Origin of the sequence: Paraflavisolibacter caeni (genome assembly GCF_025628885.1) — a bacterium.
GTDB classification, from domain to species: domain Bacteria; phylum Bacteroidota; class Bacteroidia; order Chitinophagales; family Chitinophagaceae; genus Flavisolibacter; species Flavisolibacter caeni.
Genome location: NZ_JAOTIF010000005.1, coordinates 57,672 through 173,014 on the forward strand (window position 1 = coordinate 57,672; position 115,343 = coordinate 173,014).

The following is a 115,343-nucleotide window of genomic DNA, read 5'->3' on the forward strand; positions in this document are numbered from 1 at the left end:
AATGCGCTGCTATCTGCTATCATCAGCGCAGCTCATGAGCTTAGGAAGCAGTAAGGCACAGGAGATTTGTCGTATTTGTGCAGATATATGCCAGGCATGTGGTGATGAATGTGGCAAACATCAAACAGAACATTGCCAGGAATGTGCAAGAGCCTGCAGTAGCTGTATGGAAGAGTGCAGCAGGATGGCAGCCTAATAAATAGATGTCCAATATCCTTTTGTTTTATGGTGAGCACTTGATGTTTACTTAAAAAGTGAACATCTAAGTGAAGTTTGACGGTTTCATATCTTCGTTCCGTCTGTGACAGTTTCTTCTACGAATGCAGATTCAACAGGCGGAATGGGGATATGAATTCTAATCTACTTCTAATTTGTAAAACCGCACAATGGCATAATCACTGTGCTGATAAATAATTCCACATTTGATACACCCAACTAGCATATGCAAGAAATGTTTAGGAGGTTTGACATACGTACTGAGATCATACTTGCGATTATGCCTGTATCAATGATTATAGCAGTGTTGATCTTACTGGAAACCTTTAGTAAGCAGCTGTTGCTATTTTCTTCTCTTGTTTCCAGCGCGGTTCTCATCTGCCTGGATCCCAGACACCCTACGAACTCTTTCTATTGCCCAAATGTCGGCTGCTGTTATTGGCTATCTGATGTATCTTTTACTGGGACCAGGTTATTTAACAGCTGACACTTCCATGATCATTGCTATTGCTGTAATGATTGGTGCTAAAGCTATGCATCCTCCTGCCGTTTCCTCTGCCATGATCTTTGCTTTTCAATACACAAAACCTAATACTCTAATGCTGTTTATTTCAGCGGTTGTACTGATAGTGATTCTGATAGGACTACAAAGGGCGTCACACTGGCTGATCAGGTAAAGTGAACGAGATTTTCAAAGAAGAAAGAAAAAATTGGCTGAAATAACCACAAAATGCGTGAAGTGATCTGTAATATAGTGGTAGGCATTATAGTACTAGCTACGATTTTAATAAAGATATTTTTAACTGAAGATCCTTATAGTTGGGGAAAGATTATTATTTGTTAAGCAGCTTCGCAAGTATGAATAAGGTGATTTTAAAAATTTTAATTTGACAACGAATTCAAGTTCAGTTATTTATTGGTATTTTTCACTGTTGCAAAACAAACATAAACAAATTATACCTCTAAACATTATCGAATACTGTGAAAGAAATTATCACTGCTATAAAGAATTTTTTCAAACATCGTTTTAATCTTGATGAAGATAAAGCGGATGAACGGCAAATTGTGGAAATTATCAAGCGTGACGTGCAATTCAAGGGCACAAATCTTTGGACATTGATTTTTGCCATATTCATTGCATCCATTGGATTGAATGTAAATTCCACTGCTGTTATTATTGGCGCGATGCTCATATCACCTTTGATGGGGCCTATAATGGGCATTGGACTTGGCATTGGTATTAATGATTTTGATTTGTTAAAGCAGGGGATTAAGAATTTATTGGTTGCGGCAAGTATTAGTGTGATTGCATCAAGCCTGTATTTCATCATAACGCCATTACATGTTGCGAAATCAGAATTATTAGCCAGGACCACACCTACTATCTGGGACGTTTTCATTGCCTTTTTTGGCGGTTTAGCAGGTATTGTAGCAGGAACAAGACGGGAGAAAAGTAATGTGATCCCAGGTGTAGCTATAGCCACAGCTTTAATGCCGCCTTTATGTACGGCTGGTTTTGGATTGGCTACAGGACAATGGTTTTATTTTTTAGGCGCTTTTTACCTGTTTTTTATCAATTGTCTTTTTATATGCCTGGCCACATTTTTAATTGTCCGCTACTTAAAATTTCATAAAAAGGAATTTGCCACTTTATCACAACAAAAAAGAGTAATCCGCTCTATTTGGTTTATCGTTATCCTGACTATTTTGCCAAGTATTTACCTGGCCTGGCGAATAGTGCAAAGAACCATATTTGAAGAAAACGCCAAGAGCTTTGTTCAAAATGAATTTAGTTTTCCGCAAACACAGGTAGTGGATAGGAATTTTAAATTTCAACCCAAGGCATCTTCTATTGAACTATTGCTGATCGGGCAAAGATTACCGGAAAATAAAATTGATTCGCTCCGAAAACGGATGCACATTTATAATTTGGATAGAACAAATCTTGTGATACGTCAGGGACTGGATGCAAAACAGGAAATAGATCTGGCACAAATAAAAGCAAGTGTATTGGAAGATGTTTTTAGTAATAGGAAATTGGGAGACACCACGTCCAGTTTTAGTAATAAGCTGGAAATGCCTTTGCCAGACCTGAAAACTGAAATTAAGTCACTCTATCCGGACATGAAGGATTTTAGCTTATCGCAATCTGTTGTACAGAGATTGGATACAGTTCACTTTGACACAGTCACCTTATTCGTAGGTAATTTTGACAGGTATTTTTCAGCCAGGGAAAGAACAAGGCTCAGGACATGGTTGAAAGAACGCGTTAAAACAGATTCAATAAAACTGATCATTGAATAAATAACGGGATTATGATAAATCCCTTTTCGACTTGAAAACGAGTTTGGTTGGTGAATTATTTATGATCAACGAGCCTAACCTGCTGTTAAATCCTATGATAGGAGAAGACATCACAAAAGACTATCATTTACCTGTTCAACGACCGTATTATTTGTATTTAAGTATGACTTATTTCCAACGGTTGCGAAATATTGTCCTTCCAGCTTTTTATCAGTTGAAGAAACAATAATTCCTTTATTGTTGACGATCAATATAGTCTTAAAGTTTTTTTCCTTCACCATGTCATTAGCATATAAATGTACCTGGTTCATGTTTCCATTCATCATCTCGGTGCGTACAGCCCAAACGTAGGGTTTTGCTATCAATTGCAAATAGTGTTTAACTGAGTTGGCAAGCAAGGTTTTCGTTTGTTCTATTAATTGCTGTTGCTGGACTGCATGCTGCTTCTTTAGTGAATTGATCTGATACCAAACCGCCATTAAGCTGGGAAGATAATGCATTGTTATGGAGGTGTCCTTTAGATAGCTTTCTAATGTCACCCCTTCGGGGCTTTTGAGTAGTGGAGGGGGATTGGTGGTACTATATTAATGCCGTCCCTTCGGGACTTTCAGTCTTTATGGCTGTAAAGGCCCTTGAATATTGACCTTGTGTTCAGTGGAAATAAATTGTGCCTGCGATCACCCAGGCCCGTGTGCTTTTCCCGCTCTCCGCTGCTGTGGCTATCCGGGCAAAGCCCCACAAAGTGGTTCAGGGCATCAAAGCTCTTGAAGCGATGCAGGTCGCCCACTTCCACTAAAAGAGGTCATGGGCTGAAAAGTCAGTTTTATTTTGTACCTTCCCCGAAGGGTTTCCTTTAGGAGCAGAAGTAAGTTGATTGGTTTTCATTTTTATGCATTTTATGTACAACAAGTTACTTCTTTGCAGCGCCATTTTAATCGGTGACTACTGCCTTGAGGGAACCCCCTTTTACATATAGACTTGGTATAATAATGTTCCATATCATTATTCAAGTTTTCAAATCTTAAGTTACAAACAACGTGCTATTCTGTTAATAATGACTGGTTGTCAACACTACCTGTCCTCCAGGGTATTGAATTTTGGCTTCATCTTCTGCGGTAATAAAGAAGCGGTTAGGTTTAAATGATGTAACAGTATTTAAGGTTGCCTTCAGGGTTTTAGTAAGAAAGCCACTGGAGCTTTTTAGCTGTCCTATATTCTTAATTCCATTCCGCTCTGTTTCTATCCAAACAACATATGTGCTTTTGGGCGGGAGGAGTTTTTCGGGTTCAGCTAAGTTGATGGCACTTACTTTAATGGAATAATTCTTATTCCGGTCCTTTTTAACCTTTACTGAACCTTCAGCTGCAGGCACTACGACAGATGACGAAAAGTTTAATTTTCTGGAACAGGAGTTTAATAGTAACATAAGACTTCCTGCTAATAATATATTTATAAAAATGCTTTGCGAGAAGCTGATTGATTTACTTTGCATAAAAGAAAACTTTTATTTTAAAAACTTAGATTATTGAAATAGATGTTGCGCCATTTTACTGTCATGCCCGTAAATATCCTCTCTAAAGTTTATAACACCTGTCGGGGTTACCCAGCAAGTAAAGTAGGTTATGAAAACTGGTACTGGCTGATCAAGAGTGAGCCATCTTTCTGTTTTATTGTTCATTATAGCTTTCAATTGTTCGGGCGTCCATTGAGAATAGCTTTGTAACAAATAATTTGCAAGAAGCATTGGTTTTTGCAATCGAATGCAGCCATGGCTAAAAGCTCTTTTCTGCCTACTAAATAAAGTTTTGGCAGGCGTATCATGAAAGTAGATGTTGTATTGGTTAGGAAATATAAATTTCACATTACCGAGTGCATTGCCTGGACCGGGTTTTTGCCGTACTACAGGCAGCCCATCTTTATAGCCGGTAATTTCCATGTTATTCCGACTTAGATAGTTGGCATTTCGCTGGATTGCAGGCATCATTTCTTTCCGTACGATACTGCGAGGCACATTCCAGTATGGATTAAAAACTACATACTTCAACTGGTCGGAAAAAATAACAGTTTTGTTTGCTGCCTTTCCTACCACAATGTTCATACTGATTACTTTTCTTCCACCTTCATATACATGTAATTTGTATTCGGGAATATTGGCGACTATGTAATTCTGAGGTTGTTCAGGCATCCAGCGCATCCTTTCCAGATTTACCAGCATTTGCTTTAACCGCTCCCCTACTGATACATTTAGCTCTTTGATAAAAGCGGCATCAATGATCCCATTATCTTTCATTCCATAACTTACCTTTATTCTTTTCACTGCATCCTCTAATGAGTCTGTATATAAGAAAGAAGAATCTGCAGAAGGGAAATCACCGGAAGTTCTCAGGCGCCGCTTTATTTGTCCTATAACCTTATGTTTATCTCCTTTTTTCCATTTATAACTGGAAGTTTGTATGGTAGGCCAACCACCGTTTTTTTCTATGGAATAATATTGAAATAAGGCATCATATAACCGGTGAAAAGATGGATTTAAAGGCTTCCACTCCTTTATATTGTTTTTCTTTACGAACAAGGAATCGAGTAATACTACGGCATCCAGTTTTCTTCTGGGTATATACCATTTCATTTGCTCGGGATGCAGTTTTCCTTTATAGGCAACCTGAACATATCGGAAAAAAACTTGTGTTAGTCTTAATTCTAATAATGCTTGTTGCTCCGGATCTAATGGGTATAAAGTATCTTCATTAAGCAATTGATCCATCTTGTAGTAAAGGGACCGGTTGTAAATTGAACTGTCCACATTACTAATCATATCAACGTATAAATTCCAGAAGACATCCGCCTGCTCTGTTAACCCATCTTCATGAAACCAGGCATATTGAAAATTTCGTATGTTGTAAAAATTAGTGATATCATTAGCAACTGAATCAGAACTTACTTCGGATTTGATGAAGGATGCTACAAAATTACTATCCAAAAAAAGTTGAGAATAAGCATCCTGTGGCTTTATTGTTGTATCTCTTGGCACGACTGGCAATGATGCTTTCAGTTGCTTTCCCTGACAATTCATTTGTGTAAGGAAACCAACAACGATCATAACCCAAACGCACACCTTCAGGCACCAATCGCTTTTTATTAACATCTGGCCATATATGCAATTTTTAGCCATTCAGAATCTCCTTTATTCTTTTTTTGAACCCAACACTTACTGACTCATGTGTGTGTAATGAATAAAGCTGTTTTTGCTTTAGCCAGAACTACATTTGCCAGGCTTTCTTTAAAAAAGCGAGATAAAGAACTGCGCCCAAATGCCCCCATGACCACTATTGCATCCTGGTTCAAACTGATAAAAAGCGGCAATTCTTCTTTGACATCGCCTTTTAAAACATTAATATGGGCATCAGGGAATTGCAGGCTGAGCCATTCCTGAACCTGTTCTTTATATTCTATTTCCCTAATATTTTGAGGCAGGACGGAGACCAAGTAAACAGGCAGATGGTGCCAGGAAGTAAATAGATAGGCAAACTGCCTCATAGCATGGATACTGGAAGAATGCCCATCATAAGCAATAATTATTTTATCAAAAATTCCGACTTCCTTTGATAAAAGCAAAACCGGGCAATACAGATTTGTAAGCAGGCTATTTAAGGAATAATAAGTGGTATCTACTTCAGCATTAATGATCACCAGATCAGCAAATGCACTATTATAGATAAGTGCATCCAGAAAATTTTCATGGATTAATTGAGACTTAAAACTAACTCCGCCGGATGAACAAATGTCTTCAAATAATTTAACCTGAGCACTTTGAAGTTTTACCAATTCTTCCCTTTCTGACTCAATACTAAAATTTGTATCGGTGAGATTTATGTCGCTTGGGAAAGCATACCCCTCCACTTCCTGGAGTTTCAGATTATGAACAAATAATCCATGCAAAACAGCCTTTTCTGTTTTGGCTAAGTGAATAGCATAATTCAAATCATTATGAAAGAGCTGAAACCCGTTAATGATAATCAAAATTTTTTTCATAACACCTGCTTTTTTACATGAGGAATAAAATGACAGGCAGAATTGTTTAGGTTGACTATAGAATGTGTTTAATTTATGACACATTAGTTAGCATGAGCTTAAAATTATATTAAAAAAGCATTAGATCTTAGGATAAGTACTTTGAATAGTATTTTAATCAAAGTCTAACCCTGATTTAAGGCTATCCTAATAATATAGTTGTATTTTGAATGTTAGATCGAAATAATAGATCTCGATAACCCCTTTAAAGTGCTCCATATGAATACCAGCAGATTGTTTATCGTTTCTAACCGCCTACCCATTACCATAATAACTGATGATCAAAAGTTCAAGGTGCAACCTTCTTCAGGAGGCCTGGTGAGCGCAATGAAAAGTTATCTTGCAGGTACTTCAGAAAACAAACACAATAATTTTTCAGAAACTTTCTGGGTAGGCATGCCTTGTTGCAGACCCGCTGTTTGGTCGGAAGCAGCACAAGGGATTCATGAATCAAAATTCACTTACCTGCCAGTGTTCTACAATGCAAAGGCATATGAGTGCTATTACAATGGCTTTTCCAACTCAACCCTCTGGCCTCTTTTTCACTACTTTCCTTCTTTTGCAGAATATAACACCGAGCATTACAATTATTATATCCAGGCTAATGAAGCCTTTGCGGATACGATGATCAGGCACCTGCGTCCTAATGACGTTGTGTGGATTCACGACTACCACCTACTTCCATTGGCCCGGTTGCTGCGGCAGGCAATGCCGGAACTGACTATTGGTTTTTTCCTCCATATCCCGTTCCCATCTTACGAAATTGTACGGTTGCTCCCCAGGAGTTGGCGTGAAGAATTGCTGTATGGTATGCTGGGGGCCGACCTCATAGGATTTCATACCATGGATTATGCCACTCATTTTCTTCAATGCATCCAAATGGTATTAGGCCTGGAGCACAACATGCATATCATCCAGCATGAAAACCGATTGATCAAAGCGGATGTTTTCCCTATCAGCATTGATTTCACGCTCTTTGATAACGCTTTCGACGATGCAAAAGTTTCTGTTCAAAGAGCCGGATTGCAGGATAAATTCAAGCAGCAGAGAATCATCTTTTCTGTTGACAGGCTTGATTATACAAAGGGTGTATCCAACCGTTTGAAAGCCTATGAATTGTTTTTGCAAAACAACCCTGAATACCGGGAAAAAGTAGTTTTCATATTGGTTGTAGTTCCCTCCAGGGAATATATAACAAAGTATGCCGAGAGAAAGAAAATGATCGACGAGATGATCAGTAATATCAACAGTAAAATTGGAACGATTCATTGGCAGCCGGTCATTTACCAGTATAATTCTTTGAATTTTGAAGAAATGGTAGCCTTGTATACTTCATGCGACATTGCCCTGATCACTCCTCTACGCGATGGTATGAACCTGGTGGCCAAAGAGTTTGTCGCCAGCAGAAAAGACCAACAAGGGGTGCTGGTACTGAGTGAAATGGCGGGGGCTGCAAGGGAACTTACCACTGCATTGATCATTAACCCAAATGACGAAAAGGAAGTATCTGATAAAATTCTGCAAGCTATGGAAATGCCGTCTGGTGAGCAAAGTAAACGTTTGGAGCCAATGCGTAAAAGGATAGCAGACTATGATGTGCTTACCTGGGCTGCAGATTTTTTGAATCAGCTCAATGCTATTAAAGTAAAGCAACAGGAATTCCAGATCAAGTTCATAGATGAACTCACCAAAAAGAATTTATTAAATGATTTCAGGAAAGCAGCCAAGCGACTGATCCTGGTTGATTATGATGGTACCCTTGTATCTTTTGCGCCTTCCATCATGGAAGCAAGGCCTGGCAGGCGATTACTAGAGCTGCTGGAAAGACTTTCTGCTAATGAGCAGAATAATATTTTCATTTTAAGTGGTAGAGACAGTACAACTTTGGAAAATTGGCTGGGCGCACTGCCCCTTAACATCATTGCTGAACATGGAGCAAAAATAAAGCTAAAGAATGGCAAGTGGAAAAATCAGTTATCTGTTGAGGACCAAACGTGGAAGCAACAAGTGAGGAGCATCATGGAAGTGTATGTAAGGCGATGTGCCAATACTTTTATAGAGATAAAAGAATTTTCTATTGTCTGGCATTATCGCAAGGCAAATCCTGAGCAAGCTAAGCTTAGAGCACTGGAGCTGTTTGCTGAACTCAATGAATATGCCAGTGATCTGGGCGCTGTTGTAGTGATGGGTAATAAGAATATAGAGATGAGAATGAGTGGTTTTGATAAAGGAATTATCCTGAAAAAGAAGATTTTGAATGAAAAATATGACTTTATCCTAGCAATGGGCGATGATAAAACGGATGAAGATATGTTCAAAGTGTTGAGCAATCTAAAACAAGCTTACACTATTAAAATTGGATCAGAAGCTTCCTATGCTCAATATAATTTACAAAACCCTCAAATGGTACAATCCTTACTTGAAGCCTTAAGTTATATACCTGTGGAGCAATTAGCTGATAAACTTTAGCATAAAATCAAATAGTTTCGCTAAGCACTAGTTATATGAAATGCCTTTTATTGGTATAGGAAAAATAAAGTCCACCAATACATTGTGATGTGCTTTTGATACATGGTCCTTGAATGATTGCATACTGCGACGCATGGCTGATGCATACTCCTTTCCAAGCTTCATTAAAATTTCTTCAAGGTTTTCGAGTTCACTTTTGATAGCTGCTTCCCTCTGATGTCTCTCTTTTGGCAACTCATGATCTAGTTGCTCTATGTTCTTTGCAAAAGTCCTATCCGCATCCTTATAAAAATCGAAAAGTAGTGGATTGCATGAATTGAACTTGATATGAGAAAACCTGATGGCCGACTTTTTTCTTCTTCATCCAACTTGCCATCTCTGTTGGCAGCAAGCAACGATATGTACGCAGGATATTTAAGGAGCGTTTCTTTTTCTTTTAAGCGAAGAACTTCAAATGATTTCATAATGCATTATTTTAAAGGGAAGTAATTGATTACTTACTTTACTCAAGTAACATCTTCCTTTCTATTAATTCAATATTAATGCCTGCATCTTTCATTCCATTCTTGAAATATATCCCTACTCATCTTTTATACCGGACTGTGGCGCTGTGCCGTAAGGTCAGTCCCGGTCACTTGACATCCAAACTCACTAGCCAGCATTCTGCAGGGCCCTCCTATCCCACAGCCCACATCTAGAATTTGATCATTCTATTGTAAGCTAATCTGACTAGCAAGTTCAAAGGAGACCGCTGCACCTCTGATATGAAATTCATCTGCGCCAGCAATATCCTTTCTAGTTACCATTTTGATTCTCTGCTCAAGAAGTCGTTCCACATTGGTCTTAAAAAGATGTTCAAGTGTATAATGCAGTTCTACAAGCGTCTTTTGTTGATACATGGTGGGTGATTTACAATCAAGAGTTTTTTAATATTCTTCCAGTTTCAACCTCTCTGATAAAAACTGTTTGATAAACCACTTGGAAACAAGTGGTAGGAACATTAGGTTTGTAAAGGTGTTGCGCTTCCAGATGCCGAAGGCCGTATCTGGAACAAAGGAAGGAGCATAGTCCCTCCCTAACTTTTGCATTCTTTCCGCTTCCGGCTTTATTTTCTTTTGATAACAATGAAAGGCAGAAACATAATCTCCAGCGGATTTCTTCAATTCTCCTGCAAGAATATAAGCACCAGCCATAGCCAAAGCTGCGCCTTTTCCTGCGATGAGCGATACGCATTGACTAGCATCGCCAACAAGTGCTACCCGGCCCTTTGCCCATTCAGGCATAACAATCTGACTTACTTCATCAAAATAAAAGTCACCAGCAGCAGGCATTTTTTGTAACAGCACAGGACATTGCCAGCCTACATTTTTGAATGTTTCCCTCAACCTATCTTGTTGTACCTCGATATTGCGATGCTGATCACCTGTATTGTTGCTTTTGTAAATAAAAAATGTAGCCAGTCTATTTTTAGCCATGCTGTAAATGCCGGCCCATTTACCTCTTACCGTTATACTCTGAAATATGTGGGGATTACCTGTATAGTTATCTATTGTGAAGGAGGAAACATAATAGCCTAAATGCTTTATGTACTGCATTTCAGCTCCAAAAACTAACCGGCGTACCGCGGAATGCAATCCATCGGCGCCTATTACTAAATCAAAATTCCGTTGTTGGCCGTCTTTAAATGTTACAGCAACCTCATTGGTAGATTGCTCAATGGCTGTAATGGAATTACCGAAAATAAATCCAATTTCATTTTGAACATAGTGGTAAAGCACTTTTGCCAATTCACCCCTTAACATATTCAAGTGCCTGTATTGAATCAATGCTCTTAACTTTTGAATATTGAAGCCTCCCACCCGTTTGCCCTTATTATTGACAAAAGTGATTTCCGGAATGTCATAATGTTTTTCCTTTAAGGCTGCAATGATGTTCATTTTTTCTGCGACCTCAAATCCTTCCCCCCAAAAGTCTATCATATACCCCCCTTCTCGCAGCTTTGGTGCCTTTTCCACGACAATCGGTTGAAAGCCATATTGCTTCATCCAATAGGCAGCGGTAAGGCCTGCAATACCAGCCCCAGAGATAAGAATATTTTTATTCTTTGGTTCCATAAACCTTCACCCGATACCATGGGTATAGCCAATTCATGTTCATAAGATAAAGCGTTCTGACCTCCTGAATTAACAAGATCGTGAATTGTCATATTTTCATTAACTACGAATCCATAGTTTGGAATTATTGATCAATCTTTATTATTCTTGCTTGTATCAGAACTTCTCGAGATATTTTTTTCAAGTATAGCAATATACTTTTCGGCATCTCTATTTTCCGGATCAAGCGCCAAAAGGTTTTTGAAGTATTCAATGGCCGCTTGGTAATCCTTTTCTATATTGGCTTCATAAGTAGCCAGATAACCATACGCTTCAATCAACCATTTTTTATTATTTCCGCGATCCGGATCTTTTTCAGCCACCTTTACTAATTTAAGATAGTGAGGGATAGCAGTCCCTTTCTCCAAGGCGCTATCCAATGCTGCATTGCTGCGTGCACGCCAGTAATAGCCGAATGTTTGTTCTGGGAATTTTTCAATGTACACCCCAAACACAGAATCAGCTTTGGACCATTCATGTGCCATATAATGTGCAATACCCCAATTAAACAAATCAATGTTGGTTGCTTTTTCATTGTTTGCATAGTATTTACCCAGCCATAATGCCTGATTAGAATAGTCTTCTCTTTTTTTGTAGATTTGAGCCAATTTTTTATAATAGTTGAACAGAACAGTTGAATCTGTCTGTAAGTTTACCGCCTTTTGGTAATTTAGAGCTGCAGAGTCTTCCTTTCCAGGTATAGAAGCATAAAGCAGGCCCATTGTTTCAAAATCTTTGATGACCCTACTACTATCCGATGATTCAGAGAAATATCGCCTCATATGGATCATTGCTGCGGCCGTGTCTTTCAATCCTAATTGACTATAGGCAATTAACTTATGCAATCTTACTTCTGCGGTATCCTTTTTTAGCAATTCTTGAGCTTTAGCAATCGCTTTACCATATCGTTTAGTCAAATACAACAGGTCTGTATACTGATATTCGTTCCTTTCATGAACATCGCTCTTGGCTACATACTGGTTAAAATAACCCATAGCCTTTTCCGGGCTCAGCGTATAATAATGAGTATATAGACTATAATAGGCGGGCGCAAAGTTGGGATCGACAGCTAAAGCTTTACGAAAGAACTTTAGATACATTTCTGAATTTTTCTGTGTCAGAAAGATATTCCCCAATTGATATAAGGCCGCTGCATTATTTTGATCATAAGCCAATGCTTGTTGATATGCCTTATATGCATCCGTTCCATTATTGAGTTTACGGTATGCATTACCTATAAGGGTATAGATTGCCGCGCTCCTCTTTTCTCTTTTAGCTGCTTTGTTTAACAACTCGATAGCGTAATGAGCATCACCAATTGGAGCATCAATATGGGCTTGAGCCACTGCACTTAAAATAGCAGCGTCCTTTTCTTTAGTTTGATTTAAAGCCTCACCAAAATAAAAATGCGCACTGTCCTTTTTATTTTGTTGCAACTGCAAATACCCATAAGCTACCTGGTAGTAAGGATCATTCCTTTTAGCTAAAGGAGCCAATAATAAGCTATCTTTAATTTTATCGGTTTTATTTTGCAACAAGTAAGTTTTTGTTAGTAAATACCAGGCTTCGGCATTAGAGGCATCATTTTTCAATATATGGTGTAAAACATGAGCAGCACTGGCATAACGCTCATAATAAATGAATTGCTTAGCTTCATCGATATCTGGAGTATAGGTAAAACTGAGCGATATAAAACAGGCAAAAACAAAAAGCAGCTTTTGAAGTAGGTAAAAATTTTTCATATCATCAGAATTTAATTGGCATTTAATCCCTGAATTGATTTTAAAGCCGACTTGACAGATACCAATATATGATATTGCAATTAAGAAAGGATTAATTGAAGATTAAATCCAGATTAGAAAAACAAACCATTAGAAATAAGAATTTTATTTGCGAAGAAGATCTTTGAAGCCTCTGCCGTAGCTGTTGATAAAAAATCGGATAATTTCAAAAACGTAGAGGTAAAAGAGAATTATTGTCTTCAGTCGGGTAACAAATCTAATATGTGCAACTCTTCGTAATTAAGCTACTAAAATGGCATTATACTTGAACCAGGTGTGTATAGCTTTTATGATTAATTGAATCTTATAAATCCAAGAAGTATTATAAAGTACAGGAAAGCAAATATCAAAAAAGAAACAAGTTGTATTTTCACCTTCATTCCGTTTTATCAACAGGTGCTATTTCTTTTTCATCCTTGGATTCCATCAAATACCCTTTCTTTAAATGATCATAAAAGGAATGTTTGTCAATTAAAAGTGAAGCTATGTTTGAAAGCAAAGCAGCCAACATCAGGTGAAAGATAACACTATGCCGGTCGGTCATTTCCAAAACCAATATAGCAGATGTAAATGGTGTACGGGTAACGCCTGTAAGAAAGCCAACCATGCCACTTAAAATCAATACATTGGCGTTTGAGCCTAAAAACTCAAACAAACTGGCTATGAAAGCACCAATACTGGCACCTGCTGCAAGAGCGGGCGCAAAAATACCGCCTGCTGCTCCTGTGCCAAATGAAATAGAAGGGCCTACAATACGCAATAGTACGGTATGCCATTCTTCATGTTTATTTTCTGTGAATAAGACTGTAGTCATTATATCCTTTCCTGAACCCAGCACTTTATCATTTAAAAAATAAGCGATAAGCGCAATTGTCAACCCAGAAAAAATAATAAACCCTATCGTCTTAGCTGTCGTTTTAAATGTATTTCTCCAACTCAATATCTTCAAAATCAATTTTGACATCAAACTGCCACCAATACCCGCAAGAATTGCTGTGAGGGCAACACTCAAGAATATTGTAAAACGAAGGTTGCCTACAAAAGGAAAGCCCAGGTATAAATAGGGCCCAAGCAGACCTTGAGCTGTTAAACCGGCAATGATAACTGCAGAAAAAAGGGCAGTGCGAAAAAAGCGGATGTGAATGCGGGCCAGTTCTTCAACTGCAAACACAAGCCCACCAAGAGGCGTATTGAAAGCTGCGGCTAATCCTGCAGCAGCGCCTGTCAAAATATAACTCTGCCTGGAAAGTTTAGGCCAACTTTCGGGTATCCATTTATTGATGATGCGAAAAACAGATCCTGCTATCTGTATGGTCGGACCTTCTCTTCCAATGGCTGCGCCACCGATAACCATGACCAAACTGGAAACAATCTTTGTGATGATGATCCGGAGGCTAAGTAAATGATCGATTTTATGATTATACTTAGGATTCGCTAATTCTATAGCTGCCATCACTTGGGGGATACCACTACCTCTGGCATTGGGACCAAATTTTTGAACTACATACCATGCAACAAAAAAGCATAACGGCGTAAGAATAAATATTACCCATTTATGTGAGTGAAAGATCATTTGTGCAAAGTGTTCTGCTGAACTAAAGAGCGCTGCATACCCAACGGCTATCAATCCTGTTAAAATAGACGCTACCCAAAAGGGTAGCGCTTGCAAAAAATTTACTTTCCAGCTGATAGAGGAAAAAACTTCTATAATATGTTGAATTCTATGTTTTATTTTTTTCATTTATCCTACTTCTAAGCTGCAAAGTAAACGATGAATCAAGCATCAGTGTTGCTTCAATTTATAAATCAGTTATCAAACAACCATCCTTTGTTTGTTTCAATACTAATTATAATGAAATTCTAATCTTAGTTTAATGTAGCTCTACTTTTTGAGAGCCATATTACATTCATGCCAGTTGGCCGAAGCTGCCATATGGATTAGCCAAACCACTTAATGCTATATTATGAAATCAAGAAGACTCTTTATTATATCCAACCGTTTGCCGATGACCATTCAAAAAGAGGGAAATGAACTTACGGTGATCCCTTCGGCAGGTGGATTGATCACTGCTATTAACAATTACCTTAAGAATTCAAAAGCGAATGCCAATGAGTTTTCTGAAACCTTTTGGGTGGGTATGCCTTGTTGCAATCCTGCCGCATGGACAGAAGCAGCCAAAAAACTGCCACGTTCTAAATACACCTACCTGCCAGTATTTACCAGTTCCAAAACTTATGATCAATACTACAATGGCTTTTCAAATTCTACTATATGGCCTTTATTTCACTATTTTCCATCCTTTACAGAATACAATACGGAAAACTACCATTGTTACGTTCAAGCGAACGCAGCCTTTGCTAAAGCATTGATTAAATATGCCAGACCGGGCGATGTTATATGGATCCATGATTACCACCTACTTCCATTGGCACAGATGCTTCGTACCGCATTACCAGAATTGACAATAGGTTTTTTCCTTCATATACCCTTTCCCTCTTATGAAATTTTTCGATTATTGCCCAGAAAATGGCAGGAGGAATTGTTGTACGGAATGTTGGGTGCAGACCTGGTTGGATTTCATACGATTGACTATACGGCTCATTTTCTTCAATGTGTTCGAATGATTTTGGGTCTTGAACACGACATGCATGTTATAGAGCATGAAAACCGCCTCATTAAAGTAGATGTTTTTCCGATTAGCATTGATTTTGATCATTTTAATAATGGCTATGATCATGAACAGGTTGTACAAACCAGAACTTTAATCCAAGAGAAATTTAGCCATAAGAAAATAATTTTTTCTGTTGACAGATTAGACTATACGAAGGGTGTTTCCAATCGGTTAAGAGCGTATGAATTGTTCTTGCAACGGAATCCTCAATTCAAGGAAAAAGTAGTGTTTATTTTAGTGATTGTTCCTTCCAGAGAGGGTATATCCAAATATACAGAACGTAAAAAAATCTTTGATGAGATGATCGGTAAGATGAACAGCACTATGGGAAATATTCACTGGCAACCCATCATTTACCAGTACAATTCAGTAAGCTTTGAAGAAATGGTTGGCTTATATACTGCTTGTGATCTGGCTTTGATCACTCCTTTACGCGATGGGATGAACCTGGTAGCAAAGGAATTTGTTGCCAGCAGAAAAGATAAAAAAGGCGTATTGGTACTGAGTGAAATGGCTGGGGCAGCACGAGAATTAACCTCTGCCTTGACTATAAACCCTAATGATGTGGATGAGGTAGCTGATAAAATTCTGGAGGGGCTGGAAATGCCTGAGGATGAAAAAATGCAGCGTTTAGAAGCCATGCGCAACAGGCTAAAGCAATATGACGTGCAGGCATGGGCTGTGGATTTCTTTAACCAGCTTCATCAAATTAAAGAAAAGCAAAGGGCTTTCCAGGTAAAGTTCCTGGACGATCTGACAAAAAGAAATTTGCTAGATGAATTCGGAAATTCCAACAGGCGTTTGATTTTACTGGATTATGATGGTACGCTGGTTGCATTTGCCCCTAAACCACAGGAAGCCAAGCCAAGTTTTCGGTTAATGGAACTGCTGCAAAGATTATGTGAAAATGAACAGAATAATGTTTATATCATTAGTGGCAGAGATAGTGACACCTTGGATAACTGGCTGGGCAAACTTCCCATCTACATCATTGCTGAACATGGCGCCAAAATGAAATTGAAGAATGGTGCATGGAAAAACCGGATCGCACAACATCATGAGTGGAAACAGCAGGTGCAGGAGATCATGGAAGTATATGAGAGACGTTGCGCCAACACTTTTATTGAAATGAAAGAATTTTCTATAGTTTGGCATTATCGTAACGCTGATGCAGAACAAGGCCGACTGCGCGCATTAGAATTGATTGGAGCTTTGAATGAGTATGCATACAATTTGGGCGTCCAGGTATTAATGGGTCATAAAATAGTAGAAGTCAGGCTTAGCGGGTTTGATAAAGGATCGGCACTGAAAAAGGAAGTTTTGCATGAAGAATATGATTTTATTTTAGCTATGGGAGATGACAGAACAGATGAAGATATGTTCAAGATGCTGAGTAAAAGGAAAAATGCATATACCATTAAAATTGGTGCTGAAGCATCTTATGCCAGCTATAATTTATATACGCATCAAATGGCACTAGCACTTTTGGATTCGATGAGCTATTTGCCTGTTGAACATTAATTGGAATAATTATAGAAGTCTTCTGATCGCTATAAAAAGATATTGCGCTTTATGAGAGGCTGATTTGTTTAGATAATTAAGACGATCGTTTCATGATTAAAACTGGAACTTTTGCCTGATGAATGATCCTTTGTGTGTGCGGCCCAATAAATTGTTGCTTATACGTGATATCAATAGATGACGTCAGTAAAATCAAATCTACTCCTAATTGATCGGCACATGTCAAGATATGATCTGCAAAATTATTTCCAGAACTGAACTGTGTTGAAATGTTTATCCGTTCGCCTACCAGTTTACTTTTTAATTCTTCAATTAAAATTGAAAATAATTGTTCATCTTCATTTTTATATGAAGACAAGCAAAGCATTTGCAGGTTTGTATTCATTTCTGACGTTAATGCCAAAACCTGGTCAATGTTTTTAAATGTGCCATATAAAGGTTTTATTGGAAACAAAACATTTTTAAATTCTTTACACTTCTTTTTAGTTGGGATGGTTAGCACCGGGCATTCTGCATATTTGACCACATTATAAGCATTGGTACCAATAAATTGTTCTCTGAAGCCTGAAGCCCCATGAACGCCCATAACAATCAAGTCACAATTGTTTTTTATTGCGGTATGAACAATTGCTGCGCTTGCCAGCCCCTCCTCTATGATAATTTTCGGTTTGTTGCCCAGCTTTTTATTTGCGGTATCAGCCAGGGCATTAAAAATATCTTCATAATTATTAAATAATCGATCATTAAAAAGAGAGTTTGGATTATTCGAGCTAAAAGTATTGTCTTGAACGTAAATAATCTCAACACTCGCTTTTTGACACTCAGCTAAATAAAGTGCAGTTTCAAAAGCATTTAAAGAACTTTCACTAAGATCGATAGGAATTAATATTTTATTGAATTGATGTGTATTCATTTTGATTCGCATAACCACCCTGTAATGGATTCTTACTTTTAACTTCAATGTATTATCTAAACGTCAATATTCTTCTTTGGGCAGCCGGGCTATTACTTTTGGAGATAGAATCTACCCGTTTTACTAGGTTAATATTTAATGCTTGAAGGGAATCGTTCTGAAGGAGAAGCCTACGGTTTTGGTGCTTGATAGAAATATTTTGGCTGAGCAAAAAACAAATCACGAGCACCAAGGCACTGACAATAGCAAACAACACTAAATATAACCTGTTGCTCCTTTTCATCATATACTTAATGTTTCATGAAGCTTTGATAGTATAAATATTTTGAAACCACGGAGTATGAATAAATTTCAGAATTGGACAAAACGTTTGCATAAATCGAAGTATAGCTTTCAATGTTACAATCAAAAAAATCCAAAGCCTTCAATGCATTCTTTAGCTCCGTGGAATTCAAACAACATAAAAACATTTACCAATGCAAGTAGCACTTTATTTATTAGTAGCTTATGAATTCAGGATTAGAAAGAGATTAGATTTTATAAAAAATGCCCAAAAAGCATTGCCCGGCTGGATAATGGAATGTTGAAACCCTCTTTTTCTAAATAGGACTTTGCTTTTGCCATCTCTTCATCTTCATTTATAAACAAAAAAACAAACCTGTCATCTCCTTTGAACTTGTTGTACAGCCCATTCAGCGAAGGCATTTCTGCCCTGCGTGGAGGGCACCAGGTTGCCCAGCACCTGAAAGATTGAACAGCTAATTAAAGCTGTTTTGCATCAAGATCAGGGAAACAGAATCACTACCCCCAACATCTAAGGAAACACTTCGATGGGACCAACAATTAAAGGCCAAGCACATGAATATCAAAGAATGTAACCGGACAAACTAAGGCAGTTTCCTATGCGTTTTCATTATATACAAAAAACATCTCATCCGTCCAATACTATCAAATATTATTTTAAGAAACCCAAGGATAACCATCATTAAATTAACTAACTCAAATCATTGTTATGGTCAAAGGGCCAAAATTATATTTACTGTTTATCAAATATTATTATGAATATGAAAAGTATATTAAAAGTATTTATATTCCTGCTGATTGTCTCTCCAATAATTTCATTGGCTCAGAATCGCCAGGGTGGGTGGGGAAGGAATTCCAATTATAACAGGATTTATGATACAAAAACTGTTACAGAAGTAAAAGGCCAAGTTGTAGGAGTTGAGCAGGTTGTTCCTTTACAAGGCATGTCTTCAGGTATACATTTGCTGGTGAATACTGGAAGTGATACAATTTCCGTTCATTTAGGACCTAAATGGTATTTAGATAATCAATCTATCCAATTTACTGTCAATGATAAAGTGGAAGTTAAAGGTTCTAAAGTTCCTTTAAATGGAGAACAAATTATTATTGCAAGGGAAATTAGTAAAGAGGGTAAAGTGTTTACATTTAGGGATGAGAGTGGAATTCCATTATGGGCAGGCAAAGGAAAAGGCAAATCTACCCGCTGAAACTTTTCAAATGTTTTTGAAAAGTTTCAAAAGGTTTAGGCGGTAGCTATATTTAGAAAACTATAATCGCTTTGACATTGAAATTTTAAAGTATTTTTCTTAATACTCTTAAGACACCTTAAAAAGCTCTACATTAAAGCAATGTTTATAAGTCCCCTCGGTATACTGTTGCGATGGACAAAATTGCCATAAGTCACAACAGTGTTTTTAGTGCGGCAGTCTTTCTCTGAAGTAGCCATATACCCAAGTACCTGTAACAGCACTTAATAAAACCACTAATGCAACCAGAGCACCAGTGCCGATTTGAGCAAACAAAGGACCAGGACAGGCGCCAGTCATAGCCCAACCAAGGCCGAAGATCAAACCACCTATAATTTGCCCTTTGTTAAACTTCTTAGGATGGAACTCGATTTTTTCGCCATAGATGGTTTTGATGTTAAATCGTTTGATCAGCCAAACTGATATCATACCCACCACAACAGCTGTGCCGATCACACCATACATGTGGAAGCTTTGCAACCGGAACATTTCCTGAATGCGGAACCAAGAGATCACTTCAGCTTTAGTAAACACGATACCGAAGATGATTCCGACGATTGCGTATTTGATGTTGTGATACCATTTGTGCTGTAAATGAGACTCGTTGACACACATGGTATCCTGTGCACGTACTTCGTAGTCAGTATCATTTAGTTGTTCGACTACTAAGGGTTGATGAGTTTTATGTTGATAAGAAGTGTCAATCATTATAATAGTATTTTGATGATTTTGAAAGTTATAGTTCCTGAGTTATAGTTTCATGATGAAAGGCAGAAGCAGGTTAGCCATGATAAAACCGCCCACCATAAAACTGAGGGATGGTTTTTGCAGATCGCTTAAACCCATGATCGAATGGCCACTGGTGCATCCACCAGCATACCGGGAGCCAAAACCTACCAAGAAACCGCCGCCAACTAAAAGCACAAGCCCCCTAATTGAAAACAGGTTTTCAAAGCTGAAAATCTGGGCTGGGATCATTTTACTATAATCATTGATGCCATAGCCTTTCAGTTCTTCTACAAGTGTCTGGTTTACTTGTATTGGATCAGGACTTGAAAAGAATTGAGTGGCCAGGAATGCACCCAGCAGGATACCACCTACGAAAAAGAAGTTCCACATTTCCTTTTTCCAGTTGTATTTAAAGAATTTGATGTTTGTAGGCAGGCAGGCTGCGCAGGCATGGCGAAGATTCGCGGAAATGCCAAAGTGTTTGTTGCCTAATATCAATAAGGCCGGTACGGTGAGGCCAACAAAAGCTCCAGCGACATACCATGGCCATGGTTGTTTTAACAGCTCAATCATTGTTTTTCAATTTTGAATGCAAAGGTGACCACTGAAGAGAATAGTGTTCGTGATTCATGTCACGGTACTATTCATTTTTAGAAATTATTCAGATATTAATTCTCTGCTTTGTCAAATGTTACATTGCAGGCGTGTGCCGGATCATATTTGACGAAAAATGAAAGCCAGATGGTTCTTGAAAGATGCATTAGGTAAGGCTGCAGTACTATTAATAAAACTGCATTAAATCCTATCCACCAGAAGAACCTATTATCACTGAGCGACATTCCAATGAAAACCCACCAGGCAATAAGCCCGCCCCTTAAGGGCCGACTTCTTCATAGATAATTTCCTTAGGATTTTCTTTCTTTCTATTTATTCGTGGGGCACATCCACTTGCGCCACAACAGCCGGTGTTTGCAAGTGCAGTAATCATCAGAAATGTACCTGCTATCGTTGCCAGATATTCTTTCTGCCACAAACCTGTAATAACAGCCCCTAGTCCAAAAAGCAGACGCACCCAGCGTACAACATTCCAATTATTGAATATTCTACTTTTCATCATCCTATTAAGATTTGTAAATTAGTCCAGGCTCCTCCATTATAGGCTTCGATACCAGCTGAAGTGAGCGTATTTTTTGCCATCAAGCTGCGGCTGCCGCTCCGGCAAACCGTAATCACTGGTTTGCCCCATCTTTTAATGATATCTGATTTCAGCTTTATTTCGTTCAGGGGAATGTTTTGAGCACCTTTAATATGCCCCTGACTGTATTCACGGGGTGTGCGTACATCAATGATGACAGCACCTTTAGCCAAGGCCTGCTGTAAAATGGTTGTGTTTTTGCCTGTGAAAAGATTTCTAAAGAAATGAAGCATATAAATTTATTTTACCTGTAAAAGATCTTCTAATGCGCCACCATTGAATGCTTCCATAATGCCATTTTGTATCATTATTGAAACAGCCATTCCGCTGCGGTTGCCACTTCGGCAATAAGCAATGATTGGCTTTTCTATATCCTTCAGTTCGCCTATACGTTCAGATACCTGATTTAAGGGTATGTTGACTGCTCCCGGATAGTGACCTTGAGCAAACTCTTCCGGCGTACGTACATCGACTATAGCTGCGTTATCTAATTGGTTTTTCATATTTTATTTTTTATTGAGTTGAGTGGGACATATATAATCTGTAACTGGCAGTTTACCAGATTCTTTGATGGCCTTAAAACCTCCCTGCACATCAATCAGGTTTTCAAAACCTCTAGCTTTTAAGATTGAAGTGAAGATCATGGAGCGGTAACCACCAGCACAATGCACGAAATATATTTGATCCTTATCCAGTTGTGCCATGTTCTCATTGATGTAATCCAAAGGCGTATTTTCAGCTCCGTCGACATGTTCACTGATGTATTCACCCTCTTTTCTCACATCCAGAATATGAACAGGCGCTCCCTGCATACGATGAGCCAATTCCTCTGCTGAAACCGACTGAATGGTGTCTATTTCTTTTCCGGCGGCTTTCCATTCTTTGATTCCACCATTCAAATACCCTATGGTATAATCGTACCCTACTCTAGCCAGACGTGTGATTACTTCCCCTTCCCTGCCTTCATCTGCCACAATCAGGATCTGTTGCTTGATATCGGGTATCAGAGCACCTACCCAAGGGGCGAAGTTCCCATCAATACCAATATTGATAGAGTTAGGAATATATCCCTTGGCAAAGCTTTGAGGACCTCTGGTATCTAATAGAATAGCATCAGTTTCATTGGCTGCAGCTTCAAATTCATCCGGATCAAGCGCATGCTGCCCCCTCTTCATCACTTCGTCAATGCTTTCATAGCCTTGCTTGTTCAACATTACATTTAGTGGAAAATAGGAAGGAGGAGCATCAAGACCTGCAGTTACTTCTTGAATGAATTCTTCCCTGGTCATATCTGAACGCAGAGCATAGTTGGTTTGCTTTTGGTGACCCAGCGTATCTGTAGTTTCCTTGCTCATGTTTTTACCACAGGCACTGCCTGCACCATGCGCCGGGTAAACAATTATATCATCCGGCAAGGTCATGACTTTAGACCTTAATGAATCGAATAAAGTACCTGCTAATTCTTCCTTTGTCATGTGGGCTGCTTTCTGAGCCAGGTCAGGACGGCCAACATCACCGATGAATAAAGTATCACCTGAGAAAAGTGCCACTTCTTTTCCACTTTCGTCTTTGAGTAAATAACAGGTGCTTTCCATGGTGTGACCAGGGGTATGCAATACCTTGAATGTTATTTTACCTACCCTGAACTCTTCGCCATCCGCAGCTATATGTGCTTCAAAGCTTGGATTGGCATTGGGTCCGTATACAATGGGAGCGCCGGTTTTCTTTGAAAGGTCAACGTGACCAGAGACAAAGTCAGCATGAAAGTGCGTTTCTAAAACATACTTGATTTTTGCATTGTTGCTTTCTGCTTTCTGAAGGTAAGGCTCCACTTCCCGAAGTGGATCAATGACTACCGCTTCACCGTCACTCTCAATATAGTAAGCACCTTGTGCTAAACATCCTGTATAAATCTGTTCTATTTTCATATATATCGTTTGTTTTTCGTGATGTAAAATTGATGATTGTGTCTGTCTTATTTCGTGATTTGAGTCACGGTCTTGTTCCTGAACATTGACCGTATTTATCGTTGTTAACTTTATAGAAACACTTCCTTAACGATGATGTATATACCCATGATGAGCACAAACCATCCAAAGCCCTTTTTCAACTTTTCACCAGGTATTTTTTTACTCAGCAGCCCTCCGACAAAGATGCCGGCTATGGCAATCAAACTAATAGAGGTCAAAAAGGACCAGTTGATTTGAAAGTGACCAATGTCACCAGCAAAACCTATTAAAGAATTCAATGCAATAATGAGCAGAGATGTACCTACAGCCCTTTTCATAGGCATTTTAATCAGAAAGACCAGTGCGGGAATTAATAAAAAGCCGCCACCGGCTCCCAAAAGCCCGGTAATCAGACCAATCAATACACCATAACCAACCAGCTTAAAGAATTTGACACAATGCCTGCACTCTTTTTCCGGGGCTTTTTCCTCGCGGGCCTTGATCATGTTTACTGATGCCAATAGCATCAGCACCGCGAAGAGAACCATTGTGAGTAGCGGCTCTGTAATGGTGAACCCGCCAATGGTAGCAATATTTTTGGGAATGAGGGGAATGAGGAACTTACGGGTAATGAAAACTGTAATGATGGAAGCTGCACCAAAATAAAGTGCTGCCTTCACATTGACTAAACCCTTATGATAATTGTTAATGGCACCTACAAGAGAGGTAGAACCTACGATGAACAGCGAATAAGAAGTAGCCAGCAGGGGGTTCAGACCAAAAAGATAGACCATTACCGGAACGGTTAGTATCGAACCTCCTCCGCCAATAAGACCTAAAGAAATACCCACCAGGGCTGAAGCCACATAGCCAAAACTTTCCATTGATTTTCGTTTGTGCAAATGTCAATGGAAGAGAAAAGAATAATCGTGACCTGTGTCACGCCAGCATTTTGGATATGTTAAGGAACCGACAAATGCACATACTACTTTTTAATCCCATATAAGTCTTCAATCTTTTATTAACCTAAATGTTCCTCTAGCATAATAAATGCATTGACCGGGAACACAGACCCTATCATCCCACTTTCGCCAACCAGGACGATTTGTTTTCAGAAATACTGACGACGATCAGAGTTATTGATGATGACTATTCTTGCCTTAACCTATTGATTAAACTACTCTTGTACCAGCCAGATCCTGTATAATTTATAGCCTTTTGCTGTTTAACAACAATAGTTCCTTTACGTACAATACAATAGAAAACAATGTTGATGAAACATTTCATAATACTTCTTACTTCGCTTTGCTTCTTAAACTTTTCACAATTGCTGGCCTGTGATATTGAAGTAAGTACACCGGCTAAAAAAGCAGTTTACCAGGCCGGAGAGGAATTAGTGATCGTGGTGCATGTAACAAAAAGCCACAGGAATTGCCGCGTGGATATCAATGAAACAACCTATGAAACTGATGGATTGAAGATCCTATCTGCAACAGATTGGAAAGAATTATCTGCAGGTGTCTGGGAACGCAAAATGAAAGTAAAAGTCACAGGTAACATGAAAGGAAAGCCTTCACTTTATGTACGCAGAAAATGCAGCAAAGAAAACAGTGAGGGATTTATCGTGTTGAATAGTACTTCCCAAAATGTATCATGAAGAAGATAATTTGCACAGGCTTGGTCATTTTCCTATTGTATCCCATTTGTCTTTTTTCGCAAGATGAATTTAAAGAATGGAACGAACCGGGTAATACACAAGTAACGACAAGGAACAGAGATTCTGTACAACCTAATATACAAAGGCTCCAGCCAGTTTCTGGTGAGCAAATCTCGAGTAACAAACACCAGCATGAAAAAGGTAACGGTGATGTTTACTGGGCTGGAGGCATGTTGATGGTGACTATCCTTGCAGGAATATTGATAAGGTATAAGGCTACAAGGGTTGCCCGTCCTTTCTTTCTGGTTGCATCAGTTGCTCTGCTGGGCTTTTATCGTGGATCTTGCCCCTGTCCTATATCCTGGCTGCAGGTAAGCTTTTTATACTTTACGGGACAAGAATCCCATCCTGTTAAAGCAATGTGGTTTTTAGCCCTTATACCCATTACCTATTTTGGAGGAAGAGTATGGTGTGGCTGGGTTTGCCATCTTGGTGCCTTGCAGGAATTGCTTCACTTTCCCGGAAAGTTTAACTTTCTTTCTTCATCCAAGGCACAAAAGATCATGAGGTATACCAGGCTGGTTGTGTTTTTTGCTTTGATCGCTCAACTACTGGTTACCCAAACTATACTATGGAATAAAGTAGATCCTTTCAAAACCGCTTACAACCTTATGGCATCTAACGTGGTAAGCTGGGTGCTACTTGCCATGATATTGGTGATTTCTGTTTTTATGTACCGGCCCTTTTGTAAAACTGCCTGCCCTGTGGGCCTGGTACTAGGCTGGATGAGTAAGATACCAGGTACAGCCGCCATTAGTCCAAAAGAAGGTTGTATTGGCTGCAAGATGTGCAGCACGGCCTGTAAAAGCCGTGCCCTAACCTATAATAATAAAGTGGTTATATTGAACAAACAAGAGTGTATCACTTGTGGAGAATGCATAGAAGCCTGTAAGCTGAAATCACTAACTATATCCCCGGCTGACAATGCACTAACAGAAGTAAAGGTTTACCCTCGTATAAAAGCATAAGGTCATATATTGGAAAATCTAATCAAAAAGTGCCCACTTAGCTAATAGACCAGGAATAGATTTGGCGATTCAAATTGCCCCAATCTGCCAATCTATGTAACCTTAAGAAAATTAACCTGAGATTCCTTATTGATTCCATCGTTTGAGATCAGATGAAAACTTACTATGGAGCATTCACAAATTTATATATGAGGAATAACTTGCTGTATTATCAATAAGTACCGATTAAAAGTTTTTTACAAACATATAAACTTATACTTTCTTTAAAAGAGATGTATTTTTATCCCTGTAAAATAAGAGTATAGAAAGACCACTGAGCACCAAGAATGTTGAAATAATTTCAGCCTGAGTGGGATGTAACAAACCCCAGTCATATTTATAATTTACCCTAATCTTTTCAATCAAAAACCGTTCGAGACCATTCAAAATCAGGTATAATCCAAAAAGATGCAGTGGGCACCTGAATTTCTCTTTAACCGACCAAAGCAGTAAAAACAATAAAAAACAAATAGCGGCCTCATACAGTGAAGTCGGGAAAACACCTACTGGAAGGACATTGCAATATTTACCCAGGCAGCCAGAAATATGTATTCCTTCCTTATTAACATTATGTGGATAGTTTATCGCAAAAAGCCAGTCTGGCAACCAACTCGGGGCGTGAACAGATGCATGGGGCACATTGGACAAAGCACCATAAGTATCCATAAAGCCGGATGAAGCATGCTGCAGCATTTGTAGGTACTGTGCTTCAGAAGCTTCTATCAAACGGCCGTTGGAGGAGGTGATATAAGCACTGTTGAAAATGCCCCAGTCTCCATCACCTGAAAAATGACAGCCAAGCCTGCCAATACCATAAGCCAGCATCAAAGCTGGTGCAATGGCATCACAGAAATGAATAATGGGAATTTTATGCTTTTTACAGTAGTAGAAAATAAGGGCTGCCGCTACAATCAATCCGCCATAAAAGGTGAGTCCGCTGCCAGAAAACAAATTCCCTACAGGATCCCGTTTAAAATCTTCCCATGTTTCAAAAGCATTAAAAATTTTTGCACCCACAATGCCACCTAATAATGCATAGATAATGATATCTCCGACCCTCTGGTGTGGATAAACAATTGCTGAATTATTCTCTATCCTAAGTTCTTCCCGAGCGTTCATAAATCTTTTTGCTTTAGGAAGTGGTACAAGTTCTGGCTGGAGCAGACCAAGCCGCTCTTTTCGTTTTAATTCCACTGTCAACAGCCAGGAAGCTGCTAAAAAAGCCAGTGCTACAAAAAAACCGAAGGTTTTGATCAAGCCCAACCACTCAGGCATATGTGTCTTCAAAACTCCTTCCATCAGGTATTGAAAATCTGGGAACATCTATTTAAATAATTTTAGTTATTGAAATATTCTAGGCCTTTTTGCTCTTCTAGAATGGTTCTAAATCGCTGATAAACAAGTCTACCTTCTCTAAATTGTATGCATTTGATCTCATCTGCATAATGAGATGGTTCCTCATTCATAACAGCTACCTTTTCCCACAAAAAGCTTATTTCTTTAATGTTTTGTTTCTGCAAGTAGGCAATTTTTTATTGATCGCAACGGCATCAAAAATTAGAAAACGATTAGAAGTTTTAGAAATGAGTGGCTCTTGATGATATCATTATAAGCTGAGTATAATGACGGAAAACACAATTAAGGTGATTACTACATATAAAAAATCCTTTTCTAATATATATCCGATGATAGAAAAGGCAATCCTTGCAAGAGGAGTGGCCATTAGGACCAAAAGTCCCAGTTGGATCACGGAACGCCCTCTTCCTTGCAGGGCAGTCTGCATTATTTTTTGTATTTCTCTAAATCGTCGTGGCTCACCAACAAACTGCTGATAATAAGGCTTTTGAGAACCATGCTGAACAAGATATACAATTCCTCCGATGGTCACAATAGTCACAGAAGCCAGGACCCCAAAACGCAGCACCTTGCCCATGATAGTCTCCATATCCCGATCGCGTATACTTTGTTTGATTACTTTCATACATTATACCTTATGAGTGAGGCCGTTGTACATCATTTCCATCGACAAAATCAGAATGACAATGGCAAAGATGATCTTTAAAGCCTTGGTCCTTGCGGCAAACAAAATCTTAGAGCCGACAATAGCACCCACCAACACGCCTATGACCACCGGCATGCTTAAGCCCGGATCGATGTACCCTCTTTTCAAATAGATGCCTGCACTGGCCACCGCAGTCACACCAATCATGAAATTGCTGGTGGTTGTTGAGACCTTGAAAGGCACCTGCATGATGTGATCCATGGCAATCACCTTCAAGGCTCCAGAACCAATGCCCAGCAGACCTGATATAATGCCAGCAACATTCATCATTAAAAAGCCACCTACAATATTTTTTACCGTATACTGCTGTTCTCCATCTTGGGTGGGATATCGATTGTTTAATTTAAGCTTCCTGGCTAAATAGCCGCCCCTTCCGGTAACAAGGTGATCCGAGTGCTTGATCAATGACATGACAGCCGACAAGATCAAGATCACACCAAAGATGATTGCAATAGTGGAAGTTGGGATATAGGTTGCTAAAAAAGCACCTGAAATAGCGCCTATGGTTGTGGCCAACTCCAGGAACATCCCTAAACGTATATTTGAAATGCCTTCTTTCACATAAGCAGCTGCTGCTCCAGATGAAGTTGCGATGACACTAATCAGCGAAGTTCCTATTGCATAATGAATATCCACCTTAAAAATCAAGGTAAGCACCGGTATGAGAACAACACCGCCACCTAAACCGGTGAGTGAACCCAATAATCCAGCGATAGTGGATACTCCTAAAAGAATCAGTGTGAACAACAAAGCCGTCATAAAGCTCATTTATAATGTTTCATCCATGAACACATCTGCTGTAGAATTAGACAGCAACTCATAGCTTTTATTGCAATTGACAAATTAGAATTTGATTAGAATATCCAATTTATTTTTCTAATCATTACCCTTGATGTAGCTTGTTTGTAACGTACAGTCCCTTATGGAAAGGAAAAATCCTCCTGTACGTTACAAAGATGACGCTTTTAAATGGACCGTATGAAAGTAAATGTAGCCTTGATTGTTTCCATTATTGTTGCGGTAGGACTGGTTGCTTTTGGTTTTACTGCTTTTCAGATCTCCACGGAAAGAGGTGAATTAATGGATGAACTCAAAACCAAGACCATCCGCCTGGCAGATGAATTTTACGAAAATCATTTAACCAATATAGAAAAAGGTGACAGTCTGCACATTACGGATAGTATCATCAGCCAATACAATTTTACAGGTGTTCTGATATACTACAATGCAGACAGCATTGTACCTCTTAATAGTGAAGCAAAAGCCTATATTGAACCATCTGCAGATTTTATTGCCCAAACGCTATCTGCTGACTCATCAATGGGTAACCTGATCACTGTAGCAGGAAAAAACATCTACCAGTTCACCCGGGTGATCAAAAGAGAAGAAATGCCCGAAAGTGCAGTCGTCTTTTATGCAGACGCTTCTTATATCCGGAATATCATCAACCGCATTTGGCTCAGGAGCTTTGTAAGATGGTTCTTACAGGCTCTTTTGATTTCTGTAATTACACTTTTAATTGTTCGCCGTGGCATTTTGATGCCCTTGAATAAATTAATAGATTGGGTGAAGGCAGCACGCTCCGGAGATATGGAAAAGCTTAGAAAACGCCCTCCCAATGATTTTTTACAACCCTTATACCAGGAGATCACGGGTATTGCCAAAGCCATGCAGGAAGCCAAAGCCATTGCACAGGAAGAAGCCCGATTGAGAACTTCTGCCGAATCTGTATGGACACCAGAGCGGTTGAATGAAGAAATGAAGCATATCTTAAATGGCAAAAAGTTAGTGGTGGTCTCCAATCGTGAACCGTACATGCACATCCGTGCCGGCAAAGATATACAATGCATTATGCCAGCTAGTGGTATGGTCACAGCTTTAGAACCCATACTAAAGGCCTGTGGTGGCTTGTGGGTAGCCTCTGGTAGTGGTGATGCCGATAGGGAAATGGTGGATGAAAATGATAAGGTTCTGGTACCTCCATATGAAAACAAATACACCCTTAGAAGGATTTGGCTAACCAAAGAACAGGAAGATCATTTTTATTACGGCTTCTCCAACGAAGGGTTATGGCCTCTCTGTCATATTGCACATACAAGACCTGTGTTCAGGAAAATAGATTTCGATTATTATGCGGAGGTAAACCAGTTGTATGCCGATTCGGTTGTAGAAGAAATCAAAAACGAGCAAGAAGCTTTTATCCTGGTGCAGGACTATCATTTTGCACTTTTGCCCAGGTTGATCAAGGAAAAGAGACCCGATGCCAAAGTGGCGATCTTCTGGCATATCCCCTGGCCCAATTCGGAATCCTTTGGAATTTGCCCTTGGCAAAAAGAATTACTGCTGGGCATGCTTGGTGCTGACCTCATTGGTTTCCATACTCAATATCATTGCAATAATTTCCTGGAGACGGTCAACAACACGCTGGAATCAAGAGTGATCTGGGAAAACTTCTCGGTAAAGATCGGTAATCATTTTACCCTGGTAAAGCCCTTTCCGATCAGTATTGCCTTTACCCTGAAGGATTATGAAACCAGCAATGAACCCAAAAGAGAACCTGTGGAAATCCTCAGGCAATATGGACTTAGGACAGAGGCCTTTGGAATCGGCGTGGACCGGATCGATTATACCAAAGGTCTGCTGGAAAAATTCCAGGCCATTGAAAGATTCTTTGATAAATATCCCTCTTACATCGGACGCTTTACATTCGTTCAGATTGGCGCCCCCAGTCGCACCCTGATCAAAAGTTATGCGGACATAGTGAGTGCAGTTGAAAATGAAGCCAACAGGATCAACTGGAAATTGAAAACCAAAAACTGGCAACCCATCCTCTTTTTAAAAAAACACCACAGCCATGAGGAGATTATTCCTTTTTACCAGTCTGCCAATTTTTGCATGGTCACCTCCTTGCATGATGGGATGAACCTGGTAGCGAAAGAATACATTGCAGCTCGTGACCACAATGATGGTGTACTCATTCTAAGCCAATTTGCCGGCGCTTCCAATGGGTTGTATGGTGCACTCATCATCAATCCTTATGATATTGAACAATCGGCAGATGCCATCAAAGCAGCGCTTGAAATGCCTGGTGATGAGCAGCAACATAAAATGAAACACATGAGAAGGATGGTCATGAGCCACAATGTCTATGCCTGGGCTGCAAGTATTCTAAAATCAATGGCATCCATTGAAAATTAAGCCATTTACAATGTTCCTTCGAAATGGCTTTCCTCCCTGGTAACACTGAGCATTGTAATTACAAGCATCCTGCTCGTGCTGTACTTACTACCCAACGTATAGTGCCAGAACTCAGGCATCCTGAACAATTGAAGCAGGTGAGGTATTTGGTTCTATAGGGTACAGACTTTAAGCCTATTATTCCTGTAACAAGCATCTGTTTGATCCTTTCAATAATGGCAATTACTTTTTCATTTTTAAGTGCTGAACCACATAGTCGCCCACTTTTCTGCCATATTCGGTACTGACAATACAGGATTGATGGAAATGAATCCCTCCATAGAACCGGGCCCAATTATTTTCTTCTGCGGCCTGACGGAAGGAGGTAAAACTGCGGCTCTTAATACCAAATTCCAGTTCAGTAGAATCTATATAAGCAAATTGGTCACCAAATACACTGGTCAATGCTTCGGCAGCAGCAGAGGAGCAGGTAGAATGGCCACAGGTATATTCAGGAAAAGGAGGTGTTTGCAAATAAGGACGCCAGTCTTTGTCCATATACCTGTTGATCACTGTTTCAGGTCTTACGGTATTGTACCGGTATTTCTCATCCCAGCAATGAATGAAAGCATCAAATAAGGCAATAGAGGTCTTGGCGTAAGCATAAACAGTGGTTGGATAATCTGCTTTTGCCTGCTGTGCAGCAATCCCGACAACACTCATCCAATGACCAGGAGGCGAAAACTTTTTGGTGCCAAACATCAAATGGCCATTGACATTTAATTTAAAAGGATTATCGTCCCAAAAATCAGCGATATGCTTTTGCTCCTCCGTTAAGCTGTCTACTGCATTTTTGATGCGCATCACCTCACGGCAATAGGCGCTGTTTGAATCTTTCATATTAAATGTATAAGGAGGCGGAGCTGCAAATTGGTGGGCGCTGTCCAGCACCAGCGTTCTGATTTCATTCCAGTGGGGCTCCATAGCAATGGCATAAGCGGGTGGTGTCGGCACCCAGCGCCCTTCAATATTGTTGTCCACGAAATATTCAGCCATGCCTCTTGTTTCATGATAGTGGTCTTTACTGCTCCAAGCCATGATTGCATCGGCGACCTGCGCTGCATACTTCACAGAAGACTCAAACACATCGGAGGACATACCATGTTGGTGTGCAAGCCCTTTTAGGCTGTCTACATATTCACTCATGCTGCCTTTGGGAAAAGTAACGGATTCTCCCAAGGAACAAAAGGCGAGCAGGGAGGCAAACTCAAAATTGATCTTCTCTCCGGTCTTTGGCTTGGGAACATTGTTCAATCCATTTAGCTGACCGCTTAGTGAATTGTACTGTGCGGGATAGCCGGCTGCGATGCATTCATAGGCAGCAATATTGGCATAGAGGTAATTTCGGGAAGCCACGATCGGACTAAAATTGTTACCCATTACTACCCTGTTTAATTCATGCACAGTATTGGCATATAAATTTGGGTTCTTGAATATTGCTTCATAATCGGTTTTCTGATTGCAGGAAATAAAAGCGAGCACAATCCCTGCAACCCATAAAAAATACCTCATAGTAAATGATCATTTAGAAGTAACATTGAGTCAATGTCCATCGCAGAATCTCACTGGACACTGAAGTTGGCTAAAACAAAATTGAACTTATATGACCGGCATGTTATCAGGAGGTTGGTCGGGAAATGAAACTACCGTTTGGGGCAATTGAAAAAGATAGGGTAAGCAACCGGGCAAAGGTTCTGTTTTCTTTGTATCAGCCTGCCAATCATAATTAGAAGTTTCAAAAAAAACGTGGATCAATTTGTAAAAGGAAACTGCTCTTCCATGAGATGAACTATTGGGTGCATCTGTTTGCAAGTTATTGGCAAGTTTGAAGAAGTCTTCCTGTGTATTTTCTATTAGAGAACGATGGTTATCGGGTATACACAATAAGACCAACTCCCCTTTTTCCATTTTACGCTCGACGTATTTATATATCTTACCGTTTATTTTGATTTCACCATCCACCCGTTCAAAATCCTTCCAGTCGGTTTGATAAGGAAGTGCGAGAGGAACCCGAAGTACAAAAAGGTCTTCCCGGTTATAGTGCTGTTGGTCCAAAGTTGCCTGCATAGCAAGATCAGCTTGCTTTTGTAGGTAAGAAAAGCACAATTGGTAACCAATGAGATGAAACAACAGCAACAATAAGAATAATATAGCAGCAATCGCTTTCACACCAATATGTAATTTACAAAATTACTTTCAAAGGGAATGTTACCTGATTTTTCCTGGTCAGGCTTATTTTTCCAGAGTGGATCATTTACCTAAAGTACGACTCAGGAGATGCATCTCTTAAAGAATCAGATCTGCTCCCATTTGTTTGGCAAATGCTTCTGCAAATTGGATTCCCATTCTGATAATGGCGAAAAGTCAGTGAGCATCACTATACTTTAATTCATGCCAACCACATATTTAGGCAACTATTTATCGTTATTTTCAATACCTGAAGGCGTAAAGTAGAGAAAGATCAATCCCAGCACACAGGAAAAGAGTGAGCCGACGAGTACCGCTATTTTGGAGAACTGGATCAGCTCCGCATCCCTGAAAGCCAGGTTGGAAATAAAGATGGACATGGTAAAACCAATACCGGCCAGCATGCCTGCACCTATCAGGTGTTTCCAGGTAACCTTTAAAGGAAGGCTGCTCCACTTGGCACGCACCAACATCCAGCTAAACAACAGGATGCCTAAGGGTTTGCCTATCATCAGGCCCAGAATGATGCCCAAATTATTTTTTTCAAACATCTGGCCGCCCCAACCTTCATGCAGCACCAGACCTGTATTGGCCAGGGCAAAGATGGGTAGAATAACAAAGGAAACCGGTTTGTGCAGGAAATGCTGTAAATGATAAGAGGGATTGGTATCATCATCCTTGGTAAAGGGAATTGCAAAGGCCAGCAGGACCCCACTGATGGTGGCATGTACCCCGGATTTCATCATGCAGTACCACATGATGGCTCCCGGGATCAGATAAAAAATCAGCTTATGTACCCGTAGGCGGTTGAGCAGCAGTAACATACCAAAGATACCGAGAGCAGACCCCAGATAGAGCCATGAGATGCCTGTATTGTAGAAGATGGCAATGACCATTATGGCACCCAGATCATCAATGATGGCAAGGGCAGTTAAGAACACCTTTAGTCCATGTGGAATGCGGCTGCCCAGGATCGCCAGCATACCAATGGCAAAGGCGATGTCTGTAGCCATAGGGATTCCAAAGCCCGCTTGGGTTGCCGTACCGTGGTTGATCAAATAGTGAATAGAAGCTGGAAGCAGCATACCTCCTATAGCAGCAGCAATGGGTAATAGTGCATGCCTGACCTTGTGCAACTCTCCAACATATAGTTCGCGTTCGATCTCAAGCCCTACTAATAGAAAGAAGATGGTCATTAGACCATCATTGATCCAGTGTTCTATGGAATAGTTCAGATCAATACCGTTAAAGGAGAGATTCGCATAGGTGTGCCAGAAATGCGTAAATGTTGGGCCATAGATGGAATTGGCAATGAATAAGGATAGAATAGTACAGCCTAATAAAATAAAACCGCCAATCTTCTCACTCTCAAAAAAAGCTTTGAACCATTTTGTTAATACCATGTGTCCAATTTTAAAGCAGCAAGTTAAATTGTAAAAGGGAATTGAGAGAATTCCCGCTTTGATTTGGCATTAAATATTTGGCTGAAGAGTAGGCAAGCAGCTGCTGCTTTGTGAATGAGAGAAAGTGGTAACGGAGCGGCGCGGGAGGTGACGCAGGAGCCGGTGTGAAAGTTGTGAAAGGATGGGCGACGGAGGAGCCGTTGCAGAGAGTAGTGGAGCGAATGAAGAAACATGGGTGCAGGACTAAGTGAAGGGGTATTATTTACTAACATAATAGTCTATTGTCTTCGATTTCTGAAGAACAAATATGCCATACGTATTATTAGAATAGCAACCAAAAAATAGAATATAGGGCTAAATTCAATAAAAACCATACATCAATATACTTTTAATAAAATATTTTTCTTTTATAGCTTATTGACTGAAATGAAAGGGTCTTTCAAGGCTTTGAGAGGTCCTATTGTTCTAAACATGTACGGATTATCAAAAGAAGCATTTATTCTTCCGGATCGTACACAAACATGACACGAGCAGATTTTTCCTGAACAGAAGATAATTGCAACTTATAGCGTTTTTCTTTAACAGTAATGATCATTAATGCAGTGTTAGGAGGAATGGCCCCCAGGTTTTCTGCCACCATTTCTACTTCCTGAAATCGACGGCTTGGATCTATCTTAATATAAGTAGTAATGGGGTTTGCTGATAGACGCTGATGAGCAAGAATGACCTGTTTATTGATCATAATAGAAATGGTATCCCCATCAATAGCACCATTGTCGTAAAAGTCGAGGCGTATTTCGCCCGTATCTACTTTTATTTCAGGAATGTCTTTAAATGCTGATTCCTTTACCCTGCTCAAAGTGATCTGTCCCATCACGCAATCAACGCCGGTCCTTACTTCTTTTCCATCCCATCCACCACTTAAGTATTCCTGATTGCCTTCATTATGGTATGTTAATATGTAATTTTTTACACAGATCGTACAAGTGGAAGGAATATTAAATCCGGTGATAAGCCCCTCATGAAGTGTGATGGTTTTCATGGCGGCATCATAAAGGCCTTTAAACTTTTTTTTGACATAATTATCAACATCAAGATAGTGATAAGAATTGCCTGTGGCGATATCGCCGCTTAAACTAATATCCAATTCTATATGGTTAATTGCAAAACAGCCATTTTGCATGGTTAATGTGCCCTTCCAGACGCCACTAATGTCCTGTGCTTTACCTATTTGACTAATCAGTAAAAGGAGCCATATTATGACAATGCTTTTCATGTTTTATTTCTTACTGGACATTAATAATAGATTTACCTAATCCCACTAAGATTTTTTTGCAAAGCCAGAAACTAGTTAGACATATTATGTTAATTAAAAAGTGATAAATTTTACTCAACCTTCTATGTTTTCCCCATCATTTTGTTATAGGTCAGGAAAAAAACCAGAGATATCGATGTTATCTCAATATGGATAGAGCTCATAAGAATTTTTAAAGCACCGGAGCAAATTAGCCTTACCAGAACTCTTTTCTATGTAGGCTTCTACATAGAAGTCGTTGAGTTGAAAAAGCATTACACATTGCTCCTCTTTATCCCTGCTCATGAGGTACGTGCCATGCAAACGTATACTCTTGTAACGCTGATGGTGGCTCATCGTTTTAAAATCTTGAAATGTTATTGAGGTGTTCATAGCTTTTAAATTGTTTCTTCAAAAATATTTTCTGAAATACGGTTCTGTTTTAATAGCCTATAGTGGTTTTTTAATGACACCATTAAGGAATATTACCCGATGCGCCTCCCTTCGAAGACTATTAAAAACTAATTTATCCCTGGAAGGTGAATAAGCTGGTTTCATCGCTAAACATTTGAATAAAAAAAGTATCATTCTTATAAAAGCATTATTCTTATAAAAGAAGGTGTACAAGGAAGAATAGCAAAATGATGATAATTACTACTTTAATAACAGTTCTCACAGTGCTTGCATGATAAGGATCGGCCATAAAAAGAATATTATACACGAACTCTTTTTCTATTTGATATGTGGTTCATTTTTACAGAAAGTAAACTTGTTATATTTTGTTTTTACATTGAATGACGCTCACTTCTTTGTTATGAGCACTTTATCTATTTTATGTCCATCCATATCGATTACTTCGACCTTGTAGTTTCGCCAATCGAATGAAAAACCTGCTTTAGGAATATGTTCTGCATGATGCAATACCAAACCTGCTACAGTGTTATAATCTGCATCTCTTTCCGTTCTTATGTCCTCACCTAATGCTTCCAGCATCGTTTCTATTGCTGTTGTGCCATTTACCAACCAGGAGCCATCTTCTCTCTTTACTATTTCTACCTCATTTTCTTCCTCCAGGATAATATCACCAACCAGAGCATCCAGCAAATCATTTAGCGTGACCACTCCTTGAATAGAGCCATATTCATCGACGATAACACCAAAGTGGACTCTTGATTCCTGGAACTGCTCCAATACTTTATAAGCCTTGATACCTTCAGGAAAAAAGAGAGGCTTTCTTAATAAAGTTTCTAATGATGTATCTGTTTTCGTTAAAGCAGCTTTTGCATATTCCCTTAAATAATATATACCTTCAAATTCATCTAAGCTTCCATTGCAAACAGGAAATACAGACTTTTCTGCATCTACAATTTCTTCAATCTGGTCTTCAAAAGGCTTTTGCGAATTGATCCAGACGATTTCATGACGAGGTGTCATTAAAGAGGTAATTGCCCTGTCTCCCAGATGAAATACATTCTCTACCAGATCCTGTTCAATTTCTTCTATGGAGCCCGCTTCTGTTCCTTCCTGCACAATAGCCCGGATTTCTTCTTCGGTAACATGACTTTCGTCTGTTTTGCGGATTCCAAAAAGCTTAATCAATCCTTCTGTCGATTTAGAAAGCAGCCAGATAAATGGAGCTGCAATCTTGGAAAGCAGGTTCATTGGACGGGAAACAAAACTGGCGATTCTTTCAGGCATGGTCAGACCAATTCTTTTGGGTAACAGCTCTCCCAGCACAATAGAAAAATAAGTAATCACAATGACCACCAATGTAACTGCAACCCCTTCGCTATAGGGAGCGATGAAATCTATTTTATCCAAAACTCCTTTAAGCTGTATGGACAAAGCTTCTCCGCCATACAAACCGGTTAAAATTCCAATTAGGGTAATACCCACCTGAACAGTGGATAAAAAACGGCTTGGATTCTCTGCCATTTCCACTGCTTTTCTAGCACCTGCATTGCCTTTTTTAGCAGCAGCTTCCAGGCGAGACCGACGAGCAGAGACAACAGAGATTTCTGACATGGCAAAAAATCCATTCAATAAAATAAGAAATAGAATGATGATAATTTCCATTATGTGTTTTTAGAATCTAGAATAGCTATCTGCAGTGCTCTCTCCTATTTAAGAATGCTGGTTTGGTTGTGACTCGTGTATTAACACCCCTGATTGTTTTTATTGGTTAGAACGAAACATCCATGTGTGAGACGCAACTTTGAATAAAGCAGTTTTTTACAATCTTGTAAAGGCAGATAGTCGGACATACTGCTTTGCACATAAAATTTATGCAATACAGTAAACAACAATATCAGATATTGATGATCAATATCTGAATATGGTAAATGGATTTAAGGAATGAAAAAATCAAACTCTTGGAGGAGGCGCTTGTATATCGTAATATATAGAGGTAAATCTCTGTTCTATGAAAGGAGGAAAATTGTTTTTTTTAAGATTGTTGTAAGGATTATTGAACTCGACAAACTGTTGTATGAAGGAAAAGAGATCAGTTTGAATCAATTGGAAATTGCGAGCACTATCATCATCCTCATCTTCCGGAGTGCAGTCTTTGTTTCCTAATACTATCTGATCAATATATTCTGCAAAAGAATTAATATCATCTACTTCAACTCCATTGGAACTATATTGATCTACTTCATTAGCCTGCGGCATGAACATAAAAAAGTTCATGTGCACCAGTAAGACCAAAAATGCCAATAGTTGCTTCATATCGGCGTAAAGTTAATCAAAACATTAATTTATTGATTTGCGCCTTATTTAAGTAATTAAAAGCCCATGAAGCAAGCATTGAAGGTAAGATACGTATTATATATGTATATATACAATGTTTGTTACAGATGAATAACCGGTTTTTTTATGAGACAAAGTTTTACTGTTTTTCAGAGATTGCCATAGCTTTGCTAATATATTTAGCACTTGCCTTATTATAGAATTGTGATATGGACCAGTCGGCGACGGGAACCTTATACGGGGATCCGGCAGATCGAGAACTATAATGTGGATGCAGTGCAACATATCATGCGGGTGAAGGCGGAGGAAACCTATAGAAGGGATTTGATTGATGTGGAGGTGCAGATGATATCAAAGACGAGTACTGCTGTAAGGAAGTATTTTGAAGCATCCAAAAAGAAAAGGGAAGCAAAGAAATGGCCGGAGGATAAGCCTTTTGTACCGGCATTGAGGCGGAGAGATTATTTCAACAGATAGAACCATCTGATTAAATTGGCTCTCAACTATAAAAATAGCCCGTTGATGAACAACGGGCCTATTTATAAATGTCCTAATCAAGCCAACAAGATAAATTCGGGTATTGATAATTGCAAGTACTATTCTTCTGATTTCACCAGTTATTTTTCATCGATCCTAATAGCTGCTACGTAAAACTTCACCCAGTAGAGTTTAGCCTTTAGCTCTTTTGATTTTTCGATGTCCAGGTGTTGAATAGTGCCTCTCTCCTTTTGTGCAATAATCCTTTTAAATAAGTGGTGGTTGGATTTGGTGGAAGGATCCTCTAGTATGGAAGGATCAATGGTTACTAAGTCATGCTCATTCATGGCGCGAATGTAGGCATAAAAAAAGCTCCGCTGGAAAGTGGAGCCGGTTACCAAAACTAACTGCTAAATTCAATAGCATGAGATAAAAGTAAAATTGAAAATTGAGTCTGACAATGATTAGCGTCAATTAAAATCTACTAAATTAAATGAGGGCTGTTGACGGATATTGGGGATGAGAGTGTATTAATTTCTGATTTAAGAATTTGCTGGGACTTGCCTTGAAGCAAGCTGCCTAAAAAGGCAACTCGCTGATAAAAGCATAGAGCTTGCAAACATGGACATAATAGCGGCACTGGCGATACTTGAAGACCAGGAACTGAAGGCCTGCTTCTGAATAGTTGTTTACTAAAACTGCACTGGAGAAACGACGCTGACGGGCGGGAAGAAGCTTTTTCATTATTAAAAATTTTAGGGCAGGTTTACAGCAAGCCGTGTCGGGTTGCAGTATAAATGATGGCCTTTGTGCCTTGAGATTTGTGTTTATGCTGCGCAGCCGGGGTGTGGTGAGGCTTGCTAACTTGCCCGTAAAGAAATTTTTAATTGAAAAAGCGCTGGCCGGTTAGTTGTTTGTTGCAGGTTTTAGTTTGCTGCTAAGAGTTGTTGTACCTGGTATTTATAGTGGCCAAGGAAATGCAGTTTGCAGGTGTTGCTTGGAGGCAAAGGTGTGCTCTTTCATTTCAGTAGGTCTCCGGAATATGATTTTAATCAAGATATGCTCATACGATCGATTCGGTTAAAGTCCGAAAGTAAGGACGTACTATATTGCATTTAATTCATTATACCATTATACTAACTAAATCAAAGCTTATGGTTTATCCTACACTAAACGGTGAGCCAATCTACCCTAATGGTTTTCCTATGCATACCAGGAGATTCTTTATAAAGGGTGAATCTATTGAAAGTATCTTTCTTCGGAATTGTAAAAATGAGACAACGGCGGAGGAAATACAATGGCTGAAAGACTATGTGATTTATTACATCCACTCACCTTGTTTTCAATTGGAAGAATTAAAGGCAAAGGATTTGAAGAGTATGTCGCTGGATGATTTGATTTGGGAGTGTATAGGGTTTGGCGTTGATCCTTTTTAAAACAATGGATTATGAAAGGATGGTTGATTATACCAGTAGAATATAAGGGAGAGCAATTGGAATTTAGAGGCAAGCTGCTGAAGGGAAAGGGAAGGTATGGGTATAAGATTAAAGTGAAGGTGGATGGTGGGGAAATTGTGTTTGAGGAGGAAGTGGATGGGAGGTATCAAATGGTAGTTATACCCGGAGGAATGGAAGGAGAGATTGATGGAGGATTAATACAAGCAATTGCCAGTATTATTGATGAAGCTTTGAAGTAGTTGCCCGAAACATAAATTGATTCACAATTAGATCCATGGAATAAATATTTAAAGACAAAACACAAGCTATAGGAGCATACAACCAAAATGTAATTTCAACATTTGGTTATATAAATTTTGTTATACTGATGCAGTATGTAATGTACAATATTGGAGAAGTGATAACAATTTAATTATTTTGCCTTTATGAAAATGAAAAATGAGCATGTTTTTAAACTTTCCGAAATAAATGCATATTTTTTTGATCTTCCATTTGTCAATGATATTGCTAGACAAGGACTAATTAGGTTAGATGAGTGCATTTCGATCCTGAACTATTATCCTCAAACGCAAAACAGTGCTCTAGTATATCAGTTTCAAAACATTAAATCTGTAGTTCTAGAGAATGAAAAAAATAGCGATATTGTCAGAAATACTTTATCCAAAGTTCCAAGTATTATAAATGATATAAGAAGCTATTTCTAATTATAATTCATTTTTGTTGAGTAGTCTTTTAACTCTAGTTTAAAACTCTACCTGAAAATGATCCATAGCTTTTATTAAAAACCAGACCAAGCTTGTAATAATCCATTAGAAGTTTTATCATTAGATCTATATCAGAATCGTTTTCTAAGTGAAACTTGCCGTCTTTTATTTTCAGTTCTTTTTTTTCCAATTTAACTGCTTCCTGCATGTTTAGAATGGTTTCTGGCTTAAGATCCTTATGATTTTTTAGTTTAGCAAGACGGGAAAGCTTTCTATGGATTGTTGGATTCTCGTCAACTTGCTTTCTTAGTACATCTAAACCCTCAAATTGGCTGGTAGCCTCTAATTCGTCAATGAACTCAGTTGAAGCTTGCTTGAACTCCTCGGACATGCCAATAATATGTTCAAAATTGGTTTTCTGCGTTACATAAAAAGTAGAATCATAAAAAATGCAGTCGAGTTTTTTATCCATGTTTATCACCTGACCATGAAGAGGTTCAAGCTTAGATGTATTTGTATTAAATACTGCATTAAAGCTCCTCCTAAGTATATTCTTTTCCGGATTTTCTGAAGCCTCAACAGCTATTTTGCTTTGGGAAGTTTTTCTAAATGTATAGAGCGCAGATTCGTGATTAATGGCAAAGCCGACGCAATAAGCCCATAGTTCACCATATTTAAAGATTTCATCCAAGCTTTTTAAGCGTGGAGGAGTACCCGTTAATTGATTTACTACTACGTCCGAAAACGACAATGCTTTATTCTCCATTTGATATGTACACACTTTTTGTGTATCATCAGTAATGGGGTCATAAGGCTGGAGCGATGTATCCTCTTTATCAAGTAATTCTAATTGTTGTAAAGTAAGCTCATGAAAGAATTCTCGTAATTCGTCCTCAATTTCAACCTGGTAGGCAGTGAAAGCATACTTATCTAAAACCCTGTCCTTTGCTTTTACGCCTTCTTTTAAGTTTCTTACAATAAGGTTCAATTTGATGTTTGTAGCTTTTACATCGGATACGATTGTGTGCAAGTCTGAGAAAGTCATAAACTTATTCGTTAACTGTTAAAAAGTATAGTTTATGCCCTATTTCATAGAGTTTTACTTCAGTGTCATCGGGCAGGAATTTTTCTTTTGTTACCACAAGACCGTTACACTTCTTTTTTCTTGATTCGTATTCAATTTCATAAATGGCATACCGCATCGTAAGTAATGGATTTATTAGCAGCATGTTTGAATTGATGTAAATACGATAAATAATAAACAACAAAAATGAGAACGCGAAGATTTCGTAAGGGGTTTCAAAGTTTTGAAACAGGAATGGGATAATGTATGTGGCAATATATCCAATCGCTTCACTGTTTTTATTTTTCACATCTTTCAACAGCACTAAAGCGCCATTGGCTGCATTTGCTCTTATATTACTAAAGGTGATGAAATAGCCTAACAAGCCAATGACCGAGAGCATCAACAGTACAGTAGATACTCCAAACTTCTTTACAAAAACATGTAAGGAATCAATGCTAAGACCACCCCAATGCAAGAACTCCCAATTGTTATAAAATTGCCTGAAAATAACCAGAGCGAACAATGGTATATACGATGTGATAAACAACGTAAAAAGTGATAATCTCTTTAAATTAACTATATCGTATTGTCTTTGCGCCAATAGATTATTCGCTAAAGTATTTATTTAATAAAGCCGGGAAAAGATCCTCAAGCTCCTTTTGGGTTTGTTGGTGAAGGGTTTTGAGTTGATCCAGTTTTTCTTTTAACGCAACAAAAGTTTGCTGGGCAACCCCTGTCGGACAGCATGTTATTTTATTCAAAGACAACAGGCTCAAAGAATTCTCTGCCTAATGAATAGGGTATCAATTTTTTAAATTGCAGACGCCCGATGATAATAGCTGGGTGCGTATTAAACTTTGTTGCAAAGGAAGTTATATCCTGTTCACTTAAGGGTGCGGCTGCTACTATTTCCTCTTCTTCTTCTTCCTTTAGCGTCCATCTGACAGCAAAGTCATCTGCCTGCTGCTCCTTTACCTTGTCTTTTTCAGAATATTCAACCTTTTCCAAGAATATATCCTTTTTACCATGTAAAAGAATATGACCTGCCTCATGAAAAAAGGTAAACCAAAAGCCATCATTACGGTTATACCTGCAAGACAATTGAATGAGGGGGGTATCGTTTAACCAACGGGTAGAACCGTTAATTGGCGCTTTGGGCAAACAAGGCGTATGCACCACTTTCACTCCAGCACTCAAGCATATGGTTTGTAATTGATCAAAAAAGTTGGCAGGATGTGTTGCCATGATCGTTTTCAACACTGGCAAGGCTTCCTTGAAGGCCTTTTCATCGTAGGGATTTGCTTCCAGTTCAGCAGCCTGCAACTCGCCCTTGCGCAGCCAGGCTGAAATGGAATAAGGTTCATTTGTATTGGCCAAAGAAATACGGAAAGCGACTTTCAACTGTTGTTTAAAATAATAATCTTCCCAGGCAGCATGAGATGAAAAGCCAAAAAAGGAAAGCATTGCTGCTGCTTTTTCCTGAATGGTAGTACCTGAGGTGAGCCAGCTTTTTTTTACCATATCTGCAACAGGAAATAACCTAGCCCAGGAAACAGCTTCTTCAATGACAGCCTTTCTTTTTTCCCGGGCTAAGTACTCGTCATAATTGCGTTGGTTGTTGAGCCAAAAATGGGCAGGTATTTTAAGTACGTCTTCAAACAATACTGCCATATCGGCTGTTACAGAACTCTCTCCCTTTAGTATTGCTGTAATGGTTTTCTCAGGCTTGCCTGTACGCACAGCAAACTCTTTAGGCCCCATGCCTAATTCGTCTAACTTTTCACTTAAAGTCTCCCCGGGATGAGGTACTGATTGCGGAAAGTATTCGTTTCTCTTTGCCATAGGGATCTACAATTTAAATGGTATTATTAGCGGACAATTGCTTGGATTATTTTTCTTTATGATAGTTAGTGATCTCTATTACTTCTACCCCGGTAATTTCAATCCAAATGTATTTGCCATCAGGATCTGTAGGGATTGGATTCTCGTGAGGTTTAAATATCAGACGATAAGGTTGATCCAAGTCACAAGCCCATTGACCTTTTCTGTCATCTTTTAATTCGTGATATTTTCCTGGCAAATGCCTTACATCTTCTAGAGTTGTAGCAGAAGCCAGTTGGTTTAAGCGAAGCTTTAATAAATCCGCTCTCAACTTTCCAAGCTTTTGCACCCTTTTCCTATCGTCATTAGCAAGTTTTCCTAGGTTTTTATCGGCAAAAGTAATATTCACTGCAAAAGTATAAATATTTTAGTTAACAGAAAGTGTAAATTATTTTTTTAGAAGATTAGCGCATCCAAGAATAATTACTGAAAGGTAGATTCGTCTTAAAAAAAAGCAAGTATATAGCAAAATGAGTAACAAACTCATGAGTAAAATACAATACTCTAATATTTTTTTATGATCGTTTGTCCAAAGAACTCATATCAAAGGAGATCAGATTGAACATTTCCCGACAGCGGCTGCGGACCCGGTTGCCATAGAAACTTTCAATATCCTGACTGTTTAGGTTGGTGGTGATATGTGTGAACATTTTGAAGCGGATAAATAGGTCGTAGCGAGAAAGCAGGATTTCGGCCATGACATTACAGGAGGTACCGAAGTATTGAACCACTGGCTCGAGGCCGAGGTCGTCGAAGCAATAGGTGACATTGGTTTCGCTGTATTGGTTGAAGGATTTGCGGGTGTAGCGCAGAATGGCTTCGAAGCCTTCGACTCCAAATTCAAAGGCGATTTCACGGCAGGCTTTAACTAAATGCCGATGGTGCGTAAGGAGCAATTGGTTCATGAGCGTCATTAGCGTTGTTTTTCCGCAGCCTACAGGCCCGGTAAGGATTATCCCTTTCCGCAGGTCGATCTTGTATTTTTGAGCCAGCGGAGCGTCTTGCAGGAAGTAAATGAGCAGCTGCAGGATAGTGGCAGTGTCTTCTTCATAGAGTTTGAACTTTGGATGATAGATTTCTTTGCCTTTCTTTTCGATCAGTAGCCAGTAGATTGTGTAATCATAGTGGCTCTGAATAGTTTTTATCTCGTGGGGTATGGAGGTATTGGGTTCGATCATTGTTGTTTTGTTTTTGCGGTTTGATATTGAGCATCCATTTGTGTGCAATAGATTGCCAGTCTGTGACCGGAAGTGTTTCACTGAGCATCCAGGCCTTGCCCTGGTTGTAGTAGAAGAACTTCTTAGCTTCCGGAAGTGGGTAGTTGTGCTGGCGGAAAAAAGCTTCCACTTCCGAAAGTGAGGGACCGGCTCTCTCCTGCCCTTTCTTCTGCGTGGGTGGTTTTATTACATGTTCCGGATTTTCGGCGCGGGGCGTCCTGGGTTGTTTTTGATTTTTTGCTAAATGAGTAAGTGAAGAAGTTCCGGATTTGTTTTTTTCCACATTATTTTTTTTATTTTTTTTTGTGGGTGTGTTACACACACTGTTTAACTGTTTAAAGTTTATATGTTTATAAAGGAGTACCACTTTTGATACTTGTCTAGTATCATTTTTGATACTAGCAACGGTCAAATTCGGTACATGACTAGTATCAAATTCGGTACTTGTTGATGAAGCTTTACATGTACCACTTTTGGGACTAAACATGTCGAGTTGTTGATAACTATTTTTGTCTACTTCCTTATCAAACCTTATCATAGTGACAGCTACCGGCAGGTACTTAAATGGCGCCGGGTAATACAGGATGTAACCTTCCTGGTGTAATTCCTTGATGCATTTGTGATAGGTGTTTTTGGATCCGATCTTACTAAGCTGCATCAGATCATCTCTGTAAACCGGGAAGAGGTTGTCAAACCGGTGTACGTTCCAGTAGTGAAACAATGCCAGGTAAAGACTTACATGAAGCGGAGAAAGCTTTTGGTCTTCTTTTACGCGCTCAAAGAAGTTATTGAGGTGAGAGATATAGTTCAAATTGGTAGTTTGTGGTTTTAAATTTTATCTTTTTGGCTTATTCAGTAAAGATTGGATGTGATCGTAGTCGTAATAGATGATCCCTCCTATTTTGGTATATTGAAGGGTACCATTAATGCGCAGGGTTTGCAATGTCCCTGGAGAAACTTTAAGTAGTCTGCGTACTTCATCAGACTTGAGCCACTTTTTCTGTGCCGCCTGCTCTTTGCTGAAAATCTGCTTGAGCTCGCTTATTAAATCCTCTTTAAATAACATCAAATCGTGCCGGGTTAAAATTTCTACTGCCATAATATTTATTTTGTTTTAGTGATGAGCAAAGAGAAGTTTTTTAAGAATATCAAAGGGGTAGCAGGGGTAACAGTACCCCCGTAAAATGCAGTATGGGTCTGAGAAATATTTTTAAAATTCATATGAGATTACTATGGAAAAGGAACAAATTCAGAATTGGGAATTCAGCTATGCTATATTTGTGAAATGACATAGACAAGAAACCATATTAAAATATTTGATAGCGAACGCTATTTGAAGAGTTACTGAAATCCGCCAAACTTTTTAGACACTACTCAGAAGATAGACCGGTCGCCTACGCTACGGCGTGGGCACGGCTATTGGTAGTGTCGGGGCTTGGCGGCCCTCAGTGACCGTAGTCAGTGTACCACGCTTACTTTTTTTCTTATGAGCTACCAACAGGAAATATTAAACACTCCTATTCAAGATCTCTCTTTCAATTCTGAATTGAAAAATCTCTTAATTAGACAGGGCCATCAGAAATTACAGGATCTTTTGAATGTTCCTGTTTATAAATGGCACGACTATCCCGCCTTTAATTTCCATCATCAGTATGAAATTGTAGATTTCCTGCAGGACCATGATATGATGGATTTCCTGAAGGAAGAATAACCCCAGTCCGACTGTGGCGGAGAGCAACTGTGCACAGAACCTTTCCAAGAAGGTCGAGAGAGACAATTGAAACAGGTGAATGGAATGCTCTAGTATGATTGAACTTTTTTGAACATCTCGAGTAAAAGATCTTTTAAGGAATCTTTAGCGGCAGTCTCAGGTGTATAATATTTTACTCTCAGGCTATCTGCAGAGATAGAGCCTGCTTGTGGTGTTCGGAAAATCTTTGCAATAGTTTTCAAAAGAGCTGTCTGGTTTTTATTGTTAAGAATGCCAACATCTTTAGCAGCTCTTATGAAAACAGCTAATTGTTGGACAGAAAGGGAGGTGTGTAACTTGTCATCTTCATCTTTATCATGAGCAGGCGGTGAATGTTCATGAGCGGTATTGAAGCAAGCCTGTTGTTTATCTAAATAGTGTATTTCCTCTGAGATCCAGGTGCCGATTTGTTCTTTTAAACATTTCATCTGAGGTATGAAGGCTGCTGCAGGTTTTTCCTGTAATTGGTTTAAAGTTTTAAGAGCTGAGAGCAATGCATCTCTCTGCTCAACGGGTGTAGTGCATGCTGCAGTACAGGCCTGAAGGTTAGCCACATAATAGTTTAGCAGATCAACAATATTGAAGTTCATATAAATCAACAGATCCATCAGGAGCTGGGAGGTGTATTGGGAGTCTAAGGGTATTTCTTTTATCTCTGTTAACAGGTCTTTCATGTATGCTATTCTTTTATAGCAGACAATGTCTTCGCCGTTACTTTGGATAAACTTTTGCAAATGGAAGCACAATATTTTCTTTAGCTTGGTATCAATGTTTGAAAAAACCGTTTTTTCCAGATACTCGAGCTCCTTTGTGATTTGGGCTCGCGTTGCTGCCAGGATATGATCCGGAACCTTTTCTTCCTTGTTGAAGTATCTTGGATAATGGGACTCTATAAAATGCAGCAAATGCTCCAAGCGTTTTAATATAGCATCGTACATACTATTTAACTCAGAAGCGGCATCTTGCAGAATATAAGCAAAGACTTTGTCCAGCATGCGTATCATTGCCGACTGGCATTGACATACAAGGAGTACAAAGGATTTTTCATTTTCGATGTCTACAGACTTTTTAAGCAAGTAAGTTCTAATGCTTTCAGTTTCTGAAGTTGCTTCATTTATCCAAATCTCTAAAAAACGACAAGAGGCATCAATTCCTTCTGTGTTTACAGGGTTAATCCGTACATTAATCAAATAATATAGCTTTTCTAATGAATTTTTCAATTTGTCTCAGTTTAGTGATGGTTGCTTTATCGTTTCGTTTTTTGTTTCAATAGAATTGAGCCTTGTTCACTGTTTAGTGAAGAAGCAAAAATTACCTTATCAAACCTGTAAGGGATTGATGAAATAATCTGGCGAGCTAGTTGTGAATTCAGGCAGGGACAACCTAGTTGCATGTTGGATTGGTCCCTAAAGGGTTGTTTCAGGGTAGGTCAGCTACATTGGCATTCAAACAATTTGGTTACGGATGAAGGGAAATGATGGTTTGTTTCAGAAGGCTAATGTCTATATGGCAACCAAACGGGCGTTAAATATATTATACTTTATAAAAAACCTGCTCATTTACCTTATAATTTTTTTTAAAGATAAAAGAGACAGGTTTGTATAGAATTGGAAATTGGTATTGAGCTATCTTTATTTATTAATAAAGTTTGGTTTAATAGCTAGCTACCGGTTTTCCCTATTTGCAGTTTGCCCGTAATTTTTGCTCTTACCTCTTTCATGTTCCTGCTCACTTTTACATCGGTTGTTTTGGCGTAGATCTGGGTGGTACGAATGGAATTATGGCCGAGCATTTCGCTGGCTGATTCAATAGGACAATCGTTCTCGAGTAAAACAGTGGTGGCGAAAGTATGCCTGGCTGTGTGGGTGGTGAGATTTTTGTTGATGCCGGCAATAGCTGCAATTTCTTTGAGGTATGCGTTGTAACGCTGGTTGCTGTTTACCGGCAATAGTTTATTATAAGCCTGGCAATAAGGATGACTCCTGTACTTTTCGATGATGGCCAAGGGAATTTCCATTAGGGGCACATTGGATTTATTATCGTTTTTGTAACGGTCCCTGATCATCCATTTGGAGCCATCGATCCATGGGACTACGTTCTCGGGTGTTAGTTTATAAACATCTATATAGGCATACCCGGTGAAGCAACTGAATACATAAACATCTCTGACTTCTTCCAAACGGGCAACAGTCATGGGGGTTTCGTACAGTCCAACCAACTCTTGCCAGGTGAGGCGTTCTCTCTTCGGATTTTTATAGGAGCACTTGAAAGCAGCCATGGGAGAAGTGGGGATATATTCCTGTAGGACAGCATAGTGAAACACCTGCTTTGTATTTTTCAGATACTTCATGGCTGTGTTCATGCCAATGTTATCGACAGTAGTGAGATAATGCTTGAAATCATCGCCAAAGGTGTTTTTGATTTCGCTGATCAATTTCTGGCTATTGGAATATTTGTGTTTCAGAAAGTCAATTACTTTTTGTTTGGTGATTTCGAAGCGCTGCCAAGTCTTCACCTTCAGCGTGGGCTCTTTGGCTTCTGCCCTTTCCTTTAATATCTTATTATACTCTGCGAACACTTCATTGATGGTTTTGTTGCGGGGCCCTATGCCGAGATAGGTGTTTTTGAGCATTTCAGCTGTTACCCTTTCATGGGTGGCATCAAGCTGGTCGTAAGTTTTTTGGAGGCCTGCTTTGATCTTTCGTAATTCGCGGTTGATAGTGACAGCTTCTTCACTAAAGCCTTTGGCTTCTCCGGACTTTGAGCTCCAATTATCTGCTTTGATCTTTTTGCCTGTGGAGAACTCGGCTCTCTTTCCTTCGACAGTGATGCGGCAATAAATGGGGATTTTTCCATCTTCAGACTGTTTGGCTTTACATAGCCAAAACAGGATTGCAGTGTTTTGATTGATTTTCATGATGTGGTGATTTGAAGTAACCGAATTTTGATTTGTTTTGAAGTTTTATGCACTAATCAAAACTCTATAAACCCACGCCCATCAAGCAATTCATCAAATTCGGTTACCTATTTCTAACCAATTCGGTTACCTTATTCTTCAATTTCGGTTACCTAAAAGTAGGGGTAAGAAATGGTACCCGAAATGGTCACCATTTTATTTAAAATCGATTGAATTAAATTGATGAAAGATTTTTTGAAATACTTGAAAATCAATAATATTTGAAATGAAAAAGCCTCCGTTGTGGAGGCTTTTGTGATCCCGCTGGGACTCGAACCCAGGGCCCATACATTAAAAGTGTATTGCTCTACCAACTGAGCTACGGAATCAATATCTTTTAAGTTTTAGAAAAAATAAAAGATAAAAAACAATTCTATTAAAATCGGTATTTAAGAAACAGCCCCTTGTGATTCAAGAGGCTGCTTCGTTTGTGATCCCGCTGGGACTCGAACCCAGGGCCCATACATTAAAAGTGTATTGCTCTACCAACTGAGCTACGGAATCATCTATTTTGAGTTCTGGCTATCTTTATTTAAGCCATTTTTCGTTTGGGAGTGCAAATATAGAACCCTTTTTCATTCCTGCAAAAAAAAATGCAGTTATCATCTCATTATCCCCAAAGCATGCTTTTACAGTGCTTACAGGACAACAGTTCCAAAATTCTTTACACTTTGACTCAAACCCACAGCTAGCGCTAGTTTCAGAAATAGAAAATATAGTTTTCAAGATATAGTATCGCGCTGATTTTTTAGAAACAATGTTGAATTTGAATTAGGTTTGCGCAACTAATTTTCACCCATGTCTGATTTCTTTAAAAATAAAGTTGTAGCCGTAACCGGTGGAAGCGAAGGCATTGGAAAGGCCCTTGTTGAATTATTGTTAAGCAAGGGCGCCAAAGTGTCAACCTGCGGCCGCAATTATGACAAACTTTACCACCTGCAATCGCGGTTCCCCTCCTATCCGCTGCATACTGTAGCTGCAGATGTGAGCATAGAAAACGACTGCCGCCACTTTATTCATTCCACTATTAAAATGATGGGTGGCATAGATATCCTCATCAATAATGCGGGCATTTCTATGAAGGCATTGGTTCAGGATGCATCGACAGAAGTGATGCGCAATGTAATGAACGTTAATTTCTTTGGCGCTGCTTACTGCACCAAACATGCACTCGATACAATTATACAACGCAAAGGGGTAATCGTAGGCATTTCTTCTATTGCAGGTTACCGGGGTTTACCTGGACGCAGCGCCTACTCAGCTTCCAAATTTGCTTTGCAGGGATGGCTCGAAGCCCTTCGTACAGAATTGTTAGGTACAGGTGTTCATGTAATGTGGGTATGCCCTGGCTATACAACATCCAACATCAGGTATGCAGCTTTGAATGAAGAAGGCAATGCACAAGGAGAAAGTCCGTTAGATGAATCAGGCCTGATGAGCCCGGAAGAGTGTGCCGTTCATATTTTGAAAGCAATTGAAAAGAAGAAGCGCACAATGGTTATGACCTTTATGGGAAAAGAAACAGTCTTCCTGAATAAGTTTTTTCCCGGCCTTACAGACAGACTGGTAAAAAGATTTTTCTTCAAAGACGGAAAGCTGATTAAATAAAGAACTTTTTCAATTACCCATTCATTTTACTTTCCATTTTTTAAATTCTAAATTTCACATTTCTCATATCAAATGCCCTTAGTTACACTTACATCAGATATCGGTAATCAGGACTACCTTGTAGGTGCCGCTAAGGGCAGGCTTTTATGCATCAATCCCGAATTCAACATTATCGATATTTCACACAGCCTGTCCCCATTCAATTACCCCCAGGCTGCCTATGTTTGCCGCAGTGCCATTAAAAACTTTCCAGAGTACTCTTATCACATTATTCTGGTCAACCTTTTTGAATCAAAGCCAGAACAATTACTGCTGGCCTTTCATCATGATCAATACATCATCTGTGCCGATAATGGCCTACTGAGTATGATTTTGGAGGGAAAACCCGAAATGGTGATCGGTCTTCCGCTGGAAAAAACTGCGATTAAAAACACACTTTATTGCATTGACATCGCTGCAAAAGCGATCACACAAATGCTCAATGGAGAGCCAGCTGAAAAGATTGGCATCCCTGATGTTGAGTACATTGAAAAGAACCCGCTGCGTCCCTTACTTAGTGACAATTGGATGGAAGGTCAGATCATCTTCATCGACAACTTTGAAAATGTCATCGTTAACATTACACAGGAGCAGTTTGAACAACAACGTAAGGGCAGGAAATTTAAGATCATATTCAAGCGCGATGAAATGATTGAACGAATTAGCGGTTCTTATGCCGATGTACCTCAGGGTGAAAAACTGGTATTGTTCAACAGCGCGGGATATATGGAGATCGCCATCAACAAAGGCAATGCAGCCGGCCTGTTTGGACTCAAGGGCTTCAAAGAGTCGCACAGCCAGTTCTCTGCCGTGCTGCAAAACAGGCTATTCTATCAGACTGTAAAAGTTTACTTTGAATAACCGCCTTCACCTCTAACTTCGCACCTCCTAGTTAGATCAATAATATATGCAAGTTGACATACTCATCATTGGCCAGGGCATTTGTGGCACTATGCTTTCTTGGAACTTATTCAAAGAAGGCAAAAGCTTTTTAATTGTTGACAACAACCTGCCTGCGGCTCCTTCAAAGGTTGCTGCAGGAGTCATTAACCCGGTTACAGGCAGGCGCTACTCCTATAGCTGGATGATCGACACTTTAATGCCTTTTGCGCATGAAAGCTATGCCGAAATTGGCAACTTCCTGGATCAAAAAATCAGTTTTGAGAAGTCCATCATTGACTTTTTTCCCTCTGCCCAAATGCGGGATGCGTTTGTTACACGCATGACAGAAAATGATACCTACCTGCATACCTACCCCGATCAAAACCAGTTCAACCAGTATTTTAACTATGAATTTGGTTGTGGAAAGATCCAGCCCGCCTACACCACCGACCTTCAAACATTGCTGTCCTCCTGGAGATCTTACCTAACAAACCGCAACTTGTTATTGGAAGAAGACTTCAAGGCAGAAAACCTGTCCTTCCAGACAGACTCTGTTTCTTACAACCATATCACTGCTGAAAAGATTATCTTTTGCGATGGTATTCACTCTATGAACTACTCATGGTTCAAAGGGCTACCGTTTGCTCCTAGCAAAGGCGAAGCTATTTTAATTGAAAGCAAGGAACTCACCAACCAGCATATCTTCAAAAAGAGCATGGCCATTGTACCACTATTCTCCGAAGATTTGTTCTGGGTAGGATCTTCTTACGAGTGGGATTATAGCCATCCCAACCCAACCAACGAGTTCTTAGAAAAAACAAAATTTCATCTCGACACATGGCTGAAAGTTCCCTACAAAATTGTTGATCACAAAGCTGCGCTGAGGCCTTCCACCCTGGAAAGGAGACCCTTCGTGGGATTTCACCCGCAAAACCCAATGATTGGTATACTAAATGGCATGGGCACTAAAGGCGCGTCATTAACACCCTACTTTGCCCAACAACTTGCCCAGCATATTGTCAATGGAGTTCCAATTACACCAGAAGCAGATATAAACCGCTTCCAGCGAATTCTTTCTAAATAAGAAAAAAACATGAGGCAATAAACGCATTTTCCTGTAACGTAAATCCACCCTAACGGATTTACGTTTCTCTTGTATTTTTGCGCCTTTAATCAATCATGAGCCATTTTAACGAACCCCAATACGTGATTCCGGCCCGCTACCGGAAAATGGAAAATATGCACATCATCTTCTGGCTGCTGAAAGATGTCAGCTGGTGCATGATATGGAAAGAACTGGGTTTGATCATGATTTTGCCCACCCTGATCATTTCTATTATTATAGCCTGGCGCACAAGAGACTTAAAGTCCGAACTGGCCCACAACCTGGCCATTACTTTCTGGATCTCCGCCAACTCCTATTGGATGATCTCCGAATTTTTTGGCTTTGACGAAGTGCTCATCTGGCATCAATTCACAGGCAAGCACCTGGCCATCCTCCCATTTGCGATTGGCGTACTCACTTTAGCATACTATTACCTCTTCCAAAGACAAAAAGAAGAAAAGCAAGCACAAGTGGTTACGCTATAAAAAATATTCTTTATCAATCAACTAATTATAATTAAGTTTTCTCTACTCCCCACATACAAATCCAGCGCCTTATTCCGCCCTTTCTAATATATCTAACTACCCACATGAGTGCAAGGCGGAATACAGCGCCTCCAGTCTCTCCTCCTATCACGCAAAACTCTTTCTTCCAACCCACGCCAGTCTAACCACAAAAGCACCGATCAAATTATCTATCTAACATAAATGCATCCTAATGACCTGTAGTTCAAATTCTTGTGCACTGGCAAGGCTGCGCACGCGGAGCGATTGCGGCAGCCTTGATTTTTTGGTTCCTTTTGCATCAAGACAAAAGGAACAAAGGAAACCGTTTAAACTCCTATTTTCGCGCTTAACCTCTTATTTTACCGCCCATCACACATACTTTACCGATCATATGGCAAAAAGTACCGTTCATATCGGATGGGCTTGAAATACCCCTTAACATCGATATATCTTTACGTCTTCAAATCAAATAGGAGTATTTCTCCACCCAACATGAACAAATTTCTGGAATCCTTATTTACCCACTATCGTCTTTGGGTAAACCCACCGGAAATCTCCAACCTGTAATTTTTCCACAGTAAAGATTCAACCGAGTTAAGGACATGTGCCTTTGCACAAGGCATGTATTCTAGCCGTTGCACACGGCAGTATTCAACATTCATCAAAATGAAATCAAAAAAATGGATGGTGATAGCCATTGCTATGCTCATTCTGGTCTTACACCATCATACACATATCAACTACAACCAAACACAAATCCGAAAGCGCCGTATTCAGCCGGTACAGGAAACAAAATCAGATTTCTTTCTGTTGCCAGGCTTTTTACCCGTCGCATTGGGATGGTAAACCATTGCGTGTATTGAAATAAACGCTCATTATAAACCATTTTTTCAAACCTAAAAATCAACAACTATGGCCAGCATAGGCAAAAAAATCCTGTCTGCATTTGTTGAAGTAACCGAAGAAGCAAAACCGGTTACCAGTGAAGAAAAGACCTTCACCCCAGTTAACAATGCAGCTACGAAACCGATGAACACTGCAAATAGCAGCAAGTTCAAAGAACACTTTGATCAACTGTTCAAAGAAGCAGAGATCCAGGGTCCCGACTACTTCGAGTTTGCTAAAATGATCGAAGCCATGCACTGTATTCCTGATGAAGCAACCAGGTACAATGCAGCCTTCGCAGGCTTGACGGTACAAGGACTGAACAAACAGCACCTTTTATCAACAACAAAACAATATCTGGTATTGCTTGATGAAGATGCAGAAAACTTCAATGCGACGATTGATACCACTTTGCAGGAGAAGGTACAAACAAGAAAACAGGAGATCGAAACAAAAAGCAGGCGCATACAACAACTGTCACAGGAATTAGCAAGCCTTCAACAGGAAATCGCGCTCATGGGTCAGGAAGTCAAAGAGCAGGAAGAAAAAATTCAAAACAACACAAACAATTACAAAACAGAATTGGAAAAAATCAAATCCAATATTCTGCAGGACATAGAAAAAATTAAACAGTACATCAACTAAAAACAAAAAACATGAACGACACAATCCATAAAACAAAAACACCTGGATGGTTCTCTGAACCTAAAAATGTAGCCACTACCGTGATAGGTCTATCATTGGCTATGGGTCTCGCCTATGGCTTTTCCACGTTTGTATTGCCATGGTTGTTGACCGTAACATGGAATCTCGTAAACCTGGTCATAGGAGGTCTGATCCTTGGCTTTTTGCTAACGATCATTACCAGTAAGAAGTTCTGGAGAGCAGTGAAATACCTCTCTGAATTCATCGCCAACTATACCATTGGTGTTGTCATTGAACTGAACCCATTCAACATCTTGCAAGCCAAGATTGAGCAAGGTTATGATGACAGGAACACATTGTACAAGCAAGCGGCCCGGTTAAAAGGCAAGCAAAGTGAGTTGATGAATAAACTGCAGGAAAAAGAGAAGGAATTACAATTGAATGCACAGAAAGTAATCATCCTGCAGACTGAAAATAAGAATGGCAGGCAACTCGATCTGTATGCCAACAATGTATTGCGTTGCCGTGAGTACATTGATAATGTAACGCCTATAGTAGGCGACCTGAACAAGCTGGTAAAGTTTGCTGACATGGCGTATGAAGAAAGCGGGATCATGCTTGAAGATGCCAGGTTGGATCTGGAAGCAAAGAAAGACCTGTATTATTCAGTAACTACAGGCTTATCTGCCGTTACTAGCGCCATGAAAGCCTTCAAGGGTGACGATGAATTAAACACTGATGCTGAAAAAGCATTGGCAGTATTGAAAGAACAGATTGGCGAAAAGATTGGACACATCAAGTCAGCTATTGACGTCACCTCCAGGTTCATGGACGACAAAGTGCTGGAAGACAGGGCTAAGTCAGCCCAGGCTGTTGAACTGATCAAAAAATTCAACATGCAATCAGACTTCAACTATACCAAAACCGCTCTGGAAAACAACAAAGACACGGGCAATTTAAAAGGTGTACAGATCACCGACCGTTACAGAGGCCTGCTCGATTAAGACCAATTTCCCATCACTTCCCCAATTAACGGAGCACTGAAAAAAAATACACAGTGCCACCGAACACCCAATCCATGTCCTTGCAAAACCATAAACAAACTTTTAAATAATCTAAAATCAAATCAACATGACAATCAAATTAAAACCTGCCGGTAAAATATTAATCATTGCTGCAGTCATTGCTGCAGGTATTGTAGGCGTAAGATGGTATCAAAGCCGTCCAAAGGACGTAGGAAACTCCATTGAAGTAGGAAAGGTATCCCTGCCAGATGCACCGGAAGCTTCCTTGAGCGATCAGGCAGTTCAATTGCCTTTACCATCAGAAGAACCTGCATATAATGGCGGCACAGGAATCGTTTGGGAGCGCATGGCCTGGAACAGCCAATTCTCAGGTATGTACGCCAATGGTGGTGTACGTACAACCAAAGGTTCGCTTTTCGATAAAGCCAACCTTGATGTGAATTATGTACGCCAGGATGATTGTAACAAGCAAATGGCCGACCTGGTAAAGTTCGCAAATGACTATAAGAACAATCCAAACGCAACTGGTGTGCTGATCACGTTTATGGGTGATGGTATGCCCGCATTCATGACCTCTTTATCAAAAGAACTGGAAGCTTTAGGCCCGGAATACCAGCCGATTATTCTGCCAATAGCACACGGTAAATCTTTTGGTGAAGACCAGGTTATGGGCCCTCTTTCATGGAAGAAAGACCCACAACAAGCATTAGGGAAATGTGTAGCCGGTGTATTGCGCGACGGTGATGTGAACATTTTGCTGAAGTGGGCTGGTGACAATGGCTTGAAAGTGAATCCTGATGAAACCACTTACGATGCCAATGCGATCAACCTGGTTGCAGCCAATGACTTCCTGGATGCACCTAACAAGTACATCACGGGTTATTCTGAAAAAAGAAAGATCGTGATCAATGGTAGAACTACTGGTAAAGATACCGTCGTAGGTGTTGATGGAGTTGCTACATGGACGCCCGGTGACGTAAACGTGGCTACTAAAAAGGGTGGACTGGTAACGATTGCCAACACAAAGCAATATGCATCTCAAATGCCTAATCAAACCATCGCTATTAAAAAGTGGGCCTATGATCACAGAACCGCTGTGGAAAACATGATCATTGCGCTTGCACAAGCTGGCGACCAGGTTCGATCATTTAATGGTGCAAAAGCTTTTGCTGCACAGGTAAGTGCCGAAGTCTACGGAGAAAAAGATGCTGAATATTGGTTGAAATACTACAATGGTGTTGAAGAAAATGACGTACAGGGTTTAAAGGTGAATCTTGGTGGTTCTACAGTATTCAACCTTGCCGATATGGCCAACACCTATGGCCTGGGAGAAGACAAAGTAGACCGTTACAAGGCAGTGTACAACACCTTCGGTAACCTGATGGTAAAAATGTATCCCAACATTATGCCTTCCTTTATGCCATATGAAAAAGCTGTTGACAAATCGTTTTTGTTATCTGTGCTTTCCAATCATACAGATTTGTTAGAAGGTAAAGCGATGGAAACAAAATATGCATCATCAATTACCAGTAAGGTTTCTTCTAAATCTTACTCCATCGAATTTGAATCCGGCTCTTCAAACATTAATCCTTCATCCTATCAGCTGCTGGATGACATATTTGAATCAGCAGTCGTAGCAGAAGGTCTGAAATTGGGTGTGTATGGTCACACGGACAACAAAGGTTCTGATGCAATCAACAGGCCTCTTTCTGAAAAGAGAGCTGGAGCTGTAAAAGCTTACCTGTTGAAGAAAGGCTTGAAACAGGATCAGATTGAATCAAAAGGCTTTGGCTCAAGTCAGCCCATTGCAGATAACAACACCGAAGCCGGCCGCAGCAAGAACCGCCGTGTAGAGATCGTATTAGGTGAATAATAGTACCCAACCAATGGTGAATGGGTTCACCCCCATTCACCATTCCTAATTCACCATTCACCATTGACCATTCACAATCAAAATCAAATCAATGAAAACAATATTCCAACCATTTGGCAAGATCAGTAAACAGGCATTCATCATCATGATAGTCATGCAGGTGATGTTTGCTTTGGTGTTCTGGCACACAACTTCAAATGGCCTGATACCACAACCGGCGAAAGTAGCGAAAGCCTTCTTCCATCTTCTTTCCACAAGATTGCTGTTGGATAATATCCTGGTAAGCCTTGCACTCACCGTTCAGGCCATGTTGTATTCGATCGTGATTACACTGGCTTTTGCTTATTTATCGGTGATCCCATTCTTTAAAAGCATTGCTCAATTCCTGGTAAAATGCCGGTACCTGACATTAACGGGTCTCATCTTCATCTTTACATTGCTCACCAAAGATGGCAGCCAGTTGAAGTTATCATTATTGGTATTTGGCATTGTCCCCTTTTTTGTCACCTCCTTTCTTTCTGTGATCTTGAATATCGACAAACAGGAATATGAACTATGTAAAACACTTGGCTACAACAACTGGCAAACCTTATATGAAGTGATCATTGTGGGCAAAGCTGATGCCGTATTCGAAATATTACGTCAAAACTTCGCTATCTCATGGTTGATGATCACACTGGTTGAAGGACTCAACATGAGTGAAGGTGGTATCGGTACTTTGCTGATCAAGTACAATAAATACAACGACCTCACCAACGTACTGGCCTTGCAGCTCGTGATATTTTTGATAGGACTGCTATTTGACTTTTTACTGGGCACAACAAGACAATGGTTATTCCCTCACACCAAAATAGCAATAGGAGGTACCAAATGACAACACACACAAAAGAAGAAATCATTCTCAAAGCTGAAAATGTTCATCTTGAATACGACAACAAAACGATCCTGAGAAACATCAACTTCAGCATCAAGAATATTGTACGCCCCGGCATGGAACAGGGACAGGTAGTTTCCCTGATCGGCAGAAGCGGTATTGGTAAAACCCAATTGTTCAAACTGCTATCTGGATTGCAACAACCTACATCCGGACATATCCATATTCAAAATGACCAGCCGGTAAGAGCAGGTGATATGGGCGTGATCTTCCAGAACTACTATTTGTTTGAATGGCGAACCATCCATCAATCACTGATGTTGGCGGCAAAACAAAACCCAGCTCTTAAAGGCCACGAAACAGATGCTATAAAAAAGAGTGCAGCAGATTTTGAATTAACCGATCACCTGCAAAAATATCCTCAGCAATTATCAGGTGGACAAAGACAGAGGGCAAGTATTATTCAACAACTGCTCAAAGGTTCTGACTTTTTGCTTCTGGATGAGCCTTTTTCCGGTCTGGATGCCTGTGTCCTCGATAAAGTGGTAGAGCTTCTTTTACAAGTATCCATATCAGATGAACTAAAAACATTGGTCATTGTATCCCACGACATCGCTACTGCCATTGCCATTTCTGATACCGTGTTCATCTTAGGCAAGGAAAAAGACTTACCCGGTGCCACCATCAAAAAAGAGATTGACCTCATTGCCCGCGATCTGGCCTGGCAGAAGAATATCAAAAGAGAAAAAGCATTTCTTGAAACCGTTGAAGAAATAAAGAACTGCTTATAATAGTTGGTTGGTTTTTGATTTGATAAAGGCTCCCGGCTCTCCGGGGGCTTTTACTTTCACCTCAGAAGTTTATCTTTGCCCGCACTTTTACGCCCAACAAACATTGGGATAATATTTTATATTTTAAATTTTAGATTTTCATGTATCGTTCTCATACCTGTGGCGAATTAAGACTGCATCACGTAGGTACAGCTGTAACACTGGCTGGCTGGGTGCAAACCGTAAGAAAGTTCGGCTCTATCACTTTTGTTGACCTTCGCGACCGTTACGGCATCACGCAGTTATTGTTTGGTGAGCAACTGAATGCTCAGTTAGACGAATCGCCCCTGGGCCGTGAGTTTGTGATCCAGATTTCCGGTACTGTGACTGAACGCAGCAATAAAAACCTCAACATTCCTACAGGCGATATTGAGATCACCGTTGATTCTTTCAAGATCCTCAACAAATCAGCCGTACCGCCCTTCACTATCCAGGACGATACCGATGGTGGCGACGACCTGCGCATGAAATATCGCTACCTCGACCTGCGTCGTAACGCAGTAAAGAAAAACATTGAGCTTCGCTATGCTGTTAACCGCGCTACACGCGATTACCTGCACAAGCAAGGCTTTATGGATATTGAAACACCATTCCTGATCAAGTCCACGCCCGAAGGCGCCCGCGACTTCGTGGTTCCTTCCCGCATGAACGAAGGTCAGTTCTACGCTCTTCCGCAATCACCCCAGACCTTCAAACAACTCTTGATGGTGAGCGGTTATGACCGTTACTACCAGGTTGTAAAATGTTTCCGCGATGAAGACCTTCGCGCCGACCGCCAGCCAGAGTTCACCCAAATAGACTGCGAAATGGCTTTCGTAGAGCAGGAAGATATTTTGAACATGTTCGAAGGACTGATCAAATTCATTTTCAAAGCCGTTAAAGACATCGACTATACCGAGCCTGTTGAACGCATGACCTGGGAAGACGCCATGTGGAACTACGGCATCGACAAACCAGACATTCGCTTCGGCATGAAAGTAGCCAACCTGAAATTCCCTTCCACTATTTTCCTGGCCAAGCAAGACGCAGCTCAGGCCTCCCCTTTAGGGGCCGGGGGTGAGTCCGGCGCGTCCGGCTTCGCTGTCTTCGACAATGCTGAAACTGTAGTAGCCATTGCCGTTCCCGGTGCAGCAGAATATACCCGTAAGCAAATCGACGAACTGACCGACTGGGTAAAACGTCCGCAAATCGGTATGCAGGGGCTGGTGAACATCCGTTACAATGCTGATGGCTCTCTAAAGAGCAGCGTAGATAAATTCTTCTCACCTGAGCAGTTAAAAGCGATTGCAGAATATACCGACGCAAAACCTGGAGATCTCGTACTGATCCTGGCGGGTGCAGAAGAAAGAACCCGTAAAGCCATTTCCGATTTGCGCCTCGAACTGGGTGAGCGCCTTGGCTTCCGCAAAAAAGACGAATTCAAGCTCTTATGGGTGCTCGACTTCCCATTGTTTGAATACGATGCTGAAGAAAACCGCTGGGTAGCCCGTCACCATCCGTTTACCTCGCCCAAGCCTTCCCAGATAGAAGAAATGATCAATAACAATCCTGTAATTGAGAATGCGGCAGACTACCTGAAACATCCTTATGCCAACATCAAAGCCAACGCATATGATATGGTATTGAACGGCAACGAAATAGGCGGAGGTTCTATCCGTATCTTCCAGCGCGAGCTGCAGGAAAAAATGTTTGCAGCCCTCGGCATGAGCGAAGAAGAAGCCCAACACAAATTCGGCTTCTTATTGGGCGCCTTTGAATACGGCGCACCTCCGCATGGTGGTATCGCCTATGGTTTCGACCGTCTGTGTGCCATCCTCGGTGGCAGCGAAAGCATCCGCGACTTCATTGCCTTCCCCAAAAACAACAGCGGCCGCGACGTCATGCTTGATGCCCCATCTTCAATCGATGAAAAACAACTGGAAGAACTCAATATCCGGTTGGCAGTTAAAGTAAAATAATCCATGCATAGACCAAATCAGTATATAACAGCTTGCTGGGTGTATTCCAGCAAGCTTTTTTTAGTACTCATCCTTCCAACCTTGAATCTCTAAACCCATTCACCACCGTATCCCTGGAGTATAATTGAAGCGTACCTGAAGGGTACTTGAAGCACGAAACAGATTTTGCCCCCTCCCCCCTCCTTCCTAATTAACATTTTAACCCCTTCTTTAAGGTTCTTTTGTTCCATTACGGCACAGCTCTTGCGCCCTTATTCTGAGTTATGAAAAATCTCATCTACGTCTTTATTTCTATGATTCTATATACATCATGTCAGGAAAGCGGTAATGCGCAAGAGCCGCTTTTAGACACCACTATTGCAGAAACAAAGCTCAACGTTCCCTATGGACAGGACACCGCCCAGCGCATGGACATTTATTTACCCGCAGGCCGGTCTTCCGGCTCTACCAGGTCAATAGTCCTCATCCACGGTGGTGGTTGGGCCTACGGTAGAAAGTCCGACTTTGCCACCTATATCGACACGCTCAAAAAGCGCTTACCACACTATGCCATTTTCAATCTTGAATACCGCCTGGCATCAGAAAAAGCCAAATTCCCCTCCCAGGAGCAGGACGTTAAAGCTGCTTTGGACTTTATCACCCAGCACTCAGACAAATACGGGATTGACAGCAACGAATTGGTGCTTTTGGGTGCCTCTGCCGGGGCACACCTGGCCATGCTGCAAGCCTATAAATACCAGTCGCCCAGGATCAAAGCCGTCATCGACTTCTTTGGTCCCACCGACCTGACAGCGATGTACAATAAGCCATGGCACAACATGATCCCCTTTGCCCTGCAAACCCTGACAGGCACGACGCCAAAAGCGGGAAAGGAAATCTACGAGCAGTCTAGCCCTGCACATTTTGTAACTGCTCAAACCCCTCCCACCCTGATCCTTCATGGAGGCAACGACCCGGTGGTCAATATCTCCCAATCGAAGCTATTGAAAGCAAAACTGGAAAAAGCAGGAGTACGGCACGAATTAGTAGTTTACCCAAGGGAACGGCACGGCTGGTTTGGATCAACACTCAGCAATTCCTTCGACAGAATCATCAAATTCCTGGAAGAACAACCAAATTAAAGCATGAGCAAATCCTGGCTTCCTACCATCATGTAGCTGGAGTGACCATTCTTATTAATAATATTATGAATAAAAGTTAGTTTCTCTTGCACACGCTGATTAATAATGAACGGATACAAATCCTGTAGCCCCATACTCCGGCTTATACTATTCATGGTGAAAGTTAGCGGTAGCCATAATTGCATGATATGATCAAAATCTTTCACCCTGTAGGGGTCTGCTTTGATCTCTGTCCTTAAGGGCGCTGCTGTTTGTATTCCGCGAGGATCAACACTGAAACCAAATGAGTAAGCTGTTTCAAGTGTATCTACAATATGCATATAATGAGCCCAACTTTCGGCCCAGTCCTCCCAGGGGTGCACACTGGCATACGAACTGATATAATGCGCCCTCCATTCCTCAGAAGGCCCCTTACTATAGTGTATTCTTAATGCTGCGCCATAATCAGCACGCTCATCTCCAAACAACTGCCGGAAAGCATCCAAATCTGCAGAATTGTTGATCAATCTTTCCCAATAGTAATGCCCTATTTCATGCCGGAAATGTCCAAGTACGGTTCTATACATTTCATCCATCAGTTTCCGCGTTTGTTCCCGGATAATATCATCAGCCTCCGCAATGTTTAAGGTAATTAACCCATTACTATGACCAGTTAAAATTCTTTCATTGGATACCGAATGTCCATCAGCAACAAAATCAAAGCACAAACCTTTTTCCGCATCCTCAGCTTTGCTGATCAGGGGAAGTTTCATGCGGAGTAATGAGTAAATAAGACGGTGCTTGGCAAACTCTATCACCCGCCAATGTTGAATATATTCCGGCTTACTAAGGTTAGGTATGGTCCTGTTTAATGCACATGCTTTGCAAAAGGGAGACTCACTTTCAGCAGGCACCAACCAATTACATACCCCGTATTCATGATTCGCACAATACCTGTATCGAATTCCGGAGTTCCCCTTAGACATCCAAAATGTATCTTCCGCTCTAAGTATTGAAGTCATCTGAAGATCATCGGCATTAAACCCAAGTAAAGACTGACAATGTTCGCAATGAGTATTCTCAAAATAAACCAGTTGCCCGCAGTTGGAGCATTTGAAAAGTTTCATGCACCATTAATTTACAAATAATCTGCCACACCCCATATATAAACATATTTTATATCAGAAAATATTCTAAACAAAACACAATACACACATCAATATCGCACATTTTTTATTATATTTCATTTTTATACACTTTCAATACAACAGAGAGTTGGCTATTATAAATATATTTATTAAATAAATTATACATAATCATGTAGTGCCGCATCATTTTAAATCAACAGCTTATGACGACAGAAACCTTGCTTCAGAAGTATATGTGCCCGGAGGGTATTTGGGATGAAATGTATGATGGATACAGTATCAGGGAGTACTATCACAACATCTTTAATAACCTCCAATCATTGGATATTAATGCGCTCCAGCAGAAAGAGAAGTTAGCGGGCGAGTTATTCATGAACCAGGGTATAACCTTTACTGTATATAGCGAAAGCACCGGCATTGAACGGATTTTCCCATTCGACATCATCCCCCGTATTATCACGGGTACAGAATGGGACAGAATAGAAAAAGGCATCCAACAGCGCCTGAAGGCATTGAATCTTTTCTTGAAGGACATTTATTCAGGACAGCAAATTCTGAAAGACAACGTCATCCCAGCCCAGTTGATTGCTTCCTGCCCCTATTATACGCGCAAAGTTTTTGGCATAAGGGTACCTCATGATATTTATGTCCACATCTCCGGCATTGACCTGATCAGGGGTGATAATGGTGAGTTTTATGTACTGGAAGATAACCTGCGTACCCCTTCCGGTGTTTCTTACATGCTGGAGAACAGGCAGGTAACAAAGCGCATTTTTCCTGACCTATTGGCTGCCAACCACGTACGCAGAGTAACCGAATATCCCTTACTACTCCACCAGATCTTATTATCACTCGCACCATCACAGATCTCAAATCCTAAAATTGCACTGCTCACCCCAGGCATTTACAATTCGGCATATTATGAACATACTTTCATGGCAAGGCAAATGGGAATAAACCTGGTGGAAGGCCGGGACCTGGTGGTAGATCAGCACAAGGTTTACATGAAAACCACCAAAGGTCTGAGCCAGGTGCATGTCATTTACAGGAGAATTGACGATGAGTTTCTGGACCCCCTAATTTTTAAATCAGACAGCATCCTTGGGGTGCCAGGCTTATTAAGTGCCTACCGCAATGGCAATGTTGCTATTGTAAATGCAGTAGGTAATGGTGTTGCCGACGACAAGGCAGTTTATGCTTACGTGCCGGATATGATCCGGTATTACCTCAACGAAGAGCCTATCCTCCCCAATGTTCCCACCTACCAATTAAGTGATGCTGATGCGAGGGAGTATGTCTTTGACAATATCCAACAAATGGTGATCAAACGCACTGATCAATCGGGAGGTTATGGAATGATCATGGGCAATAAAATAAGTGAAGAAGACTGGCTGAAGGCTAGAAAAGAAATTGAAAAAAGCCCTCGTAGCTTTATTGCACAACCAATTATTAAGCTATCAACTGTCCCCTGCTTTATAGATGGGAAATTTCAACCCCGCCATGTTGATCTAAGGCCCTACGCCTTATGTGGACCCAATGGCGTCCAGATTGTGCCCGGCGGTCTCACCCGAGTGGCATTGAAAGAAGGCTCCCTGGTGGTCAATTCTTCGCAGGGCGGTGGCAGTAAGGACACCTGGATCATTGATTAATCACCAAATCTATTTCACCTTAAAAATCGATCCCTCAATATGCTAAGTAGGATTGCTGATTCTTTATTTTGGCTGAGCAGGTATATGGAACGTGCTGATAGTTTGTTGCGCTTAACATCCACTCACTATATTTCATCGCTCGACAAGGATTTAACCACCTATAGAAACTGGAAACCGGTACTGGAAACCTTTTCAGCCGCCAGCCCTAAAGAAATTGAAACTTTGGAAAATGATACGGAAGGAGCCCTTGTCAAACTGCTTATGGATGTATCTAACCATAATTCATTGAAATTAATAGTGAACCGTGCCCGCGAAAATGCCCGTGGCGTACAGGACAATATCACAAAGGAGGTATGGGGCGAGGTAAACAAAATGTATCATCTCATCAACCAACCCATTCTGCTATCCCGCCTGAATGCAAATGATGCCATGGAAGTAATGGATTGGTTCACCCAACATTGCGTAACATATACCGGCCTCACCCAAATAACCATGCCCAGGGGTACAGGCTGGGATTTCATGAACCTTGGGATATACCTCGAGCGCACTTTGCAAACCATTACCTTTCTGCAAAAGCAGTTACAGTTGTTGAACCAAATGGAGACCGAGCCAAACGATATTTTGTATTGGCGCTACCTCCTGCTCTCCCTTTCAGGCTACGAGCTTCATTTAAAGACTTATCAAAACACACATCACACCTACAATGTTTTGCACCAGGTGGTATTGAACGAAAGTTTCTCACATTCAATACTATATTCGCTTACCCATGTATCAAGCTTTTTAAACCGCGTAACAGATAAAGATGATGCGGAAGGAGCCAACCTACTGCGCCTGTTTGGAAGAACACATAGCAAAGTATGTTACATGGACCTGGAATTATTAAATGGCGAATGCCTGGAGCAGTTCTTAGAAGAATTAACCGGCGAACTGCAACATTTTAATATTTTAATGGGTCAACATTTTTTCTCCTACTCTTAAGAAACAGGCATGGCAATATTTAAACTACATCACATCACTAAATACGAATACGACAGGCTGGTAAAAGAAAGCATTAATGAAATAAAAATATTTCCATACCAATGCGCGCAGCAGGAAATCGTACAGCAGGAAGTCATGATTACAGGAAATCCCGCCATTCAAACGTTTATCGATTATTGGGGCAATAAAAGCGGTTCTTTCAACCTACTGCAACCCCATAGTGAATTGGTTATTGAAAGCAGGTTGGTAATACGCACAACATCTTCAACACAATTATCTATCGATTTTCACTCAGGTTTTGATGATCTGCTTAGAGATGTTGACGGCCAGATCAACTTACTGGAACTATCCTCACCTGAAAGGATTGTTGCACAGGATGAAATTGAAAAGATCATTCAGAGCATCTATGCGCCTAACAAAAGCGTAGCAGCCGTTGTAGAAGGATGTTGCGAGTATATCTATAAATATTTCAAATACAAGAAAGGCATTACAACCACAGAAACAACTATTGACGAGATCCTGGACCATCAGTCAGGCGTATGCCAGGATTTCGCCCACTTGATGCTACAGATCCTGCGTACAATGAAAATTCCCAGCCGCTACGTAAGCGGATATATCTGCCCGATCAAAAATGGCATGCGGGGGGAAGGCGCAACCCACGCCTGGGTAGATGTCTGGATACCCAATTATGGCTGGGCCGGTATTGACCCGACGAATAACATCTGGGTCACCAATCGTCATATAAAGCTGGCAGTGGGCCGCAATTTTGTTGACTGCACTCCTATAAAAGGCACATTTAAAGGACCGGCACTGCAAAAGCTTTCTGTTTATGTATCGATTGGTTACGAAGACGGGCAAATTTTTGAAGACATGAACGACGTAGATATGGAAACGCAGCAACCTACAACAGATCAGATACCAGACTATTTAGCCGGACAGCAGCAGCAACAGTAGTATGACAACTACGAACCACAAACTTTTCTTACTTTGCCAAAGTGAATGCAACAACACCTTTAGCAGAACGCATGCGCCCGGCAGCCCTGGACGAACTGGTCGGACAGGAACACCTCACTGGTGATAATAGTATTTTACGCACAGCGATCAATAGTGGCAAAATACCTTCTATGATCCTATGGGGACCGCCGGGAACGGGAAAGACTACCATTGCTAATGTGATAGCCAATACGTTGCACGCCCCCTTTTTCACATTGAGTGCTATAAGCGCAGGTGTGAAGGAAGTACGTGAGGTGATCCAGCATGCACAAAAGCTTACAGGCGCTATTCTGTTCATAGACGAAATCCATCGCTTTAACAAAGGCCAGCAGGACGCCTTGTTGAGCGCTGTAGAAAAGGGCATTATCAGGCTCATTGGTGCCACCACAGAAAACCCCTCATTCGAAGTAAACAGCGCCTTACTCAGCCGCTGCCAGGTGTATGTGCTCAAGCCGTTGACCACTGACGACATGAATCATTTGTTGCAACAGGCCATTCAAAAAGATGACTGGCTAAAGCAGAAAAACATTCAATTACAGGAAACTGAAGCCCTGATTAATCTTTCAGGTGGAGATGCCAGGAAGTTGCTCAACTTGCTGGAACTGGTAGTTCAAAATGCTACCCCAACCACCGGCACTCCTACTGCCATTATCATTACCAATGATCTTGTATTCGATATTGCCCAGCAGCGCATTGCCCTTTACGATAAAAGCGGTGAACAGCATTACGACATCATATCCGCTTTTATCAAATCAATGCGGGGCAGCGATCCCAATGGAGCCATTTACTGGTTGGCGCGCATGATCGAGGGGGGTGAAGATGTTAAATTCATTGCCAGGCGTATGGTAATTTTTGCATCCGAAGATATTGGCAATGCCAATCCTACAGCTTTAGTCCTTGCGAATGCCACCTTTGATGCGGTAAATAAAATAGGTTACCCCGAGTCGAGGATCATACTGGCGCAATGTGCCACCTATCTTGCTTCTTCCCACAAAAGCAATGCTTCTTACATGGCTATTGAAGAAGCGCTGGATAAGGTACGCAGAGAAGGCGATTTACCTGTGCCCTTGCACATCCGGAATGCACCAACAGGACTGATGAAAAACTTGGGATATGGCAAAAACTATAAGTATGCGCATGACTATGTCGGCAACTTTGCAGAGCAGGAATTCCTGCCCTCAGAAATTGCAGGCACAGTCTTTTACGATCCAGGCAAAAACCCAAGGGAAGAAGAATTGAGAAAGTTCCTGAGAAGCTTATGGAAGGATAAATACGGGTATTGAAGAAATAATTTTCTTTCGTATCCTCCCTTCCCCCCGGCTTTATATTCTTCATTTTACATTTCCACCCCACCTTATAGAGATGTTATAGAGACCTTATAGAGACCTTATAGAGACCCTACTGCAGTGTAACTACATAGGAACTCCCTGCCTACTCAGTATCAACTCCGTACTTAAGCCGTACCATAGGCGTACTTTAGGTATACTTTAAGCATACCTAAGCCGATGCTACTTCGACCATCCTTCGATCATCCTTCGACTATCCTTCGACTATGCTTCGATCTGAATTGAGCAAATGCTCATAAATAAGAGGAAAACAACCTGCAGGCAGAACGCCTTCAAGGCCCTGAATGGAGGCAACAGGGCTGAGCCTAAAGGTACTAAACCTACCCCCACTTTCCAAGTTCTGCCCACCCAACTCCCAACTCCAAACCTCAAACTGCAAACCTCAATACCCCATTCGTCATTCAAACTTGTCCACCCCTGGCGGATTCGAATCATTCGTCATCCCCTAGATACTCCCAGGATAAAGCGTGAAAATGGTAAATTTCAATTTCCTTCCAATCTGATAAACCTATTTACGCATGCAGGTATTTCTTCCTCCAGGTGGGTCACATAAATCAGCGTCTTATTGGTAAGCGTACAGATCTGGTCCACGATTGCTTTGAACATTCTTGCCTGCTCTACATCCAGACCCTGAGCAGGCTCGTCCAGGATCAAAAGGGAGGGATTTTTAACCAATGCCCTGGCCAATAAGGTTAATCGCTGTTCACTGGCAGAAAGATGACTCAATAAGCGGTTACTGATATGTTGCAGTCCAAACAACCGGATCCACTCTGATACCCTGCTTATTTGCGCCTCATTCAATTGTCTGAATAAACCAATCGTATCAAAAAGGCCTGATGCAATAGCTTTAAACACAGAAATTGAAGGAGGAAAATATAAATGCAGTTCCGTAGAAACATACCCTATCCTTTTCTTAATGTCCCATATACTTTCACCACTACCCCTTTTTCTATCAAACAAATAAATTTCGTTGGCATAGGCCTGTGGGTTATCCCCTGTAATTAAACTTAGCAAAGTTGACTTTCCTGCACCATTAGGACCAGACAAGGCCCAGCGCTCCCCCTCTTTTACCTGCCATGAAACGTTCTTCAATATCTCTTTTGCCCCATACTGCACCCGGACGTTTTTCATATAAACTGCATTTTCAAACTCATGCACCTTATCCATCCCAGCCAGCTTTTGCAACAACACTATATCGATCTGAACCGGCTGCTTTTCCTGTTGTGGTAAGGAATTATACTCTTGTGCAGTATACAACTTTGCATTTCCCTGTTCGTTTAGCACTAATATATTGGTAATAAAAGAAGGCACAGCGTTTTGAGCAGTAACGATTATAATATGAATGCCATGTTGTGCCACCTTATGTAATATGTGCTCCAAACTGCTCCTTGCTGTTACATCAAGTCCGGTAAACGGGTTATCCAATAATAGTATACCAGGCTGCTGCAACAATGCCTTAGCCAGTTGTAAACGCTTATTTTCTCCATTAGAAAGCTGTATCAACCTGCGATTCCACAGATTATTGATTCCAAGCAGGTCCAGAAGACTGGTTAATTCCTCTCTGAAAGGTACATATGGCTGTAAGTATTCCTTGACAGTGATCGTATCTTCCGCATCAAAAGAGTTAAACCTTTGCTGGTAATAGAAGTTTGAAGTATTGGACAGATTCTTAAACTTGTGTTGTTGCTCTACCATTACTACCCTTATACCCTTCTCCATCTCTATTCGGCCACTATGGAACTGCAGTCCGGCCAAGGCATGCAAAAGCGTAGTTTTCCCACTGCCGGAAGGGCCTACTACAGCCCACTGTTCATGTTCGTTTACTTCAAAAGAAACAGGATTGATAACACACCTTGAGCCCAGTTTCACCGATAACTCAACCGCTTTGATCATTGTCATAATGCAAACTAAGAAACTAAAGATAAGTTGTATGCAAAAGTAGCTTTGCCTATGAATTGTACTTTTACTCAAATAAATGATGATGAACCAGAACTGGGTAATAAAAGCCTTTAATGAACTCGCTCCAAATGAACTTTATGCTATTCTTCGCTTAAGAAGTGAAGTATTTGTAGTGGAACAGAATTGTGTTTTCCTGGATATGGACAACAAAGATCAACAGTGCCATCACCTCATGGGGATACAGGATGGAAAACTCGTCGCGTATACACGCCTTGCCCCACCAGGTCACATATACGAACAACCTTCAATCGGAAGGGTAGTAACGGCTCCGGAAGTACGCAATTCAGGTATAGGTAAGATATTAATGAAGCAATCTATTAATGGCATCATTCAGTTATATGGAAGTCAACCGATTAAAATCGGAGCACAGTTATACTTAAAAAAATTCTATGAGTCATTCGGATTTCAGCAAATCAGTGATGTTTATCTAGAAGATGGTATTGAACACATTTACATGCTCAAAACAAATTAAACTAAAATTATATAAGGCCATACCCTTAGTTATAAAAAATTTTAAAGTCACTTGTTGCGACTTACAAGTATTCATTTTAATTTAGAATTTTTAATCCCAAGCCTTTCGAAAACGTAATCCGACTGCTATGAAGAAGACTTTACCAGGTTGTGTAGGTGTAATTATTTTTTTTGCGACTTTACTTATTTCCTCAAAGCAATCATTTTCTCAATCCATTACTACCGGAAACGGCAAACTCGAGATTGGCCTTGGCATTGGACCTATGATCTTTCTTGGAGACCTGGGTGGCAACCAGGGAAAAGGAAAGACCTTTCTTAAGGATGTCAACTTCTCTATAACGAACCTTTCAAAAGGTGCTTATATCAATTTATATCCTACAGAATGGCTAGGCTTCAGGTTTGCAGCTAATCACGGCGTTCTTGAAGGATATGATAGCCTGATCAGAGATAAAGGAGGTAACGAACTATTCAGGAAAAAGCGTAACCTGATGTTTCGTTCATCCATGTTGGAAGCTTTTTTTGCTGCCGAATTTTACCCCACTGTATTTTTAGAAAGATTTGACGAACTGAAAGGCAAATTCCGTCCTTACGGGCTGGTTGGATTTGGGATGTTCAAGTTCAACCCCAAAGGCCAATACATTAATTCGAATGGTACCAGGCGCTGGGTTGACCTGAAACCTCTCCAACTTGAAGGACAGGGAATGGATGAATATCCTAACCGTAAACCTTATAATCTGACAGCGTTTGAAGTTCCAATGGGTTTTGGATTTAAATATTATTTCAGTAATAACAAATTCATAGGGCTTGAGATTTTGCATCGTGTTACATCAACAGATTACATTGATGATGTAAGTAAAACTTATATCGACGCAAACCTATTTGATAAATACCTGACACCGGAAAATGCAACGATGGCAAAGCAATTATATTTCAGGGAAAATATTGCCAATCCATCTACAAGGCCATCAGGCCCCGCTATCAACGAACAGCGTGGAGATCCTACGGAAAATGATTCCTATTTCTCTTCCATTCTGCGTTTTGGCTGGCGCCTGGGAGGTAATAACACGCCGGAAGGCAGAGCAGCTCGTCGAGCAGCCAATCAATTACGTTGTCCTGTTTTTTATTAAGCAATGGTTAACCCTATAAAACATACAAACCAAAAACTGACATAATAAATGAACTTGAATAAATATATACGGCTTTCTGCCTTTTTCCTTTTGCTCACAGTTATTACTATAACTGGTGAAGCAAACAAAGGCATTAACCAATCCATCTTTAATATTGTACCAATCCCTGTTGACTCAGTGAGGTGTGAGCTTTTGCATGAAAAAAAGCCCTCTGCCCATTTATTTTCAAGTGCTGGCCGCGAGGGGATTACATTTATGAATTCAAAGGGTGATCAGCCTTTGGAATTCTTCATTTTCGACCTTGAGGGAGCCCTGATTCACCAAACCATATTGCAACCTAAAGAAAAGAAAACAGTAAAATATCTCAAAAAAGGTGTTTATTTATATGACCTGTTCTATAAAGATGAAGGTGTAGAACGTGGAAAGATCACTATTCAATAAAATATAACCAATAAGCGGCAGAGTATACTGGATAAAGTTGATTTGAAAGGTTGAGTAACCTAATCCGTTCCCTATATTTTTGTCCGACAAAACTTTATTTAAGTTCCTCTGCCTCCCCTTATTGGTATCTGAAAAACATAAACAAACCTTCATAGCCCAAGCCTAAATTCTTTCCCTCCAAAACTTCCTTTTTTTCTGATCTGGCTTAAATTCTTTAGCAAAAGGAATTAAATTTGACACAGCAATAAAGACAATGACTGAGCTTTAAGTTGAATCCTACACCTATTCATTAAGACACCGATTTTAATTAAGAACTTAAGAGAAGCTGTTCCTTATTACTCTCTATTTTTAGTTCGAATAAATCCACCTTTGAAAAGCCCTCCAGGATCTACCGTCCAATGAATCTACCCCATCAAATTGTATATGCTTCAGGCATGTATACCTTTAACTATTAAACCCAACCGTATGAACCTGATAGACAGAGTTAAAAATCTTTTGATGAATCCTAAAACAGAATGGCTGGCTATTAAAACAGAAAATGCAACTGTTCAGGAAATGCTTACTTCTTATGTGATTCCTTTATCCATTGTTCCAGCCGTTTTTGCCCTGCTTTCAGGATTAATCTGGCACTCCATAGGTCTTGGGCTAGCCAATGCCCTGGCAGCTATAGCCATGGCTATTATAGGATTTTATGCCGGCACCTACATTGCAGATGCTTTGGCACCTACATTTTCCTCAGAGAAAGACCTGGACAGATCAGCACAACTAGTTGGGTATTCTTACACACCCAATGCAGTTGCCAGTATTTTAGGTATTATTCCTTTTCTTAGTTTCATTGTTGTGATAGCAGGATTTGGCTATATGGTTTATTTGATGTACCTGGGGATAACACCATTAAAAAAAACACCTGATGAAAAAAGGGTAGCCTATATCGTTGTTATCCTGTTGGTACAACTCATCCTGTTTTTTGTACTGTCTGCCATCTTCACTTCCATCATATTCCGCAACTATTTCATCTACTGATGTAACGAATTGAGACAAGTTGCCATAAAGGCCATAAAAAAAGTCACCTGAAACAACCATTGATCAATAGTTGTTTCAGGTGACTAATTAAAAAGATCAATCTATTTCTTCAACTCGTCTTTCAGGTATTTCGCAGTATGGCTTTGCTTTACTTTCAGTAAAGCTTCAGGAGTTCCCTCAAACAGGATCTTTCCACCACCGCTGCCGCCTTCTGGTCCCAGGTCAATAATATGGTCAGCAACCTTGATGACATCCATATTATGCTCGATCACAAGTACTGTATTCCCCCTGTCAACCAACTTGTTCAATACTTCAAGCAAGTGATGAATATCTTCAAAGTGTAAACCTGTTGTGGGCTCGTCCAGTATATAGAATGTTTTACCAGTGTCCTTCTTGGCCAATTCTGTAGACAGTTTAACCCGCTGTGCTTCACCACCGCTCAGTGTAACGGCAGACTGTCCCAATGTGATGTAGCCAAGGCCAACATCCTGCAATACTTTTATTTTACGGTACAAGTAAGGTATGCTCTGGAAAAATTCAACTGCGTCCTCAACGGTTAGATCTAAAACATCTGCTATCGACTTACCCTTATAACGTATTTCCAGAGTTTCACGGCTGTAGCGTTTACCATTGCATTTTTCACAGTGCACATAAACATCCGGAAGGAAGTTCATTTCAATGGTGCGCATGCCACTGCCTTCACAAACATCACAGCGTCCGCTCTTTACATTGAAAGAAAAACGACCTGCATTATAACCTCGAATCTTAGCTTCAGGTACTGAGGCAAACAACTGCCTTATTTCAGTAAAGAAGCCGCAATAAGTAGCCGGGTTGCTACGGGGTGTACGGCCAATGGGCGATTGGTCTATCTCAATTACTTTATCAACATTATCAAGACCGGATACAGACTTGTAAGGCATTGGCGATACTCTTGAACCGTAAGCATGCTGAGAAAGCAGGGGATATAATGTATCAGTAATCAACGTTGATTTACCACTGCCACTGACACCGGTAACCACAATGAATTTTCCTAATGGTAAGGAAACAGAAACATCCTTAAGGTTATGCCCTGAAACGCCTTTCAAGGCAATACTTTTTCCATTGCCCTTTCTTCTTTCTTTAGGCACAGCAATTCCCTTCTCGCCATTTAAATAAGATGCTGTAATGGTATTACTCCGCAGTACCGCATCCGGTGTTCCCTGTGCCATGATCTTGCCACCATGCCAACCTGCTTTAGGACCTACATCAACTAAGTGATCGGCTGCCAGCATAATGTCTTTGTCATGTTCTACTACCAGGACGGTATTTCCTATATCTCTCAAGTTCTGCAGCGCCCCTATCAACCGGTGGTTATCACGCTGGTGTAAACCAATAGAAGGTTCATCCAGGATATAGGTAATCCCTTGCAGTTGGGAACCTATTTGTGTAGCCAGGCGTATCCGTTGCGATTCGCCCCCACTCAAGGTCCGTGTTGGACGGTACAGCGTCAGGTAAGTAAGGCCAACGTCCAGCAAAAATTGTAAGCGTTCCCTTATTTCTTTTATAATCTCACGACCAATTACCTTTTGCTTTTCACTCAACCTCTTTTCAATGCCACCAAACCATTTCAATAACTCCACCAAATCCATCTCACTGAGTTCGGCTATATTCTTCTCATCAACTTTAAACCAAAGGCTTTCCTTTTTCAGGCGGGTACCACAGCAGGTGCCGCAGGTAGTCAATTGCATAAAGCCTTCGGCCCAGCGCTGTATTGCCTCACTTGTGCTGGTTGCAAACCAACGTTTCACCTGGTTAATGACACCTTCAAAGTCATTACTATAGCTGGAAAGATCTTGTTCATCATCAAACTTTAGTTCGTCCCCTGTTAAGCCATTCTCCTTGCCATAAAGAACAAGGTTTAAAGCCTTTTGTGGTAATTCGTTGATAGGTTTATCAAGGCTGAATTTATTCTTGCGGGCCAGTGATTGTACCTGCTTGAAGAAATAAGCATCACGTTCACCGCCTAAAGGAGCAATACCACCCTCATTTATGCTTAAGTTGTCATCAGGAATTACAGCACTCATATCCACTGAATACACCTGGCCCAGCCCTTTACATGTGGGACAAGCGCCATAAGGGGAGTTAAAGGAAAAGGAATTTGGTGAAGGCTCTTCATATGAAATGCCGGTATCTTCACACATCAATTGACGGCTATAAGCAGCCTCACCAGATTTGGAGGGTGTAGCACCTTCATAGGCCACAAACATCAGATCCTTCCCCAATTTAAGTGCCTGCTGCACGCTTTGACTAATGCGCGTGCGTAGGTCCTTAGTAACCTTCAAGCGGTCCACTACCAATTCTATATCGTGGATCTTGTAGCGGTCCACCTGCATTTTAGGGGCCAGGTCTTTGATTTCACCATCCACTCTCACTTTCAGGAAACCCTTTTTTCTTACCTCTTCAAATAACTCACGATAGTGTCCTTTCCGACCCCTTACCAGAGGAGAAAGGATTGTGATCTTTGTACCTTCAAACCTTTTGAATATATTATTAACAATCTCATCTTCACTCCACTTCACCATTTTCTTCCCGGTGTTGTATGAGTAGGCTTCGCTTGCACGCGCAAAAAGCAGGCGGAGAAAATCATAGATTTCTGTTACAGTGCCAACGGTAGAACGAGGGTTTTTATTAGTGGTCTTTTGTTCAATAGAGATTACCGGCGAAAGTCCAGTGATCTGATCAACATCAGGACGCTCCATCTCTCCCATAAACTGCCTTGCATAAGCCCCGAATGTTTCCATGTAACGGCGCTGCCCTTCGGCATAAATGGTATCAAATGCCAGAGAGGATTTACCGCTACCGCTGATACCTGTGATCACCACCAGCTTATTTTTAGGTATGCTAATGTCAATGTTTTTGAGATTATGCTCACGGGCTCCAAGAACCTCTATATATTCTTCCGCAGTAACGGTCCCATTACCGTTTTTCAGATCTTTATTTTTCATGTATTTACCCCAAAATCATGGAGCAGCGAAGGTACAGGAAGTTTAGAGTCTGAGGTTTAAACTTTCGACAAAAAACTAAATATTTTGGCAAAGTTTTAGTGTTACTCAGGAGTATAAGGCTACCATGCATTTCTTTTTAAGGCCGGATGTGCCTCTTATAAACATTTCTTTAACGTTATCCCTTCAACTTGATTTTTAGAACAAGCTACTTTCAAAAAAATAGTTCACGCACTTTTTTATCATTCACCAACTTTTCCTCCATGAACTTTGAAGTCCAATCACTTATTTATATATAAAAAGCCTATAGCAGAAAAGAATAGTTTTATAAAACCTGTATTCTGCATCAAATTTTAAACTTCTTTCTCCAAACTTCATTTTTGGCACAATATTGTGTATAAAGGGCAAAACCTAATTAGAAAACACTCAATAACGCGAACGTATGAAGAACACCATTTTTATGGCTATTACAGCCTTATTTGTCACAGCATCTGCACAAGCACAGCAACCAACTACCAATATCGACTCTACTCGTCGAGGCACTACAGTTGATTCTATCCGTGCAAAGTACAAAATGCAACCTATGCCTGAAGCCATGTCTACGGAAAGAGTTTTTCCAGCTTTGGGTACTTATCAATTAAATAACGCCACAGATCCTGCTGCATCTACGGTAACAGTTACCATGGACTCTGCAAGCAGAGGAATTGTATGGGTTGAAGGTTTACCACAAGGAAGAATTAAAGCTTATTTAAAGAAATCTCCTTCAACATACAGAATTCTTTCTCAAAAAACAGCTAGCGGCACCCAGGTTCCAGAAGGAACATTGTTCTATGATTCTACAGCTCACCAATTGAACGTAGCATTAGGCGTACCGTACAATGAAGCTGATCCGACTTCTGTTTTTACAGCATTAAATACTACAACTCAACCAGCAGGTGAACCAACAGATGTAAAGATCAAAACAAAAGACACAAAGGTTAAGACTAAGGCAAAGTACTATACAGCAACTAAACAAATGCCTATGACTCAGCCTGGTTTGAATGCTACAGATAGTTTACAAAATCAAGGTGTTCAAACACAGGACACGTTGAATCAGTCTGGACAACAACCGCAGCAGCCTCAAAAGCCGCAGCAACCATAAATTAGTTTTTCATTTTCATTTGCATAAACAAGGGGAGAGGGGCCGTAGTCTTGCGGCCCCCATTTTTTTATATAGATGTATCTGCTTAGGATCATGATATAAACATTACTAATGGTAATTAGTTATATTAAAGTAATTGTTGTAAAATAAGTTTTAAACCAAAACATCGAAGTAAATTAGTTTTATGAAACACTCATGATTCATCATCTTTAAACCTCAATCATATGGGAGTAATTGAAACTGTTTGGTTAAATGAAAAAGCAAAGTGGAATAATTGCATTGAGCGATTGAAGCAAAATTCAAATACTGTAATTATCACCTGGTTTGAGGACACATTGCACCAATTAGAAAACCTGATCACTCAAGCAAACCTACCCACTTCTACCCTATTTCCTTCCCGCCAGGTTACACATGATCATATTAAAAACGTGCCTGTAATATTTGCCGAGCACTACCCTTTACATCATAAAGAAAAAGAGCTCTATAAAAAACTACACCTCACTCAAGCAGAAGTTTATTCATCTTTGGACGAACCTTTATTTAAACATTTTGGAAGTAACCGCCTGGTGGAAATAACAAATAGAATCAACTGCCAGGAAAACGAACCCGTGCATCATCGTCTTGTAAACGCTGCTATAAAAAAAGCCCAGGAAGAAATTGCCAGTATGGTAGCTCTTGAACAAGGTGCTACATCACAAGCAGGATGGCTAATGAGAAATCTAACCGCATAAACAAATATTGGCTTCAACATCTCCACTTATTGGTTCAATAAAGATTGAAATGTCTTTACATTGATCATACTGTAAATATTTTTTTTCAACATCCAGATAATTACAATTGAACTCTCCCTACTTTTGCGCTGCAAAAAATAAGAGAGATTGTTCCCTCTTGTTTTAAACTTTTCAAATACTACTTACTCTAATATACCCGGAATCTATAAACGCACTTTAGTTCGAGCCAGAAGTGCAATTTCATATACGAGCTTGCCTATAAAATAATTGTACCAAAAGACAGGTACGGTGTTTGAAAACTTTATTTAAAATCGATACATATGAACACAGTTAGACAGTTTGCATTAATGCTAGTGTTAGTTGGATTAATGGCAGGCGGATGTAAAACAATGAATCGTTCCCAAAAGGGAGCAGTTATCGGTGCCGCAGGTGGCGGTGTTATCGGTGGTGTTATCGGCCGCTCACTAGGCAATACCGCAATGGGTGCCATCATAGGTGCAGCAGCGGGCGGAGCCGCAGGAGCAGTAATCGGCAAAAAAATGGATAAACAAGCCGAAGAAATGGAAGAAGTGTTGGGTGATGCAGAAGTAAAACGCGTAGGTGAAGGTATCGTTGTAGAGTTTAAAGATAAAGTACTCTTTGGATTTAACCGCTCCGACCTGGGTACTTCTGCACAGCAAAATCTGGACAAGCTGGTAAATGTTTTGAACAAATACCCAGATACCAACATTGAAATACTTGGCCATACCGATAGTGTTGGTTCTGATTCATATAACAAGACTCTTTCTGAGCGCAGAGCCAATGCCGCAGCTACCTACCTTAAAAGCAAAGGCGTTGCCAGTACGCGTGTAACCACTAAAGGCATGGGAGAAACAGATCCTAAATCTTCCAATGAAACAGAAGCAGGCCGTGCAGAAAACCGCCGCGTTGAGTTCGTCATTACTGCAAACCAGAAAATGATCAACGACGCGAAAAAAGAAGCAGGCCAATAAACTTTCAATTTTTTAAACCCATAATCGAGTAGTATGAAAACAAAATTTTTCTTGCTGACAGCAGCAACTATTTTCAGTGTATCAATCTTTGCCCAGAAAACGACCGTTACCGCAAACAAGACAACCTTTGGAATACGGGCAGGTGTTAATTTCCAAAATATTAATGGGAAAGATGGTGAAGACAATAAGTTGCAAAATGATCTAAAAACAGGTTTTAATGCAGGCGTGAATGCAGAAATACCAGTAGGCACAGACACTTATATCCAACCAGGTGTTTTATTTACGCAGAAAGGCACTAAATGGGAAAATAGTGATACCAAAATAAAGCTATCTTACATTGATATTCCTGTGAACTTACTCTATAAACCTGTTTTAGGTACAGGCAAAATGGTAGTAGGATTTGGTCCTTATGTAGGATTTGGAATTGGAGGCAAGATAGAAAATGACCAGGATGAAGTAGATATAGAATTTTCTAACGAACATTCCGCTACGGAAGGTGCCACGTTTAAACGGATGGATGCAGGAGCTAATTTCCTGGCAGGATATGAATTCTCGAATAAGCTTTCTTTCCAGTTGAATGCGCAATTAGGACTTGTAGATATCAATCCAAAGGTATCAGGTGTCTCAAATGATAAAACCAACTGGCGGAATACCGGCTGGGGATTCTCTTTAGGTTACCGTTTCTAAAACAAATTGATAATCACTTAATTAAGGATCTTACAAAGGGGCGCCGTACCGGCGCCCCTTTCTCTTGTTTTCTTAGCAATCCCTTAAATCCAAAGACTAAATCCCCGGTTCATCCTACCTTTGGGCTTTTAATAATTATGATAGAGTTATCTCTGGTTATTCCGGTAATGAACGAGGAAGACAACGTGAGGCCATTACTGTATGCTGTCCGTTCTGCATTAAAAGATTTTAATTACGAAATTATCCTGGTAGACGACGGCTCTACAGACAATACAAGAAAGCGTATCCTGGAGTACGCTGACGAACGCACCGTTTTAGTGGAATTGAGGAAAAACTATGGTCAGAGTACGGCCATGACGGCAGGTATTGATTATGCCCGTGGTGAATTCATTGCCATGATTGATGGCGACCTTCAAAATGACCCTACCGATATTCCTTTCATGCTCGACCTGCTGAAAAGAGAAGACTGGGATGTTGTGGCTGGTAACCGTAAAAACCGAAAAGACGGGATGGTACTGCGTAAGATCCCAAGCAAGATTGCCAATGCCCTGATTCGCCGGTTGACAGGTGTTTATATCAGGGATTACGGCTGCACACTGAAAGTTTTCCGCAGGGAAATAGCTGAAGATCTGGGCCTGTATGGCGAATTACACCGCTTTATCCCGGTGCTGGCTAAACTGCAAGGAGCAAGAATCACACAAGTGGACGTGAAGCACCACCCCAGGAAATTCGGTTCCAGCAAGTATGGAATTAACCGGACATTCAAAGTGATGTCAGACCTTGTATTAATGGTCTTTTTCCGCCGTTATATGCAAAAGCCCATGCACCTGTTTGGCACAATCGGCTTTGCCTCTTTGGGCCTGGGTGTACTGATCAATCTCTACCTATTGGTCTTAAAGATCATGGGACATGATATTTGGGGTAAGCCAATACTTATCCTAGGATTAATTTTTCTACTGGGCGGTATTCAAATGATCACAATAGGTATTATTTCAGAAATTGCCATGAGAACCTATTATGAATCGCAGAACAAGAAAACGTATAAAGTAAGGAAGTTGCACACCAAGAAAGAGTTCGAAAAGGAGAGGCAAGTAGTGCAACCTACTTAATCAAATAGTATAAAACTTACTAAAAGAAAAGCCCGGGCACCCGGGCTTTTCTTTTTACATGCATTGATTTTCACTAGCGATTACCACTTCTTACTTTATTAGTTTACTTCTTTGCAGGCACCCTCCTTTCTTTTCATCATAATTATGCTGGGCAGCACACTCTTACCAAGTTGGATTCAGTGCAAGCCAAATTCATTGCCATTTTTGTATGCCCTTCACAAGCTTTAAACATACCACCCGTATGTATTAAAATAAAAAATATTGATACTTTTTTACCAATTATTTGTAATTTAAGCATACAAAAGTCAAGATTTTACATCTCTCATATCTTATAACCGCCAAAAATTTACTCAAATGAAAAGAAAAGCACCTTTTATCCTAGCGGTCGTCGCGGTAATCTTAGGCCTGATGTTCCCCTCCTTTCACTCAGTTAATATTGCAGAAAACAAGATCGATACCGGTGATACAGCATGGCTGCTGGTGGCCACAGCTCTTGTATTATTGATGACCCCCGGGTTGGCTTATTTCTATGGCGGGATGGTAAGAAGGAAAAATGTACTCTCGACTATGTTGCAGAGCCTTGTCTGTATGGGCGTCATTACGGTATTGTGGGCCATTTTTGGATTTAGTCTTGCGTTTGGAGATGATATAGGTGGTATTGTTGGCAATCCCACTACGTTCTTTATGATGAAGGGTATGGTAGGGAATGCGGTTTGGCCCCTTGCACCGACTATTCCATTGGTGCTCTTTGCTATGTTCCAGTTAAAATTTGCTGTAATAACCCCTGCACTCATCACCGGAGCCTTTGCAGAGCGCATCCGTTTTAACTCCTATCTCATTTTTATTTGTTTATTCATGATGTTCATCTATGCCCCACTAGCTCATGCTACGTGGCATCCAGATGGGATATTGTTTAAACAAGGCGTGCTTGATTTTGCAGGAGGAACCGTGGTGCACATGTCAGCCGGTTGGGCAGCCCTTGCCTCAGCCTTATATCTCAAAGGCAGAAATGAGCCGGATCACACACCTGCGAGAATCAGTTATGTCATATTAGGAACAGGTTTGCTGTGGTTTGGCTGGTTTGGATTTAACGCCGGGTCAGCTGCAGGAGCAGGAACTTTAGCATCAACAGCCCTGGCAAACACCACCACAGCATCTGCCGCTGCAGCCATGGCCTGGATATTTTTTGACATGTTCAGGGGAAGGAAACCATCTGCGATGGGAGCCTGTATCGGAGCTGTTGTAGGTTTGGTAGCTATTACGCCGGCAGCGGGCTATGTAACAGTACCTCATTCTATTGTTATCGGTGTTGTTGCTGCAGTTGTCAGCAGTCTTGTCGTTATCTGGAGGTCACGGACAAAGATCGATGACACATTGGATGTATTCCCCTGCCATGGTGTTGGCGGTATGACGGGTATGCTTTTGACCGGCATATTTGCCACCCAGCAAGTCAACTCAGCAAACACCACAGGTAATGGATTATATTATGGGGAAACAAAATTATTCCTCACACACCTGATGGCATTAGTTGTCGTATCCATATTTGCCTTTGTGGGTTCTTATATACTGCTTGTTGTTACTAATGCCATTAGCCCACTGCGTGTATCATCTGCTGAAGAAGAGATTGGCCTGGATCTTACTCAGCATGGTGAAGAATTATAAAATAAGCTTATTCCTATGTAAGAAAGGCTGTCTCTATCGTTAGAGGCAGCCTTTTCATTGTTATGTTCTGATTACTATTTTATTGGCCGTTACCGCCTCCTACTCTATTTTGCTCTTCCTGAGCACTGCTGGACCTCCTGTTTTGGGCCTGGGTATTCTGACCTTTGCTAAAGCGGTAAATAAAGTTTAATCCGACGCGGCGGTTGTCCCACTTGTTTGTTACGTAAACATCAATATTATCATGGTCTATGACCACTCTAGCCTTCTGAAGATAAAACGGGTCGTATATATTCAGCTTTAAGGATGCCTTATTCTTCATGATCTGTTTGCCAAAGCCGAAAGAAACAACTCCCATTGGGCGAATCAGGAACATGCCGGTTTCCTGGGCAGCTGTGCGATAGAAGCCGTTGACTTCAGCACTCCATGTTTTTGCAAATTTGAACTGCTGGCTAGTATTACCCATGAAAGATACCAGGCTAACATCCAATGGACTGTTATTCACAATGCCTTCGTAATGGCTATTATTGACATTCATATAGACACTTGTCGCCCACCATTTGGTAACCGGGGCATTGTAGCTTACTGAAAGACCTATTGTCTGGCGTTTCGCAACATTCTCTTTCGTTTGGTAAGTCACCTTGGTTTCATCATTTTGCTTCAGGATATCGTTCAGGATGTCGGTTGTAGATGTAAAGCTCAGTGTGGTATTCAAGGCTTTACGATAATTATGGCTTAGCTCTATGTTATGTGTGAACTGCGGCGCAAGATTTGGATTTCCCTGACGATAGGTGTATTGATCCAGTAAATACTGAAACGGGTTCATATCCTGGTAGTTAGGCCTTTCAATGCGGCGGCCATAGGATAAACCAAACTGGTTTTTATCGTTCATCGCATAACTTATATAAGCTGTAGGAAACAGTTGCGTATAATTCTTTTTGAATGAAGAATCCTTTTGGACTGCATTTCCAAACTGATTACCCTTTGAAATGGTATTTTCTATACGTAAGCCGGTTTGCACACCCCATTTCTTCATTTGCCTGTTGTAATTAACATAAGCAGCATTTATATTCTCCTCATATTTGAAGCGATTACTTCTATTGTTATCAACCACCCATTCAGCTTCTCCATGGTCATAGAGTGTATATTGAGCATCATTATCAGTGGACACATAACTGCTTTTAACACCTGCCTCAAACTTTGATTCCTTCGTTAAAGGATGAACATAATCTGCTTTTCCACTGTATATAGTGATTTCAGACGGCAGGTTGCCCCTCAGAAGGAAGGGATCCACTGAATAGGTATTATCCGGGAAATAATTATAGTTATCAGAAGTCTGACGGCTCCTAGTTTTGTATGCAATGCGATCCAGATCTACTGTAAACTCCCTTCCATTGGCATTCAATACCCGCCTGAAGTTGAGGTTGGCACCGAGGTTCTGCCATGTATCCCTGTTGATGGTTTGAACAACATTAAAGGAATCTAATTCACCTTTTCCATTGTAAATATCTGCCCGACCATTGTTTTCCCACCTACGGGGATTATGGGTACCGTTCACTAAAAAGCCTATTGTTGTGTTTTTATCAATACTATAATCCAAACCTATTCTGGCATTGTAGTTATGGCCATAATGCTTTTGGTCGGCCTGTTGTTCAAAAACAGATTCCAACTCACCATCTTTATGGAATTTTCTTGTCAGATGCTGATCGTTGAAACCAGACCAATAGGAATAGCTGAGGTTGGTAAACAGGTTTATCTTTCCTGATCTGTAATTAAAGTTGAAACTATTAGGAGATTTCGGATAACGTCCCTGGACATACGACAAATTGATGGTACCGTTGAACCCCTTTGCGAGGTTCTTCTTGGTTCTCAAATTGAGGATGCCGGAGTTGCCAGAAGCATCATATTTTGCGGAGGGTTGTGTCATGATTTCCACCTGATCGAGCTGGCTTGCCGGCATGTTGCGTAAAAGGTTTGCCAGGTCCTGGCCGCTCAAATAGGTTTGCTTGCCATCGATCAATACAATAACACCCTGCTTGCCTTTGATGCTGATGTTTCCATCACGATCCACACTGACACCAGGCGACTTTTCCAGCACTTCAAGAGCATTGGCGCCAGCATTGGTTGGTGAGGCGTCTACATTTACGACCATTTTATCAATCTTATTTTCAACTAAAGGCCTTTTGGCTTGAACGGTTACTTCAGAGAGACCTTTTGCGACCTGTTGCAGTATTACTGCAGGTATCTGCATCGCATTACCAGAGGTAAGACTGATGACTTGAGTCGTTTTCTTTTCAAAACCAACAGAGGTAAAGGAAATGAGGTACTGTCCTTCTTTTATATTTTCAAATTCGTACAGGCCATTTTTATCTGTAACAGACGCTTTCGCTAAAGACGAGTCTTTTGCTTTCAATAATGAGGCAGTGACGCCATTCAGGCCTTTGCCGCCAGTTTCCTGAACCGAGCCCGAAATCTTGCTGAACGTTTGAGCCATTGTTGCAGTGGCTGACAATAATAACAAGAAAATGAGCATTGCAGTCATCCTAACATATAAGTTGGTAAAGGAGTTTAAATGTTTCATTGCAGATGAGTTAACAGGTTTCAATTTTGATTATGATCTATTTTTCAATATCTCCAAAGTGTTAACACACAATTGGACGCAAAAAGCAATCATTGGTTACAGGATATTTTTCTTTTCACAATTGTGCTACAAAAGTTTGTTATGCTTTTGTAGTTGATGAAATGAAAAAATGGATGGTCATCCTTGTGAATTTTAGGCAAACCTAGAATGAAATGTACTTACGACATTTACCGTTCATGTAATTTATGATTAGAGATTGACGAATCGAGGGAATGATGGTGGGGTGAATGGTCAATGGTGAATAAAGAGATGGAGGAGTCTGGGTTTTATTGGGGGAAGAGGAAGGAGTGGAAGAAAAGATTCTTTTGAGAGGATTAGGAACGAAGAAGGATACTGTTGCCCTACTGTAGGTATACTGATGGTATGCTTCAGGTATACTTGAGGTACGAAGGATCCCTGCTTGAAACCTGAAGGGGAAGCGGACAAAAGCGGTCATTTCCTGCCATTTTATGCCAAATCGGCCAGGAGGTTTTTGCTTGTGGGTGGGGCGGAGTAGCTTTAGGGTATAAATGGAGGAGCTATATGGAACAGGTCTATATCAATAGTAAAGAAAGGGTGGTGATCAAGGATGGCAAGCAGGTACCTAGACTCTTGTTGGGCATGATCCGGGGCTCGATTGGGAAGTGTTTTGTGGTGAAGCATTATAGGGGGAACAAGAAAAAGAAGTGGAAGAAAAGGATCGTGATCACCAAGTACCCAGACATGAGCAGAATAGTAGCCTCTGAAAAGCAAAGGGTAAGGAGGGATCTGTTTAAGGAGGCAGTGGTGTATGCCCAGTGGATCCTCTCGGATCCGGAACAAAAGAAGGCCTTCCGAAAGACCCTGCCCCGAAAGAAGCGGAAGCATGTCTACCAGGCGGCCATCCGGTTGTATATGGGGATGCAGGGGGACAAGCAGTGGCTGAGGAAGCAGCTGGCGGTGAGGGGCATGATGAGCACGGGCAGAAGGGAAATAGCTGATGTGAGGGTGGTGAAGGGGGAATTGTTCATGGGGCATGCTGGTGGAGTGTATGGAGCGATGAAAGGTGTGCATGCTGGTGGGGTGAATGGTTGGGAGCAGGTGGGAGCCTGGGAGGTGGTGTGGCAGAAAAGGATGGATAGAACTTTGGAACTTATAGAAGATTTCGGAAAGAAAGAAGACTACCTGGTGTCATTACAGATTTAGAGTGAACAACAATTTGTAAACAGTATTTTTTTAAGTGTCCAGAAACTCGGACCAGGAAACACAACCTGTACGTTGCCAACCGGTATATCAAAACCGCACAGCTATTGTACGAATCCGTACACCCTGTAAAATCATCAAACTCATAGATGGCTGATAAACATTAACCTGTAAAGAGGCATGGTTATTAATGAAACACAAAAAGGCAGTACTTCAACCTGCAAACGAATCATAATTGCTTGAAAGAAGAAAACCCAACCAACGTTTATGTTTCGAAACTATCTAAAAACAGCTCTTCGCAATTTAATAAGGAACAAACTATTCACTACTGTGAATGTTTTTGGACTTGCTACCGGAATGGCTTGCAGCCTGCTCATTTTTCTTTGGGTACAGGATGAACTAAGCTTTGACCGGTTTAATGCAAAAGCAGATAAGATCTACCGAATAACAGCCAAACTAGCAGATGTAGAAGCAGCTGTTGTTCCACCACCACTGGCTGCAGCTATCAAAGCCGAGATCCCAGGTGTAGAGAATGCCACCCGCCTTTCGGCTCTTCATAAAATCATTACCGTTGGAACAAAGAAGTTTGACGAAAAGAGAATCTATTATGCTGACTCTAACTTCTTGAAAATTTTCAGTTATCCCTTATTGAAAGGAAATCTAACCAGCGTTTTAACATCTCCGGACGCGGTGGTGCTGACGGAGGCAACCGCCATCAAATACTTTGGCAGTGCGGAATCTGCGGTTGGTAAGATCATTTATATTGATGATGATATCAAGGGCAGAAACTTGATGGTTACGGGTGTATTAAAAAATATTCCGCATAACTCACACCTGCAGTTTGATCTACTCTTACCCATGGAGCAGTATGATCGAATAAACAATCCAGAGGGATCGTGGAATAACTTCGACGCGTTTGTTTATTTTCAGCTTGCGGACAATTTCAGCGCTACTGCAACGTCAATTAAGAAAATAGAAGAACAAATAAATGAGCTTCCTGCAAAGAATAATAAAGAAGTTCAGGCGAACCTATCTATTCAACCCCTCACCGATATTCATTTGCACTCCCATTATATGCTGGATGTAGAGGGCCAGGGCAATAATGAGCATGTCACCATATTTTCGCTTATAGCCATCTTTATTTTGTTGATTGCCTGTATCAACTTCATAAATTTATCGACTGCTCTATCTGCCCAAAGGGCAAAAGAAGTAGGGTTGCGTAAAACAATAGGGGCACTTCGCTCCCAGCTTATACTGCAGTTCCTGGGAGAGTCGCTATTATTATCGCTCATTTCACTGATTGTCGCTACCGGCCTGGTGCTGCTCCTGCTTCCTTTATTTAATGATTTGTCATCAAAATCACTTTCAATAAACCTGTTAGATGGAAAAATCGTTGGTTCTTTTCTAGGGACAGCTATAGTTGTAGGAATCATTTCTGGTAGCTATCCAGCTTTATTTCTCTCTTCTTTTCATCCCATTAATGTTTTAAAAGGCTTGAAGATTTTTGAAGGTAAAAAATCTTTTTTACGAAGCGGTTTGGTCATACTTCAATTTTCTATATCGGTCATCTTAATGATCAGTACCATTGTCGTTTATCGTCAGCTTCAGTTTATCAAGAACCGAGATATTGGTTTTACCAAAGAAAACTTACTCTATTTAAAAATGCCCGAGGTGGGCGACCTGCACAACAACAAGGAGGCCTTGAAAGCAATCCTTGATCAGCAACCTGGCATTAGTGATTATACCATTACAGACGAGTTGCCTACCTATCTTACATCAGGAAGCCTTCTTTCATGGCCAACTAAAGCAACCAGTGATCAAGTCATTGCCTACCGGTTGCGCACTGATGAAAACTTCATTAAAACTTTCAGAATGCAACTGGTGGCCGGGCGGTTCTTTTCCAAAGACTTAAAAACAGATGACAGTACATATGTGGTCAACGAAGCTACGGTAAGGGCCATGGGGCTTCAGCCTTCGACAGCAATTGGTAAAAAACTATCTATTAGCCTGGAAGATAAGCAAGGAACAATTATTGGTGTGGTTAAAGATTTCAATTTTAAGCCGGTGCAACAGCCTGTTGAGCCACTTGTTATCAAAAACAATTTTGCCGGCGGTCATGTGGTGCTGCGAACCACGCCCAAAAACATGCACACTATTGTTGCTGCTATTAAGAATGTATTCGGAAAGATATACGGTGACTATCCATTTTTTTATGGGTTTGTGGACGAGGATCTATCAAAGCTATACAGGGCAGAGCAGCGAATGGGTAAGTTATTCAATGCCTTTTCCCTTTTATCCATCATTATCTCCTGTCTTGGTCTCTTTGGTTTAGCTGCTTTTGCTACTCAGAAACGCACTAAAGAAATCGGTGTTCGCAAAGTGCTCGGTGCCAGTGAGGCCGGTATAGTAGCTCTTCTGTCAAAAGATTTTATCAGACTAGTGGCTTTAGCCTTGATTATTGCGTTTCCAATAGCCGGCTGGCTAATGAATAAATGGTTGCAAGGCTTTACCTATCGTGTCAGCCTCACCTGGTGGATGTATGCATTGGCGGGGCTCATAGCACTTTTTGTTGCCTTAATCACAGTAAGTTATCAATCCATCAAGGCGGCAATAGCAAACCCAGTAAAAAGTCTGCGGACGGAGTAAGCGCAATTAGTAGTAGTCAAGGTTGTAAAGTGATCTCTCATAACTCCAACAAATACATGTAGCTGGTTCAAACGTTAGTGCATCTTTTTAACATAGAAACGATTGTTGCAACGGAAAAGAAAACAGTTGCAAATATGCGCTTCGCCACTATTCAGGGCACAGACATCGAATTGGCAAAGGCGGCGATACGTCAGAGCAGAAAGATGAGTAAATTAGTGTTGCCTTAGTGAATTCAAAGGAACTGTCAAGTATTGAAGCTGGCAAAATGCATTGCTAATAACAAAATGAGCGTTTGAAAAAGGCAATATATATCGTCATCATTCTGCTGTATGCGTTTCCGTTAATGGCCCAGGATAGTACCGGGGCTCGAAAGGAAGGCTGGCCTGAGCTCAATGTCTATTACAGTTTCAATAATAAATGGAGGCTCTTTGCCATGGTTTCTGTCACCAGGTTAAGGACCTCTGATTATACGGATGGAAGCACAGGAATATATGTCGATTATTTTGCCAATTCATCATTGCGTCAAAAATTCATGCCCCAACTCAAGGACAGTTCAAGAGGATATTATTTGTGGTTAAGGATGGGATATTATTACTCATCAACGCCACCTAAATCTGTAAATCCTGTGAAGGAACACACGATTGCCACCGAAGCGAATCTACGTTTTCATTTACCGATGGATATATTACTGACCAATAAAAATCGTTTCGACTGGCGTTTTGTAAACAGCGATTTCAAAGCCCGCTACAGACCACGTCTCACCTTTGAAAAGGATATGCAAACCCAGTACTTGTATTTTACCCCTTACCTGTATGGAGAGTATTTTGTGAATTTCACGGAGAGCGGCTCTAACCGTTTCAGGTTGTGTATCGGCCTTGAAATTAAAGTGGCCTTGTATGTAAATTTCGAATCCTATTACCTGTATCAGTACCGAAACGGAGACAACGTTGATGCCGTAAGTGCTGTCGGCCTGGCGCTTAAGTTTTATTTAAATCGCCAGGCGCTGCAAAAAACATTTTCCCAAAAGAAAAAGAAGTAAGTCGCCTCAGGCCTCTAGCCTTGTTTGGGCAATAAAGACTATTTGTGTGAACAAAGCATAAAGGAACAATGTCGCTGTACATGCGTATCCTCAGAAACTATAACCAAGCGCCCTATACTACATATTTGTCTCTTCCCTGGCTCAGAAATATGATCTCATCTAATTATCTTTAATCGCCATTGGAAATACAGAGAGGTTGTTGCATTTCAATTGCACATACTGACAGCAACAGTTAAAACCTCTGGCAGTTATTTTATAATAAAGCTGGCACCTTCTAACAGATGAGAAAGTTGAAGATAATACTTATTGCATTGGCCATTTTACTACTGGGGCTGTTGATTGTTTTTTTACTTCCGGAAAGAAGGAAAGAGATGAAGACGCAACACTTTACTTTCCTTTTCAGCAGCAGTATTGATAGCACAAAGATTTCTGAACTTGCCAAAGTATTGGAAAGCAATTATTCAAGGATTGGCAATGATTTCAAGACAAAGCCTTCAGATCATATTGAAGTAAATATCTACGCTCAAAGATGGCGATATATAAAAGCTACTAAGAACTGGGGTGGTTCAGGAAACATAGAGGGCATTTCCAAGCTCCACTTCGTAGAACAGGCCTGGGGAGAAAGTGATAGCAGGAAAGTAGCTGTTCATGAATTTGCCCATACTGTAACGTTGAAGTTACTTTTAGACAATGAACCACTACCATTCAATTCACAAAGGTTTGATCATCAATTTGCAACGTTTCCTACCTGGCTTTGGGAAGCAGTCAGCGTTTATGAAGCAGGTCAGTTTGTTGATCCAAAAACGCTGCCTTACCTAACAAATGGAAAATACCCCAGTATATCAGAATTAAACAATCGTATAAAAGGCGGGAAAATTTATGACTGCGGTTATACCATTGCTGAATTCATTAAAACCAAGTTCGGACAGGATAACTTTATTCGTCTTATTCAAAACTATGGAGACTTGAAGGGAACGTTGCAACTAACAGAGGAGCAATTTTGCAGAGAATGGTATGGGTATATAAAAGACAAGTATTTAAAATAAGGACAACTGCTCATAGCATGTTTATCGAAATAGCAGTTATGTATTACATTTATAAGCAGTAATTAAAACAGGTAATACAATAACAATAAAAAAGTCATACAGAATATGAGTCAAACACCAACAGTAGAAACGCAAATGCTGATCAGAAAGCCTGTGGCAGAGGTATTTCAAGCTTTTATTGACCCCAGCATCACTACAAAGTTCTGGTTTACAAAGTCAAGCGGGCGGTTGGAAGTTGGTGAAACAGTAAAATGGGAGTGGGAAATGTATGGTGTATCCACTAATGTATTTACAAAAGAGATTATTCCTAATCAACTTATTTCAACGGAATGGGGCGATCCTGCAACTACTGTTGACTACGTGTTTACACCATTTACAGATGATACAACTTATGTAGTGATCAAAAACTATGGTTTCAATTTAACCGGAGATGACTTGATTAGAGCCATTAAGGATAATACCGGAGGTTTCACATCTGTATTGGACGGACTGAAAGCCTATTTAGAGCATAACATTCAATTGAATTTAGTTCTTGATAAATTTCCAAACAAACTAAATACAGATCCGAAGACATTGAACGAATGGCAAAAAGAGATGTAAATGGAAAGAATGGATCGTGTGGACGAGTATATCAAAAGCTTTCCACCAAATGTGCAACAAGCTTTATCGCAAATTCGTGCGACCATAAAGAAAAAAGCGCCACAAGCAATTGAAAGTATCAGTTATGGCATGCCTGTTTATAAAACTAATGGGAAGCCACTGGTTTATTTTGCAGGTTTCAAACAACATATTGGCTTTTATGCTACACCAACAGGGCATGAAGCGTTTGCTGGTGAGCTTTCAAAATACAAACAAGGAAAGGGTTCGGTCCAGTTTCCGCTAGATCAGCCCATGCCTTTAGAGCTAATCGAAAGGATTGTGGCATTCAGAGTAGAGGAAAATGAAAAAGAACGAATGGCTAAAGAAGGTTCTTTTCCGGGATTAAGTGCGCCAGCCAAACGAGCCTTAGAGAACAATGGCATCACTACTTTAGAACAACTTTCCCGACTGACAGAAAAAGAAGTTCTGAGCTTCCATGGTATGGGGAAAAGCAGTATACCCAAGTTAAATGCATTATTAAAACAAGCAGGACTTGCTTTCAATAAATGAATAGTATATTTTCAGGAATGAAGGTGAAGGGAACAGCAACTTTTTTACATATACTTAGGCTACTAGTTATAAAAAATCTATTTTATGCTTCGTCGAAAAAATTTATTGGCGAATTATTTAATTAGTTTACTGCTTGTTGGTGGAAGTTTAAAGGCAAGGGCGCAAGATAACATTGAACAAACAACTGCATCCCCTAACAATATTAACATCTATGTTGGCTTCGTTGATCTTAATGTTAACTACGAACGAAGGATACTCAATAAACAGAAATCCAGTAGTAAGATCAGGCTAGGTTTTGGCTCTGGCAGCTTTCTTACTGCTGGAGAAGGTAAATATATCAATCCAGCCTTTGTTCATCTTATTGGAAAGAAGATCAACTCTCATTTGGAAATTGATTTGGGTTTCAAATACATGTTAACCAATACTATTTCCGACCCTAAATTCTCTGAAACCTTTATACCGGATCTCTTTCTCGGGTATAGGTTTGAAAAATCGACTACGGGATTTGTTTTTCGACTTGGAATCAATTACCCTACTCTAGTCAATGCCGGCATTGGTTATAAGTTCTAAGCATGCAATGCATTGGTGATACCAATCACAGAAAATACTGCCTACTATCATTTTATAATCCACCTGTTTATTTGAACTTAATATCCGAAATGACAGGATAGTTATGAACCCTTCTATTGCATCACAAGAAGCGTCCCGAAGTGAGCTGCGTTCAGGATTAAAGGTCAACAAGTCTGATTATCAATTGCTAAGGAAGAGCTTGCTTCTCTGCTGTATGTAGCCATGAATATCGTTTCGGCGATGCTGTATGACGGCTACAGTTCCGCCTCTCAAACCATCAGCGAGTTGTCTGCAATAGGGGCTCCCACAAGGTCACTTTGGGTTCCTATGGGTTTTGTGTACACCATACTTGTGACTGCATTCGGATGGGGTATTTGGCGATCGGCGGTCAATCATCGCTTCCTGCGCATTACAGGAGGCCTGCTGATCTTATTTGGGGTGATTGGCCTGGGATGGCCATTTGCACCGATGCACCAACGTGATGCGCTGGCAGCGGGCGGTGGAACGCTGACCGATACCATTCACATTGCTTTCTCAATAGTGACTGTTCTGTTGATGCTTCTCGCCATAGGGTTCTCGGCAGCGGCCTTTGGTAAGCGGTTTCGCATTTATGCAATTGTGACTTTGGTGGTACTGCTTGTGTTTGGTACTTTGACAGGATTGGACGCGCCTAAAATTGATGCGAATCTGCCCACGCCATGGATTGGGGTGTGGGAGCGCATTAACGTTGGTGTTTTCATGCTTTGGGTTGTGGTGATGGCAATTGTTCTTTTGCAGGCAAAAGAGTACGAAGTTCCTAAAGCCTTATGAAAATCATTTTTGATTGACAGGTGTTTCAATTACCAGGAAGTGAGCGCCAGCCTCACATTGAATTGGTACAGAATCGGTTTCCCAAACACCAATGGCATCTCTCCCGGAAAGGTCTGTTCCATTAACACTTATCTTGCCTTCAATTACAAAAATGAACAGGCATTTGTTTACTTGTTGAAAGTTATAGGTAATCTCCTGGGGCGTATTGAAATAACCCAGTGACAATTTTGCATTTTGGTTGATCCAGCAATGCTCCAGTCCTTCTTCACCAGAAACGATCGTTTGCAGCTTGTTGATCCTTTTTGCAACGGGGAAGTTCCGATGCTGGTATCTTGGATTGATATTTTGCAATTTTGGTTGAATCCAAACCTGCAGAAAGTTTACATTCACCTCTCCGATGTTGTACTCTTCATGCCGGAGTCCGCTACCCGCACTCATGATCTGCACACCCCCTTCTTCAATTGTTGTACTATATCCCATTGAATCTTTATGGTTCATCTTTCCCTGAAGCAGGATGGAGATAATTTCCATATTGTTGTGGGGGTGCGTACCAAAGCCCTTTCCAGGCTCCACAAAGTCATCGTTGACAGCTAACAGTGTTCCGAATGCGCTTTTCAGGGGATTATAATAATCACTGAAGCTGAAATAAAAATTACTCTTCAGCCATCCCATGTCTTTTGTGCCCCTTTCAGACTTTTTAAAGAGTTGTGATTTCATAGACTAGGTTTAATGATTGTACTTTCTGATCACCACGGCCCAATAAATCCATAACAATGTGCAAATCGCCAATGAAAGGCCTGCACTAAAAAAAGCAACTACAAACGATAATACATATGGGGGAAAGCCCAGCAAGTAGATTTTCCTTATAGTATGAATCGTACCCGGTGTGACATCAGGTTTCAAATATTGCTTTTTCCGGCTTGCAGTATACCACAGCCAATTATAGGCCACATTTATCAGAATGAACAAACCTGCATAAACGGCAACGGCACTGTTTTCAGCAGGTGTATTGAAATACTCTGCTATTAAAGATGTAGGGTAAGGTACTGCAGCTACCAACAATAACATAAAGCCATTCGCAAACATGATCCCACTACTGGTTTTATGAATATGGTTAAATAGTGCATGGTGATTAATCCACATGATCAGGATACTTAAGAAGGAAAGAACAAATGCCAGGTAAGCGGGCCAATTGTCAAAGAAGGCCTTGGTCAGGACTGCATTACCCTTTATGTGTTCAATATGGGGAAATGGGAGTTCCAATGCGAGCAGGGTAATGGCTATTGCGAAAACTCCATCGCTGAATGCTTCAATGCGGGCTGTTTCTTTCTGTGAATTTTCCATATTTGTGGTAAAGTAATACTTGCGGAAACCTTATTATTGATTCGAAGATACTTTTTTCCAAATGTCCGCATATTCATCGGGGTGACGTATAAATTGAGCATAGACGTAAGGGCAAAGTGCGATCACTTTCAGATTGTTATTACGGGCATGATCTACCATTGCTGCCAGAAGCTTTTTTGCAAAGCCTTTGCCTTCTGCTTTTGCAGACACTTCAGTATGGTAAACGGTCAGGTCACTGCCCGTAATATTCACCACCATCTCTCCCAATAACTCGGCCCCATCCATGATAAAGAAAGCGCCATTACCCAATTTATTCAAACTTAACTTGACTTCGTTCATCATTTGAGTTTTATATACTATAGTTAAGGGTGGAGTACCGGAAGTACTTCTTCAATCTTTTTACGGCTTCTTTCGTATTGAGCAGGCAGCATGAGGTGCGTACCTAATTCGCCTACAGTTTCATCTGTTGTAAAACCCGGATTATCGGAAGCCAATTCAAACAACACACCACCGGGCTCGCGAAAATAAAGAGAATAGAAGTAGTTGCGGTCTATTTTTTCTGTAATGTTCAGACCGGCACTTCTCACCTTTTCGCGAAACTCCATCAGAATGTTGTCGTCTTTTACCCTGAAGGCTACGTGGTGATTGGTTCCGCCAGCGTTGATGCCGTGCTGCCCTTCAGGCTCTTCTACCATGTCGACAATGTTCGCGGTGTCAATGGCATCGGTAATGAAACGGGAGCGATTACCTTCCTGGCTTAAGAGTTTGTAGCCAAAGACTTCGGTAAGGATCTTTGCTGTAGGAGCCACATCCCTAACGGTCAACACTATACTATGAAAGCCTTTTGTTGCCGTGTTTTCGGCCACTCCGGCTGTTGTCCAAGGTTTCCTGTTGTCGTCTATTGCCGGAACGACCAGATTTAACAGCAGGCCATCCGGATCTTCGAATTGGAGGAACTGTTCGCCAAATCGCTCATTGACTGGCTGATGCGCCACTTTGAGTCCTTTGAAACGGTCTTCCCAAAATTCCAGGCTACCTTTTGGCACGGAGTAGCCAATTTCAGTAGCCATACCCGTGCCGATGCTACCTTTTTGAATTCCCTCCCAAGGAAAGAAGGTGAGAATTGAACCAGGTGTACCCACCTCGTCGCCAAAGTAGAAGTGGTAGGTACCCGGATCGTCGAAGTTGACGGTTTTCTTTACCAACCTGACACCTAAGACTTTTGTATAGAAATCATAATTACGTTGCGCATTGCCTGCGATAGCTGTAATATGATGTAAACCTAATATCCTATTTTCCATAATTGAAAGATTAAGCTGCAGCTACTATTACTGCCTGTTTTACCAATTGAACTTCAGCATGTATTTTGATCTCATCGCTTACCACTACACTACCAGCTTCCGTAACAGCATTCCAAGTTAAGCCAAATTCTTTGCGGCTGATCTTACCACTTACTGTAAAGCCGGCTTTGGTCTGTCCATAAGGGTCAACAACGATACCACCATACTCAACATTAACTGTTACCGGCCTAGTTATGCCTTTGATTGTCAATTCGCCATGGAGCTTTGCATCGTCGCCATCTGCTACATATTTATTACCAACGAAGCGTAATTGACTATGCTCTTCTGCATTAAAGAAATCGGCTGATTTCAGGTGCGCATCCCTCTGGGCATTGTTGGTATCGATAGAATCTACCTCAGCAGTAAACTTTAATTTTTTTATTGTTGAGAAGTCCTCATTTTCTGTTTCAACATTCAAGTCAAAGTTTTTAAAGTAGCCTGTTACAGTAGTAATCATCAGGTGCTTTACTTTAAATTGAATTTCAGAGTGTGCGGGATCAATGTTCCAATTAATTGCCATAGTTGTAATTTTTATTTGTTTTTGAATTTGTAGGACAAAACTACTATGGCGGAGAGGGCTGATCCATTGAGTTCAGGCAAGAAAAAACGTTGATCTAAGTCAATGGGATATGGTGAATGGTCAATGGTGAATGGGGAGTGGTGTATATGCAGTTAGGGGTAATTGTTAGGTTCAGGGCATTACTTTTTTGAAAAGCAACCAAGGATTTAAGTACTTAAGCGAATTTGATGGTGAAGACTGTCTGGTGAGGGGCTATAGTTTTTAATGAGAACTCGAAGCCATGATTGCGGAGGATATCGCGGACAAGGGTTAGACCTATACCCTGGCCGTCTTTTTTGGTGCTGAAGAAAGGAGCAAACAAGTGTTCAGCCTCGGATTCAGTAATGCCTTTACCAGTATCCGCTATCCTTAACAAAGAGCTGGCTGCATCCGTTTGGAAAGTAATGCTTCCTTTTGTTTCCATCGCTTCCAAGGCATTTTTTACTATGTTGATCAGCGCCTGCTCTAATTGCTGCTCGTCGGCTGCAATGAAAAAGGGTTGTTCATCCAATTCAAAAATGAAGCTGACTTCTTTTTCTTCTGCCTTGATGCTCATTAAATCACATACATTGTGTACCAGTTGATGAACATTAACTTTATTGCGAACCGGCTGGGGCAATTTTACCAGATCGGCAAAGTTGCGCATGAACTGATTCAGGTTGCTGTTCCTATTGATCGCAACCTGCAGGGCATTCTGAAGGGTGCTATTGCGCTCATTTTCGAATACATCTGTTTTCAGGGCTGATTGCAGGATAGAATTCACCGGTCCTACTGTATTGGTCACTTCGTGGGCCATCATCCTGATCACTTTTCCATACACATTCTTTTCGGCGGCCAGTATCTCGGCTGTCAGTTCTTCAATAGTGATAAAATGTCGAGGGAACCCGCGGTCTACAAAGTGAGACAATTGCAGTTTATAAGTATTCATCCCATTGATGCTTATGGTCCTTGCTTCGCCTGAAGTCAGGTTTGCAAAATGCTGCAGCAGCGGATGCTGTATTTCAGCGACTACACGTCCTTTCAACATCTTTTCTTCCAGATGCAACAATTCTTCGGCTTTGGGATTCACCTGCTCAATGCGGTAGTCATAATCCAGTATGATGATCCCTGTCGGTGCCGTGGCAATCAGTTTTTCCAGAAAAAAATGCTGCTGTTGCTGCCGGGTCCGTTCTTCGCGTAGTTGGTCAATCATGTTGTTGTATACGCCAATCAGCTGATCCATTTCGTATTTGCCTGTGGGTAGGAATTTTATATTGAAGTCGCGGTCCTGTATTGCCTCTACACCTGTCATTAGAGTTTTCAGTGGCTGAATCAACTCTTTATACAGTCCCCATGACAACCAGAGTGAAATGATGATCAGGGCTTCGGAAGCAATGAACAGCAGTTTATTTTCACGAAAGATCATGAAAGAGAGCACCAGGGTAACGAGGTGCAGAAAGGCCATAAACAGCAGGAACTTAGTCCGAAGTTTCATCGTAGGGAAGGTTATATTTTTCGAGTCGCCTGTATAGTGCACTGCGTGTCAGGCCAAGGGCGACTGCCGCCTTTGCGATCTTGTTTTTGTGATAGGCCATTGCCCGTTTGATCATCTCCACTTCCACTTCTTCCAGTGTCAATAGCCCAACTCCGGGCAATTGCATTGTTTCCTTTTTCATCGGCATCTGGTCGTATTGCGTGCGGAAATCGTCCACGTCCAATTCATCTCCCCTGCTTACCAAGACGGTACGTTCTACCAGGTTCTTCAGTTGGCGGATGTTTCCGGGTAGCGGCAATTGCTGCAGCCATTTTGCGGCATCCTTTGTTACGGAAAGAGCTGGCCGGTTGTAGATCTCTTTCATATTTTTCAAAAAGAAATCTACCAGGTGCGGAATATCTTTTGGCCGTTCTCTTAAAGCAGGTAACTTCACTGTGATCAGGTTGATCCGGTATAACAGATCCTCACGGAAAGTGCCCCTAGCTACCATTTCTTCCAGGTTGCGATTGGTAGCACAAACCACGCGCACATCCACGGTTTTGGTACGGCTACTTCCCAACACTTCATAGGTGCGGTCCTGCAAAACACGAAGCAGTTTTACCTGACTGCTAGCGTCGAGGTCCCCTATTTCGTCTAAAAATATGGTTCCTTTATTCGCCATTTCAAAACGACCGATGCGGTCGAAACGGGCGTCGGTAAAAGAACCCCGTACGTGGCCGAACATTTCACTTTCAAATAAAGAAGTAGAAATGCCACCAAGGTTCACTTTTACGAATGGCTTGTTCCGGCGTTTACTGTTCTGGTGTATCGCTTCAGCAATCAACTCTTTTCCCGTACCGCTTTCCCCCATGATCAAAACAGAGGCATCCGTATCCGCCACACGGCCAATGGCTTCCAGGAGGGCCAGCATTTTGGGATCTTCACCAATTATGTGCTGGAAATTATACAGGTTATCCAGTTGCTTGCGGCTATGCTGTTCTTTTTTCTTTTCCTTCAGATCGAGAAGGGTTTCCACAGACTGCAAGAGGTGACTGTTCTCCCAAGGTTTGTTGATAAAGTCGCTTGCCCCCAATTTCATCCCACGCACGGCCAGGTCAATGGTCCCCCAGCCGGTAATCAGGATCACAGGAATGGATGGAGCTATTTTTTTGATGCGCTGCAACAGCTCCATTCCTTCTTTACCTGAAGTTTCAATGGAAAAGTTCAGGTCCAGGATAATCAAGGATAAATCGTGCTGCTGCACCCTATTGATCGCGCTTTCCGGTGTATCAGCCTCGATGGTTTCATATCCTTCATTTTCCAACAGCAAATGAAGCGAGGTACGCACAGCTATATCATCATCAATAATCAGGATCATGGAAAAGCAAAATTAAAGTATTACTCTTCGTGCAGGGCTACTGCCGGATATATGGCGGCAGCCTGTCTGCCCGGATAAAGCGCACACAAGAATACTAAAATATAAATGAAAGCGACAGATAAAGCTATAGCCACCAGGTAAACTGAAGCCGGCAGGTCAAAAACTTTCAGTAGAGGGAACTGAATGGCGAAGAACAGGCCGATCAACAATGCCAATGTAGACAGCACGAGCGATTCACCTACGAGTTGCTTTGACACGGAATTTCCTGAGGCACCTACTGCGCGACGCAAACCAATTTCGCTACGGCGTTTATTGATGTTGTACCACAGTACGCCGAACAAACCCAGGGCAACGTTGATAATCAGGAAGCCACCCACTACCAGCATGATGATCATCGGGATCAAAGAGAGTTTATTTTGCCTTGTGAGTTTTTTATCCATGTGTTCAATTTCAACGCTGGTTCCAATTGTATTGGAAAGGGCTTTGAATAATTTACCTTCAAAAACAGCATCAGCACCTGGTTTCACTTTTATAAGTATGTTGCTCGTCCATTTTGCGGCACCAGCGTCAATCCTTTTGAATAATCCATTTTCTACAGGCGTATAAGTCCCCTTGTCCTTCATATTTTCCATGACGCCAATCACCTTTAAACGATCACCGCCGTATTCGATATATTTCCCAATTGCATTTTTTCCTTCAAACAATTCCTCCTGAAGTTTACGATTGATGACCACCACAGGCGATTTTGAAACGTCATCAGCCTTTGAAAACCAACGGCCGCTGAGCATTTTAGCATTCAAGACCTTGAGGTAATTATCGTCAGCATTGTAAAAATTTGTCATCACACCCTCGTTCTGATCACTACTTACCATTGAATTGGACATAGTCATTGCAAATGGAAAATTATGACCAGAGAAACCGGCCTCTACTACCTGGGGAAAAGATTGTAACTGTTTCCTCAATACATCCTGAAAAAGTGCAGCAGAATCATCGCTTTGGATGTTTTCGGGCGTCATATAGCTAGCTACCCAAACATCGTCATATTCAAATCCTAAAGGATGCCTGTAATTGTTGTATGCGCGGACAATCATTGTAAATACCGCAAACATGACCAAAAATGAAACGAACATTTCGGTGATCAATAAGAAGTTCTGTTTCTTTTTATTCCAGATTAGTTTGAATAGATGGGAGATCATATAATTAGTTTGTTAATTGTGAATGGTCAATGGTGAATAGGCAATTGCCAATTATTGAGATTTTAATGCGGTGACGACTTGAAGGCGGGACATGCGCCATGCAGGGTAGACACCAGATATGAGGCCGAATATTATACATGCGGCCATACTATACAACAATACTGTTCCATTGATGGTCAGGTGCATGTTAGCAATCATATTGGTATTGTTCATTAACTGTAGAATGATAAAAGAAATGATGATGCCTATAATACATCCTAAAAATGTGAGGATCAGATTTTCAACTATGAATTGGCCGACCAGCGTTGAACTCGAAGCGCCAAATGCTTTACGTACGCCTATTTCAGAAGACCTTTCCATGATCCTGCTGATGTTGATATTGACCAGGTTCAGTGTAGGTAATAACATAAAAAACAAGAGAAAAATGGATGCTGCCATAACCAGTTTACTAATGCCACTCTCATCTGAACTACCTAAAGGTGAATTCCTGATAAAACTTGCTACATAAGTGTCGGCTATGCTAATGAATTCATCATATTCCTTGTCATCAGGCTTTATTTTAGCCACTATGGCGGCATATTCCTCTTTCATTTTTGGTACATCAGCCTTCGTGGCTGCCATCATTACAGCCGTATAGTTTCCCATCAGGGTCTTTTGCCTGTAGTCTGTTTTGGATACCGTATAAGGCACATATAAATCGGCATAAGAAAGTGGCATTGTCACGGGAACGCTCTTCACTACACCAGCAACCCTGTATTGAACGTTATCAGCTTCGATGTATTTACCGACAACAGTGGGCAGATCTCCGAAATAATCTCTTTTGGTATCTTCAGAAATCACAGCTACATGTTCTCCGTTGTTTATTTGTTGCAAAGTGTATGGTTTGCCCTCTATAAACTTGTATTGGAATACATCCCAGAATTCATCGTTGGTATATTTCAAATTGATCGCCAGCCTTTTATTGTTGATATAGGCATTTGTAACCGCATAAAAAGAAGAAATGGCAACCTTGACAGGAGTCTTTAAAGTACTCACATAGCGATCCAGATAATAAAAACTGGCGGGGCTGTTCATCTGACTATGGTTCTTCAAACCTTTTTCCTGAACAGAGGTTATATACAAGGAGCGGTCCCTATTCACCTCAGGATAGTTATCACTGGTGGCATTATCAATAAAAGCAGTAGCTACAATAAGTATTGTCAACGTGAAACTGATGCCAAAGAGGCTTATAAACGTAAAGAATTTACGGCGCTTGAGTACAGCAATGGCTATTTTGAAATAGTTCTTAAGCATATACCTGTTTTAAAGTGTGATCGTTTACCTGTGCACCATCAAAGAGCCTTACAAGGCGGTGTGTTTTTTTTGCCATGGTTTCGTCGTGGGTAACCATAACAATGGTCGTTCCTTCTGTTGCATTCAAGTGGAGCAACAGATCCATAATTTCATTACCCATGGCGCTGTCCAGGTTACCGGTAGGTTCATCGGCCAGGATGATCTGAGGCCTGCCCACTATGGCCCGGGCAATGGCCACCCGCTGTTTTTGCCCACCAGAAAGTTGGGAAGGGAAATGTTTCATCCGGTTGCTCAGCCCCACTTTTGTCAGTGCTTCCTTTGCCAATTGCACCCGTTCGCTGGCAGACACTTTGCGGTACAGCAAAGGCAGCTCTACGTTGTCTAAAACCCTAAGGTCATTAATGAGGTGGAAGCTTTGAAATATAAAGCCTATTGTCTGGTTGCGGAAGTGAGCCAATTGCTTATCAGAAAGATGCGTTGTTAGCCGACCATCGATCAGCACCTCTCCTTTTGTCGGCGCATCCAGTAAGCCCATTATGTTGAGCAAAGTACTTTTGCCACAACCGGAAGGTCCCATAATGGACAGGAATTCACCTTGGAATACGCTTAAATTGATCCTGTTGAGTGCCAAAGTTTCAATGGTATCCGTTCTGTAAGATTTTTCAATTTGCTTTAATTGTATCATACTATTGATTTTTGGGGTGATCTGTTTTATTTGTAAGTAATCTTTTGTTCTTTTTCAAAATCGTAAAGGGATAAATAACGCAGGCGGTAAAAAGCTTTCCAATAGTCGCGCAGCGCAAAAACATAATCCCTCTTGGCCTGGTCCTTTTCCTGGAAAGCTATGCTCAGGTCTGTGATGCTCAAATTGCCCAGCATATAACGTTCCTTTGCAATCTCGTATTTTTCACTGGCAATACTGTCTGCACGGCGCGTCAGTACCAACTGGTTTTTCATCATATCGAACAAGGTGACTTCCGTGACAATTTCCTGTACAAAGTTTTGTTTGTCCTGTTCGACTGCATATTCGATAAACTTGCGATTTGCTTCCGCAGTTTTGGTACGCGATTTCGAGCGGCCCCAGTCCAGAATAGGAATATCAAATTCCAACTGCAGCATTTGCTGGTCTTTAGGTGCCTGGTACATTTTTGAAAATGTAGTCGCACTTTTTGAGAAACCCAGCCTGGCAGTTAGTGTAGCATTGATGCCGTTGTCAGCTTTTGCCTTGGCCACATCACGGTTTGCTTCCAGTTCACGCCTGAAAAAAGCAATGGCATCAGAGCGGTTGGCATAAGCCTCAGATAAAACTTTCTCTTGCCCGATGCGGATGTTTGTTATGGCATCAGGGATCACGAGTTCAATTTTTACATCTCCCTGCAACCCGGTAAAGGCTTTCAGATTCAGGTTTGCTATTTCAATATCACGCCTTGCAGTACCTTCAGCTTTTTGGGCTTTTAGTTCTTCCAATTGCAATTGCAGCACTTCATTTCGTGATATTTTTCCAATTTCGAATTTTTCATTGGCAATGCGCAGGATGTTTTTGGTATTGGCATAATTGGTTTCGGCAATCTGCAGGTTTACCTGTGCCAATAACTGATCGAAAAAATAAGCGCTGGCATCAATTGCTATTTCTTCCATTGATTCTATATATTCCTGTTTGCTCTCATCATACTTTAAGGGTTCAATGCGCTGATCCCATTTTAAGCTGTTGTATTTGAATAAGGGCTGACTATAACCAAGGCCATAGGGTGTTCCATTGTACAAAGTAGTTTTCCTATCGAAATCATCAAAACGTTGTAATTGCGTGGTACCGAAGACCGTCCCACCAGTTGAAGCGATGCTTTGACTAAACGCCAGATTCAATGAGGCGTTGTTGTTATGCACCGGGTGAAAGTCGATGGTGCCATTGGGCTGCAATACTGGTATGAATGATTTGGTATAGCCGGGAAGTATTCCCTGTAAAGAAAGCTGCGGCTGGTAATTAGAGCGGAAGGTGCGGTATTGCCAGTACTTTGTTTCCTTCACCGTTTGTGCCTGGCGGGATGCAATTGATCGTTCTTTAGCCATAACCACAACTTCTTTCAGGGATAGCGTTACCGTATCCTGTTTTTGCGCGAAGCAAGACAGGGCGATGCAAAGAAGTAATCCAGTTATCGTTGGTTTCATTTTTTTACTTGTTGATGGTGATCTCATTGACGTTTTTGTAGTCGCTCATGTCGGAAGTGATCATCACTTCTCCAGCCTGCACGTTATCTTTCAGTTCCACATAGTCAAAGTTTGTCATGCCAATGTGGACAGTCCGGCGTGTAGCCTTTTCATTTTTCAGCACAAATACATCCTGCACACTAGATCCTTTGAAGGCAGGGCCATTTGCCACCCTGAGCACGTTTGTATGCCTGTCGGTTACCAAGTACACATCCACCTTCATTTTGGGCCTGAACAGTGGGTCTTTGCGTTCATTCAGTTGCACATCGAAAGTTATGATGCCGTTTTGTACTGATGGATTGATGTTGGAAACTGTTCCGCGAAATTGTTTTTCATTGATGACAACAATCGCCGACATGCCATTGTGTAACTGGCTTATGTAGTTATCAGAGATGCTTCCGATTACTTTAAAGCTTTCCAGGTCGGCTATGCGAACCAGCGGCTCACCTTCCTGAATGCTGGCACCGATGTTTTTATTTACCCAAGTAATCACGCCTGGTCTTGTAGCCACTACATTGGCCAGTTGGAGCTTGCGTCCCAATTCATTTAAATCCTGTTCCTCCGCAGCGGCCACCAGATCCAATTCTCTAATCTCCACCTGCATTGTTTTTTGTTTGCTGCGTACTTCGTTTTCCAATTGTTTTTTTTCCAGCTGAGCCACTTTTAAATTCAATTCGGCTTGTTCAATGTCTTCTTTGGTACCACCACCTGCTTTGTATAAGCGTTTGGCATCTTCCAGCGTACTTTGGAGGCTGTTGATTTTTAATTGCTTGATGTCATTGTTGGAACGGATATCGTAAAAGCTTTTTTCCAGTTCGAGTTTGAGCTTTTGTACGCTGTTGCGTTTGGATTCGAGGGACAATCTTAATTTTTCATATTCTGCCTGGGCTGCGGCTTTATCCAGCAACATTATGGATTGTCCTTTGGTTACATTGGTACCGGCGTCCAATAACACATCCTGGATAGAAGCGTTCATGACACTGGTCAATACTTGTTCGAATTCGGGCGACATTTCACCGGAAGCAGTAATCGTGTTTTCTATGTCGCCCACTTCCACAACGGCCGTTGTGAATTGTGATTTTTTTAAGGAGGCAGAAAATGCAAAGCGAAGTAAGCAAATGGCTGTAATCAAAATACCTACAACGAGGAATGTAAAGAGTAGTGTCTTCTTTCTCTTTTCGGCAATTACTTCTTTGGCAATGACCTTGTCCATGTAATCAAATTTGATTCAAGGTTTTCCAAGACGGATGCCAGAGTTAAATCATTGATTAATAATCAATTATAAAATTTGAGGTTTAAAAAAGTGTGCGATATCGGACAAAACGATCGAATTTTCATTTAGAATAATAAAGTGAAGCTAGCTCTTGCAAAGAAGGGTGTGCCTGGAGTAAAATGTATCCCTGATACCGATGCAGGTTCATTTTGAAGCCTGCTCTCTGTGTTGAATTGAGTTTCCTTCCATTTCGTGTTTAACAGGTTTTGAATGGCCAGTCCTGCTTCCCATTTCTTCTTTGTATAGTTGATGGCAGCATCAACGACAAAGTATCCCTTAGCATTAACGGAATTATTTTCATTGGCTGGTCTATCATCCATAAAGCGATAACGCAGACTGCCATTCCATCCGTTTTCCTTCCTGTAGATCAATCCTCCTACACTGGTGAAGCGTGGCGCCAAGGGCAAGTAATTTTCTCCTTTAGGAATATTCAATGCCCTGGCGTTAGCCAGGCTAACATCCATGTCTGCAAACAGATTTTTTATCACTTCATATCTGGCTGATATGTCAAGACCGAACCTTCTTGTTTGCCCTCCGGCTTCCACTACACCTTCATCACCTACATATACAAATTCCTGGTCCAGCCACAAATACCAAAGTGCTGATTGAAATACCAATTTCTTTCCCAGTTTGAATATACCTCCCAAATCAGTACCATAGGCAGGTGGCACTACATTCTTTCCATCCTGTTGTACGGCCACTCTCGTATCATTGCGGTGAAAGCCTTTGCCGTTGTATAGATATAATTGTATATTATCGTTCACCCTATAGTTGATATTTAGCTTCGGACTAATGATTGTGGAATGAGAGGTAAGCACAGCTGACGCTAAATGATCGTTGTAGCAGTTGGTAAAATAATCGGCACGCAGGGCGCCTGTAATGTCTAATCTTTTGGATATTGAAAATCTTTGAGCCCAATAGGCTGCTGTATTTAATTCATTAACATCACCCATCATCAATTCATTGGTATTGATGGTCCTGTTTTTTGTACGGGTGAGTTCTATGTTATTGACAGCATCATACCTTACCAGAACACCTGCATTGGTTTCTGTGCTGATGTTTCCTAAGAAATATTCTTTTTGATAAGAACCATTGTAACCAACAATATCTCTAGTTTCTTTTTGACGGACCTGGTCACCGTTTACCGGGTCTTCTTTGAAGAATGTAAAGTTGGAATAAAGTTCGAATCTGTACTTGCTATAATAAAGCTGATTACGCCAAACAGCACCATTATCCAGGTTGCTTTGTAATTCTATATTGGCGTTATGCCTGGATGTTTTGCCTCCTTCTGTATTATCGATAGCTCCATAAAAGCCGATCATTCCACTTTCCACTGCCCTGTCAGGGATTTGTCCGGTAGCATTCCACCTACTGGTAAAGGCAGTTAGGGTTGCAGACAAAGTACTGGTGTTATTGATACTGCCATGATATTTCAGCGTACCATTGAAGCGGCTAAAATCCTGAGGGCTGTCAAAATAACCTTTTGTGAAAGAGCCTTCTCCAGCAAAATACAAACTTTGATTTCTTCTATCCCTTTTCGGCTTTATCAAATTAATACCTGTAATGCCCCGGAATGTACTGAACTGCCCCCTTCTACCTTGATAAAATTGTTCTCCAGGTAATCTTTTGTTTTGAACTCAACAAAACCGGCGGTTGTGAAATTTCCCTTGTCAGCAAAGTAAGGACCTTTATTAAAGTTCACTTTATCTATGAGTTCAGGAATTACAAAATGGAGGTCAGCATATCCCTGCCCGTGTGCATGGCTGACCATGTTTACAGGCATGCCATCAACTGTTAAATTGATATCTGTTCCGTGGTCTACATCAAAGCCTCTTAAAAAGATCTGCTCGGCTTTTCCGCCTCCTGCATGCTGGCCAATAAACAGGCCGGGAACCATTCGTAATACCTCCTGCGAATTATTGATCGGGCGGAGGTGGATATCCAGGTCACTAATTGTTTTGAATACGCCATTAGAGGCTGTTGCCCTCACCTTTACTTCTTCCAGGCTGGATACCTTTGGAACCAGATCAATAACAGGTAAGTGATTAGAAAATGAAAGAGATGTTACATTGATCAACTTAGGTTCAAAACCAATGCATGATATAAAAAGCTTGGTGACGGTATCGGATAGATTTCTGAAGCTTATCAACCCATTTTCATCGGCAGTAGCAGTAAAGCTCAAATCAGCAGTCTGCGCAAAAGCATCCTGAACAGGTATTTTTGATAAAGTGTTTACCAAGTATATACCCTTTTTATTTGTTTGTGCAAAAGCAAGATCAGTCAATAAAAGGGAGCATAAAAACAATAAAAAATATAAACCCCTTTTAAAATGCAGCATATAGATTTTTTAAAGGTTGAGGAGGTCAATAGAACTACGAAAATTTTTCCTCAACAGATTTACATAGATCAGCTTCTTTAAATGTATTGCTGCCAGGATGATGCATTAATCAGAGGTGAATGGCTGAAATACTTATATCACTTTTTTAGTTCGAATGGCCATTCTCTTTTTAACCTTGCCATAATGAAGTAGACCAGTGTTCCAATGGAAAGTGTTACCAACCCGGTGATCATTATTTTCTTACTAGTTGAAACGAAAATGCCTGCCCACATCATGATTGCTAAATAAACGGGGACCGGGAATAGTGGCATTTTATATGGGAATTTGGCTCTAACCTTGTTTTTGCTGAGCAAAAGCAAGCCAACTGCCTGGCCGATAAACTGAACCAAGATACGCATTGAAAGGATGGCGCTGATCACATCACCAAGTTTGAATAACAAGCTGAATAGGAATGCCACTCCACCTAAATACAGTAAAGAGATATAAGGGAAATGCTTGGTTGGATGCAGCCGTGCGAATATCTTAAAGAAAGCTCCATCTACGGCTGCGGCATAGGGAATACGACTATAACCAAGTGTAGCAGAAAACACAGACGCAAAAGCCACCCATAAAATCAGGCAAGTCAATATTTGTGCTGCCGTATGGCCGGCCAATGTTTCCATAAATGCACTTAATACAAATTGACTTTCTTTTGCGTGTTGCCATGGAATCACACTGACGACACTTACATTCATGAGCAGGTATAAGGTTGCAATACCTGCTATGGAAAGAAACATACTGCGAGGAATATTCTTTGCAGGATGGGTAATTTCTCCTCCCAGGTGGCAGACGTTATAATAGCCCAGATAACTATAGATACTTTTTACGTTGGCAGCTCCCAAAAGTGCAATGAAAGCATAATCAACATTTAATCCGTCATTCATATGCCTTACAGGTTGCAGAAAATTGCCATGCGCCATACCGGCTCCAATGATCCAAAGCAAGGTCAAAAGCACTCCTATCCATAACAACACACTTATTTTCCCGATCTTGTCAATTTTACGGTACAGCAAGATGACGATCAACGCCACGACACTACCACTTACCAGTTTGGTTGTCAGCGGGGTCAGCGGCACGAGGAAATTGAAGTAGGAAGCAAAACCAATGGCAGCAGATGCGATGACCAAAGGCGCCTGAATCATGGTTTGCCAGATGAACAAGAAGCTCATTAGCTTGCCTGCGCTGGCCTTCCCATATGCCTCTTTCAGAAAGTTGTAAGAGCCTCCAGCTCTTGGAAATGCGGCACCCAGTTCGCTCCACACCATAGCATCTATAAATGACAAAGCGGCGCCGGTTATCCATGCATACAAGAAAAAGGGGCCATTGATCATGCTGATTACCATAGGCAGGGTGATAAATGGGCCTATGCCAACCATATCAATCATGTTGATAGCCGTAGCCTGTCTCAAGCCCAGGCGTCTTTCCAAATGCACCATAATAAACTCTTAATACCGTCGTCTTTTTTGTAACTTTGTTTAGCAATTGAAGGTATGATAAAGTGGTATTAGTAAAAGTTGATTTTTCAATTATTCATAAACTAAAAACAACTTGTCTATGAAACATTTTTACAATCAAATGTCCACTTATTCAACACTAACAGGATCTTACGGTTATTCGCCTTCTAATGAACAAGCGGCCTGGTTTGCCATTGTTTTTACAGCAGCCAATATCCATGGTGAAATCTCACAGGAAGCCAAAGAGACATTTAGTAAGCTCATCACCTCAAAAGTGCTCTTCAGGGGGCACGAAATCCTTGATTATTACTCCGAATTGATGGAAATACAGGATGAGTTGGCACCCAAAGAAATCATCAAGAAAGCAGCTAAACTGGTCAGTCCAGAACATGCACCTACCTTATTTTGCATGGTTACAGAAACTTTATTAGGCAAGGGGTATTTAACCGAGAAGGAAGAAGACATATTGAATTTTATTGGCATCAAGCTTTTGTTAGACAGAGCAACTACCGATAAAATTATGGATGTTATCTTGCTTAAGAATAAGTGGAACAGTGTTTACAATTAAGACAGTATCAAGAGCCGTATTGGTTCAAAGGGATCGCTTAAGAGCTATACGGCTCTTTTTATTGAATGGAAAAGGTGTGTTTTTGCTAGCGGGATCGGAAGTATACAAGATGAAGTGGAAATAACAAGAGAAAATAAAGAGTCTTTTAGATGATTGGTGTAACTTCCATAGTGAAATGCAATAATTGCAGCATCTGGCAATATGGACACTACCATTTTATTTGAAGAAGTGCAAGGCCCTGTTCCCAAAAGTGTCCGTGATTTTTTTAGGGTAACTACAGGAATTTTTTTTGTTTGTGCCATCATCAATTTTTTTTGGCAAAAGGGCTCGATCAATGAACTCACCATTGGCCTTTTCGCGGGCCTGCTTCTATTTGCATTAGCAAGTATATTTTTGGAAAGAAAACTCGTCACACAGATCAGAAGTGATGGTATTTATGTGCGCTATCCACCTTTTCTGCCTTTGACAAAATATAAATGGGACAGTGTACAGCATTTGCATATCAGAAAATACGACGTAATATCCGAATATGGAAGTTATGGTATCCGCTACAGTACAATAGGCTCAGGCACAGCTTATACAGTTTCAGGGGATATCGGAATTCAGATTGTTTTTAAAAATGGGGCCAAATTACTTATAGGTACTCAGCGACCCGATGAAGTCACCAATGTGCTTAAGGAACTAGAAAAGTAGTTATATCGATTCCAAGGGGATATTTACCATTAGTTGACAACCTGCGCCGGGAGTGCTTGCAAGGGAGAGTGTGCCTCCTAAATTTTCGGCACGGGAGCGCATGTTGGTGAGACCGATCCCTTCGCGCTTTTGCTTAGTGTCGAATCCTCTTCCATCATCAATTACCTGTAAACAGAGTACGTCCTCTATAAGGTCTATCACAATTTGAACATTATTCGCTTGGGCATGCCTGAGGATGTTGGTCAATTGCTCTTGTAATATGCGGTAGAGTGCAAGGTGTACTTCCTGATTTACTTCCAGGCCTTCAATGCCTATTGTTTCCAAACAGACTCTGATCTTGTTGGTGGCGGCAACTGTATCAACAAGGTCTTTGATTGACTCTTTTAATTTTATACTCCCTAGCGAAGGGGCAGAAAGGCGCTTGGATAAACTGCGGATAGCGTCAATACATCCCTGAAGAAGATCGCTGGTTTTATCGAGCATCCCTTTTGTATCGCCAATCCCATCCCTGCACAATTCGGCATAGAGTTTTACCGTGGTGAGTACCTGATTGACGTTGTCGTGCAGCTCCCTGCTTACATGGGCCTGCTCTCTTTCCTGCGCCTCAATCACTGCTGCGGCGATCTTGCGCTGGCGCATCTCACGCTCTCGATCCAATTTTTCCTCGAGCAGTTTTCTTTCAGTGACATCCGTCATGATAGAAAATATCTCCAGTTCTCCTTTTGCATCTACCACTGCCTGCCCGGTATTTTCCACCCAGAATTTTTCTTTGTTCTTTGTATAAGAAAGCAGTTCGACATGAAAAGGTTCGCCATTTCTTTTCATTTCCCGCAGGTGTTCAATTGACCGGGCGTCTGTTTCGGGGCCACTCAACAGTTCAGCAGGATTTTTACCAAGAGCTTCCTGCAATGAAAAACCCGTTTTCTGGATGAAGGCATCATTCACCCACTTTATTCTTGCATCCTTGTCGCACAACATCACCAGGTTATCTGTTTGCCTGATGATCAGAGCGAGCCGTTTCATCTCCTCTTCCGCCCTTTTCCGCTTTGTGATATCAGTAGCAATCGAAAAGAATTGTTTCAAAGCTCCATTTTCATCAAAAACAGGATGGCAAGAAACGTCTGCCCAGTAGGTTTCTCCATTCTTTTTATAGTTGATCACTTCAATTTGGAATGACTCACGATTGGCCACCTTTTCCTGGACATATTGTATTAATGCCGGATCAGTTTCAGGGCCATCGAAAACATTTCCGATATATTGTCCCACCGCTTCATCGAAACTATATCCCGTTTTGCGGGTAAATGCATCATTCACCCATATAATCTTACGTTCAGGAGAAGAAATAGCCACGATGTTGTCGGTATGTTCTGCCACAAGAGAAAGTTTGCGCAATTCTTCCTCTTCTTTTTTCCGTGCAGATATATCACGAAAGAAAACAGATAGACCAGTATGGGAAGGATATGCATCTACTTCAAGCCAAACCTGGAAAGGTGGAAAGTAGCCATTGAAATGAACTGGCATCCTTGTCTGAACGGCCTTTTTGAATTGCTCTTCGTACACTGAACCGATCAACTCAGGAAAGCACTCCCAGTAATTTTTGTTCAGGTAGTGTTCTCGTTTGACGGAAACTATTTTTTCCACCCGGGGTGTTATGTGTGTAATATGCCAGTTTCTATCCAAAGCCAGGAACCCATCAGTGATGAGTTCAAGCATTTCATTCATTTCGAGATTGGGGCGAATGTACCTGCCAATACAAAATACCAATTGTTCCTGCGGATCCCACTGAGCTGACCATGAAACCGGCACTATGCATCCATTTTTGTGATAGTAGCGGTTCTCAAAGTTTGTTTCAAAAGCTCCCTGCATAATTTTCCGGGCAGTTTGTTTGGTCTTTTGATAATCATCCTCAACCAGGAATTCTGTGTAGCATTTACCAATGAGTTCTTCAGGATGATAGCCCCACAACTTTAAAGAAGCCCTGCTTACTTCCACAAACCTGCCGCCCTGGTCCAAAACGCATAACACATCGGGTGACAGATCATACATCTTTTTCAGATGCGCAATTGAAGGATAGTGGATTCTCAGCAAACCGGCCATATTAATCCCAAGAAATTACATGAGGATTCAAAATATAAATATAGGCCAGCAAGAACGTTGAAGGATACGGTTTTGAAGAAATTAGCATAAAAACAAGTATTTACACTTACTACAAACGAGGTAGATACCCGAAATCATCATTCGTCATGAATAAAGAATTGAAATAAATAACCATATGACTTATTTGAAAATAACTAGTCCCAGAGCCGGACAACAAGACGCTAATTATTGCAATTTTTTGCAGCACCACACAAGCTTGCCAAATATTATAAATTTTGGCAAGGCTATAATAATCTATTATTCAGGTTAGTTTATTGGGGTTAATTTTACAAAGTAACAGGCAGTATTGTTTCAATCTTAGTATGCTACTTACTATTTTACTCTTCATTTCATTAACTGCCGCTGTCATTAATGCCTGAATCAAGCGCTTTTTCATTCCTGTACCTCTTGAAAATATAATCTAGTTCCAACTTCCCATTAAGGCTCTGAAAAACTGCAGTGAAAACTACATCTGGTATTGATTAAAACAACAGCATCATGAATTTAAAGCTAAAAACTACCGCGCTCAATATAGCAATAGCCCTGCTATTTGGGAATTTCCTT

The 115,343-nt window shown here is 40.8% G+C and carries 112 protein-coding genes, 2 tRNA genes and 1 pseudogene (2 of these 115 cut by a window edge); 51 read left to right on the forward strand and 64 right to left on the reverse strand.

Features of this window, described 5'->3' with window-relative positions:
• The 4 genes from OCK74_RS28085 to OCK74_RS09145 all read left to right on the forward strand — a co-directional run.
• On the forward strand, positions 1–38 hold the 3' portion of the coding sequence (locus OCK74_RS28085) for a four-helix bundle copper-binding protein (protein ID WP_279296891.1). Its footprint begins 28 nt before the window's first position; only the last 38 of its 66 coding nucleotides appear in the window; its start codon lies off the left edge, out of view; its stop codon occupies positions 36–38.
• Positions 35–196: a four-helix bundle copper-binding protein gene (locus OCK74_RS09135; RefSeq protein WP_279296721.1), complete on the forward strand. Its 162-nt coding sequence runs from the start codon at positions 35–37 to the stop codon at positions 194–196. The genes OCK74_RS28085 and OCK74_RS09135 overlap by 4 nt, the downstream gene beginning before the upstream one ends.
• Before the next feature lie 376 nt (positions 197–572).
• Positions 573–893 (forward strand): HPP family protein, encoded by a 321-nt coding sequence (locus tag OCK74_RS09140; RefSeq protein ID WP_279296722.1) that lies wholly within the window; start codon positions 573–575, stop codon positions 891–893.
• A 304-nt stretch (positions 894–1,197) separates the two neighbouring features.
• Positions 1,198–2,520 (forward strand): TIGR00341 family protein, encoded by a 1,323-nt coding sequence (locus tag OCK74_RS09145; RefSeq protein WP_279296723.1) that lies wholly within the window; start codon positions 1,198–1,200, stop codon positions 2,518–2,520.
• 110 nt (positions 2,521–2,630) lie between these two features.
• Here the strand turns inward: OCK74_RS09145 and OCK74_RS09150 are convergent, their stop codons facing one another.
• The 5 genes from OCK74_RS09150 to OCK74_RS09165 form a co-directional block, all read right to left on the reverse strand.
• Positions 2,631–3,020 carry a hypothetical protein gene (locus tag OCK74_RS09150; protein WP_279296724.1) on the reverse strand — a complete coding sequence of 130 codons (390 nt, stop codon included), beginning with the start codon at positions 3,018–3,020 and terminating at the stop codon, positions 2,631–2,633.
• A gap of 107 nt (positions 3,021–3,127) precedes the next feature.
• On the reverse strand, positions 3,128–3,313 hold the full coding sequence (locus tag OCK74_RS27945; protein WP_423803148.1) for a transposase: 186 nt from the start codon (positions 3,311–3,313) through the stop codon (positions 3,128–3,130).
• A 255-nt stretch (positions 3,314–3,568) separates the two neighbouring features.
• Positions 3,569–4,012 (reverse strand): hypothetical protein, encoded by a 444-nt coding sequence (locus OCK74_RS09155; protein ID WP_279296725.1) that lies wholly within the window; start codon positions 4,010–4,012, stop codon positions 3,569–3,571.
• A gap of 30 nt (positions 4,013–4,042) precedes the next feature.
• Positions 4,043–5,689, reverse strand: coding sequence for a L,D-transpeptidase family protein (locus tag OCK74_RS09160; protein ID WP_279296726.1), 1,647 nt, complete (start codon positions 5,687–5,689; stop codon positions 4,043–4,045).
• Positions 5,690–5,733: 44 nt separating this feature from the next.
• Positions 5,734–6,549, reverse strand: coding sequence for a universal stress protein (locus OCK74_RS09165; protein ID WP_279296727.1), 816 nt, complete (start codon positions 6,547–6,549; stop codon positions 5,734–5,736).
• 258 nt (positions 6,550–6,807) lie between these two features.
• Here OCK74_RS09165 and OCK74_RS09170 point away from each other — a divergent pair, with 258 nt between their 5' ends.
• Positions 6,808–9,057, forward strand: coding sequence for a bifunctional alpha,alpha-trehalose-phosphate synthase (UDP-forming)/trehalose-phosphatase (locus OCK74_RS09170; protein WP_279296728.1), 2,250 nt, complete (start codon positions 6,808–6,810; stop codon positions 9,055–9,057).
• Between the two features lie 27 nt (positions 9,058–9,084).
• Here the strand turns inward: OCK74_RS09170 and OCK74_RS09175 are convergent, their stop codons facing one another.
• The 7 genes from OCK74_RS09175 to OCK74_RS09200 all read right to left on the reverse strand — a co-directional run bounded on the left by OCK74_RS09175 (position 9,085) and on the right by OCK74_RS09200 (position 14,732).
• A complete protein-coding gene (locus OCK74_RS09175; protein ID WP_279296729.1) occupies positions 9,085–9,222 on the reverse strand; it encodes a hypothetical protein in 138 nt (45 codons plus the stop codon).
• 86 nt (positions 9,223–9,308) lie between these two features.
• Complete coding sequence (locus tag OCK74_RS09180; RefSeq protein WP_279296730.1) at positions 9,309–9,521, reverse strand: hypothetical protein; 213 nt, start codon at positions 9,519–9,521, stop codon at positions 9,309–9,311.
• Positions 9,522–9,647: 126 nt separating this feature from the next.
• On the reverse strand, positions 9,648–9,749 hold the full coding sequence (locus OCK74_RS27950) for a hypothetical protein (RefSeq protein ID WP_423803149.1): 102 nt from the start codon (positions 9,747–9,749) through the stop codon (positions 9,648–9,650).
• Between the two features lie 18 nt (positions 9,750–9,767).
• Positions 9,768–9,956, reverse strand: a complete 189-nt coding sequence (locus OCK74_RS09185) for a hypothetical protein (protein ID WP_279296731.1) — start codon at positions 9,954–9,956, stop codon at positions 9,768–9,770.
• A 27-nt stretch (positions 9,957–9,983) separates the two neighbouring features.
• Positions 9,984–11,171, reverse strand: coding sequence for an FAD-dependent monooxygenase (locus OCK74_RS09190; RefSeq protein ID WP_279296732.1), 1,188 nt, complete (start codon positions 11,169–11,171; stop codon positions 9,984–9,986).
• Between the two features lie 131 nt (positions 11,172–11,302).
• A complete protein-coding gene (locus tag OCK74_RS09195; RefSeq protein WP_279296733.1) occupies positions 11,303–12,952 on the reverse strand; it encodes a tetratricopeptide repeat protein in 1,650 nt (549 codons plus the stop codon).
• Between the two features lie 415 nt (positions 12,953–13,367).
• The gene (locus OCK74_RS09200; RefSeq protein WP_279296734.1) at positions 13,368–14,732 is read right to left on the reverse strand and encodes a chloride channel protein; all 1,365 of its coding nucleotides are present in this window, start codon (positions 14,730–14,732) and stop codon (positions 13,368–13,370) included.
• Between the two features lie 223 nt (positions 14,733–14,955).
• On the opposite strand from OCK74_RS09200, the gene OCK74_RS09205 reads away from it, so the two are divergent.
• The gene (locus OCK74_RS09205) at positions 14,956–17,184 is read left to right on the forward strand and encodes a bifunctional alpha,alpha-trehalose-phosphate synthase (UDP-forming)/trehalose-phosphatase (RefSeq protein ID WP_279296735.1); all 2,229 of its coding nucleotides are present in this window, start codon (positions 14,956–14,958) and stop codon (positions 17,182–17,184) included.
• Between the two features lie 76 nt (positions 17,185–17,260).
• Here OCK74_RS09205 and OCK74_RS09210 read toward each other — a convergent pair whose 3' ends face one another.
• Both OCK74_RS09210 and OCK74_RS09215 read right to left on the reverse strand, forming a co-directional pair.
• A complete protein-coding gene (locus tag OCK74_RS09210) occupies positions 17,261–18,097 on the reverse strand; it encodes a universal stress protein (RefSeq protein ID WP_279296736.1) in 837 nt (278 codons plus the stop codon).
• A gap of 537 nt (positions 18,098–18,634) precedes the next feature.
• Positions 18,635–18,826 (reverse strand): annotated as a pseudogene (locus tag OCK74_RS09215) (TlpA family protein disulfide reductase); the annotation flags it as partial.
• Between the two features lie 335 nt (positions 18,827–19,161).
• On the opposite strand from OCK74_RS09215, the gene OCK74_RS09220 reads away from it, so the two are divergent.
• The gene (locus tag OCK74_RS09220; RefSeq protein WP_279296737.1) at positions 19,162–19,608 is read left to right on the forward strand and encodes a MamS/MamX family magnetosome protein; all 447 of its coding nucleotides are present in this window, start codon (positions 19,162–19,164) and stop codon (positions 19,606–19,608) included.
• 207 nt (positions 19,609–19,815) lie between these two features.
• On the opposite strand, the gene OCK74_RS09225 is transcribed toward OCK74_RS09220, so the two are convergent.
• From OCK74_RS09225 to OCK74_RS09260, 7 genes are all read right to left on the reverse strand, one after another.
• Complete coding sequence (locus OCK74_RS09225) at positions 19,816–20,355, reverse strand: DUF6691 family protein (protein ID WP_279296738.1); 540 nt, start codon at positions 20,353–20,355, stop codon at positions 19,816–19,818.
• 42 nt (positions 20,356–20,397) lie between these two features.
• Positions 20,398–20,949, reverse strand: coding sequence for a YeeE/YedE family protein (locus tag OCK74_RS09230; RefSeq protein ID WP_279296739.1), 552 nt, complete (start codon positions 20,947–20,949; stop codon positions 20,398–20,400).
• Between the two features lie 301 nt (positions 20,950–21,250).
• A complete protein-coding gene (locus tag OCK74_RS09240) occupies positions 21,251–21,493 on the reverse strand; it encodes a hypothetical protein (RefSeq protein WP_279296740.1) in 243 nt (80 codons plus the stop codon).
• The gene (locus OCK74_RS09245) at positions 21,490–21,804 is read right to left on the reverse strand and encodes a rhodanese-like domain-containing protein (protein WP_279296741.1); all 315 of its coding nucleotides are present in this window, start codon (positions 21,802–21,804) and stop codon (positions 21,490–21,492) included. The genes OCK74_RS09240 and OCK74_RS09245 overlap by 4 nt, the downstream gene beginning before the upstream one ends.
• A 6-nt stretch (positions 21,805–21,810) precedes the next feature.
• Positions 21,811–22,074: a rhodanese-like domain-containing protein gene (locus tag OCK74_RS09250; protein ID WP_279296742.1), complete on the reverse strand. Its 264-nt coding sequence runs from the start codon at positions 22,072–22,074 to the stop codon at positions 21,811–21,813.
• 3 nt (positions 22,075–22,077) lie between these two features.
• A complete protein-coding gene (locus OCK74_RS09255; RefSeq protein WP_279296743.1) occupies positions 22,078–23,499 on the reverse strand; it encodes an MBL fold metallo-hydrolase in 1,422 nt (473 codons plus the stop codon).
• A 110-nt stretch (positions 23,500–23,609) separates the two neighbouring features.
• Entirely contained in the window at positions 23,610–24,404 is a 795-nt protein-coding gene (locus OCK74_RS09260) for a sulfite exporter TauE/SafE family protein (protein ID WP_279296744.1), read from the reverse strand.
• A 389-nt stretch (positions 24,405–24,793) separates the two neighbouring features.
• Here OCK74_RS09260 and OCK74_RS09265 point away from each other — a divergent pair, with 389 nt between their 5' ends.
• Both OCK74_RS09265 and OCK74_RS09270 read left to right on the forward strand, forming a co-directional pair.
• Positions 24,794–25,177, forward strand: a complete 384-nt coding sequence (locus OCK74_RS09265; protein ID WP_279296745.1) for a hypothetical protein — start codon at positions 24,794–24,796, stop codon at positions 25,175–25,177.
• Complete coding sequence (locus OCK74_RS09270) at positions 25,174–26,205, forward strand: 4Fe-4S binding protein (protein ID WP_279296746.1); 1,032 nt, start codon at positions 25,174–25,176, stop codon at positions 26,203–26,205. Before OCK74_RS09265 ends, OCK74_RS09270 begins: the two co-directional genes overlap by 4 nt.
• 252 nt (positions 26,206–26,457) lie before the next feature.
• On the opposite strand, the gene OCK74_RS09275 is transcribed toward OCK74_RS09270, so the two are convergent.
• The 3 genes from OCK74_RS09275 to OCK74_RS09285 form a co-directional block, all read right to left on the reverse strand.
• Positions 26,458–27,567 (reverse strand): prolipoprotein diacylglyceryl transferase, encoded by a 1,110-nt coding sequence (locus OCK74_RS09275; protein ID WP_279296747.1) that lies wholly within the window; start codon positions 27,565–27,567, stop codon positions 26,458–26,460.
• Between the two features lie 283 nt (positions 27,568–27,850).
• Positions 27,851–28,225, reverse strand: a complete 375-nt coding sequence (locus OCK74_RS09280) for a DUF1634 domain-containing protein (RefSeq protein WP_279296748.1) — start codon at positions 28,223–28,225, stop codon at positions 27,851–27,853.
• A 3-nt stretch (positions 28,226–28,228) separates the two neighbouring features.
• The gene (locus OCK74_RS09285; RefSeq protein WP_279296749.1) at positions 28,229–29,065 is read right to left on the reverse strand and encodes a sulfite exporter TauE/SafE family protein; all 837 of its coding nucleotides are present in this window, start codon (positions 29,063–29,065) and stop codon (positions 28,229–28,231) included.
• 219 nt (positions 29,066–29,284) lie between these two features.
• Between OCK74_RS09285 and OCK74_RS09290 the strand changes: the two genes are divergently transcribed.
• Positions 29,285–31,504 (forward strand): alpha,alpha-trehalose-phosphate synthase (UDP-forming), encoded by a 2,220-nt coding sequence (locus OCK74_RS09290; RefSeq protein WP_279296750.1) that lies wholly within the window; start codon positions 29,285–29,287, stop codon positions 31,502–31,504.
• 222 nt (positions 31,505–31,726) lie between these two features.
• On the opposite strand, the gene OCK74_RS09295 is transcribed toward OCK74_RS09290, so the two are convergent.
• The 7 genes from OCK74_RS09295 to OCK74_RS09325 all read right to left on the reverse strand — a co-directional run bounded on the left by OCK74_RS09295 (position 31,727) and on the right by OCK74_RS09325 (position 39,154).
• Positions 31,727–33,055, reverse strand: coding sequence for a vanadium-dependent haloperoxidase (locus OCK74_RS09295; RefSeq protein WP_279296751.1), 1,329 nt, complete (start codon positions 33,053–33,055; stop codon positions 31,727–31,729).
• Between the two features lie 87 nt (positions 33,056–33,142).
• Positions 33,143–33,712 carry a hypothetical protein gene (locus OCK74_RS09300; RefSeq protein ID WP_279296752.1) on the reverse strand — a complete coding sequence of 190 codons (570 nt, stop codon included), beginning with the start codon at positions 33,710–33,712 and terminating at the stop codon, positions 33,143–33,145.
• A gap of 245 nt (positions 33,713–33,957) precedes the next feature.
• Positions 33,958–35,133: a Na+/H+ antiporter NhaA gene (nhaA, locus tag OCK74_RS09305; protein WP_279296753.1), complete on the reverse strand. Its 1,176-nt coding sequence runs from the start codon at positions 35,131–35,133 to the stop codon at positions 33,958–33,960.
• Positions 35,134–35,629: 496 nt separating this feature from the next.
• Positions 35,630–36,409 carry a hypothetical protein gene (locus OCK74_RS09310; RefSeq protein WP_279296754.1) on the reverse strand — a complete coding sequence of 260 codons (780 nt, stop codon included), beginning with the start codon at positions 36,407–36,409 and terminating at the stop codon, positions 35,630–35,632.
• A 183-nt stretch (positions 36,410–36,592) separates the two neighbouring features.
• Positions 36,593–36,820 carry a hypothetical protein gene (locus OCK74_RS09315; protein WP_279296755.1) on the reverse strand — a complete coding sequence of 76 codons (228 nt, stop codon included), beginning with the start codon at positions 36,818–36,820 and terminating at the stop codon, positions 36,593–36,595.
• Positions 36,821–37,228: 408 nt separating this feature from the next.
• Positions 37,229–38,503, reverse strand: a complete 1,275-nt coding sequence (locus tag OCK74_RS09320) for a hemolysin family protein (RefSeq protein WP_279296756.1) — start codon at positions 38,501–38,503, stop codon at positions 37,229–37,231.
• 288 nt (positions 38,504–38,791) lie between these two features.
• Complete coding sequence (locus OCK74_RS09325) at positions 38,792–39,154, reverse strand: hypothetical protein (RefSeq protein WP_279296757.1); 363 nt, start codon at positions 39,152–39,154, stop codon at positions 38,792–38,794.
• Positions 39,155–39,361: 207 nt separating this feature from the next.
• On the opposite strand from OCK74_RS09325, the gene OCK74_RS09330 reads away from it, so the two are divergent.
• The gene (locus OCK74_RS09330; protein ID WP_279296758.1) at positions 39,362–39,652 is read left to right on the forward strand and encodes a hypothetical protein; all 291 of its coding nucleotides are present in this window, start codon (positions 39,362–39,364) and stop codon (positions 39,650–39,652) included.
• Positions 39,653–39,792: 140 nt separating this feature from the next.
• Here OCK74_RS09330 and OCK74_RS09335 read toward each other — a convergent pair whose 3' ends face one another.
• Positions 39,793–39,999, reverse strand: coding sequence for a hypothetical protein (locus OCK74_RS09335; RefSeq protein ID WP_279296759.1), 207 nt, complete (start codon positions 39,997–39,999; stop codon positions 39,793–39,795).
• Positions 40,000–40,231: 232 nt separating this feature from the next.
• A complete protein-coding gene (locus OCK74_RS09340) occupies positions 40,232–40,396 on the reverse strand; it encodes a hypothetical protein (RefSeq protein ID WP_279296760.1) in 165 nt (54 codons plus the stop codon).
• Between the two features lie 410 nt (positions 40,397–40,806).
• Between OCK74_RS09340 and OCK74_RS09345 the strand changes: the two genes are divergently transcribed.
• Positions 40,807–41,088: a hypothetical protein gene (locus OCK74_RS09345; protein WP_279296761.1), complete on the forward strand. Its 282-nt coding sequence runs from the start codon at positions 40,807–40,809 to the stop codon at positions 41,086–41,088.
• 11 nt (positions 41,089–41,099) lie between these two features.
• Positions 41,100–41,348 (forward strand): hypothetical protein, encoded by a 249-nt coding sequence (locus tag OCK74_RS09350; RefSeq protein WP_279296762.1) that lies wholly within the window; start codon positions 41,100–41,102, stop codon positions 41,346–41,348.
• Between the two features lie 499 nt (positions 41,349–41,847).
• Here the strand turns inward: OCK74_RS09350 and OCK74_RS09355 are convergent, their stop codons facing one another.
• From OCK74_RS09355 to OCK74_RS09385, 7 genes are all read right to left on the reverse strand, one after another.
• Entirely contained in the window at positions 41,848–42,858 is a 1,011-nt protein-coding gene (locus OCK74_RS09355) for a Kiwa anti-phage protein KwaB-like domain-containing protein (protein ID WP_279296763.1), read from the reverse strand.
• A gap of 4 nt (positions 42,859–42,862) precedes the next feature.
• The gene (locus tag OCK74_RS09360) at positions 42,863–43,480 is read right to left on the reverse strand and encodes a hypothetical protein (protein WP_279296764.1); all 618 of its coding nucleotides are present in this window, start codon (positions 43,478–43,480) and stop codon (positions 42,863–42,865) included.
• A 152-nt stretch (positions 43,481–43,632) separates the two neighbouring features.
• Entirely contained in the window at positions 43,633–44,721 is a 1,089-nt protein-coding gene (locus tag OCK74_RS09365; protein WP_279296765.1) for a HigA family addiction module antitoxin, read from the reverse strand.
• A 46-nt stretch (positions 44,722–44,767) separates the two neighbouring features.
• Positions 44,768–45,109 (reverse strand): type II toxin-antitoxin system RelE/ParE family toxin, encoded by a 342-nt coding sequence (locus tag OCK74_RS09370; protein ID WP_279296766.1) that lies wholly within the window; start codon positions 45,107–45,109, stop codon positions 44,768–44,770.
• Between the two features lie 166 nt (positions 45,110–45,275).
• Positions 45,276–45,938 (reverse strand): hypothetical protein, encoded by a 663-nt coding sequence (locus OCK74_RS09375; protein WP_279296767.1) that lies wholly within the window; start codon positions 45,936–45,938, stop codon positions 45,276–45,278.
• Positions 45,880–46,788 carry a hypothetical protein gene (locus OCK74_RS09380; protein WP_279296768.1) on the reverse strand — a complete coding sequence of 303 codons (909 nt, stop codon included), beginning with the start codon at positions 46,786–46,788 and terminating at the stop codon, positions 45,880–45,882. Before OCK74_RS09380 ends, OCK74_RS09375 begins: the two co-directional genes overlap by 59 nt.
• A 24-nt stretch (positions 46,789–46,812) precedes the next feature.
• The gene (locus OCK74_RS09385) at positions 46,813–47,076 is read right to left on the reverse strand and encodes a helix-turn-helix domain-containing protein (protein ID WP_279296769.1); all 264 of its coding nucleotides are present in this window, start codon (positions 47,074–47,076) and stop codon (positions 46,813–46,815) included.
• Between the two features lie 387 nt (positions 47,077–47,463).
• Between OCK74_RS09385 and OCK74_RS09390 the strand changes: the two genes are divergently transcribed.
• Positions 47,464–47,688, forward strand: a complete 225-nt coding sequence (locus tag OCK74_RS09390) for a hypothetical protein (protein WP_279296770.1) — start codon at positions 47,464–47,466, stop codon at positions 47,686–47,688.
• Between the two features lie 89 nt (positions 47,689–47,777).
• Here the strand turns inward: OCK74_RS09390 and OCK74_RS09395 are convergent, their stop codons facing one another.
• From OCK74_RS09395 to OCK74_RS09410, 4 genes are all read right to left on the reverse strand, one after another.
• A complete protein-coding gene (locus OCK74_RS09395) occupies positions 47,778–48,947 on the reverse strand; it encodes a hypothetical protein (protein WP_279296771.1) in 1,170 nt (389 codons plus the stop codon).
• 440 nt (positions 48,948–49,387) lie between these two features.
• The gene (locus tag OCK74_RS09400) at positions 49,388–50,644 is read right to left on the reverse strand and encodes a site-specific integrase (RefSeq protein ID WP_279296772.1); all 1,257 of its coding nucleotides are present in this window, start codon (positions 50,642–50,644) and stop codon (positions 49,388–49,390) included.
• 295 nt (positions 50,645–50,939) lie between these two features.
• A tRNA-Lys gene (locus OCK74_RS09405) sits at positions 50,940–51,012 on the reverse strand.
• A 102-nt stretch (positions 51,013–51,114) separates the two neighbouring features.
• Positions 51,115–51,187: transfer RNA gene (locus OCK74_RS09410), tRNA-Lys, on the reverse strand.
• 294 nt (positions 51,188–51,481) lie between these two features.
• Between OCK74_RS09410 and OCK74_RS09415 the strand changes: the two genes are divergently transcribed.
• The 12 genes from OCK74_RS09415 to OCK74_RS09470 all read left to right on the forward strand — a co-directional run bounded on the left by OCK74_RS09415 (position 51,482) and on the right by OCK74_RS09470 (position 64,034).
• Positions 51,482–52,291 carry an SDR family oxidoreductase gene (locus OCK74_RS09415; RefSeq protein WP_279296773.1) on the forward strand — a complete coding sequence of 270 codons (810 nt, stop codon included), beginning with the start codon at positions 51,482–51,484 and terminating at the stop codon, positions 52,289–52,291.
• 72 nt (positions 52,292–52,363) lie between these two features.
• Positions 52,364–53,191 (forward strand): SAM hydrolase/SAM-dependent halogenase family protein, encoded by an 828-nt coding sequence (locus tag OCK74_RS09420; RefSeq protein WP_279296774.1) that lies wholly within the window; start codon positions 52,364–52,366, stop codon positions 53,189–53,191.
• A 46-nt stretch (positions 53,192–53,237) separates the two neighbouring features.
• The gene (locus tag OCK74_RS09425; RefSeq protein ID WP_279296775.1) at positions 53,238–54,296 is read left to right on the forward strand and encodes an NAD(P)/FAD-dependent oxidoreductase; all 1,059 of its coding nucleotides are present in this window, start codon (positions 53,238–53,240) and stop codon (positions 54,294–54,296) included.
• Between the two features lie 95 nt (positions 54,297–54,391).
• Positions 54,392–54,802 carry a hypothetical protein gene (locus tag OCK74_RS09430; protein ID WP_279296776.1) on the forward strand — a complete coding sequence of 137 codons (411 nt, stop codon included), beginning with the start codon at positions 54,392–54,394 and terminating at the stop codon, positions 54,800–54,802.
• 687 nt (positions 54,803–55,489) lie between these two features.
• On the forward strand, positions 55,490–55,669 hold the full coding sequence (locus tag OCK74_RS09435) for a hypothetical protein (protein WP_279296777.1): 180 nt from the start codon (positions 55,490–55,492) through the stop codon (positions 55,667–55,669).
• 66 nt (positions 55,670–55,735) lie between these two features.
• Positions 55,736–56,353, forward strand: a complete 618-nt coding sequence (locus OCK74_RS09440) for a kinetochore Spc7 family protein (protein ID WP_279296778.1) — start codon at positions 55,736–55,738, stop codon at positions 56,351–56,353.
• Between the two features lie 11 nt (positions 56,354–56,364).
• On the forward strand, positions 56,365–57,357 hold the full coding sequence (locus tag OCK74_RS09445) for a hypothetical protein (protein WP_279296779.1): 993 nt from the start codon (positions 56,365–56,367) through the stop codon (positions 57,355–57,357).
• Positions 57,358–57,484: 127 nt separating this feature from the next.
• A complete protein-coding gene (locus OCK74_RS09450; RefSeq protein WP_279296780.1) occupies positions 57,485–59,251 on the forward strand; it encodes an OmpA family protein in 1,767 nt (588 codons plus the stop codon).
• A gap of 91 nt (positions 59,252–59,342) precedes the next feature.
• The gene (locus OCK74_RS09455) at positions 59,343–60,125 is read left to right on the forward strand and encodes an ABC transporter permease (RefSeq protein WP_279296781.1); all 783 of its coding nucleotides are present in this window, start codon (positions 59,343–59,345) and stop codon (positions 60,123–60,125) included.
• Positions 60,122–60,916 carry an ATP-binding cassette domain-containing protein gene (locus OCK74_RS09460; RefSeq protein ID WP_279296782.1) on the forward strand — a complete coding sequence of 265 codons (795 nt, stop codon included), beginning with the start codon at positions 60,122–60,124 and terminating at the stop codon, positions 60,914–60,916. Before OCK74_RS09455 ends, OCK74_RS09460 begins: the two co-directional genes overlap by 4 nt.
• A 140-nt stretch (positions 60,917–61,056) precedes the next feature.
• The gene (aspS, locus tag OCK74_RS09465) at positions 61,057–62,913 is read left to right on the forward strand and encodes an aspartate--tRNA ligase (protein WP_279296783.1); all 1,857 of its coding nucleotides are present in this window, start codon (positions 61,057–61,059) and stop codon (positions 62,911–62,913) included.
• 263 nt (positions 62,914–63,176) lie between these two features.
• Positions 63,177–64,034, forward strand: a complete 858-nt coding sequence (locus OCK74_RS09470; RefSeq protein ID WP_279296784.1) for an alpha/beta hydrolase — start codon at positions 63,177–63,179, stop codon at positions 64,032–64,034.
• On the opposite strand, the gene OCK74_RS09475 is transcribed toward OCK74_RS09470, so the two are convergent.
• The gene (locus OCK74_RS09475; RefSeq protein WP_279296785.1) at positions 64,031–65,140 is read right to left on the reverse strand and encodes a zinc-binding metallopeptidase family protein; all 1,110 of its coding nucleotides are present in this window, start codon (positions 65,138–65,140) and stop codon (positions 64,031–64,033) included. The genes OCK74_RS09470 and OCK74_RS09475 overlap by 4 nt on opposite strands.
• A gap of 224 nt (positions 65,141–65,364) precedes the next feature.
• Here OCK74_RS09475 and OCK74_RS09480 point away from each other — a divergent pair, with 224 nt between their 5' ends.
• The 4 genes from OCK74_RS09480 to OCK74_RS09495 are packed head-to-tail and all read left to right on the forward strand — an operon-like array spanning position 65,365 to position 70,064.
• Positions 65,365–66,810: a circularly permuted type 2 ATP-grasp protein gene (locus OCK74_RS09480; protein ID WP_279296786.1), complete on the forward strand. Its 1,446-nt coding sequence runs from the start codon at positions 65,365–65,367 to the stop codon at positions 66,808–66,810.
• Between the two features lie 39 nt (positions 66,811–66,849).
• Positions 66,850–67,788 carry an alpha-E domain-containing protein gene (locus OCK74_RS09485; RefSeq protein ID WP_279296787.1) on the forward strand — a complete coding sequence of 313 codons (939 nt, stop codon included), beginning with the start codon at positions 66,850–66,852 and terminating at the stop codon, positions 67,786–67,788.
• 9 nt (positions 67,789–67,797) lie between these two features.
• On the forward strand, positions 67,798–68,742 hold the full coding sequence (locus tag OCK74_RS09490) for a transglutaminase family protein (RefSeq protein WP_279296788.1): 945 nt from the start codon (positions 67,798–67,800) through the stop codon (positions 68,740–68,742).
• Between the two features lie 41 nt (positions 68,743–68,783).
• Positions 68,784–70,064, forward strand: a complete 1,281-nt coding sequence (locus OCK74_RS09495) for a replication-associated recombination protein A (RefSeq protein WP_279296789.1) — start codon at positions 68,784–68,786, stop codon at positions 70,062–70,064.
• Between the two features lie 546 nt (positions 70,065–70,610).
• Here the strand turns inward: OCK74_RS09495 and OCK74_RS09500 are convergent.
• Entirely contained in the window at positions 70,611–72,026 is a 1,416-nt protein-coding gene (locus tag OCK74_RS09500; RefSeq protein WP_279296790.1) for an ATP-binding cassette domain-containing protein, read from the reverse strand.
• 76 nt (positions 72,027–72,102) lie between these two features.
• Here OCK74_RS09500 and OCK74_RS09505 point away from each other — a divergent pair, with 76 nt between their 5' ends.
• From OCK74_RS09505 to OCK74_RS09520, 4 genes are all read left to right on the forward strand, one after another.
• Positions 72,103–72,558: a GNAT family N-acetyltransferase gene (locus OCK74_RS09505; RefSeq protein ID WP_279296791.1), complete on the forward strand. Its 456-nt coding sequence runs from the start codon at positions 72,103–72,105 to the stop codon at positions 72,556–72,558.
• A 127-nt stretch (positions 72,559–72,685) separates the two neighbouring features.
• Entirely contained in the window at positions 72,686–73,684 is a 999-nt protein-coding gene (locus OCK74_RS09510; protein ID WP_279296792.1) for a hypothetical protein, read from the forward strand.
• Positions 73,685–73,732: 48 nt separating this feature from the next.
• Positions 73,733–74,125 carry a hypothetical protein gene (locus OCK74_RS09515; protein ID WP_279296793.1) on the forward strand — a complete coding sequence of 131 codons (393 nt, stop codon included), beginning with the start codon at positions 73,733–73,735 and terminating at the stop codon, positions 74,123–74,125.
• A 465-nt stretch (positions 74,126–74,590) separates the two neighbouring features.
• Positions 74,591–75,148, forward strand: coding sequence for a Yip1 family protein (locus tag OCK74_RS09520; RefSeq protein ID WP_279296794.1), 558 nt, complete (start codon positions 74,591–74,593; stop codon positions 75,146–75,148).
• A gap of 101 nt (positions 75,149–75,249) precedes the next feature.
• Here OCK74_RS09520 and uvrA read toward each other — a convergent pair whose 3' ends face one another.
• Positions 75,250–78,132: an excinuclease ABC subunit UvrA gene (gene uvrA, locus OCK74_RS09525; protein WP_279296795.1), complete on the reverse strand. Its 2,883-nt coding sequence runs from the start codon at positions 78,130–78,132 to the stop codon at positions 75,250–75,252.
• Between the two features lie 439 nt (positions 78,133–78,571).
• On the opposite strand from uvrA, the gene OCK74_RS09530 reads away from it, so the two are divergent.
• From OCK74_RS09530 to OCK74_RS09555, 6 genes are all read left to right on the forward strand, one after another.
• Positions 78,572–79,270, forward strand: a complete 699-nt coding sequence (locus OCK74_RS09530) for a hypothetical protein (protein WP_279296796.1) — start codon at positions 78,572–78,574, stop codon at positions 79,268–79,270.
• A 224-nt stretch (positions 79,271–79,494) separates the two neighbouring features.
• Complete coding sequence (locus OCK74_RS09535; protein WP_279296797.1) at positions 79,495–80,001, forward strand: hypothetical protein; 507 nt, start codon at positions 79,495–79,497, stop codon at positions 79,999–80,001.
• Between the two features lie 320 nt (positions 80,002–80,321).
• Positions 80,322–80,993 carry a YiaD family glycine zipper/OmpA-like lipoprotein gene (locus tag OCK74_RS09540; protein ID WP_279296798.1) on the forward strand — a complete coding sequence of 224 codons (672 nt, stop codon included), beginning with the start codon at positions 80,322–80,324 and terminating at the stop codon, positions 80,991–80,993.
• Positions 80,994–81,026: 33 nt separating this feature from the next.
• The gene (locus OCK74_RS09545; RefSeq protein ID WP_279296799.1) at positions 81,027–81,680 is read left to right on the forward strand and encodes a porin family protein; all 654 of its coding nucleotides are present in this window, start codon (positions 81,027–81,029) and stop codon (positions 81,678–81,680) included.
• A 137-nt stretch (positions 81,681–81,817) separates the two neighbouring features.
• Positions 81,818–82,789, forward strand: a complete 972-nt coding sequence (locus OCK74_RS09550; protein WP_279296800.1) for a glycosyltransferase family 2 protein — start codon at positions 81,818–81,820, stop codon at positions 82,787–82,789.
• 354 nt (positions 82,790–83,143) lie between these two features.
• On the forward strand, positions 83,144–84,451 hold the full coding sequence (locus OCK74_RS09555; protein WP_279296801.1) for an ammonium transporter: 1,308 nt from the start codon (positions 83,144–83,146) through the stop codon (positions 84,449–84,451).
• 79 nt (positions 84,452–84,530) lie between these two features.
• On the opposite strand, the gene OCK74_RS09560 is transcribed toward OCK74_RS09555, so the two are convergent.
• Positions 84,531–87,029 (reverse strand): TonB-dependent receptor, encoded by a 2,499-nt coding sequence (locus OCK74_RS09560; RefSeq protein ID WP_279296802.1) that lies wholly within the window; start codon positions 87,027–87,029, stop codon positions 84,531–84,533.
• Between the two features lie 582 nt (positions 87,030–87,611).
• On the opposite strand from OCK74_RS09560, the gene OCK74_RS09565 reads away from it, so the two are divergent.
• The 8 genes from OCK74_RS09565 to OCK74_RS09600 all read left to right on the forward strand — a co-directional run bounded on the left by OCK74_RS09565 (position 87,612) and on the right by OCK74_RS09600 (position 95,510).
• Positions 87,612–88,253 carry a hypothetical protein gene (locus OCK74_RS09565; protein WP_279296803.1) on the forward strand — a complete coding sequence of 214 codons (642 nt, stop codon included), beginning with the start codon at positions 87,612–87,614 and terminating at the stop codon, positions 88,251–88,253.
• A gap of 264 nt (positions 88,254–88,517) precedes the next feature.
• Positions 88,518–90,896, forward strand: coding sequence for an ABC transporter permease (locus OCK74_RS09570; RefSeq protein ID WP_279296804.1), 2,379 nt, complete (start codon positions 88,518–88,520; stop codon positions 90,894–90,896).
• A 292-nt stretch (positions 90,897–91,188) separates the two neighbouring features.
• Positions 91,189–91,935 (forward strand): DUF2490 domain-containing protein, encoded by a 747-nt coding sequence (locus tag OCK74_RS09575; RefSeq protein ID WP_279296805.1) that lies wholly within the window; start codon positions 91,189–91,191, stop codon positions 91,933–91,935.
• A 281-nt stretch (positions 91,936–92,216) separates the two neighbouring features.
• Entirely contained in the window at positions 92,217–92,981 is a 765-nt protein-coding gene (locus tag OCK74_RS09580; RefSeq protein WP_279296806.1) for a gluzincin family metallopeptidase, read from the forward strand.
• 105 nt (positions 92,982–93,086) lie between these two features.
• Complete coding sequence (locus OCK74_RS09585) at positions 93,087–93,581, forward strand: SRPBCC family protein (RefSeq protein WP_279296807.1); 495 nt, start codon at positions 93,087–93,089, stop codon at positions 93,579–93,581.
• Positions 93,582–94,130, forward strand: coding sequence for a DUF1801 domain-containing protein (locus OCK74_RS09590; protein ID WP_279296808.1), 549 nt, complete (start codon positions 93,582–93,584; stop codon positions 94,128–94,130).
• Between the two features lie 84 nt (positions 94,131–94,214).
• Entirely contained in the window at positions 94,215–94,700 is a 486-nt protein-coding gene (locus OCK74_RS09595; protein WP_279296809.1) for a hypothetical protein, read from the forward strand.
• A 210-nt stretch (positions 94,701–94,910) separates the two neighbouring features.
• Positions 94,911–95,510 carry a DUF998 domain-containing protein gene (locus tag OCK74_RS09600; RefSeq protein ID WP_279296892.1) on the forward strand — a complete coding sequence of 200 codons (600 nt, stop codon included), beginning with the start codon at positions 94,911–94,913 and terminating at the stop codon, positions 95,508–95,510.
• A 3-nt stretch (positions 95,511–95,513) separates the two neighbouring features.
• Here the strand turns inward: OCK74_RS09600 and OCK74_RS09605 are convergent, their stop codons facing one another.
• The 15 genes from OCK74_RS09605 to OCK74_RS09675 form a co-directional block, all read right to left on the reverse strand.
• Entirely contained in the window at positions 95,514–96,227 is a 714-nt protein-coding gene (locus tag OCK74_RS09605; RefSeq protein ID WP_279296810.1) for a pirin family protein, read from the reverse strand.
• 9 nt (positions 96,228–96,236) lie between these two features.
• Positions 96,237–96,854, reverse strand: a complete 618-nt coding sequence (locus tag OCK74_RS09610; RefSeq protein ID WP_279296811.1) for a TMEM175 family protein — start codon at positions 96,852–96,854, stop codon at positions 96,237–96,239.
• A 33-nt stretch (positions 96,855–96,887) separates the two neighbouring features.
• Positions 96,888–97,196 carry a GNAT family N-acetyltransferase gene (locus OCK74_RS09615; RefSeq protein WP_279296812.1) on the reverse strand — a complete coding sequence of 103 codons (309 nt, stop codon included), beginning with the start codon at positions 97,194–97,196 and terminating at the stop codon, positions 96,888–96,890.
• A 20-nt stretch (positions 97,197–97,216) separates the two neighbouring features.
• Positions 97,217–98,155, reverse strand: coding sequence for a ring-cleaving dioxygenase (locus OCK74_RS09620; RefSeq protein WP_279296813.1), 939 nt, complete (start codon positions 98,153–98,155; stop codon positions 97,217–97,219).
• 10 nt (positions 98,156–98,165) lie between these two features.
• Positions 98,166–98,714, reverse strand: coding sequence for a YceI family protein (locus OCK74_RS09625; protein WP_279296814.1), 549 nt, complete (start codon positions 98,712–98,714; stop codon positions 98,166–98,168).
• Between the two features lie 214 nt (positions 98,715–98,928).
• Complete coding sequence (locus tag OCK74_RS09630; protein ID WP_279296815.1) at positions 98,929–100,227, reverse strand: sensor histidine kinase; 1,299 nt, start codon at positions 100,225–100,227, stop codon at positions 98,929–98,931.
• On the reverse strand, positions 100,211–101,584 hold the full coding sequence (locus tag OCK74_RS09635; RefSeq protein ID WP_279296816.1) for a sigma-54-dependent transcriptional regulator: 1,374 nt from the start codon (positions 101,582–101,584) through the stop codon (positions 100,211–100,213). Before OCK74_RS09635 ends, OCK74_RS09630 begins: the two co-directional genes overlap by 17 nt.
• Positions 101,585–101,604: 20 nt before the next feature.
• Complete coding sequence (locus OCK74_RS09640; RefSeq protein ID WP_279296817.1) at positions 101,605–102,780, reverse strand: ABC transporter permease; 1,176 nt, start codon at positions 102,778–102,780, stop codon at positions 101,605–101,607.
• A 51-nt stretch (positions 102,781–102,831) separates the two neighbouring features.
• Complete coding sequence (locus OCK74_RS09645; protein ID WP_279296818.1) at positions 102,832–104,073, reverse strand: ABC transporter permease; 1,242 nt, start codon at positions 104,071–104,073, stop codon at positions 102,832–102,834.
• The gene (locus OCK74_RS09650) at positions 104,066–104,758 is read right to left on the reverse strand and encodes an ABC transporter ATP-binding protein (protein ID WP_279296819.1); all 693 of its coding nucleotides are present in this window, start codon (positions 104,756–104,758) and stop codon (positions 104,066–104,068) included. The genes OCK74_RS09645 and OCK74_RS09650 overlap by 8 nt, the downstream gene beginning before the upstream one ends.
• Positions 104,759–104,784: 26 nt before the next feature.
• Entirely contained in the window at positions 104,785–106,239 is a 1,455-nt protein-coding gene (locus OCK74_RS09655) for a TolC family protein (protein ID WP_279296820.1), read from the reverse strand.
• 4 nt (positions 106,240–106,243) lie between these two features.
• Positions 106,244–107,491 carry an efflux RND transporter periplasmic adaptor subunit gene (locus OCK74_RS09660; protein ID WP_279296821.1) on the reverse strand — a complete coding sequence of 416 codons (1,248 nt, stop codon included), beginning with the start codon at positions 107,489–107,491 and terminating at the stop codon, positions 106,244–106,246.
• Positions 107,492–107,616: 125 nt separating this feature from the next.
• Positions 107,617–109,101 carry a TonB-dependent receptor gene (locus OCK74_RS09665; protein WP_279296822.1) on the reverse strand — a complete coding sequence of 495 codons (1,485 nt, stop codon included), beginning with the start codon at positions 109,099–109,101 and terminating at the stop codon, positions 107,617–107,619.
• Positions 109,098–109,790, reverse strand: coding sequence for a TonB-dependent receptor plug domain-containing protein (locus OCK74_RS09670; RefSeq protein WP_279296823.1), 693 nt, complete (start codon positions 109,788–109,790; stop codon positions 109,098–109,100). The genes OCK74_RS09665 and OCK74_RS09670 overlap by 4 nt, the downstream gene beginning before the upstream one ends.
• 236 nt (positions 109,791–110,026) lie before the next feature.
• Positions 110,027–111,364, reverse strand: coding sequence for an APC family permease (locus OCK74_RS09675; RefSeq protein WP_279296824.1), 1,338 nt, complete (start codon positions 111,362–111,364; stop codon positions 110,027–110,029).
• A 118-nt stretch (positions 111,365–111,482) separates the two neighbouring features.
• On the opposite strand from OCK74_RS09675, the gene OCK74_RS09680 reads away from it, so the two are divergent.
• The gene (locus OCK74_RS09680) at positions 111,483–111,950 is read left to right on the forward strand and encodes a tellurite resistance TerB family protein (protein ID WP_279296825.1); all 468 of its coding nucleotides are present in this window, start codon (positions 111,483–111,485) and stop codon (positions 111,948–111,950) included.
• Between the two features lie 201 nt (positions 111,951–112,151).
• Positions 112,152–112,643, forward strand: coding sequence for a hypothetical protein (locus OCK74_RS09685; RefSeq protein ID WP_279296826.1), 492 nt, complete (start codon positions 112,152–112,154; stop codon positions 112,641–112,643).
• Here OCK74_RS09685 and OCK74_RS09690 read toward each other — a convergent pair whose 3' ends face one another.
• On the reverse strand, positions 112,644–114,731 hold the full coding sequence (locus OCK74_RS09690; RefSeq protein ID WP_279296827.1) for a sensor histidine kinase: 2,088 nt from the start codon (positions 114,729–114,731) through the stop codon (positions 112,644–112,646).
• A 546-nt stretch (positions 114,732–115,277) separates the two neighbouring features.
• On the opposite strand from OCK74_RS09690, the gene OCK74_RS09695 reads away from it, so the two are divergent.
• On the forward strand, positions 115,278–115,343 hold the start of the coding sequence (locus OCK74_RS09695; protein ID WP_279296828.1) for an aspartate ammonia-lyase. It continues 1,428 nt past the right edge of the window; only the first 66 of its 1,494 coding nucleotides appear in the window; its start codon is at positions 115,278–115,280; its stop codon lies off the right edge, out of view.

Bases quoted from the DNA above. Each gene is read 5' to 3' on its own strand.
- OCK74_RS09425 (WP_279296775.1), top strand. From the start codon at position 53,238: ATGCAAGTTGACATACTCATCATTGGCCAGGGCATTTGTGGCACTATG.
- OCK74_RS09265 (WP_279296745.1), top strand. From the start codon at position 24,794: ATGAAACATTTCATAATACTTCTTACTTCGCTTTGCTTCTTAAACTTT.
- OCK74_RS09535 (WP_279296797.1), top strand. From the start codon at position 79,495: ATGGGAGTAATTGAAACTGTTTGGTTAAATGAAAAAGCAAAGTGGAAT.
- OCK74_RS09615 (WP_279296812.1), bottom strand. From the start codon at position 97,196: ATGATGAACGAAGTCAAGTTAAGTTTGAATAAATTGGGTAATGGCGCT.
- OCK74_RS09290 (WP_279296750.1), top strand. From the start codon at position 29,285: ATGAAAGTAAATGTAGCCTTGATTGTTTCCATTATTGTTGCGGTAGGA.
- OCK74_RS09655 (WP_279296820.1), bottom strand. From the start codon at position 106,239: ATGAAACCAACGATAACTGGATTACTTCTTTGCATCGCCCTGTCTTGC.
- OCK74_RS09350 (WP_279296762.1), top strand. From the start codon at position 41,100: ATGAAAGGATGGTTGATTATACCAGTAGAATATAAGGGAGAGCAATTG.
- OCK74_RS09390 (WP_279296770.1), top strand. From the start codon at position 47,464: ATGAGCTACCAACAGGAAATATTAAACACTCCTATTCAAGATCTCTCT.
- OCK74_RS09445 (WP_279296779.1), top strand. From the start codon at position 56,365: ATGAACGACACAATCCATAAAACAAAAACACCTGGATGGTTCTCTGAA.
- OCK74_RS09165 (WP_279296727.1), bottom strand. From the start codon at position 6,549: ATGAAAAAAATTTTGATTATCATTAACGGGTTTCAGCTCTTTCATAAT.
- OCK74_RS09470 (WP_279296784.1), top strand. From the start codon at position 63,177: ATGAAAAATCTCATCTACGTCTTTATTTCTATGATTCTATATACATCA.
- OCK74_RS09620 (WP_279296813.1), bottom strand. From the start codon at position 98,155: ATGGAAAATAGGATATTAGGTTTACATCATATTACAGCTATCGCAGGC.
- OCK74_RS09440 (WP_279296778.1), top strand. From the start codon at position 55,736: ATGGCCAGCATAGGCAAAAAAATCCTGTCTGCATTTGTTGAAGTAACC.
- OCK74_RS09460 (WP_279296782.1), top strand. From the start codon at position 60,122: ATGACAACACACACAAAAGAAGAAATCATTCTCAAAGCTGAAAATGTT.
- OCK74_RS09605 (WP_279296810.1), bottom strand. From the start codon at position 96,227: ATGAAATCACAACTCTTTAAAAAGTCTGAAAGGGGCACAAAAGACATG.
- OCK74_RS09285 (WP_279296749.1), bottom strand. From the start codon at position 29,065: ATGACGGCTTTGTTGTTCACACTGATTCTTTTAGGAGTATCCACTATC.
- OCK74_RS09190 (WP_279296732.1), bottom strand. From the start codon at position 11,171: ATGGAACCAAAGAATAAAAATATTCTTATCTCTGGGGCTGGTATTGCA.
- nhaA (WP_279296753.1), bottom strand. From the start codon at position 35,133: ATGGTATTAACAAAATGGTTCAAAGCTTTTTTTGAGAGTGAGAAGATT.
- OCK74_RS09555 (WP_279296801.1), top strand. From the start codon at position 83,144: ATGAAAAGAAAAGCACCTTTTATCCTAGCGGTCGTCGCGGTAATCTTA.
- OCK74_RS09660 (WP_279296821.1), bottom strand. From the start codon at position 107,491: ATGGACAAGGTCATTGCCAAAGAAGTAATTGCCGAAAAGAGAAAGAAG.
- OCK74_RS09430 (WP_279296776.1), top strand. From the start codon at position 54,392: ATGAGCCATTTTAACGAACCCCAATACGTGATTCCGGCCCGCTACCGG.
- OCK74_RS09450 (WP_279296780.1), top strand. From the start codon at position 57,485: ATGACAATCAAATTAAAACCTGCCGGTAAAATATTAATCATTGCTGCA.
- OCK74_RS09635 (WP_279296816.1), bottom strand. From the start codon at position 101,584: ATGATCCTGATTATTGATGATGATATAGCTGTGCGTACCTCGCTTCAT.
- OCK74_RS09150 (WP_279296724.1), bottom strand. From the start codon at position 3,020: ATGCATTATCTTCCCAGCTTAATGGCGGTTTGGTATCAGATCAATTCA.
- OCK74_RS09245 (WP_279296741.1), bottom strand. From the start codon at position 21,804: ATGCTTCATTTCTTTAGAAATCTTTTCACAGGCAAAAACACAACCATT.
- OCK74_RS09170 (WP_279296728.1), top strand. From the start codon at position 6,808: ATGAATACCAGCAGATTGTTTATCGTTTCTAACCGCCTACCCATTACC.
- OCK74_RS09160 (WP_279296726.1), bottom strand. From the start codon at position 5,689: ATGGCTAAAAATTGCATATATGGCCAGATGTTAATAAAAAGCGATTGG.
- OCK74_RS09570 (WP_279296804.1), top strand. From the start codon at position 88,518: ATGTTTCGAAACTATCTAAAAACAGCTCTTCGCAATTTAATAAGGAAC.
- OCK74_RS09175 (WP_279296729.1), bottom strand. From the start codon at position 9,222: ATGAAGCTTGGAAAGGAGTATGCATCAGCCATGCGTCGCAGTATGCAA.
- OCK74_RS09540 (WP_279296798.1), top strand. From the start codon at position 80,322: ATGAACACAGTTAGACAGTTTGCATTAATGCTAGTGTTAGTTGGATTA.
- OCK74_RS09205 (WP_279296735.1), top strand. From the start codon at position 14,956: ATGAAATCAAGAAGACTCTTTATTATATCCAACCGTTTGCCGATGACC.
- OCK74_RS09295 (WP_279296751.1), bottom strand. From the start codon at position 33,055: ATGAGGTATTTTTTATGGGTTGCAGGGATTGTGCTCGCTTTTATTTCC.
- OCK74_RS09355 (WP_279296763.1), bottom strand. From the start codon at position 42,858: ATGACTTTCTCAGACTTGCACACAATCGTATCCGATGTAAAAGCTACA.
- OCK74_RS09640 (WP_279296817.1), bottom strand. From the start codon at position 102,780: ATGATCTCCCATCTATTCAAACTAATCTGGAATAAAAAGAAACAGAAC.
- OCK74_RS09210 (WP_279296736.1), bottom strand. From the start codon at position 18,097: ATGAATACACATCAATTCAATAAAATATTAATTCCTATCGATCTTAGT.
- OCK74_RS09485 (WP_279296787.1), top strand. From the start codon at position 66,850: ATGCTAAGTAGGATTGCTGATTCTTTATTTTGGCTGAGCAGGTATATG.
- OCK74_RS09275 (WP_279296747.1), bottom strand. From the start codon at position 27,567: ATGTTCCCAGATTTTCAATACCTGATGGAAGGAGTTTTGAAGACACAT.
- OCK74_RS09645 (WP_279296818.1), bottom strand. From the start codon at position 104,073: ATGCTTAAGAACTATTTCAAAATAGCCATTGCTGTACTCAAGCGCCGT.
- OCK74_RS09510 (WP_279296792.1), top strand. From the start codon at position 72,686: ATGAAGAAGACTTTACCAGGTTGTGTAGGTGTAATTATTTTTTTTGCG.
- OCK74_RS09385 (WP_279296769.1), bottom strand. From the start codon at position 47,076: ATGGCAGTAGAAATTTTAACCCGGCACGATTTGATGTTATTTAAAGAG.
- OCK74_RS09500 (WP_279296790.1), bottom strand. From the start codon at position 72,026: ATGACAATGATCAAAGCGGTTGAGTTATCGGTGAAACTGGGCTCAAGG.
- OCK74_RS09680 (WP_279296825.1), top strand. From the start codon at position 111,483: ATGAAACATTTTTACAATCAAATGTCCACTTATTCAACACTAACAGGA.
- OCK74_RS09675 (WP_279296824.1), bottom strand. From the start codon at position 111,364: ATGGTGCATTTGGAAAGACGCCTGGGCTTGAGACAGGCTACGGCTATC.
- OCK74_RS09415 (WP_279296773.1), top strand. From the start codon at position 51,482: ATGTCTGATTTCTTTAAAAATAAAGTTGTAGCCGTAACCGGTGGAAGC.
- OCK74_RS09230 (WP_279296739.1), bottom strand. From the start codon at position 20,949: ATGATTGAGCTGTTAAAACAACCATGGCCATGGTATGTCGCTGGAGCT.
- OCK74_RS09180 (WP_279296730.1), bottom strand. From the start codon at position 9,521: ATGAAATCATTTGAAGTTCTTCGCTTAAAAGAAAAAGAAACGCTCCTT.
- OCK74_RS09320 (WP_279296756.1), bottom strand. From the start codon at position 38,503: ATGGAAATTATCATCATTCTATTTCTTATTTTATTGAATGGATTTTTT.
- OCK74_RS09420 (WP_279296774.1), top strand. From the start codon at position 52,364: ATGCCCTTAGTTACACTTACATCAGATATCGGTAATCAGGACTACCTT.
- OCK74_RS09200 (WP_279296734.1), bottom strand. From the start codon at position 14,732: ATGAAAAAAATAAAACATAGAATTCAACATATTATAGAAGTTTTTTCC.
- OCK74_RS09435 (WP_279296777.1), top strand. From the start codon at position 55,490: ATGAAATCAAAAAAATGGATGGTGATAGCCATTGCTATGCTCATTCTG.
- OCK74_RS09515 (WP_279296793.1), top strand. From the start codon at position 73,733: ATGAACTTGAATAAATATATACGGCTTTCTGCCTTTTTCCTTTTGCTC.
- OCK74_RS09545 (WP_279296799.1), top strand. From the start codon at position 81,027: ATGAAAACAAAATTTTTCTTGCTGACAGCAGCAACTATTTTCAGTGTA.
- OCK74_RS09685 (WP_279296826.1), top strand. From the start codon at position 112,152: ATGGACACTACCATTTTATTTGAAGAAGTGCAAGGCCCTGTTCCCAAA.
- OCK74_RS09630 (WP_279296815.1), bottom strand. From the start codon at position 100,227: ATGAAACTTCGGACTAAGTTCCTGCTGTTTATGGCCTTTCTGCACCTC.
- OCK74_RS09185 (WP_279296731.1), bottom strand. From the start codon at position 9,956: ATGTATCAACAAAAGACGCTTGTAGAACTGCATTATACACTTGAACAT.
- OCK74_RS09625 (WP_279296814.1), bottom strand. From the start codon at position 98,714: ATGGCAATTAATTGGAACATTGATCCCGCACACTCTGAAATTCAATTT.
- OCK74_RS09220 (WP_279296737.1), top strand. From the start codon at position 19,162: ATGAAAAGTATATTAAAAGTATTTATATTCCTGCTGATTGTCTCTCCA.
- OCK74_RS09520 (WP_279296794.1), top strand. From the start codon at position 74,591: ATGAACCTGATAGACAGAGTTAAAAATCTTTTGATGAATCCTAAAACA.
- OCK74_RS09585 (WP_279296807.1), top strand. From the start codon at position 93,087: ATGAGTCAAACACCAACAGTAGAAACGCAAATGCTGATCAGAAAGCCT.
- OCK74_RS09280 (WP_279296748.1), bottom strand. From the start codon at position 28,225: ATGAAAGTAATCAAACAAAGTATACGCGATCGGGATATGGAGACTATC.
- OCK74_RS09260 (WP_279296744.1), bottom strand. From the start codon at position 24,404: ATGGAAAGTTTTGGCTATGTGGCTTCAGCCCTGGTGGGTATTTCTTTA.
- OCK74_RS09365 (WP_279296765.1), bottom strand. From the start codon at position 44,721: ATGGCAAAGAGAAACGAATACTTTCCGCAATCAGTACCTCATCCCGGG.
- OCK74_RS09475 (WP_279296785.1), bottom strand. From the start codon at position 65,140: ATGAAACTTTTCAAATGCTCCAACTGCGGGCAACTGGTTTATTTTGAG.
- OCK74_RS09610 (WP_279296811.1), bottom strand. From the start codon at position 96,854: ATGGAAAATTCACAGAAAGAAACAGCCCGCATTGAAGCATTCAGCGAT.
- OCK74_RS09490 (WP_279296788.1), top strand. From the start codon at position 67,798: ATGGCAATATTTAAACTACATCACATCACTAAATACGAATACGACAGG.
- OCK74_RS09155 (WP_279296725.1), bottom strand. From the start codon at position 4,012: ATGCAAAGTAAATCAATCAGCTTCTCGCAAAGCATTTTTATAAATATA.
- OCK74_RS09550 (WP_279296800.1), top strand. From the start codon at position 81,818: ATGATAGAGTTATCTCTGGTTATTCCGGTAATGAACGAGGAAGACAAC.
- OCK74_RS09225 (WP_279296738.1), bottom strand. From the start codon at position 20,355: ATGATTGACACTTCTTATCAACATAAAACTCATCAACCCTTAGTAGTC.
- aspS (WP_279296783.1), top strand. From the start codon at position 61,057: ATGTATCGTTCTCATACCTGTGGCGAATTAAGACTGCATCACGTAGGT.
- OCK74_RS09325 (WP_279296757.1), bottom strand. From the start codon at position 39,154: ATGAAGCAACTATTGGCATTTTTGGTCTTACTGGTGCACATGAACTTT.
- OCK74_RS09270 (WP_279296746.1), top strand. From the start codon at position 25,174: ATGAAGAAGATAATTTGCACAGGCTTGGTCATTTTCCTATTGTATCCC.
- OCK74_RS09650 (WP_279296819.1), bottom strand. From the start codon at position 104,758: ATGATACAATTAAAGCAAATTGAAAAATCTTACAGAACGGATACCATT.
- OCK74_RS09530 (WP_279296796.1), top strand. From the start codon at position 78,572: ATGAAGAACACCATTTTTATGGCTATTACAGCCTTATTTGTCACAGCA.
- OCK74_RS09255 (WP_279296743.1), bottom strand. From the start codon at position 23,499: ATGAAAATAGAACAGATTTATACAGGATGTTTAGCACAAGGTGCTTAC.
- OCK74_RS09505 (WP_279296791.1), top strand. From the start codon at position 72,103: ATGATGATGAACCAGAACTGGGTAATAAAAGCCTTTAATGAACTCGCT.
- OCK74_RS09335 (WP_279296759.1), bottom strand. From the start codon at position 39,999: ATGAATGAGCATGACTTAGTAACCATTGATCCTTCCATACTAGAGGAT.
- OCK74_RS09240 (WP_279296740.1), bottom strand. From the start codon at position 21,493: ATGATGAAAAGTAGAATATTCAATAATTGGAATGTTGTACGCTGGGTG.
- OCK74_RS09595 (WP_279296809.1), top strand. From the start codon at position 94,215: ATGCTTCGTCGAAAAAATTTATTGGCGAATTATTTAATTAGTTTACTG.
- OCK74_RS09315 (WP_279296755.1), bottom strand. From the start codon at position 36,820: ATGAACACCTCAATAACATTTCAAGATTTTAAAACGATGAGCCACCAT.
- OCK74_RS09565 (WP_279296803.1), top strand. From the start codon at position 87,612: ATGGAACAGGTCTATATCAATAGTAAAGAAAGGGTGGTGATCAAGGAT.
- OCK74_RS09345 (WP_279296761.1), top strand. From the start codon at position 40,807: ATGGTTTATCCTACACTAAACGGTGAGCCAATCTACCCTAATGGTTTT.
- OCK74_RS09375 (WP_279296767.1), bottom strand. From the start codon at position 45,938: ATGATCGAACCCAATACCTCCATACCCCACGAGATAAAAACTATTCAG.
- OCK74_RS09480 (WP_279296786.1), top strand. From the start codon at position 65,365: ATGACGACAGAAACCTTGCTTCAGAAGTATATGTGCCCGGAGGGTATT.
- OCK74_RS09580 (WP_279296806.1), top strand. From the start codon at position 92,217: ATGAGAAAGTTGAAGATAATACTTATTGCATTGGCCATTTTACTACTG.
- OCK74_RS09590 (WP_279296808.1), top strand. From the start codon at position 93,582: ATGGAAAGAATGGATCGTGTGGACGAGTATATCAAAAGCTTTCCACCA.
- uvrA (WP_279296795.1), bottom strand. From the start codon at position 78,132: ATGAAAAATAAAGATCTGAAAAACGGTAATGGGACCGTTACTGCGGAA.
- OCK74_RS09310 (WP_279296754.1), bottom strand. From the start codon at position 36,409: ATGAAAAGCATTGTCATAATATGGCTCCTTTTACTGATTAGTCAAATA.
- OCK74_RS09195 (WP_279296733.1), bottom strand. From the start codon at position 12,952: ATGAAAAATTTTTACCTACTTCAAAAGCTGCTTTTTGTTTTTGCCTGT.
- OCK74_RS09400 (WP_279296772.1), bottom strand. From the start codon at position 50,644: ATGAAAATCAATCAAAACACTGCAATCCTGTTTTGGCTATGTAAAGCC.
- OCK74_RS09340 (WP_279296760.1), bottom strand. From the start codon at position 40,396: ATGAAAAAGCTTCTTCCCGCCCGTCAGCGTCGTTTCTCCAGTGCAGTT.
- OCK74_RS09560 (WP_279296802.1), bottom strand. From the start codon at position 87,029: ATGAAACATTTAAACTCCTTTACCAACTTATATGTTAGGATGACTGCA.
- OCK74_RS09250 (WP_279296742.1), bottom strand. From the start codon at position 22,074: ATGAAAAACCAATTAGATAACGCAGCTATAGTCGATGTACGTACGCCG.
- OCK74_RS09135 (WP_279296721.1), top strand. From the start codon at position 35: ATGAGCTTAGGAAGCAGTAAGGCACAGGAGATTTGTCGTATTTGTGCA.
- OCK74_RS09455 (WP_279296781.1), top strand. From the start codon at position 59,343: ATGAAAACAATATTCCAACCATTTGGCAAGATCAGTAAACAGGCATTC.